The sequence below is a fragment of the Saccharibacillus sacchari DSM 19268 genome, assembly GCF_000585395.1.
Lineage (GTDB): Bacteria > Bacillota > Bacilli > Paenibacillales > Paenibacillaceae > Saccharibacillus > Saccharibacillus sacchari.
The window spans coordinates 721,311-836,653 of the sequence record NZ_KK073875.1; the positions used below are offsets into that span (position 1 = coordinate 721,311).

General features: G+C 53.1%; 92 protein-coding genes, 6 tRNA genes and 1 pseudogene (1 of these 99 only partly in view). 21 read left to right on the forward strand and 78 right to left on the reverse strand.

The window, feature by feature from the left end:
• From SACSAC_RS03215 to SACSAC_RS03260, 10 genes are all read right to left on the reverse strand, one after another.
• Window positions 1-2,918, reverse strand: a 2,918-nt coding sequence (locus SACSAC_RS03215; RefSeq protein ID WP_051507451.1) for a VWA domain-containing protein, incomplete at its 3' end; no start/stop codon positions are given.
• On the reverse strand, window positions 2,902-4,908 hold the full coding sequence (locus tag SACSAC_RS03220) for a vWA domain-containing protein (RefSeq protein ID WP_037283439.1): 2,007 nt from the start codon (window positions 4,906-4,908) through the stop codon (window positions 2,902-2,904). The genes SACSAC_RS03220 and SACSAC_RS03215, both read right to left, overlap by 17 nt.
• Before the next feature lie 18 nt (window positions 4,909-4,926).
• A complete protein-coding gene (locus SACSAC_RS03225; RefSeq protein ID WP_037283442.1) occupies window positions 4,927-5,829 on the reverse strand; it encodes a DUF58 domain-containing protein in 903 nt (300 codons plus the stop codon).
• On the reverse strand, window positions 5,826-6,815 hold the full coding sequence (locus tag SACSAC_RS03230) for an AAA family ATPase (RefSeq protein ID WP_037283445.1): 990 nt from the start codon (window positions 6,813-6,815) through the stop codon (window positions 5,826-5,828). Before SACSAC_RS03230 ends, SACSAC_RS03225 begins: the two co-directional genes overlap by 4 nt.
• A 51-nt stretch (window positions 6,816-6,866) precedes the next feature.
• A complete protein-coding gene (locus SACSAC_RS03235; RefSeq protein WP_037283449.1) occupies window positions 6,867-8,579 on the reverse strand; it encodes a hypothetical protein in 1,713 nt (570 codons plus the stop codon).
• A 45-nt stretch (window positions 8,580-8,624) separates the two neighbouring features.
• Window positions 8,625-9,623 carry an ABC transporter permease gene (locus tag SACSAC_RS03240; protein ID WP_051506821.1) on the reverse strand — a complete coding sequence of 333 codons (999 nt, stop codon included), beginning with the start codon at window positions 9,621-9,623 and terminating at the stop codon, window positions 8,625-8,627.
• A complete protein-coding gene (locus SACSAC_RS03245) occupies window positions 9,620-10,549 on the reverse strand; it encodes an ABC transporter ATP-binding protein (RefSeq protein ID WP_037283452.1) in 930 nt (309 codons plus the stop codon). The genes SACSAC_RS03240 and SACSAC_RS03245 overlap by 4 nt, the downstream gene beginning before the upstream one ends.
• Window positions 10,546-12,948, reverse strand: a complete 2,403-nt coding sequence (locus tag SACSAC_RS03250) for a type 1 glutamine amidotransferase family protein (RefSeq protein WP_037283456.1) — start codon at window positions 12,946-12,948, stop codon at window positions 10,546-10,548. Before SACSAC_RS03250 ends, SACSAC_RS03245 begins: the two co-directional genes overlap by 4 nt.
• Window positions 12,949-13,170: 222 nt before the next feature.
• A complete protein-coding gene (purU, locus tag SACSAC_RS03255) occupies window positions 13,171-14,070 on the reverse strand; it encodes a formyltetrahydrofolate deformylase (RefSeq protein ID WP_037283459.1) in 900 nt (299 codons plus the stop codon).
• Window positions 14,071-14,120: 50 nt separating this feature from the next.
• Window positions 14,121-15,248 (reverse strand): deoxyribonuclease IV, encoded by a 1,128-nt coding sequence (locus SACSAC_RS03260; protein WP_037283461.1) that lies wholly within the window; start codon window positions 15,246-15,248, stop codon window positions 14,121-14,123.
• Window positions 15,249-15,443: 195 nt separating this feature from the next.
• Between SACSAC_RS03260 and SACSAC_RS03265 the strand changes: the two genes are divergently transcribed.
• On the forward strand, window positions 15,444-16,349 hold the full coding sequence (locus SACSAC_RS03265; protein ID WP_037283463.1) for a TIGR01777 family oxidoreductase: 906 nt from the start codon (window positions 15,444-15,446) through the stop codon (window positions 16,347-16,349).
• Between the two features lie 212 nt (window positions 16,350-16,561).
• Here the strand turns inward: SACSAC_RS03265 and SACSAC_RS03270 are convergent, their stop codons facing one another.
• The 15 genes from SACSAC_RS03270 to SACSAC_RS03340 form a co-directional block, all read right to left on the reverse strand.
• The gene (locus SACSAC_RS03270; protein WP_037283465.1) at window positions 16,562-21,433 is read right to left on the reverse strand and encodes a fibronectin type III domain-containing protein; all 4,872 of its coding nucleotides are present in this window, start codon (window positions 21,431-21,433) and stop codon (window positions 16,562-16,564) included.
• Window positions 21,434-21,570: 137 nt separating this feature from the next.
• Window positions 21,571-23,493 carry a DUF6382 and FHA domain-containing protein gene (locus tag SACSAC_RS03275; RefSeq protein WP_037283468.1) on the reverse strand — a complete coding sequence of 641 codons (1,923 nt, stop codon included), beginning with the start codon at window positions 23,491-23,493 and terminating at the stop codon, window positions 21,571-21,573.
• Window positions 23,494-23,505: 12 nt separating this feature from the next.
• Window positions 23,506-24,021 carry an A24 family peptidase gene (locus tag SACSAC_RS03280; RefSeq protein ID WP_037283470.1) on the reverse strand — a complete coding sequence of 172 codons (516 nt, stop codon included), beginning with the start codon at window positions 24,019-24,021 and terminating at the stop codon, window positions 23,506-23,508.
• Window positions 24,022-24,142: 121 nt separating this feature from the next.
• Window positions 24,143-25,096, reverse strand: coding sequence for a TadE/TadG family type IV pilus assembly protein (locus SACSAC_RS03285; RefSeq protein WP_037283471.1), 954 nt, complete (start codon window positions 25,094-25,096; stop codon window positions 24,143-24,145).
• A gap of 16 nt (window positions 25,097-25,112) precedes the next feature.
• The gene (locus tag SACSAC_RS03290; RefSeq protein WP_051506822.1) at window positions 25,113-27,437 is read right to left on the reverse strand and encodes a pilus assembly protein TadG-related protein; all 2,325 of its coding nucleotides are present in this window, start codon (window positions 27,435-27,437) and stop codon (window positions 25,113-25,115) included.
• A gap of 63 nt (window positions 27,438-27,500) precedes the next feature.
• Window positions 27,501-28,130, reverse strand: a complete 630-nt coding sequence (locus SACSAC_RS03295; protein WP_156950933.1) for a pilus assembly protein — start codon at window positions 28,128-28,130, stop codon at window positions 27,501-27,503.
• A gap of 124 nt (window positions 28,131-28,254) precedes the next feature.
• Window positions 28,255-28,452 carry a Flp1 family type IVb pilin gene (locus tag SACSAC_RS03300; protein ID WP_037283472.1) on the reverse strand — a complete coding sequence of 66 codons (198 nt, stop codon included), beginning with the start codon at window positions 28,450-28,452 and terminating at the stop codon, window positions 28,255-28,257.
• 50 nt (window positions 28,453-28,502) lie between these two features.
• Window positions 28,503-29,381, reverse strand: coding sequence for a type II secretion system F family protein (locus tag SACSAC_RS03305; RefSeq protein ID WP_084777892.1), 879 nt, complete (start codon window positions 29,379-29,381; stop codon window positions 28,503-28,505).
• A 13-nt stretch (window positions 29,382-29,394) separates the two neighbouring features.
• A complete protein-coding gene (locus SACSAC_RS03310) occupies window positions 29,395-30,267 on the reverse strand; it encodes a type II secretion system F family protein (RefSeq protein ID WP_037291907.1) in 873 nt (290 codons plus the stop codon).
• Window positions 30,268-30,281: 14 nt separating this feature from the next.
• Complete coding sequence (locus SACSAC_RS03315) at window positions 30,282-31,559, reverse strand: TadA family conjugal transfer-associated ATPase (RefSeq protein WP_037283474.1); 1,278 nt, start codon at window positions 31,557-31,559, stop codon at window positions 30,282-30,284.
• On the reverse strand, window positions 31,556-32,746 hold the full coding sequence (locus SACSAC_RS03320; RefSeq protein ID WP_051506825.1) for a nucleotide-binding protein: 1,191 nt from the start codon (window positions 32,744-32,746) through the stop codon (window positions 31,556-31,558). The genes SACSAC_RS03315 and SACSAC_RS03320 overlap by 4 nt, the downstream gene beginning before the upstream one ends.
• Before the next feature lie 157 nt (window positions 32,747-32,903).
• On the reverse strand, window positions 32,904-33,512 hold the full coding sequence (locus tag SACSAC_RS03325) for a suppressor of fused domain protein (protein ID WP_037283477.1): 609 nt from the start codon (window positions 33,510-33,512) through the stop codon (window positions 32,904-32,906).
• A 37-nt stretch (window positions 33,513-33,549) separates the two neighbouring features.
• On the reverse strand, window positions 33,550-33,990 hold the full coding sequence (locus SACSAC_RS03330; RefSeq protein ID WP_037283480.1) for a thiol-disulfide oxidoreductase DCC family protein: 441 nt from the start codon (window positions 33,988-33,990) through the stop codon (window positions 33,550-33,552).
• 179 nt (window positions 33,991-34,169) lie between these two features.
• On the reverse strand, window positions 34,170-34,439 hold the full coding sequence (locus SACSAC_RS03335; RefSeq protein ID WP_037283482.1) for a hypothetical protein: 270 nt from the start codon (window positions 34,437-34,439) through the stop codon (window positions 34,170-34,172).
• Window positions 34,440-34,621: 182 nt separating this feature from the next.
• Window positions 34,622-35,044, reverse strand: a complete 423-nt coding sequence (locus SACSAC_RS03340; protein WP_037283484.1) for an organic hydroperoxide resistance protein — start codon at window positions 35,042-35,044, stop codon at window positions 34,622-34,624.
• Window positions 35,045-35,213: 169 nt separating this feature from the next.
• Here SACSAC_RS03340 and SACSAC_RS03345 point away from each other — a divergent pair, with 169 nt between their 5' ends.
• Window positions 35,214-35,693: a glutathione peroxidase gene (locus SACSAC_RS03345; protein WP_037283487.1), complete on the forward strand. Its 480-nt coding sequence runs from the start codon at window positions 35,214-35,216 to the stop codon at window positions 35,691-35,693.
• A 104-nt stretch (window positions 35,694-35,797) separates the two neighbouring features.
• On the opposite strand, the gene SACSAC_RS03350 is transcribed toward SACSAC_RS03345, so the two are convergent.
• Window positions 35,798-35,880, reverse strand: a tRNA-Leu gene (locus SACSAC_RS03350).
• A 292-nt stretch (window positions 35,881-36,172) separates the two neighbouring features.
• Here SACSAC_RS03350 and SACSAC_RS03355 point away from each other — a divergent pair.
• On the forward strand, window positions 36,173-36,823 hold the full coding sequence (locus SACSAC_RS03355; protein ID WP_037283490.1) for an urease accessory protein UreF: 651 nt from the start codon (window positions 36,173-36,175) through the stop codon (window positions 36,821-36,823).
• A 52-nt stretch (window positions 36,824-36,875) separates the two neighbouring features.
• Here the strand turns inward: SACSAC_RS03355 and SACSAC_RS03360 are convergent, their stop codons facing one another.
• A complete protein-coding gene (locus SACSAC_RS03360) occupies window positions 36,876-37,262 on the reverse strand; it encodes a helix-turn-helix domain-containing protein (protein ID WP_037283492.1) in 387 nt (128 codons plus the stop codon).
• 170 nt (window positions 37,263-37,432) lie between these two features.
• On the opposite strand from SACSAC_RS03360, the gene SACSAC_RS03365 reads away from it, so the two are divergent.
• Window positions 37,433-37,693: a hypothetical protein gene (locus tag SACSAC_RS03365; RefSeq protein ID WP_051506826.1), complete on the forward strand. Its 261-nt coding sequence runs from the start codon at window positions 37,433-37,435 to the stop codon at window positions 37,691-37,693.
• Between the two features lie 311 nt (window positions 37,694-38,004).
• On the opposite strand, the gene SACSAC_RS03370 is transcribed toward SACSAC_RS03365, so the two are convergent.
• The 7 genes from SACSAC_RS03370 to SACSAC_RS03400 form a co-directional block, all read right to left on the reverse strand.
• Window positions 38,005-38,087 (reverse strand) — tRNA-Leu (locus SACSAC_RS03370).
• Window positions 38,088-38,147: 60 nt separating this feature from the next.
• Window positions 38,148-38,223: transfer RNA gene (locus tag SACSAC_RS03375), tRNA-Lys, on the reverse strand.
• Window positions 38,224-38,227: 4 nt separating this feature from the next.
• Window positions 38,228-38,299 (reverse strand) — tRNA-Glu (locus SACSAC_RS03380).
• Window positions 38,300-38,513: 214 nt separating this feature from the next.
• A tRNA-Ser gene (locus SACSAC_RS03385) sits at window positions 38,514-38,605 on the reverse strand.
• Window positions 38,606-38,612: 7 nt separating this feature from the next.
• Window positions 38,613-38,688, reverse strand: a tRNA-Asn gene (locus SACSAC_RS03390).
• 55 nt (window positions 38,689-38,743) lie between these two features.
• A complete protein-coding gene (locus SACSAC_RS03395; RefSeq protein WP_037283495.1) occupies window positions 38,744-38,989 on the reverse strand; it encodes a hypothetical protein in 246 nt (81 codons plus the stop codon).
• A gap of 104 nt (window positions 38,990-39,093) precedes the next feature.
• On the reverse strand, window positions 39,094-39,579 hold the full coding sequence (locus tag SACSAC_RS03400) for a SprT family protein (protein ID WP_084777894.1): 486 nt from the start codon (window positions 39,577-39,579) through the stop codon (window positions 39,094-39,096).
• A gap of 142 nt (window positions 39,580-39,721) precedes the next feature.
• Between SACSAC_RS03400 and SACSAC_RS26735 the strand changes: the two genes are divergently transcribed.
• Together SACSAC_RS26735 and SACSAC_RS27865 are read left to right on the forward strand one after the other, a co-directional pair.
• The gene (locus SACSAC_RS26735) at window positions 39,722-41,215 is read left to right on the forward strand and encodes a serine hydrolase domain-containing protein (RefSeq protein WP_051506827.1); all 1,494 of its coding nucleotides are present in this window, start codon (window positions 39,722-39,724) and stop codon (window positions 41,213-41,215) included.
• A 317-nt stretch (window positions 41,216-41,532) separates the two neighbouring features.
• Complete coding sequence (locus tag SACSAC_RS27865) at window positions 41,533-41,787, forward strand: hypothetical protein (protein ID WP_156950935.1); 255 nt, start codon at window positions 41,533-41,535, stop codon at window positions 41,785-41,787.
• 101 nt (window positions 41,788-41,888) lie between these two features.
• Here the strand turns inward: SACSAC_RS27865 and SACSAC_RS03415 are convergent, their stop codons facing one another.
• The 8 genes from SACSAC_RS03415 to SACSAC_RS03450 form a co-directional block, all read right to left on the reverse strand.
• Window positions 41,889-44,099, reverse strand: a complete 2,211-nt coding sequence (locus SACSAC_RS03415; protein WP_425414791.1) for a Tex family protein — start codon at window positions 44,097-44,099, stop codon at window positions 41,889-41,891.
• Between the two features lie 108 nt (window positions 44,100-44,207).
• On the reverse strand, window positions 44,208-45,134 hold the full coding sequence (locus tag SACSAC_RS03420; RefSeq protein WP_037283505.1) for a TRM11 family SAM-dependent methyltransferase: 927 nt from the start codon (window positions 45,132-45,134) through the stop codon (window positions 44,208-44,210).
• A gap of 135 nt (window positions 45,135-45,269) precedes the next feature.
• Complete coding sequence (gene sdaAA / locus SACSAC_RS03425) at window positions 45,270-46,196, reverse strand: L-serine ammonia-lyase, iron-sulfur-dependent, subunit alpha (protein ID WP_037283508.1); 927 nt, start codon at window positions 46,194-46,196, stop codon at window positions 45,270-45,272.
• Window positions 46,193-46,882, reverse strand: coding sequence for an L-serine ammonia-lyase, iron-sulfur-dependent subunit beta (gene sdaAB / locus SACSAC_RS03430; protein WP_037283510.1), 690 nt, complete (start codon window positions 46,880-46,882; stop codon window positions 46,193-46,195). Before sdaAB ends, sdaAA begins: the two co-directional genes overlap by 4 nt.
• A 391-nt stretch (window positions 46,883-47,273) precedes the next feature.
• Window positions 47,274-47,624 (reverse strand): type II toxin-antitoxin system PemK/MazF family toxin, encoded by a 351-nt coding sequence (locus SACSAC_RS03435; RefSeq protein ID WP_018975909.1) that lies wholly within the window; start codon window positions 47,622-47,624, stop codon window positions 47,274-47,276.
• A gap of 3 nt (window positions 47,625-47,627) precedes the next feature.
• Window positions 47,628-47,909, reverse strand: coding sequence for a CopG family ribbon-helix-helix protein (locus SACSAC_RS03440; protein WP_018975910.1), 282 nt, complete (start codon window positions 47,907-47,909; stop codon window positions 47,628-47,630).
• A gap of 147 nt (window positions 47,910-48,056) precedes the next feature.
• The gene (alr, locus tag SACSAC_RS03445; RefSeq protein ID WP_037283513.1) at window positions 48,057-49,280 is read right to left on the reverse strand and encodes an alanine racemase; all 1,224 of its coding nucleotides are present in this window, start codon (window positions 49,278-49,280) and stop codon (window positions 48,057-48,059) included.
• Window positions 49,281-49,552: 272 nt separating this feature from the next.
• The gene (locus tag SACSAC_RS03450; RefSeq protein WP_037283517.1) at window positions 49,553-50,116 is read right to left on the reverse strand and encodes a GbsR/MarR family transcriptional regulator; all 564 of its coding nucleotides are present in this window, start codon (window positions 50,114-50,116) and stop codon (window positions 49,553-49,555) included.
• 702 nt (window positions 50,117-50,818) lie between these two features.
• On the opposite strand from SACSAC_RS03450, the gene SACSAC_RS03460 reads away from it, so the two are divergent.
• From SACSAC_RS03460 to SACSAC_RS03470, 3 genes are read left to right on the forward strand one after another with little or no spacing between them, the layout of a single operon-like run.
• A complete protein-coding gene (locus SACSAC_RS03460) occupies window positions 50,819-52,039 on the forward strand; it encodes a quaternary amine ABC transporter ATP-binding protein (RefSeq protein WP_037283524.1) in 1,221 nt (406 codons plus the stop codon).
• Window positions 52,014-52,880, forward strand: a complete 867-nt coding sequence (locus SACSAC_RS03465) for an ABC transporter permease (RefSeq protein ID WP_281175746.1) — start codon at window positions 52,014-52,016, stop codon at window positions 52,878-52,880. Before SACSAC_RS03460 ends, SACSAC_RS03465 begins: the two co-directional genes overlap by 26 nt.
• Window positions 52,880-53,806, forward strand: coding sequence for a glycine betaine ABC transporter substrate-binding protein (locus SACSAC_RS03470; protein ID WP_037283526.1), 927 nt, complete (start codon window positions 52,880-52,882; stop codon window positions 53,804-53,806). Before SACSAC_RS03465 ends, SACSAC_RS03470 begins: the two co-directional genes overlap by 1 nt.
• A 511-nt stretch (window positions 53,807-54,317) precedes the next feature.
• Here SACSAC_RS03470 and SACSAC_RS03475 read toward each other — a convergent pair.
• From SACSAC_RS03475 to SACSAC_RS03500, 6 genes are all read right to left on the reverse strand, one after another.
• A complete protein-coding gene (locus tag SACSAC_RS03475) occupies window positions 54,318-54,959 on the reverse strand; it encodes an NAD(P)-dependent oxidoreductase (RefSeq protein ID WP_037283527.1) in 642 nt (213 codons plus the stop codon).
• Between the two features lie 203 nt (window positions 54,960-55,162).
• Window positions 55,163-56,128 carry a 3'-5' exoribonuclease YhaM family protein gene (locus tag SACSAC_RS03480; RefSeq protein ID WP_037283529.1) on the reverse strand — a complete coding sequence of 322 codons (966 nt, stop codon included), beginning with the start codon at window positions 56,126-56,128 and terminating at the stop codon, window positions 55,163-55,165.
• 369 nt (window positions 56,129-56,497) lie between these two features.
• The gene (locus SACSAC_RS03485; protein ID WP_037283531.1) at window positions 56,498-56,734 is read right to left on the reverse strand and encodes a YkuS family protein; all 237 of its coding nucleotides are present in this window, start codon (window positions 56,732-56,734) and stop codon (window positions 56,498-56,500) included.
• 168 nt (window positions 56,735-56,902) lie between these two features.
• Window positions 56,903-59,296 carry a glycoside hydrolase family 31 protein gene (locus SACSAC_RS03490; protein WP_037283533.1) on the reverse strand — a complete coding sequence of 798 codons (2,394 nt, stop codon included), beginning with the start codon at window positions 59,294-59,296 and terminating at the stop codon, window positions 56,903-56,905.
• A gap of 169 nt (window positions 59,297-59,465) precedes the next feature.
• Window positions 59,466-59,780 carry a thioredoxin gene (gene trxA, locus SACSAC_RS03495; RefSeq protein ID WP_037283535.1) on the reverse strand — a complete coding sequence of 105 codons (315 nt, stop codon included), beginning with the start codon at window positions 59,778-59,780 and terminating at the stop codon, window positions 59,466-59,468.
• Window positions 59,781-59,817: 37 nt separating this feature from the next.
• Window positions 59,818-60,141 carry a thioredoxin family protein gene (locus tag SACSAC_RS03500; protein ID WP_037283538.1) on the reverse strand — a complete coding sequence of 108 codons (324 nt, stop codon included), beginning with the start codon at window positions 60,139-60,141 and terminating at the stop codon, window positions 59,818-59,820.
• A gap of 187 nt (window positions 60,142-60,328) precedes the next feature.
• On the opposite strand from SACSAC_RS03500, the gene SACSAC_RS26740 reads away from it, so the two are divergent.
• Entirely contained in the window at window positions 60,329-61,009 is a 681-nt protein-coding gene (locus SACSAC_RS26740; RefSeq protein ID WP_051506828.1) for a GntR family transcriptional regulator, read from the forward strand.
• 8 nt (window positions 61,010-61,017) lie between these two features.
• Here the strand turns inward: SACSAC_RS26740 and SACSAC_RS03510 are convergent, their stop codons facing one another.
• Window positions 61,018-61,902: an SDR family oxidoreductase gene (locus tag SACSAC_RS03510; RefSeq protein WP_245608570.1), complete on the reverse strand. Its 885-nt coding sequence runs from the start codon at window positions 61,900-61,902 to the stop codon at window positions 61,018-61,020.
• A gap of 155 nt (window positions 61,903-62,057) precedes the next feature.
• On the opposite strand from SACSAC_RS03510, the gene SACSAC_RS03515 reads away from it, so the two are divergent.
• Complete coding sequence (locus tag SACSAC_RS03515; protein WP_051506829.1) at window positions 62,058-62,414, forward strand: winged helix-turn-helix transcriptional regulator; 357 nt, start codon at window positions 62,058-62,060, stop codon at window positions 62,412-62,414.
• Between the two features lie 127 nt (window positions 62,415-62,541).
• Here SACSAC_RS03515 and SACSAC_RS03520 read toward each other — a convergent pair whose 3' ends face one another.
• Complete coding sequence (locus SACSAC_RS03520; protein ID WP_037283542.1) at window positions 62,542-63,888, reverse strand: 6-phospho-beta-glucosidase; 1,347 nt, start codon at window positions 63,886-63,888, stop codon at window positions 62,542-62,544.
• Between the two features lie 182 nt (window positions 63,889-64,070).
• Between SACSAC_RS03520 and SACSAC_RS03525 the strand changes: the two genes are divergently transcribed.
• Window positions 64,071-65,036: a LacI family DNA-binding transcriptional regulator gene (locus tag SACSAC_RS03525; RefSeq protein ID WP_037283544.1), complete on the forward strand. Its 966-nt coding sequence runs from the start codon at window positions 64,071-64,073 to the stop codon at window positions 65,034-65,036.
• Window positions 65,037-65,128: 92 nt separating this feature from the next.
• Here SACSAC_RS03525 and SACSAC_RS03530 read toward each other — a convergent pair whose 3' ends face one another.
• Entirely contained in the window at window positions 65,129-66,250 is a 1,122-nt protein-coding gene (locus SACSAC_RS03530; RefSeq protein WP_037283545.1) for an alpha/beta hydrolase, read from the reverse strand.
• A gap of 143 nt (window positions 66,251-66,393) precedes the next feature.
• Complete coding sequence (locus tag SACSAC_RS03535) at window positions 66,394-67,455, reverse strand: Gfo/Idh/MocA family protein (protein WP_037283547.1); 1,062 nt, start codon at window positions 67,453-67,455, stop codon at window positions 66,394-66,396.
• Window positions 67,456-68,025: 570 nt separating this feature from the next.
• On the opposite strand from SACSAC_RS03535, the gene SACSAC_RS03540 reads away from it, so the two are divergent.
• The 3 genes from SACSAC_RS03540 to SACSAC_RS03550 all read left to right on the forward strand — a co-directional run bounded on the left by SACSAC_RS03540 (window position 68,026) and on the right by SACSAC_RS03550 (window position 72,854).
• Complete coding sequence (locus SACSAC_RS03540) at window positions 68,026-69,465, forward strand: 6-phospho-beta-glucosidase (RefSeq protein WP_037283549.1); 1,440 nt, start codon at window positions 68,026-68,028, stop codon at window positions 69,463-69,465.
• A 341-nt stretch (window positions 69,466-69,806) separates the two neighbouring features.
• Entirely contained in the window at window positions 69,807-70,637 is an 831-nt protein-coding gene (gene licT / locus SACSAC_RS03545) for a BglG family transcription antiterminator LicT (RefSeq protein WP_037283552.1), read from the forward strand.
• A 261-nt stretch (window positions 70,638-70,898) separates the two neighbouring features.
• On the forward strand, window positions 70,899-72,854 hold the full coding sequence (locus tag SACSAC_RS03550; protein WP_037283553.1) for a beta-glucoside-specific PTS transporter subunit IIABC: 1,956 nt from the start codon (window positions 70,899-70,901) through the stop codon (window positions 72,852-72,854).
• A gap of 89 nt (window positions 72,855-72,943) precedes the next feature.
• Here the strand turns inward: SACSAC_RS03550 and SACSAC_RS03555 are convergent, their stop codons facing one another.
• On the reverse strand, window positions 72,944-73,393 hold the full coding sequence (locus tag SACSAC_RS03555; protein WP_037283556.1) for a MarR family winged helix-turn-helix transcriptional regulator: 450 nt from the start codon (window positions 73,391-73,393) through the stop codon (window positions 72,944-72,946).
• Window positions 73,394-73,530: 137 nt separating this feature from the next.
• Here SACSAC_RS03555 and SACSAC_RS03560 point away from each other — a divergent pair, with 137 nt between their 5' ends.
• On the forward strand, window positions 73,531-74,736 hold the full coding sequence (locus tag SACSAC_RS03560; RefSeq protein ID WP_037283558.1) for an alpha/beta hydrolase family protein: 1,206 nt from the start codon (window positions 73,531-73,533) through the stop codon (window positions 74,734-74,736).
• A gap of 145 nt (window positions 74,737-74,881) precedes the next feature.
• Here SACSAC_RS03560 and SACSAC_RS03565 read toward each other — a convergent pair whose 3' ends face one another.
• The 3 genes from SACSAC_RS03565 to SACSAC_RS03575 all read right to left on the reverse strand — a co-directional run bounded on the left by SACSAC_RS03565 (window position 74,882) and on the right by SACSAC_RS03575 (window position 78,235).
• Window positions 74,882-77,176: a sensor domain-containing protein gene (locus tag SACSAC_RS03565; RefSeq protein ID WP_051506830.1), complete on the reverse strand. Its 2,295-nt coding sequence runs from the start codon at window positions 77,174-77,176 to the stop codon at window positions 74,882-74,884.
• 215 nt (window positions 77,177-77,391) lie between these two features.
• On the reverse strand, window positions 77,392-77,817 hold the full coding sequence (locus SACSAC_RS03570; RefSeq protein WP_245608571.1) for a MarR family winged helix-turn-helix transcriptional regulator: 426 nt from the start codon (window positions 77,815-77,817) through the stop codon (window positions 77,392-77,394).
• 61 nt (window positions 77,818-77,878) lie between these two features.
• A complete protein-coding gene (locus tag SACSAC_RS03575; RefSeq protein ID WP_037283565.1) occupies window positions 77,879-78,235 on the reverse strand; it encodes a DoxX family protein in 357 nt (118 codons plus the stop codon).
• A 211-nt stretch (window positions 78,236-78,446) separates the two neighbouring features.
• Between SACSAC_RS03575 and SACSAC_RS03580 the strand changes: the two genes are divergently transcribed.
• Window positions 78,447-79,490, forward strand: coding sequence for an LLM class flavin-dependent oxidoreductase (locus tag SACSAC_RS03580; protein WP_037291922.1), 1,044 nt, complete (start codon window positions 78,447-78,449; stop codon window positions 79,488-79,490).
• Between the two features lie 129 nt (window positions 79,491-79,619).
• Here the strand turns inward: SACSAC_RS03580 and SACSAC_RS03585 are convergent, their stop codons facing one another.
• Window positions 79,620-81,698 (reverse strand): beta-galactosidase, encoded by a 2,079-nt coding sequence (locus tag SACSAC_RS03585; RefSeq protein WP_037291924.1) that lies wholly within the window; start codon window positions 81,696-81,698, stop codon window positions 79,620-79,622.
• 223 nt (window positions 81,699-81,921) lie between these two features.
• On the opposite strand from SACSAC_RS03585, the gene SACSAC_RS03590 reads away from it, so the two are divergent.
• From SACSAC_RS03590 to SACSAC_RS03600, 3 genes are all read left to right on the forward strand, one after another.
• The gene (locus tag SACSAC_RS03590) at window positions 81,922-82,770 is read left to right on the forward strand and encodes a helix-turn-helix transcriptional regulator (RefSeq protein WP_037283568.1); all 849 of its coding nucleotides are present in this window, start codon (window positions 81,922-81,924) and stop codon (window positions 82,768-82,770) included.
• A 128-nt stretch (window positions 82,771-82,898) separates the two neighbouring features.
• Complete coding sequence (locus SACSAC_RS03595) at window positions 82,899-84,272, forward strand: MFS transporter (RefSeq protein ID WP_037283571.1); 1,374 nt, start codon at window positions 82,899-82,901, stop codon at window positions 84,270-84,272.
• A 96-nt stretch (window positions 84,273-84,368) separates the two neighbouring features.
• A complete protein-coding gene (locus SACSAC_RS03600; protein ID WP_037283574.1) occupies window positions 84,369-84,959 on the forward strand; it encodes a TetR/AcrR family transcriptional regulator in 591 nt (196 codons plus the stop codon).
• A 24-nt stretch (window positions 84,960-84,983) separates the two neighbouring features.
• Here SACSAC_RS03600 and SACSAC_RS03605 read toward each other — a convergent pair whose 3' ends face one another.
• The 13 genes and pseudogenes from SACSAC_RS03605 to SACSAC_RS03665 form a co-directional block, all read right to left on the reverse strand.
• On the reverse strand, window positions 84,984-85,949 hold the full coding sequence (locus tag SACSAC_RS03605; RefSeq protein WP_037283575.1) for an SDR family oxidoreductase: 966 nt from the start codon (window positions 85,947-85,949) through the stop codon (window positions 84,984-84,986).
• Window positions 85,950-86,173: 224 nt separating this feature from the next.
• Window positions 86,174-87,157, reverse strand: a complete 984-nt coding sequence (locus SACSAC_RS03610; protein ID WP_037283578.1) for an AraC family transcriptional regulator — start codon at window positions 87,155-87,157, stop codon at window positions 86,174-86,176.
• 79 nt (window positions 87,158-87,236) lie between these two features.
• Entirely contained in the window at window positions 87,237-87,614 is a 378-nt protein-coding gene (locus SACSAC_RS03615) for a hypothetical protein (protein WP_037283581.1), read from the reverse strand.
• 135 nt (window positions 87,615-87,749) lie between these two features.
• Window positions 87,750-90,032 (reverse strand): annotated as a pseudogene (locus tag SACSAC_RS03620) (preprotein translocase subunit SecA).
• Between the two features lie 270 nt (window positions 90,033-90,302).
• The gene (locus tag SACSAC_RS03625) at window positions 90,303-91,409 is read right to left on the reverse strand and encodes a glycosyltransferase family 2 protein (RefSeq protein WP_037283584.1); all 1,107 of its coding nucleotides are present in this window, start codon (window positions 91,407-91,409) and stop codon (window positions 90,303-90,305) included.
• 57 nt (window positions 91,410-91,466) lie between these two features.
• Window positions 91,467-92,996 (reverse strand): phytoene desaturase family protein, encoded by a 1,530-nt coding sequence (locus SACSAC_RS03630; protein ID WP_037283588.1) that lies wholly within the window; start codon window positions 92,994-92,996, stop codon window positions 91,467-91,469.
• 51 nt (window positions 92,997-93,047) lie between these two features.
• A complete protein-coding gene (locus tag SACSAC_RS03635; RefSeq protein ID WP_156950937.1) occupies window positions 93,048-94,463 on the reverse strand; it encodes an aldehyde dehydrogenase family protein in 1,416 nt (471 codons plus the stop codon).
• Window positions 94,450-95,958 carry a phytoene desaturase family protein gene (locus SACSAC_RS03640; protein WP_037283589.1) on the reverse strand — a complete coding sequence of 503 codons (1,509 nt, stop codon included), beginning with the start codon at window positions 95,956-95,958 and terminating at the stop codon, window positions 94,450-94,452. Before SACSAC_RS03640 ends, SACSAC_RS03635 begins: the two co-directional genes overlap by 14 nt.
• Entirely contained in the window at window positions 95,959-96,759 is an 801-nt protein-coding gene (locus SACSAC_RS03645; RefSeq protein ID WP_342666441.1) for an alpha/beta hydrolase, read from the reverse strand.
• Between the two features lie 385 nt (window positions 96,760-97,144).
• Entirely contained in the window at window positions 97,145-98,773 is a 1,629-nt protein-coding gene (groL, locus tag SACSAC_RS03650) for a chaperonin GroEL (RefSeq protein WP_037283603.1), read from the reverse strand.
• Window positions 98,774-98,865: 92 nt separating this feature from the next.
• Complete coding sequence (groES, locus tag SACSAC_RS03655; protein WP_037283609.1) at window positions 98,866-99,147, reverse strand: co-chaperone GroES; 282 nt, start codon at window positions 99,145-99,147, stop codon at window positions 98,866-98,868.
• A 232-nt stretch (window positions 99,148-99,379) separates the two neighbouring features.
• A complete protein-coding gene (locus SACSAC_RS03660; RefSeq protein ID WP_037283611.1) occupies window positions 99,380-99,865 on the reverse strand; it encodes a MogA/MoaB family molybdenum cofactor biosynthesis protein in 486 nt (161 codons plus the stop codon).
• A gap of 105 nt (window positions 99,866-99,970) precedes the next feature.
• Entirely contained in the window at window positions 99,971-100,570 is a 600-nt protein-coding gene (locus tag SACSAC_RS03665; RefSeq protein ID WP_281175747.1) for a 5-formyltetrahydrofolate cyclo-ligase, read from the reverse strand.
• 237 nt (window positions 100,571-100,807) lie between these two features.
• On the opposite strand from SACSAC_RS03665, the gene SACSAC_RS03670 reads away from it, so the two are divergent.
• Window positions 100,808-102,784 (forward strand): ABC-F family ATP-binding cassette domain-containing protein, encoded by a 1,977-nt coding sequence (locus SACSAC_RS03670; RefSeq protein WP_037283616.1) that lies wholly within the window; start codon window positions 100,808-100,810, stop codon window positions 102,782-102,784.
• A 460-nt stretch (window positions 102,785-103,244) separates the two neighbouring features.
• Here the strand turns inward: SACSAC_RS03670 and tsaD are convergent, their stop codons facing one another.
• The 8 genes from tsaD to SACSAC_RS03710 form a co-directional block, all read right to left on the reverse strand.
• Window positions 103,245-104,315: a tRNA (adenosine(37)-N6)-threonylcarbamoyltransferase complex transferase subunit TsaD gene (gene tsaD / locus SACSAC_RS03675; RefSeq protein ID WP_051506833.1), complete on the reverse strand. Its 1,071-nt coding sequence runs from the start codon at window positions 104,313-104,315 to the stop codon at window positions 103,245-103,247.
• 5 nt (window positions 104,316-104,320) lie between these two features.
• Window positions 104,321-104,848, reverse strand: coding sequence for a ribosomal protein S18-alanine N-acetyltransferase (gene rimI / locus SACSAC_RS03680; protein WP_051506834.1), 528 nt, complete (start codon window positions 104,846-104,848; stop codon window positions 104,321-104,323).
• Between the two features lie 28 nt (window positions 104,849-104,876).
• Window positions 104,877-105,692 (reverse strand): tRNA (adenosine(37)-N6)-threonylcarbamoyltransferase complex dimerization subunit type 1 TsaB, encoded by an 816-nt coding sequence (gene tsaB, locus SACSAC_RS03685; protein ID WP_037283618.1) that lies wholly within the window; start codon window positions 105,690-105,692, stop codon window positions 104,877-104,879.
• Complete coding sequence (gene tsaE / locus SACSAC_RS03690) at window positions 105,679-106,230, reverse strand: tRNA (adenosine(37)-N6)-threonylcarbamoyltransferase complex ATPase subunit type 1 TsaE (RefSeq protein WP_051507455.1); 552 nt, start codon at window positions 106,228-106,230, stop codon at window positions 105,679-105,681. The genes tsaB and tsaE overlap by 14 nt, the downstream gene beginning before the upstream one ends.
• 106 nt (window positions 106,231-106,336) lie before the next feature.
• Window positions 106,337-107,116, reverse strand: a complete 780-nt coding sequence (locus SACSAC_RS03695; protein WP_037283620.1) for an ABC transporter permease — start codon at window positions 107,114-107,116, stop codon at window positions 106,337-106,339.
• A complete protein-coding gene (locus SACSAC_RS03700) occupies window positions 107,109-108,059 on the reverse strand; it encodes an ABC transporter ATP-binding protein (RefSeq protein ID WP_051506835.1) in 951 nt (316 codons plus the stop codon). Before SACSAC_RS03700 ends, SACSAC_RS03695 begins: the two co-directional genes overlap by 8 nt.
• Window positions 108,060-108,223: 164 nt before the next feature.
• Complete coding sequence (gene gltB, locus SACSAC_RS03705) at window positions 108,224-112,816, reverse strand: glutamate synthase large subunit (protein WP_037283623.1); 4,593 nt, start codon at window positions 112,814-112,816, stop codon at window positions 108,224-108,226.
• 1,432 nt (window positions 112,817-114,248) lie between these two features.
• Window positions 114,249-115,343 carry the 3' end of a YhgE/Pip domain-containing protein gene (locus tag SACSAC_RS03710; RefSeq protein ID WP_037283626.1) on the reverse strand. It continues 1,353 nt past the right edge of the window, so only the last 1,095 of its 2,448 coding nucleotides appear in the window; the start codon falls outside the window, past its right edge; it ends in the stop codon at window positions 114,249-114,251.

The following is a 115,343-nucleotide window of genomic DNA, read 5'->3' on the forward strand; positions in this document are numbered from 1 at the left end:
GCCGCGGGACCGGGCTCCCCGCCTGCTGCGCGGGGAGCTTTGCCCGGCCGCTCCGCGGGCCGGTCCGCCGCGCCCCGCGAAGGCGCGGCAGGGCCCTCGGCGGCGCGTTTCTCGCCGCCGCGGAAAGCCGCGCTTCGCCGCTTGGCGGCGGACAGGCGCTCAAGTGCGCCTGCTTCCGCGGGAGCGGCTTCGCGAGGCGCGGCGCCGGAGCTCTGCCGGCCGGCCGCCGCGAACGGTGCCGCCAAGAATGCGGCAACCCGTCCCCACGGGACGGCCAAGCGGCGGACCGCGATATCCGCGATCCACAAGGCCAGAACAACGGCCAACAAGAGCGAGGTCCAATCCCGCATTTGTTTATGCGGAGCGGCCGGCTGCGCATAAACGGCCGCCGGATCTTCCCAGGACAATACGCGTCCTCCTGTCAGTTCGGCCAATTCGGCCAGACGCGCCGAACCTTCGTCCGAAGCGGAAGAGATCCGATATTCCGGCGAATACGGAATGACCAGACCGGTTCCGGTCGAAGCCGCCGCGACAGGCTGAGCTTCTCCCTCTTCGACCGAGGATTCGGCTCCTCCTGCCGGATCCTCAGAATCGGGGCTCCCCCCCGTATCCGATCCGCTGCCCGAATCTTTACCTTTTTCGCTCCCGCTATCCGACGGCGACAGATTGAGCAGATAAGCCCCCGGCTCGCTGGCCGGAAGCATTCCCGTATACCGTCCCGGCGACGTCTGCACCAGCGTCACGGGTTCGGCTTGTTCGCCGCCGTCTCCGCCTACCGAAGCAATCAGCTCGTCGGGCAGCGGCGAAGCATCTTCCTGCGCAGCCGTCACCACTAATTCGGTCCCGCCTTCGGCAAGCGACGTTTCGATCCGGTACGGAGAAGCGCTGAACTGCGGGAATGTCCATTTGACGGTTTGCGTCAAAACATTGGCGAATTTGTCCCAAGAGACCCACGGCCCCGACCATTCGCCCGTCAAATCGCTGGTCCAAGCCACCGTGCGCCCCGAACCGTATTGCCATCTGACAAGCAGCGGGTCGGGCTCCGGGCTGACCAGCGCGGTCTGCGCGGAAGGTTTTGCGCTTGTGGCGATGTACCCGTTGATCTGCGGAACACCTTCCGCAAACAGCGACGCCCAATCTCCCGCATCGGCGACAGCAGGCGTGAACGGTTTGTCGACCACGTATGTCCGAGCGAGCAATACGGCTTCGCGGCTGAAGATCGCCGGAAGCGTCGTCTCGTCCTGCACGTCGTAGAAACGGCCTTTTCCCAAATCCGCTACGCGTTGCAGCAACCCCCGATCCGCATCGGAACCCACCGCCACGCTCGATACGGTTACGTTTTCCTCGCCTAAATCGGACAACAGCTGTTCATAGCTTCCGCCTCCGGCAGACTGGCCGTCCGTCAGCAAAATGATATGCTTGCGCTGGGCGTCGATTTCTTTCATATATTCCGCGGCGGACGCCATAGCCGGATAAATATTCGTCCCTCCGCCGCTCGGGATGGACTGAATCTGTTCCAGCACCGATTCTTTGTCCGTCAACTTTTGCGGCTCGACGACCCACCACGGCGCATCGTCGAACGCGACGACGCCGACCGTATCTTTCGCCCGCATCAGCTCGACGGTGCGCATCGCCGCTTCTTTGGCCAATTCGATCTTGCTGCCGCTCATGCTGCCCGAACGGTCAATGACCAGAATCAGACCCAGCTCGGGAATTTCGCGTTTGCCTTCCAGCTCCATCGATACCGGCAGCGCCTGCTCGATCGGCGTATCGAAGTATCCGCCGAGTCCGAAACTTTGATCGCCGCCGCTCATCATAAATCCGATCCCGTAACTGCGAACCGCCGTTTCGATCGCATCCATTTTGGATTGACCCAACGAATCGCCCGATACGTTGTTGAACAAAATGCTGTCGTACTGCGCGTAATCCGCCAGTTCGGCAGGAAGCTGTCCGGGCGCAATGACCGTCGTATCGATCAATCCCGCGTTTAACGCATTGGTAATATTGGCGGACGTATCCGGTTTGCCCTCGACGACCAGCACGGACGGGTTGCCGGATACGCGCGTAAAAGCAAATGCGGCGTTATTCGCCGACTGCTCATCCCCCGGTAAACTAAGCTCGGCCCGGTACCGGTGCAGACCGGAGCTTTTGGCAAGCCCTTGCAGCAATACGCTGCTTTCTCCCCGCTCGACGCGTACCGTTTGCGAACCAATTTCCACATTGTCTTCGTATAGACGAATTTCGCCCGTGCCCGAGAACGTGCTCCGCAACCTGGCCTCGACGGTAAAAGCTTCGCCCAGATATAATTTCCCCGGCAAAGACAATGAATCGATCGCGGCATCGCGCTCCGTATTGCTTGGCTTTTCCAACACGTCTACCGTGATTCCGCGATTTTTGAGCAGTCGCCCCGTCTCCAGCATATTGCCGATGTTTTCGTCCCCGTCGCTGATCAGCACGATACGCGGATCGCCGCTTCCCAACATTCCCGAAGCCAACTGAAGCGCGCGTTGGACATTGGTGTAATCCGGATCGACAGCCGCATCCAGTCCGCCCAGCGCAGCTTCGCTGCTGAACGTCTGCTCGGCAGAAGCGTCCCGTCCGAACGAGATCATGGCATAATCGTCGCGCTGGTTTTTATTTTCCAACGATGAAGAAATCCATTCCCGATCCTTCTCGCCGTCATCCGCGCTTGAAGAACGGTCCACGGCATAGACGACTTCGTGCTGCCGCTGCACGGTGTACAGTTGAACCCCGGCGAGCAGCAGTACAAGCAGCAGCAAAGCCAACGTACGCAGCGAAGCAGCCGTTCGATGCCGGAACAGCGAGACTCTTGACGGCCCTCGAAAAGCAAAAACCGCGAAGGCGATCAACGGAATCAGCAAGAGTAACAGCCAGGGATGATTAAATTGAACGCCCACGTCGGTACACCCCCCATTCCGTCAACATGATGACAACAATCAGTGCGGCTAGCGGAATCGTAAGCGGCAGTCGGCTCCGATGATCTCCGGCAGTTGCGCTCTGAAGCCCGTCATCCGGTTCACCCGATGCTCCCGCACCTGCAAATACCGGATTCTCCGCTGTCGGCGCAGCCGATTCGGAAGCGTCTGCCCGAACGTCAAGCAGATAGACCGGCGCGTCGTCCAACCCGTTCCCGCTTTGCTCAAAAGCATACAACCCCGGAATACTTGGCGCAATCTGCGACGAAGCAAGCCCCGTATCTCCGCTCGAATCCGAAGTCTGATTTTCGCTCACTGCCTGAGCCGCCCCGTTATTGATCTCAAAAGCAGCTCCTTGCAGCGGACGCCACAGCGCAGACTCCGCCCCGGTTGCGATCGGCACCTCCACTGCGGCTCCCGAAATCGCTCTGCCCAGCCCGCCTCCGCGGCCTCCGGACAACCAGCTTGTCGCGTTGCTGACCAGCACCGGAAACTCGCTGTTTAACGGCAAATCTCCGCTTTGCAGATTGAAGCCGAACCAAAGCGTACGCTGGCCGTTTTCCGTCCCCGCCGCAATGGCAGGACTTCCGCCGATACTTGCCAGTGTTTGAAGCCCGGCCGGCTTGCCTTCCGTTAAAGGTCCGAAGTACGGCTCGCTCAAAGACAAATAACGAGTCACCGGGTGAGCGTTCAGCTCTATGCGCCGATTGCCGGGCTGCCGAGAAGCTTCTTCCCCGCCGATCTTCCAAAGCGCGGCGTTGCCGATCCGTTCTCCCCAGGCTCCGCTTTGCAAAGCAGCAGGCAGTTCCCCCTCAACCACGACAATATCCGGCTGTTCTTCGGGAAGAGGAGGCGTTTTGCTTGCCGTTGTTCCCGTATCCTTTTCGGTCTCTGATGCTTCGGAATCCCCATCGGCAGTCGGAACATTTCCCGACAAATCGAGCCGGCTCACTTCTGCGCCGGACAGACGAAGCGCCTTTTCCAAAAATAGATTCCCGTCCGATAACAGCAGCACTTTCACCGTACCGCCCGTTTCCGGGAAAGCAAAAGCATCGTCGTCAGCCGCATAATCATCCGACTGCCCTGTTAAGCTCAGCCTGTAAACCTCTGCGGCCTCTGCTTGATCAAACGTCACCGTCCGGCGCTCGCCCGGTTGAAGGGTTAACGTCTCATTGCCTTGCGCTCGCCCGTCACCCGATAATTCGACTTCGACTTCAAGCGCCGAATTTCCTGTATTGGCCACCACGCCTACTGCCCGAGTACCCTCCGTGCCGAACTGCTCAATCGACGCATTGCGATAATTTTCTCCGCCGATCCGGCGTACCTCTACCGGAACGGATACAGGCAAGTCGTCCACCCGTTCGCTCCATTGCCCATCCGTATAGACGATAATTCGCGCATCCTGCTGACCTTCCGCTACCGCCGAAGCCAAAGAGATCGCTTCGCGGTAAGAAGTACGCGCATAGTCGGTTTCCAATTCCTCTACGGCACGATTCCAAGCAGCGCGATCATCCGCAGCCGAAGCGACGACTTGAGGAGTTTCCCCCATGCGAATCAACGTCAATGCGCCGTCCGCCTGCCGCGTATCGGCTAAAACTTCGCGTTTGAGTTCATCCAATCGCGTCTCCGCACTCGCTTCGCTGTTGTTCGGTTCCAAAGCAGATACGGCACTCATGCTGGCCGACACGTCGGCGACCACGACCAACGTTCCGCCCGTCCCCGCGTCCGCCCACAAAAAAGGACGCATCAGCGCAAAAGCCAGCAAAGCCGCAGCCAAAATCTGCAACCACATCAGCAGACGATTGCGCAGCTTTTGCCAGGGACGATTCGCCTCCGTATTTTCCAGTACCCTTCTCCATAACAAATGACTGGGTACCGGCGTATCGATAAATTTCCGTTTTAACAAATACATCATCAAGATCAACGGAATGCCGAGTGCAAACCACAGTCCTGCCCACGAACCGATTCCCATCGTTCGCACCTCCTCCCTCTAACGAACCAAGCCCAATTCCCGCATCGTTCCCAGTACCGTTTCGCGCAGCGGCACATCGACGGGAGCCAGCACGTAAGCCACGCCGCGCCGCGCGCAAAATTCCGCCAATCTCCCCCGATACGCAGTAAACTCCTGTTCGTAGGCTTCGATCAAACGTCCGGTCAAAGCCGCTTCTTTAAACGTTCCCAGTTCCGCGTCAATCAGCTTCAAGTCCCCGCTCAGGCGCGGCTGGATCTCTCCCCGCGTCAGCACTTGAACCAATACGACTTCCTGACGGGCCGCCTGAAGTCTCGCCACGGCTTCTTCCAACTCTTCTTCGCCGCGTTCGGTCCAGCAGTCGGAGAAAATCCAAGTCATGCCCGGCAGTTTGGGCAAACGGGACCGGTCTTTGAACGCTTCGGCCAAGTCGCCCCGTCCTCCGGCTTCCGAAGCCGCCAGAAATTCCAGCAAGCGATGGGTCGCGGGACGACCGCGCAGCAGCGGCATGCCGTCGCCGATCCGCTCGTCCACCCGATAGACGCCCAGCCGATCGTATGCGGCGAGCGTCATGTAACCGATGCTTGCCGCAAGCCTAGCCGCATGCAGCAGTTTGGACGGCTCTCCGTCGTCGGCGAACGCCATCGACTGCGAGACATCCAGATACAAGGTGACTTGAAGCTCCTGCTCGTCCAAGTACTGCCGAACCACTTTCCGCCCTGTCCGTCCGTAAACGCTCCAATCGAATCGGCGCACGTCGTCTCCGGGCGAGTATTCGCGATAATCCGCAAATTCGAGCGAAGCTCCCAATTCCCGGGAACGCCGTCTGCCCTGCCGGGTTCCGCGCACGCGCTGACCCGTCGATAAGGTCAACCGGTTCAAACGCGCGATCCAGTCTGCGCTCAGCAGCTCCTCCGGCTTCATCTTGAAGACTCCAGACGGTCGACGATATCCGTAACCAAGGTATCGGGCGAAATGCCTTCGGCTTGCCCTTCGAAATTGAGCAGCAAACGATGGCGCATCGCCGGTTTGGCCGCCGCCAAAATATCGCCGGTCGAGACATGCATGCGGCCTTTCGCGATCGCGCGGACTTTCGATACGGCGATCATGGCTTGCAGGCCTCGAGGTCCCGAACCGAAGCGGACAAACCTTTTCACGGAATCCGGCGACGCCGCCTGATCCGGGTGCGTCATCATCAGCAGCCGAACCGCGTAATCCAGTACGTCTTCGGCAACCAGCACTTCTTTGGCGCCGCGCTGGATATCCAGCAGCGCCGCCGCATCGGCTTGCTTAACGGCTTGGCGGTTAGCCGAAGACGTCGTGCGCCGAATGATTTCTTTCAACTCGTCCGGCGACGGGTAATCCACGTCCAATTTGAGCAAAAAGCGGTCCAACTGCGCTTCCGGCAGCGGATACGTCCCTTCGTTTTCGAGCGGGTTCTGCGTAGCCAGTACGAAAAACGGCTCCGGAAGCCGGTGCGTCGTTCCGCCGATGGTTACGGTCTTTTCCTGCATGGCTTCAAGCAGTGCGCTTTGCGTTTTGGGCGTAGCCCGGTTAATTTCGTCGGCCAGTACGATGCTGCCGAACAACGGGCCTTTGCGGAACTCGCCGGACACGCCTCCTTCTCCTCCGAAATGAATCACGTCGGTACCCGTAATATCGCTCGGCATGAGATCGGGCGTGAATTGAATCCGCGAAAAAGGCAGATCGAGCGCATCCGCGGCCGCGCGGACCAGCATCGTTTTACCCAATCCCGGTATCCCTTCCAGCAGTGCATGCCCTCCTGCGAATACGCACCATAACATCTGTTCGACCGTTTCCGTTTGTCCGACGATGACCTGACCGATCTCCTCGCGCACATCGTCCATCGTTTTTCTCCAGGTCTCGATCCGATCGGTTTCTTGCAGCATGGATTTTCCCCCTTTGACAGCCCTTTGCGGGCCGGATCGATTGTTGTTCAATTACGACTCAGGCCGGATTTCGGTAAAATAGCTCTCGACCAAGCCTTGCACGCTTTGCGGCAAATCGCTACGGCCGATCGAATCCTTCGCCCGTTCGGAATACTCGCTGTACACTTCTTCATAAGGGCGGCTCACGCCGTCAATCGTAGGCGATACGCCTCCGGTCTGTTTGTCGCCGCCGCTGGACGGGCCGTTGTCGGATTGGATATTGCCTTCGCCCTGCAAATCCCGAGGCGTCGTGACCAATTCGCGTCCGCCGCTTCCCCATCCGGCGCCGCTGCCGCCTTGCCCGTTTCCGCTGCCTCCGGAACCCGAGCCTGAACCATTGCCCGAACCCGAGCCTTGACCATTTCCTTGGCCCTGACCTTGTCCCGACCCTTGCCCGGAAGCCGTACCTTGCGAGCCGGAGCCTTCCCCGCTGCCGGAAGAACCCGACTCCCCTTCTTCTCCTTCTGTGCCCTCGCCCGAACCCCCTTCGCCGGAAGATCCTTCTCCGGTTGCGGAACCCGCATCCGCAAGCGCTTCGGCCGATCCTCCGCTGCCCCAGGTATCGGATACCGATATCCCTGCTGCCGCGAGTTCGCCCGCCATATTCATCCCGCTTTGGGCAAGCTGCGCAGCGGCGGCGGAAGCTAGTTCGCTTTGTTCGCCGAGCGATCCGGATTCGGCGGCAGCCGCGGCAAGCTTCTCGGCCAGTTCCTGGATTTGCTCATCCGTCAACTGCCCGGAAGCCGCCAATTCCTCTGCTGCTTTTTTGATCGCTTCCTGCAAAGCCGCCGTTTCTTTGCCGCTTTGCGGCGCTCGTTCGGCGAGATTTTTCAACGCGTTCGCCAGTTCTTTCTTTTGCTGCTCGGACATTTTGGACATCGCGTTTTTCAACGCTTCCGCACGTTCCGCTGCATCCATCGGCGTAGACTTGGCCGCTTCCTGCAAAGCCTGCTGAGCGGCAAGGCGGCGTCCCCAATCCTGCAACTCCTTTTGCTGCCGAGCCGCTTCGTCCGCTTGGCTCCCCAGCTTTTTCATCGCTTCTTCCATCTTGTCCAAAGCTTCTTCGGCACGCTTCGAATCCCCGAGCTCTTTAGCCAGGTCGGACGCCGTTTCAGCCAACGGCGCGCGCGCTTCCGGTTCGATCGGAGCCTCGCTTAATTCTTTTGCCAAGGCTTCCGCCTTTTTCTGCTCCGCATTAATCATGGCTTGCTGCTCCGCACGCTGGCGAAGTTCCCGGTCCATCGGATTCGGTAACACAAGCAGGATGGCGCAGACCACCGCTAACGCAGAAGAAGCCGCAGACATCCTGCCAAACTTCCAGACAAACGGCAGACGCTCTTTTCGGTTGGCCGCAAATTCGCGTCCGTAAGCTTCCGCCTGCGCCCGCTGCCATTTTGCCGCCGTCGATTCCTGCTGCTTAAATTCCAACGCCGTCATCATCAGATCGCGACGTTCTTCCGCCGGATCTGCCGCGTCCATCGCCCGAGCCGCTTCTTCCGGACGAACGGGTTTCAGGAAGGCCGCCGCTGCTCCCGACGCCGTTCCCAAAAGTGCACAAGCCAGTGCCCATATCGCGGCATACGGGATCGGGATCAGATACGCCACTCCAATCAGGATCAGAGCAGCAGTCAGACCTACGGCCAGACCGCGCAATGCAAAAGATCCTGCTTTGAATATTTGTAGCCTGCGCCGTACCGAACGGATCGAAGTCATGATGTTCTCCATATCGATTCCCCTCTCCTTCCCGTTATCCGTCTGATTCCTTCACGATCATTTTTGGGGTGTCTGCGCCGGCTTCATTTCCGCTACTTCGCCTTCCGAAACTCCGTTGTCTCCGGCATTTGCAGCGTGGTCCGAATCATCCGTATGCCGGTTGCGGCGCACCGGACGAATACGGCGAATCGCTACCCACAGGGCTGCAACGATTGCGACGGCGTAAACCAACAGGAATTGAAGCCAGAGCGTAATCGGCGCATCGTCTTGCAAATTCCCGCTGTTCACGAGAAAGGCTTGCTTGGAAATGTTAGGTTCGAAAATACTGATCAATGCCCCTACCGGATTGAGTCCCAAAATGAATCCGACCCATGAGTATTTGGGAGGCACCGAGCCGCTATAATAGGATTGCTGAACGACCGCGTACAGCAGCAGGTAAGCGACGCCCGTGACAACGAAGATCACCAGAGTGATGCCGTAAGTCATAATGACCGCCATAATCGTCCGTTTGAACAACGTCGAGCACATGATGCCGATCGCGCCCAGCAGCAGCATCGTAAACAGATAGAACAAGAATACCAACATCAATTGCGAAGGCGAAATCCCTCCGTATAAAAATACGATACTGTACACCGGCAAAGTCGCCAGCACGATCAGCACCATGAACGCCAGCGACGAAGCCAATTTGCTCAATACGATCGCGGACGAGCTTTGCTGGGTCGTCAGCAGAATGTTAAGCGTCTGCTTTTCCCGCTCGCCGCTGATGACGCCCGCAGTCAAGGCCGGCGTCATGAAGGCGATCAGCACAAGCTGCGCAATACTCAGGACGTAGAACAGAATCCGGCTGACCGAAGGATCGAATCGCATCCCCGTCTGTTGACCTTGGAACCCCATACTGACGTAAATGAACCCGATCGCAAGCAGTCCCAAAATCAACACATACGACAGCAAAGCGATAAACGAGCGCGGCGTGCGCATCCGCAGCCGAAACTCCTTATCCAGCACCGGATTGATCCATAGACTGCCTCCGCTGCCGATTTTGTTTTTCATCTTCATGTCGCCGCTCCTCCCTTCGTGATTTCGAGGAAGACGTCCTCAAGATTGGTCTGGGCTTCATTGAACGATACCACTTCGTATTCCCACTCCAGCACGCGCCGCAACAATTGCATCTGCTCCAGGTCTTGTCCGCTAAAATGCACCTGAATGCCGTTCGCGTCGCTCAGCACCCGGTTCACGTGCGCTTCGTCCCGCAGACGCTCCGCTAGTTCTTCTTGACGACCCAGCGTACGAATATGCAGCACCCGATTGACCCGCATCCGGCTTTGGATATCGGAAACTTTGCCTTGCGCAACCATTCGGCCGTGCTCGATCACGCCGATCTGATCCACCATCTCGGCAAGCTCCGGCAAAATATGCGAGGAGATGATGATCGTTTTGCCCATCCGCTTCAGTTCTTTGAGAATCTCGCGCATTTCGATCCGCGCCCGAGGGTCCAGACCCGAAGCCGGCTCGTCGAGAATCAGAACTTCGGGATCATGCACGAGGCTTCTCGCCAGGCACAGACGCTGCTTCATCCCGCGGGACAAACCGTCCACGTAAGCTTCTTTTTTGTCCGACAAATTGACGAGTTCGAGCAGTTGAGGAATCAGCTTCTCACGCTCGGCCCGCGCAATCCCGTAACTGGCTCCGTAAAAATGAAGATATTCGTCTGTTTTGAAACGGTCGTACACTCCGAAAAAGTCCGGCATATATCCGATTCTGCGGCGTACTTCTTTGGGATGCCGAGTCACGTCGAAGCCGCTGACTTTGGCAATGCCGGAATCCGGCAGCAGCAGCGTAGCCAGAATCGACATCGTCGTCGACTTGCCCGCCCCGTTGGGACCGACGAAACCGAACACCGTACCCGCGTCAATGTTCATGCTAATATTGTCCAGCGCCTGAAAATTGCCATAGCGCTTGCTTAGGTCCTTGATCTCAATCATGGCTGCACCGCTCCTTTCAATTTGATTTGCGGCATCGCCATCGTAGTCCATTCGTTCACTCGAACGCGGATTTGCACCGTATTGCCGTCGTTCACGTAATCCGCAGCATTATCGTAAGTGTTGGAGACGCCTCCCGCTTTCCAATCAACCGGTTCCCAATCGCCCGAAGTTTCGTTCCACAGCTCGAAAGTCGCAGTCTGGGTCCGTCCGTCCGGCAAATTCACGTCCAACTGCGTGTAATCGACCTCGCCGACGGACGGCAGCGTAAAGCCGATCGTCATCGTGCCCGGCGAAGCGCTAAGCCGTCCCATGCCGTCATCGCTGACCTGCGTCGTATTCGTATGGATGACCGAACCGCCCACGTAACCGTAAGGGATATTGATCTCGCCGTTTTGTACCAGATCTACCGACACAGGCTGCGTGTACATGCTGATCCGGTCGTTGCTGATCGACTTGCCGCCGACATCCAACGTATCGTCCGAATTTTCCGCGAAAGCGATCAGGAAGGCATTTTCGATCCCGGCATCGCCGTTGACCGCGCTGCCCGCTTGAATGTTTTGCGTCATCGAGCGTTGACGGATATACGGATCGTTCGCCGAACTTTGCGACGGGAACAGATAGCTTCCGATATCGTAGTAACCGGAAGACAATGTGACCGAATTTCCGAGCGACGCCGATCCGCCCGGCTCCAAAGTGCCCAGCTTATACAATTTGCCGCCGGCGATGATCGCGGCGTCGCTGAGCGGCATGTCCGTCTCGTTCACCACGCTGCCGCTGACTTGGCCTTTTTCGTCGGCCGTAAGTTTCGCGGCCAACCGGCCCGTTTCGATGCTGCCCGGTTCTTCCACGCCGAATTTGGCGACGGACCAGTATGACATATCGCCCAGGCGAAGCTGCGTGGCGTCAGGTTCTTCGCGAACGAAATTGCCCAATTCGCCGCTGACCAGACCGTTATTGCCCATCCAGGCATCGGTGCTCATCATCGATACCTGCGTTCCTTTCGGAAAATCGACCGTGTAACTGCCCGAATTCGGCACGAACAAAGCGGTGGAGCTGCTTCTTACTCCTTTGCCCTCGCCGTCCATTTTCACATAGCTGATCGTATGCGCAAGCTCGTTCGTTTTATCCGACGAACCGGCCATGTAGATTGCGGCGCTCGATATGATTGCCACCACCGGGATGAATACCCACGCCCATTCGCGCTTGTCGAACTTGCGCAGCACCAGATACAGGATCGGCGCTACGACGATCACGTAAACCAGCAGCATCCATACAAGTCCGCTGAGCTTCGGCATGTGCAGCGACGGAAAATAATCGAGCATGTACGACATGTTGTAATAAGAGTTGCCGTACATGCCGCCGTTCATGTTCACGGGCTGAAGATCGGCTTGCAGCAAGCCGCCCCACAGATCCGCGCTGCCCGCCCAGGAAGACAACGGTTCAAGCGCAAGATCGTAAGCCGAATACCAGACTCGGCCGGCTTGGGCCGATATTGAAGCGATTAACGGAATACCGTCGTTGTCGTAACGCACGTCGGCTTCCGGCTTGGCGGAAGCTTGCGTCGCCGTCAGCGACGTACCGGCAGGCAGCGCTTTGCCTCCGCCTCCGGAAGCCAGCGGTGCCGCGGATACCGATACCGTTCCTCCCGATGCTTCCGCCGGCGACAGATCAGCCAACGCGCCGACCGTTTTGGCATATCCCGCGCCGCCGCCGAATACAAGCGTGCCGCCGCGCTCTACCCAGGTCCGAATCGCGTTATTTTGCTCTTCGCTCAGCGTGTCCGAAGCGAAATCGTTCATGACCAATACGTCAAGACCGTCAAGAAGCATCGCATCGTCGCCGATATCGGCCGCGTCGAGCGGGACGATGCTCACCTGTTGTCCTCTGCCTTGAAGCAGGTTCAGGAAATTCATCGTGTCGGGATCGGAAGCCAGTACGCCTACCAAGCCTCCGTATTGACTGGAACTCGAAAGGTAAGAACGGCCTTCGCGGAAAGGCAGCGAATCCCCTTTTTCCACCGAGCCGGAATAAAACCGGACCATGCTCGTATTCCGGGAATACGAACCGCCCGGAATAGCCAGCGTCACTTCTTTGGCCGTGCCGGCCGGAAGCTCGACGCGGCGCACGTATGTACTTTCGCTCATTCCGTTTTGAGGCGCGACCTGCACCACAAGGTCACCCGATAAGTCCCGGTCGCTGGTCAACGTCACTTTAAGCGGATTCCATCGACCGTCGTTAATCTTCCCTCCGTAACCGAATTCGGTGGTTACTTTGAGACCGCCTTCGGCGGCTGCCGCACTCGTTTCCGCAGGCAGGATCGGCAATAAGGCCATGATCAGAGCAAGCGGAAGCAGCAGCGCCATGCAACTTTTGGCTGCTCGTTTCGTCCATGCAAACATAATATTCTCCTTTCGCCTTGTAAGCCTTCAGAGCGCATGCACGCCATAAATAGCTAAATTTTACAACCCCAGCAACGACAGCGGCCTGTTGATCGCTCAACAGGCCGTCCTTATGCGCCTTGCGGCTGCAAGATGATATGGAATCGGCTGCTGAGACTTCCCCTTATTAAAGACGACTTTCAGCAGCTTTTTGTTACGAAAACAATAGTTTACGGTTTTGTCTTAATTAAAAACGACCGTTTTGTTGTGATGCACCAAAATGCGGTCTTCCGCATGCCATTTGACGGCACGCGCCAATACGACCCGTTCGATCGTGCGGCCGATCCGCTTGAGTTCAGGCACGTCGTCGCGATGACTGACGCGCTGCACGTCTTGCTCGATGATCGGGCCTCCGTCCAGCTCTTCCGTCACGTAGTGAGCCGTCGCGCCGATAATTTTCACGCCGCGATCGTACGCTTGCGCATACGGCTTGCCGCCGACGAACGCCGGCAGGAACGAGTGATGGATGTTGATGATGCGGTTGCGATAGTTTTCGATGAAATAAGGCGAGACGATCTGCATATAGCGCGCCAATACGATGAGATCGATATCGTCGCCGACCGCTTCCAACTGCTGGCGCTCCGCTTCCGGTTTGTTGTCTTTCGTGACCGGAATATGACGATATTCGATACCGAAAGACTCCACGTATTCGCGCATATCAGGGTGATTGCTGACGACGACCGCGATTTCCGCGTCCAGATCGCCCGCTTGCCATTGCCACAGCAGCTCCACCAGGCAGTGGTCTTCTTTGGAGACGAAAATCGCCAATTTTTTCTTTTTGGCCGCGCGATAGATTTTCCAATCCATCGAAAAACGCTGCGCGATCTCTTCGAAGTCCGCTTCCAGCTTCGATTGCTTTTCCGTCAGTCCTTCCAGATCGAACTCGACCCGCATGAAGAACATGCCGCCGTCCGGGTCCATCGTATATTGGTCCGACTGTACGATATTCGCTCCGTGATCGAACAAGAAACGAGAGACGGCCGACACGATTCCCGGACCGTCCGGACATGAAATAAGCATGCGCGCCCGGTTTTCCGGCTGCTGCTGACCTGCGGAACCCGCAGTTTTGATATGAAGCTCCATGATTCTTGAATCCCCCTTAGATCTGGTAACGACGCTTATGCGCCTAAAAATTAAAAACGGGTCAACGCTTCCTTGCCTGCCAGCACGCCGATCAAACGTTTGTTCAGGTCTTCCTCGGACGCGTTAGGCAGAACTGCCGCTTCCGCGGCCAAATCGTATAAACGGTCAAGCGGCTCGCGAGGATCGGCTTTTTTAGCCTTAGCATCATTTTTCAGCACCGACCATACATCCAACGTGAAAGCGCGGGGATCGATTCCTTGCGATGCGAAGAACGCGTGCAGCTTCTCGACGTCTTCCGCGAAGCCTGCACCAAAACGCTCACCTACGTTGCCGCGCAGAAGCGCGATCTCGACTTCGTACATCGGACGCTGCGTTTTGACATCCTTACCGATCCACGGCGTTTCCAAAATGAACGGAAGATGGCTCAGCGACGAATGATTTACGACCTTATTGATCGCGTCAAAACCGATAAAGCCCGCGCCGATCGGCGTATGACGGTCTTTTTTCGCTCCGGACGGATTTTTACTATCATTAATATGCATCACGGCAAGACGGTCCAAGCCCACGATATCGTCGAACTGCTTCAGCACGCCGTCGAAGTCGCCCGCAACGTCGTAGCCCGCGTCGTGAATATGGCACGTATCCATGCAGATGCTCAAACGGCCGTTGTCCGGAACTTTGTCAATGATCCTTGCCAGTTCCTCGAACGAGCGGCCGACTTCCGTGCCTTTGCCCGCCATCGTTTCGAGCGCGATATTGACGTCCGTTTCCGCGACGCCTTTTAACACTTCAGTCAGGCCCGCCGCGATCCGTTCGATGCCGTACTCGACGTCTTTATCCGTAAACGCGCCGGGATGCAGCACGATTTGCTTCGTTCCGATCGCATGCGTGCGACGAATTTCTTCCTGCAAAAAGCTGACGCCCAGCTCATACGTCGCGTCTTTGTACGAGCCCAGATTGACGATATACGGCGCATGCACCACGATCTCGGGCACGCCGTTTTTCTCCATCAACTGGCGGCCTTCTTCGATATTCATCGTCTCGATAGGCTTGCGCCGCGTATTCTGCGGAGCCCCGGTATATATCATGAACGACGTCGATCCGTAGCTATTCGCTTCGTTCGCCGCGCTCACCAGTCCCTTATCCGAAAAGGACACGTGGGAGCCGATTTTAAGCATGGTTCATCCTCCTCTTTGTCTGCGGTCGCTGCCGAATAACAACAATAACCGTCCAAACCTTGTTTCATTCTAACGTGAAGCGGGCAAAAAATCCATGAATAAGCATTAAGTACAGCACGCATTTATCATTGATTTGTATTCCGAAGGCGAACGGCGTTTAATAATAGTAGAAACAGGCACATAGGGAGGTCAAACATGAAGATCGCGATCAGCGGAGGAACAGGATTCATCGGACGGAAATTAACGGAAAGACTGATTGGATCGGGACACGAAGTCATCGTCATTTCACGAAAAAAAGCAGAGCAAGCCGATAACTCGGGTTCGGCGACGCTAACCTGGGACGAAATCGCTCAAGACCCTATGCGCCTTAACGGATGCGACGGCATCGTCAACCTAGCGGGCTCGTCGCTCAGTCAACGCTGGACGGAAAAATCCAAAGCAGAAATGGAACGTTCCCGATTGGAAGCGACGCGAAAATTAACCGAAGCGCTTCGGGGATTGGAGCAGTCGCCGTCCGTGTTTATCCAAGCGTCCGCAATCGGGATCTATGGAACGGATGAGACGAAGGTGTTTGACGAAACCGCGCCGGCAGGCGGACAGGACTTCCCTTCTCGTTTATCCGTAAAATGGGAAGGTTCGGCGAACGACATCGAACGCATGCCGGAAATCAGAGTCGTCAAAATGCGAATCGGGTTAGTCATGGGGCAAGAAGCAGGCGTATATCCGGTTCTGAAACTTCCTTATAAACTGATGGGCGGAGGACGCCTAGGCAGCGGAAAACAGTGGATGTCCTGGATTCATATCGACGATCTGACCGCCCTGTTCGAGTTCTGCCTAAGCCGTCCGCAGATCGAAGGCCCGGTAAATGCCGTTGCTCCCAACGCGGTCAGACAAGATGAGTTGGGCCGGACGATCGGGCGCGTCATTCATCGCCCGCATTGGTTTCCGGTTCCGTCTCCGCTGATGAAAGCCGCGCTCGGCGAAATGTCGTTGATGGTGTTGGGCGGCCAGCATGTGGTGCCGACTGCGGCGGAGCGCGCGGGGTTCGAGTTTGCTTATACGGATGCGGAACAGGCGATTCGGGCTTTGGAAGGACAGTGATATTGAGGAAACCGATCAATTCGCGGTTTCTACCAGAGTTTTCCGGCTGCCTCATGTTCGCTTCCGCGCAATTGAACCCCATATTCTCCTATTGTCTACTTTGATCGCGATTCCAAGCGAAAGAGCCTGATTCGTCTTTTCCGAATCGGCTCTTTTATTGTTATGGCGTGTTCAAAACTTGGGTGTCAATTGCTCCTTCAACTTTTTTTTGTTTATTCGTTTATTAAGCGATAAATCATCATGGCCGCTTCTGCTCGTGTCATATCCGCAGCCGGCTTGAATGTACCGTCGGGATATCCTTGGACCAGACCTTCAAATACGGCTTTCTCTACAGCCGAACGTGCCCAGAGCGATACATCCGACAAATCCAAAAGGATTGCGGCATTTGAAATCGGCGGCTGATTCCCGTATTTTGCGTTTACCAACATGCGCGTTGCCTGCTCTCGATTAATCTTGCGATTCGGGCCAAACTCCTTTTCACTAAAACCTTGTGCGATTTCTTTCGAAACCGCGATTTGTAACTCACGCGTATACCAAGCTGATTTCTCGATGTCTTGATACGGAAGCGCTATGGCTTTTTCCGGCGTCAGTTGAAGCGCACGAACAACTAAAGCTGCAAATTCCATACGCGTAATAGCCTGTGTCGGCTCAAAACGATCAGCTGTAATGCCCTTGATTACTCCTTGATCCGCTAACATGTTGATTTCTGCGCTCGCAAAAGAAGATGCGGTATCCATAAACCGAACAGTTGTTGTTACGGACTGCGCAACTACAGGATTCGCTGATACTTGAGGCTTTTCCTTCGTCATTTCTGCAATAGGCCCTTCTGCGTTCCGATCCGATAAGTTCTCAGAAAGCTGCCCCCCTTTAGGCGGTAGCGGCTGCGTTTCAACGTTCAACACCAGACCGCCTAAACTTTCTCCGACTTCATTTTTTGCCACAATCGTGTACGTATATAAAGTGCTTGCCCGAAGCGGAACCAACTTATACGTACTTTCGCCTTCTTGGACTTCGCCCACTATTTTGCCGACTCGGTCTTTAATCAGGTAAGTCGTCCCCTTCGGTACTCCGCCGTTGAAGATTAAACTTACTGACCCAGCATCGGAAATCCAGGTTACTAACTTCTCCGTCAAGTTCGCTGGCAGCAGTATCACTTCAAATTCTGCAGGTTTCGACAAGTACCCGGAATCATTATCTGCAATAAGCGTATAGTAATGCTTCGTACCCGGATTTAAATCTTCGACTTTAATCGGAGAAGTTGTTCCGCGCACAACCTCTATTCCGTCTTCATAAACGATGTAGGCTTTTGCGCCTTCCGATTCTTTGAATTCAATTTCAAACGAAGTATCCGAAACTTTGATATTCAACGAATCTGTCGATACGGAAAGCGATGGCGTAATAACCTCAAACCTTATAGGGCTACCTTCTCCTGCTTCATTTACCGGAACGAAATCGTACGCATAAGACGTGTTCGGCTTAACTTCTTTGTCGGAAAACTCTTTATGCGCGAACGGTATTGAAGTGATTGTTTCTCCGTTTCGCCGCACGATATATTCCGAAACTTCTTTGTTCGTATCCGGTAATTTGACTGTAATTTCATCGGAAGCCACAGCCATAGGCGCCAAGCCGATCAAATCGGCAACACGAGTCACCACTGTAAATACGGTCGGCTCGGAACGAAGACCATGCGCATTGACTGCATAAGCGCGAAGATAGTATCTTTTCCCGTCCTCCAAGCCTTGAAGCTCGGTTGCCGAATCAATGCCTGAATAATACATCTCGGATTCGTCATCGGACACGACTTCGTAATGGTCAGCTCCCGTAATCGATTCCCATTCCAAAACAGCCGTCGCTGGCGTCATTGTCTTTACATTGACTGAAGGAGCTTCCGGCTTGGTCATGACGAGAAGAGATGCATATTCTCCCTCGCCCGAAGCATTGATCGTTTTGGCATACAGCGTATATACTTTCCCGGGCTCTAAATTTGTGAATGTATACGTCGTCCCTTGCGCCTCATACTCGCCATTTTCCCCTCGCACCTTATATCCTGTTGCGCTATCGTCTTGATTCCATCCCACGGTTACCGAATTTTCCGTGATATTTACGCTATTCAGGCCTGTCGGCGCTTTCGGTTTAGTTAAAAATTCGACTGTCGTTGCCTTTCCGTACCCTTGTGCATTACCTGCTTGTATTTGCACGAGGTACCGGCTGCTGCCTTGCAATGCAGATAGCGTATACGGGGACGCAGCCGTAACATACGTCTCTCCGTTCACCGTGAATTTATAATGGGTAGCCCCGTCCAAAAATGCATAATCGAATGTAGCGCTTGTTTCCGAAACGTTTACTGCTGTCGTTTCCGGCATTTGATCGGGAACAGTCGTTGTGGTCCGCAGCGTAGATTCGCCGCTTCCGCTTTCATTTATCGGCGTTAATTTTACTGTATATGTTCTGCCGGGAATCAATTGCGCAAAAGATGCGGACCTATCCGAAACTTCAACCGTATCCAGCCGATCGCTTCCGGATAAAAGCTGGACTTCGTACGTCTCGGCATTTTTGACTCCCGACCACTCTGCGGTCAAAGATGTGGAGGACACATCTACAAGCCTCAACGTTTCGTCTTTCGCAGGAAGCGTTCGAATTTGCAATTGATCTGCCTGCTCGCCTTCACCAGTCTCATTTACGGCTGCAAGCGAGTAACTGTAATCAGTGCCAGCTTCCAAACCGGAATCCGTATATGTCGTCTCCGTTACGCTCAACGCTTCTTTATTATGTCCGTACAGCATGTATGACAATGCGGATTCAACAGGTGACCAATCCAAGGTAATCGTATCATTCCCGGTAAAGATCGAATGAAAGCGTCCTGGCCGATCCGGCAACGTCAAAAAGCCGATCGAAGACGATGCACCTTCGCCTGTTGCGTTCAAGGCTGAAATTTCTGTTATGTACTTTGTGCCCGGCGACAATCCTGTTACGCGTACCTCAGGATCAATTGCCCGATCCGAGAATACGATTCCACCTCCCAATGATGAGCGTACGACCACGTTATAAGCATCCGCGCCTACAACCTCATCCCAAACCAAAGACATATTTTCACCTGTAGCATTTATCGCTTGAACTTGCAGGTTTGCCGGCGTTCCCGGATAGGTCAACGCGGAAGCCGTGGTCTTAACCGAACCGACATGGTTGCGCACGACTAACTCATAGTGGTTTGGTGTTCCATCAAGAGCTGCATGATCCGTAATTTTAAGCTCCGGGTATGCGACCGAATATTCCGCACGGGTATCCGTATTGCGAACCGTATACGCATATCCGTCGGTTACCGATGTACTCGGTCCTTGCCATTCCAGTTCGACTTCCGTATTATTTTTCGGCGTGACGGTCAAAAACTCGGACGTCGGCGACCGCGGCGGCATCTGGATTTTATAAGGTTCGGACGTAAACAACGCCTGGTTACCCGCCAGATCGAACACTCTTACATGCAAGTACCAAATGCCTTCATCTTCTATGCTGATACGACGATCATCGGGTATCGCGGACCATGAATCCGGTTCGTCTTCGGTTTGTGTTACTGCATATTCGATCGTCTTGATTCCCGAATGCTCGTCTCTCGCACTCACTTCGACGGAAATCGTATCCGAAGACCAGTCTTTTCCGTTTTCCGACAATTGAATTTCCGAAGGCTCCCGATCAATGCGCGCAACCCCGGTTACTTCTTCGCTTAGCAAGCCTGCCGCATCGCGAGCTCGCGCCGTAATCAGATAATTCCCCGTACCCGATATGTTACCCGCGGAGCCAGTTTCATAGTCCCCTTCCCCTATTTTGTACTCATATTCCAAAGGAGCCGCCGAAGAGGAATTTGAAATTAAAAAAGAAATATCTTCGTTTGTCCAATTCAAGTTTTCCAACGTTAATGTAGGCGTTGTCGGAGCCGTACGCACGATACGAGCTTCACTCGTCGCCTTCGGTCCCTTATTTCCGATAGCGTCCTCGGAGTAAGCCGCAATAGAGGTCGTGCCTTCTTTTGTTATTTCAAAAGGAGCCGCGTACTTCGAGAATGTAGAACCTCCATCTGTTGAATAATAGGTAGCTTTGAAATTGTCGTCCTTGCCGTTTTCGATCTCGACACGTACAGAACCGTTCGACCAAAAAGTCGGAGTAACCGAAATCGTTGGCGCAGTAGGCAATGTTCTATCCACGGTGATGACCCCTGTGTACGGGTAACTGTTTGAACCCCCGCGGGCATCCGTTACCGTAATCAAAATCGAATCATAAGATCCGTCTCTGATTTCAGCCGGGTTCCATGATAGAGTCCAGGCGCGAGGCGCACTTGTACCGACAAGCGTTGTTGATTTCTCCACACCGTCAATTGTCGCACTCACTGTTACATTTTCATGATCTTGATCCGTCAAGGTTCCTTCAAGCATCAAAACCTCAGACGTTGCGGATACTTCAATGTCTGAATTGGATAGCGTAGCCGCAGGCGCGTTATTCAGACCTTTATAGACGTACCAATAACCGTCTTTTTCCCCGTTGTTAGGATAAGCAGCAGGAGCGGAACCCGAGACGATGCCAAGCAAAACGCCTTTCACTTTTATAGGAGAAGCTTCTACAGACATATAGCCATTCTTTCTGTTTCCAAAATGCGTATAGTTTTCATTTCCGGATGCTTGTTCATAATAGTTAGAAAGTTTAATAAGAGTATTATAATTTCCTAATTGATACACTTCAGTAGATCCGCTTTGTCCTGTCGTTCCTTCTCCGTTACTCCAGTATTGCGAAGGCCCTGAATTTGAGTAGGAGACCGCGTTACCGCTTATGCCTATAACTCCCGTATCCTTGTTAAACGTATATGAGCTGTAACCGGAGATGTAAGCATATTGCGACGGTATACTGGAATACTGCGACCAGTCCTCTTTTAATTGAAACTGAGGTTTTTGTATTAAAGAATATTTCTCCCAAGCATAATTCGGGGCTGCTTGAGCCGTTTGTACGCCGATCCATGACCAGCCGATAAAAAGTTGCGATATCACCAACAAGATAGCGATTATTTTCCGCGTCTGTTGATTCTTATGCTTATTTTTCATTTGACTTCACGCTCCTTTGGAAACATAGAGGATTAACTCTGATCTTAAAAACCAATAAAAAGAAACATCGCGTAATTAGAGTCTCCTCTACGTCAGCGGTGCTTCCGGCTGTTGAGTATACGATTAATCAAAAATAGCTAACTACATTTTAAGGTGTAAGAAATCCCGGCAATTTTAAACGTATCCCCCTCGTTCAAATCGTAACTTTTATACGGCGTCAACGCTTCGCTGTTCAGAATCGTACCGTTGCGCGAACCGATATCTTTAATCGTGCAATGTGAGCCCGTAAGCTCCAGCTCGACATGAGCCCGCGATATTCCTGCTACTGTTTCGACATGCTGGGAGATCTCCTCCGAACGACCGATGGTAAAGCTTCCAACCGGCAAAACAATGCTTTTAGGCAATGAACCATTCTCCAGCCGTTCCAATCGGTACTGAGAGGCGCCGGAAGGACTGCCTGGATGACCTGCTCCGCGTCCTCCGTCCAACATGACGGTTGGCTGAGAAGCCGGAGGAACCAGCATTCCTGTTCTTGGAACCGCAGAATGCGAGGGAGTAAATTCATTCGGCGATACATGACCTTCGGAGTATCCGTCCTCGCCCCGAGGCCCTCCATAAGGCTGCGAAGGCTTGAGGAAATCCGGAAGCTGAAATCTTTCATTGCCTGAGTCTCCCGGGGCATTCCGTTCCCCGGCAACGTTTTTGTTGGCGGCCGGAACAGTCCCGCTTTCCTGCTGCCCATAGAATACCCGATGACCCGAAGTTCCTCGCGTTTCCTTCCATGAAGAGGAAAGTGCCGCTGCTTCCTCTTCCTCCTGCATGCGATCTGCATCACGTTTACCGAATTTCAATTTGCGCGCCCAACCGAGATACGCAAATACGAGAAGAATAGGCGTCGCTACTACGCAAATCAATAAAGTAAAAGTTGCGGGACTATCCAAATATAAAAATTTCCACAAAACAGCCAGCAGCATGACACAGATCAACGGAACGACCAGACGTCCATTTTTATTGTCTTCGACAGCATCTTCAGATTGTAAGTCACTTCCCGAATGTTTTTCCGTTGACCGCGCTTTATCTTTACTGCTTCGGCGGCTGCCGCCGAATAGACCACGACGCCCGGCAGCCTCATCTTCCTCTACGGCCGAAGCTTCAGCCATCGATTCCGATCCCCATTGTGCAGCAGGCGCTTGAGCACGGACTTTACCAGCCGGAATAGCTTGTTGGTGCTGCATGGCGTTAGGATGATTCATCGGAAAAGCCGAAGCCGGATCCCCGTAAGCAGCGCCTCCGCTTGATGCGGCAGAGAATGCTCCATATGTATTTTCTTCCGACCAGCTGGCTTGTGGCGTAGAACTGCCGTAACCATTGCCGTTGTTATGAGAGCCTCGCGCTCCTTGCATGTCTCTATAGTCTCCCATTGGCGCAAACGGCTTGGGAGCCGCCGCACCTGCCGCAGCCAAGCCCCCCGTGGGTTGCTTACCGCTCCCGGCCAACAGACCGATCAACAGATTCTTCAAAGATTGCAGCGAAAACGAAGATTGCTCGCACATTTGCAAAATACGTTGCACTCCGCTTCCTCGCAAATCGTCTACGGAAGCCATCCAACGTGCCGCAAGTCCGCCGATCCGTTCCCGGCTCGGCGCAAGCTCAACTGATTTGTTCAATGGCAGATAAGTCAGATAAACCGTTCCTTCCGACAAAGGCCCTTCCACGAACATATAGTCCTCTTTAAGCAAAAATCCGTTCGGATTCAGCATATAAGTCATCCCGTATTCAAGCGCCGTAACAATTTGCAGCAGCAGCGCATAATATTCGACCAATGTGATTTTTTCCGTTCTCATGCAAGTCGACAACATTCGTTTGCCGCCGATGTTATAATGCAGTTCCGCCTCGGCATCCACTTCGCGCACGTGCAGATCGAGCACGTGCGGAACGTTCGAAGAAGCCAACATTTTGACTTGAACGCGGTTCAAATCTTCCCCGCTCAGTTTCCGTTTGCTTTTCAGTACCATATAAGTCGTATCGCTCTGAACGAAATCGGTGACAAACTCTTCCACTTCCAACACTCCTTAGTACATATAAAAGTATCCGGCCAAAGCGCCGGGCAGAACCGCCCACATAAAAGGAAACGTCAGATGATTAGCCCGATCCGAGGTAATCGGCGCGAGGCTGCGAAACATAAACACGCCTACAAAGCTGCTAAAAATCCGTTTGATGCGGCGCATGCTTTCGCGGCGCCAAATCAAAATGCCGAGGCCGATGGCGCCTGCAAACAAAATGGAGTAAAGTAGCGTTTGAGCAGCAAACAAAGTCCCCGTCCAAGCACCGATCCCGGCAAACAATTTGACGTCTCCCGCTCCCACGGCACCCAGCAAATAGAGCACGAACAAAACAACAAATCCGATCGCGCACCCTTTCGCCGCAAACAACAATCCGTCCAACCCGTGAACAGCCCCCTGATAAATCAGCCCAGTAAGGACAAAGCCCAAATTAAGCCAGTTCGGGATTTTTCGGGTTCGAACATCCGTCATGAATGCGACAGCCAAAAAACAACCGCAGCCGATGTAGGCCAAGATATCGTTCATTTTGTTCCCCTCGTTTCTTTTTCCTGACTTGTCCTAACGCCCGCGATACCGCACCGATCCTTGTGTATGATGTCCGATTTGCGGTATCGCCGGCGTTATGCCCCGTCTTCTTGTTCGTTATTTACTCAGGCACTTTAACCTCAAAGGTAGCTTCTGCCGTCGCTCCGCCGCCGGCTTCTACCACAAGCGCCCACTCTCCCGGTGTCGTATTGCCTCCAACCAGCCAAGTCCATGAAATGTTTCCGGAAGCGTCTGCCGTTTGCTGTCCCAGATAACGCGCCCGGCTATTCCCGCTTTTGTAGACGACTTTAATGGTTGCGGTCTGTCCGGGTTCGACCTTTGCCGTGACTGTTGCCCGGCTGCCCCGATAAGCGGGACTGGGTACGGACGTAATCGAAGCCGAACCGCTCGTCGCGCCCGATGTGGTTTCGCTCGTCGCTGCCGTTTCTCCCGTGTCGCCGATCCACGCACGCTCTTCAGCTTTTGCACGAATGGACATGACTTTTCCCGTAAACGGAACCTTAAGCGGCATTTCGTAGGTCAGTTCGACGCCAAAGTAAGGCTGGTTGCTTGCTCCGGTCGTCGGAATCGTAATCCCGATCACATGAAGCTTGTCCATATCGAGCGGTCCGTCCTTAATCAAAGGCTGGAGCAACGGCTTAATAACGGGATCAAGCACAGCCGAAGAAATCTCATCCTTCAGCGTTTGCAAAGGAACGTCTCCGCTTGCCGCGGCTTCCGCTACCCAGCCTCCGATCGGCTCGGGAAGCGAAGATGCATAGGTAGCTGCCAATTCGCTGAAGGATATCTTTGAAAATCCTTGAAGGCCCTTCGCAATAGGCTCCGTTTTGCTTAGATGATCTGCAGCCATTTGGACCGGATACAAGTGTGTAGACACCTGTTTGGCAGCTTCGGAGGCAGTCGTTTGCAACACGGTTGAATAGGCCGTCATCTGCACGATATAAGCCAAGAAGATGAAGGTAAAAAGAAAAATAGGCAGGACAAGCGACGCTTCTACGGCGATACTGCCCCGTTCACCGGCTGTTCGCCGGAGCTTGTTGTACACTCGCTTCATGTTCCGCCTCCGTCAATCAATAAGAATAGTCCGCTTGCAGGTCAACCGTGTACTCCTTGCCTGTCCAAGTACCGCCGCCAACGCCAAAGGTCTTCATAACACCCGGCAGGAACCAGATCGGCATTGAGATCGCTGTATCCCCGGACAGGTAAGTATAGTGATCGTCCGGATTAACGCCTGTATCGAAACGGATCAGGGCCAACATTCGCGACAAGCGATTATCGTTGCCGGGGTGGGCGAATAAAAATAGTCTTAAGTGATCTTTATAAGTCAGCTTGATCGGAAGGGTCTTGGCTAAGTCGATATGTCCTTGGGTTGCAAGTTTGGTCATATCTCCTACTGCTGCGATCAAACCTTCCAAAATCGCTTTCGCCAGGATCACGAGCGGATTGCCGTACACCAGAATTTCCGGATCGATGAGTGCTTCCATAGTCCGAATCGCCAAACGCATCGCGAAAATCTCACCGTAAGCCGCCGCCAGATTCCCGCCCGGATTGCCGAATCCATAGATGATGTACTCCAGCTCTTGCTGATCGATCGAAAGCAGTTCGGCTGCCGCCGCTCCACTGATTGTGGCACCCGGTTTCATAAAAGCTTCAACCTTGGAAAAATCAAAGTTGGAAAAATGATCGGAGGCGTATTCGTTTTGCAGCAAGCGATCGCCTGTCGCGTCCAAAAGTTCCGAGATCCCGCCGAAAAATCCATCCATTTTTTCCATTGAATCTTTGCCTGCGGCGGCTGGATCTTCTTCTCGTGTCGTTGTCTCTAAAGCTTCGATCGACGCTCGATTCAGATCCACGTTTTCCTGAAAATATTTCTCGACTTCTTTGAAATTTTCCAGATTACCTTTTGATTCGGAAAGGAACTTAATCAGTTCATTTGCTTTTTCAAGCTCGTTTTTCGCATCTTTTTCAAAACCTTTGCGTTTCTCATCATCGGCCCGGTGTTTGGCAAACGTTGCTTCGATCTCCTTAATCACGCTTCCGCCGCTCCCGTATCGATCTCTGTACTCGGAAGACGCCTGACCCGCAGTAGCGACGCTCAACTTCAAGTTATACGCACTCATTCCAGAATTGCTAAAAGCTTGCGCCAACAATCCTTCCAGTGCTTCGACTTTCGATTTCATCCATACAAAGTCTTCTTCTTGCTTCTTAATATGGTTTCCCATCTCCGCGAAAAATTCAGCCTTCAAAGGCAGCTTTTCCATTTCTTCGCGAATCTTCGCCGTATTACCGGACGGACCGTTTTCTGCACCCGGAATATCCGAATTCGTAACGTTGTCATATGCGCTATCCGCACTTCGGGTACCGATCGTTGCGATGACCGCCGCCATTTCCGCATTCAATTCTTCGGCTTTTTTCAAATGCTCTCTAGCCTTGACCATGTCATTGCTATGCGGAGGAAAAGCTCTGCCGACGATACTATTAATGCGTGACGTAATGCTTCCTGATCCTCGTTCATACTGATCAATCTTCAGCAGCAAATTAAGCCATTCTAAAAAACCGGGATTATCCTCTTCTGTCGTTTCTCCCTCTATCGCTGAAGGTACGGGTATTTTTTCAGGCGGCGGAGTTTCATTAGAAACCCGTTCCTTCTGCACCTTGTAATCATGGTACTGCGCAGCCATATCGGTTGCCTTAGATACGCTCCCGCTAAGCGGAATATCTGAAATATCGCCAGTACCGCCGCTTCCGGCTGTCCCGATGTTCTCTACCAGCCCATCCGTGCGCCGCCCGGCTTTCTTCATTAAATCCAGCATTTTGTCCAACTCGGCTTCACGTTTGTCATAGAGCTTTTGCACTTTTTCCAGCACTTCGACCGCACCTGAAGCTTCTTTCATCGCCTGCGACATCGGTTTGAACCGCCCCACGACTTCGATCGCAAAATTGACGGGCGCTTTATATTTCATTTCTTCATTAATTTGCGTTTTAAAAACTTCATAATTGCCCAATTCGCGACTAAGCTCTACGGAAGAAGACACCAACTTCGCATCCATGAGCGGCAGCATATCCTCGCGCGCTTTATATTCCAGGCTTCGCTCAAGCACGCCGGAGAAAATCATGGAAGGATCTGTTTCACCGTAAGCAAACAATCCATAAGTACGCTGCAATTCCGGTACATAGGCCGACATGACGGAGCGCGTTGCGGCATGCGCAAGTCGTTCCGCTTTTGCTTTCAACGCTGCCATGCGTGAATAGTCGATAAAGATCGCAACGAACGCCAACACTACAGCCAGAACCAAACTCAGAAAAATAGTGATCGAACCGTGTTCCTTTTTCCAAAGACGAGGCTTCGGCGTAAAAAGACGCCAAAGTTTATTTTTACTTGATTTGAATTTCAACTTTTCACCCCCAAGCCGGAATGCATCCCCTATCGTACAGCCCGGCTTTTGTTCGTTTGTCTGTTACTTCTTGGCTACTTTGCTCAATTGCACGCCAGCGTTCTTCGGCGTCATCGCTACCGCTTCCCCGCCTTTTTCTTTGGCAGGGACAGCTTCATCCGCTTTGAACTTGCCGGCATAATAACGCACCAGCTCGATATTACGGATGAATTCCACAGGTTCGACAACCGTCGAGTATTGCGCGCCGCCCATTTTGTCTCCGGCAATGCGCTTGATCGGAGTCAGGTTAAGCGGCGTGTACAATACCGTCGTAATCGGATGCAGCAGCCCGCGCTTGCTGGTCATCGTACCATCCATGCCTGCGGGTAGTTGCTTTGCTGCATTTGCCATCTTGGTCGCACTCAGCGATCCGCCTGCCCCTCCCGGAACATTGATCGTCTCCGCTGCCGTATCTCCGCCAACACCGCTGAACAGCGCCACGAGCAGTTGGTCGTCGGTCAAGCGCCAGTAGAGTCCTTCTTTCTCCTTAGGATCTTCACCGAAACTGCCTGTACGCGCGTCCTTATATTGATTGTTCCAGCTGTATGCGGCACGTTCGGACGTGATCGCTGAGGCTTGGACGAGCATGGCGCTTTGGTAGAGGTAGAGGCAGAGCATGAGGATCATGATGATGCAGAGCATGACGATTGGCATGACTAGGGAGGATTCAACAGTAAATCTACCACTAGAGTCGTGTACGAACTTTGTCGGACATCCGGAAATTCTTTTATTAAAAATAAATATGTTATTTTTTCTGTTTACAATTTGATGTCTCCGATTACTTGACATCTTCAAAAAATTGGTTGGTTTGCGTATTCAACTTAGTGAACAAGTTTTCCATAAGAGTAGCAATTTGTTTTCTGAACAAAAGCGCGATAACCACCGTCACCGCAATAATCAAAATAATCTCCAATGTCCCCAACCCGTCTTCTTCCTTCCAAACCCCTTTGACCTTATTACCGATTGCTTGCAACATGAATATTCCTCCTTAGAATAGAAAACTTAAAATCAAAAACTGAATTCCCCTTACATTTGAATCAGCATCATAGCCGGTCCCCCGACCATCAGCATCACGACCAACAAAATCAGCACCATCGGAAATACCAACTTCGACGAAGCCTTCTCCCCTTGAATCCTTCCCAGGGCTTTACGCTTATCCCACAGCGTTCTCGACAAATCCCTCAGCGCCATCGCGAACTCTCCGCCTCCGCGCTTATGGTTCAGCAGAACCGTCGTCACGAAGACCGTCGCATCCTGCACGCCGCAGCGTTTGCCGAACTGTTCGAACGCTTGATGAAAAGGATCACCGCTGCGCCATTCCGTCACCATCCGATCCAGCTCCTTGTACAGCGGATGATCACTGCCTTCTTTTTGCTGCGAGCAGCGCACGATCGCTTGCTGCACCGTCTCCCCCGCGCCGACCAACAGCACGATCTTGTTCAGCATCTCCGGCAGCTCCATAAGGATCTTATCCTCGCGTTTTTTCACCTTGGCCGCCAAATCTTTGATCAGGGCAAAAGGAAGGACCACAGCCATCCCCACACCGATCGCCAACCAAGCTACCGAACCGCCGTTACCGATTGCCATCGCACAGCCGAAGATCAGCAGTAACACCGCATAGAGCAGCATTTGAGCCATGAACAGCATCGTCCGCTCCGCGCTGTCGCGCAAACCTTCGCCTCTTTGCACGGAAGACTGAAGCTTGTGGAAAAAGATCGGAAACCTCGCGGCGATCCGCATTTGTTCCACCAGCACTAACATCAACGGCAGCAAACCTCTTAAACGAATGCCGTCCATCGGCAGTGCAGCGATTTTCTTGTGTGCTTTCGTCCGCTTGGTCGCCCCGATTAATAACACAACAACCAACACCAACAGCAAAACTCCCGAAATCAGCGTTACAATCATGCCTTCACCCCGCTTAGATTTGAATATTCATGATGCGTCCCATCAGCCAAGCACTTAGAAACAGCAAGCCGAGGCCGACGCTAGCCAGAATAATCCCCATCGGAGTGCCATACAGCGGAGCCATAAATTCCGGTGCCGAAGCGTTGATAAACAGAATGAAAATAAACGGCGTCGCCAGCAAAATGTTCGATTCGAACTTTTTTTGCGCGATCATGACCGAAATATCCTGCTGGATATCCATCTTCTCCCCGATCACCGTCGACGTGCGCCGCACAACTTCAATCAAGTCGCCGCCCGTGCGTTTACAAGTCACGAAGACGTCGATAAAATTGTCGATGTCTTCGATCTTCGCCCGCCGACCGAAGTCGAGCAGCGCCGATTCGATCGGTTCGCCGTACTCCAATCGCGTTGTAATGACATCCAGCTCGCGAATCATGTCGCTGTTCCCTCCCGGGTACAACAACTCCAAATCCTTCGCGGCTTCCCGGAACGCATTTTCAACCGATCGTCCAGCCGCCATTGACGAGGACAGCGAGTATAACGCCTGCTTAAAATGAAGCTTCAACAACGTGCGCTTGCGTTCAATCTGCCGTTTCTGCCACATCTTCGGCGCTTTTAACGCAGGGATGGTCAACAGGAGAGCAAGCAACCACATGTTGTAAAAGATCATGCCGACCGCAAACAGCACGCCAGCAACTACGATCATGCTCAACACTTTCTCGTATCCCGCAAGTTTATACGTCGTATAGTCCCGTAATTTATCCGCTGGTGAAGCGGAGCTTGCGGCCGGCGCCCCACCCGAACCGGGCGGACCTCCGCGCTGCGGAGCGCCTTTCCCGGACGCGGCTTTGCCCGTGGCCGGCCTGCGGGCCCCGCTTGCATTCATACCCAGCAATAGATTCACCCCCCTTCAGGCAGCCCGGCAACCTCGCGCCAATCGGCCGCTCCCGCGTCTTGTAGTTTATCCGTATGCATCATCGGTTCCGGCCGTCGCCGCAGCTTCCCGATAATCTTGCCTTCTTTCTCGCCTTCTTCTTCAAATCGGAATAACTGTCTCAGCTCAACTTGACCGTTTTTCATCCCCAGCACTTCACTGATTTCCACGACGCGCCGAGAACGGTCACGCAGTCTCGACAGATGCACGAATAAGTCAATCGCCGAGGAGATCTGCTGGCGTACCACTTCAACCGGCAGATCGGCTCCGCTTAATACCATCGTTTCCAGACGACTGAGCATGTCCTTCGCGCTGTTCGCGTGACCCGTGGACAAGCTACCATCGTGCCCTGTATTCATAGCCTGAAGCATATCCAGCGCCTCCGCGCCCCGCACTTCCCCAACGACGATCCGATTGGGACGCATCCGCAGCGAAGAACGAATGAGATCGCGGATCGAAATCTCTCCTTTGCCCTCCACGTTCGCATTGCGCGTCTCCAGCGAGACCAAATTGGGCACGGTAACGATCTGAAGCTCTGCCGAGTCTTCGATCGTAATGACCCGTTCATCCGGCGGTATGTATTGCGACAGCGCGTTGAGAAACGTGGTTTTACCGGAACCCGTGCCCCCGCTGATAAAAATGTTGTACCGACTGCGCACCAACGTTTTCAAAAAGTCCGCAGCATCCGCATCCAATGCCCCACGGCCGACAAGATCATTCATCGTCATCGGTTTCTCGGGAAACTTCCGGATCGTCATCGTCGGCCCTTTGAGCGCGATCGGAGGCAGCACGACGTTCACCCGGGAACCGTCCTTCAGACGCGCATCGACGATCGGCGACGATTCGTTGACGACGCGGTTCACGCCTGATACGATCGTCTGCACGATGTCCTCCAGCTTCTCCTTCGATTCAAAGGTCTGCGGCACACGACGTACCTCACCATGACGCTCGATAAAAATTTCCGTATGCCCGTTGATCATAATCTCCGTTACTGTCTTGTCGTCCACCAGCGGCTGCAAAATATCGAGTCCGCGAAACGAATCGTATACCCGGCGCACCAACGCACGCTTCTCCCCCGACGTCATCGAAGCAGCACGTATGTCGGACAACACCTTGCGCTCGATCAGCTTCATTAGCTCTGCATCGTCCGCCGATTGCGTGACATCCAGCGAAGATCGAACCTCGGCCCGCATCGTGCGGAACATTTCTTCCTGAAGCTGTTCTTCCTCGGCTGCACTCTTCATTGCCAACCTCCCGCGGCTTGCGCCAGTTCTTTGCCCGCAGCGCTGCGGTTCCCCCGTTCGCCCAAGCCAAGCTGTTCGCAAAGCGCAAGAATATCACGTTGGAAAATAGGAGAGCCCAGCAGCACATCCTCGCGCGATACGTACTTCCAAGACGGGATGTAAGACAAGAAAGCAAAAGGACGAATTTCGGATCTCGGCAATGTATTTTCCAAATGATCTCCGTACCGATTCACGATAAAATGGCTTTTACCCAGCAAAGCATAAAAACGCTCGGGTTGGCGGGTTTCCCAATGATTCATCCAGCCTGCCACCTTCTGCAAATGCAGCAAATCATCCGTCAACATCCAGAGAACCCGATCCGCCCGATCCAGCAGCGCCTCGGAACGTTCATGACTTTCGGTATCCGTATCCGCCACGATGATGTCGCACATGTCGCTCGCCGCCAGATAATCGATCAGAGCGGTCGTGTCCGCTTGATCCATCTGAAGCAACTCGTCCGGACGATCCAGCGGCGGGAAAGAAGCACACTTCATCCGCTCTTGAAAAGACGCATAGCGAGATAACGGCGAGCGGCAAAGTTCCCCGTTCTCACGAGCCGCACGAAGATCGTAGAGCAGCTCAGGCAATCCGCCCTCTTGTCCCTGGTGTCCCCCGCTTCCGCTCCGGAACGTCACCGAACTGTCCACCGTTTCCAAATTCAGATAGAAGACTTTAAGCCCGCGACTCCCCAGTTGCTTAGCCAGATTCAGCGCGACGGTAGTCTTGCCCGCCCCCGCCGCAGCCGAGTACACAGCAAGCACTTCCGCTTTTCCCGATGAAGTTAAGGCTCCGTTTGCCGAAGACCCTTGTGCACTGCCTGCTAAGTCCATCACCGCCGTCAGCAGCAGGTTCAACGGTTGAAACGGCAGCAGCACCGGACCGCCGAGCGCAATGCTTTCCTCTCCTCCGCCCAGCACGGCCCAAGGAATGCCTTTGCCTCCCTCAGACGCCAGCCACGGTGACAGAAAATCCGGCTCGCCAAGCACAAAGTCCGGTCGTCCCTCTCCCATTGCCGCCAGAAAAGCCTCCACCTTCGAAAAAGCTCTCACACTTACCTGCTTAGCAAATTCCCCGGTGCGTGCGTATAGCAGGAACGGCTCGATATACTGTTCGTCCGCCACCGCCAGCGTAATCTGCAAATTCCGCATGTTATGTCCCCTCGCTCTCCACGCAACACAAAAAAGCACCGCTCGCAAACCTGCCATTTTGGGCAAGTCAGGAGCGGTGCTTCCGCCGTGTTTCATTAATTTAATCTCACAATAGCATAGAGCCTACGAGCAGGCAAGACCCATTTTTCCTTTTTTCCTATATCGGCCGACAAGGATCAATCAAGGAGTACTCCGACTCTTCCGCATAAACATCAAAGCTATCTATTCCTTTGTCCATGATTATTGTAGCTTCGGACGGCGTAATCGGCACTACCCAGACTAACGCAACCTGCTGCTCTCCGATATTAAAATGTTCCAGTTCCTCGGCCTCGCCGCGCGGTTCATCCAGCAAGAGCGCGGTCGTCGTCCACTTTTCAGGAGCGAGTGCGGACGGCGGCATCAGACGCGGAAGCACCGTATTTGGCGCATTGCGAATATGATGAACGAGCAGATCTGCCAGATAATCATATACCCGCTCGATCGACTCTCCGCCCAACTCCGACTCAAGCGCCAACACCCACTCCGCATCAATGCGGTTGCCGGATGGGTCATAAGAACAAACAGACAAGCCTACTGTCGCAAAACGAACCGGAACATCATCCGATGCAGCGGGGAAATAATAAAGCTCGATTTTATCGGATTGATCTGCGGACAGCAATGACTTTCTCCATTCCGGCATGCCCCAATGCTTCATATAAGCCGCCAAAATGACCGTACGACGAATATCGAATTCCAATACTCCGTGATCTCCTGCCAGGGTTTGCATATTTCGGACTCCTTTTCAGTTCCTTCCGATACTTGATTCAAACCTGTCCCGTATCCAAAAAGCGCTCGCGCACGCCCGGCGGAGGAAGCGGACAAACGTCGTCTTTTCCGAACCAACGGTACCGATTGCGCGCGATATAGCGATAAACGGCATCTCGCAGCGGACGCGGCACAATAATCAACGCATACAGCAGCGGCCACGGAAAACGCAGCTTGCGCGCAATACGCAAAGCGGCGGTTGAGCGAACGTATCGTCGTCCCTTTTCAACCAGTACCAGCGTATTCGGTTCCCCGGAGGCTTCAAACCCTTCGCCGCCGGACAGCCGTGTTCCGAGTTCGGATTGAAGAGACGCAAAGTTGAACACGCCTTTCGGATCACGCTTGACGATAAACCGAACGGCACCCTGGCAGAAATGGCACACGCCGTCGATCAGCACGACAAAAGAGTTTTCCGCTCGAATTTCGGTTTTCGGTTCCATCTGCATATTCCTCCTTCGGTTCAACGTTTCGCTTCTCTCTTCTTTACCCTGAACCACGCCGTATGCTCTGTCTATCGACAACAAAAAAACGAACGCCAGGAAGATTCCCGACGTCCGTTTTGGTCCGTTTGCGTATTCGGCTTTCCCTCAAGCACGTGCTTGACGGTCAGCTTGTCCGCCTACACGAGTTGTTCGAGTCTTCCGTCCTGCATCTGCGCGTCGAGTTCGACTTTGAACTTTTCGAAACAGTTGCAGATATAGTCTTTGCGGCAGATCGGGCAAGGCGTTTTGAGCAGGCGGCTGACGTTCGTCAACTTCCACTCCGGGAAACGGTTATAGAAGACGCGGCACATCGTGCCGTCTTCCAAATGCAGAACGAATTCGTACAGTCCGTCTTTATCGTTGCTTCCGGCCTTGTCTACATCTACGACTTTCGGTCTGTAAGCCATGTTTAGTATCACCCGTTTTCATAGTCTCGACATGGGGAGAATGCTCCACCCACGCCGTGTGCTTATATAGCTTAATGAATTTCACTCTTTGTGTCAACCGCGCAGAAACCCATTTATTGATGAAAAAAGGCCGGAAATTCCCCAGCTTAAGGAGAGCTTCCGGCCTTTGAAAAAAAACGAATTTAGATCACGCTCAACTCCACGTCGATATTGCCGCGCGTCGCTTTGGAATACGGACAAAAAGCATGCGCTTTTTCCACCAATTCTTTCGCTTTTTCAGGATCGAGTCCCGGAATGCGCACTTCGATTTTCCCCGCGAGTTTAAAACCGCCGTCGGAATCGTCTTTGCCGATATGGATATGGCAGGTCACTTCCGTGTCCGGAATATCGATTTTTTCTTTGCGGGCAATGTTCGACAGGGCGCTTTCGAAGCATGCGCTATAACCGGCCGCGAACAATTCTTCCGGATTCGTGCCTGTGCCTCCGCCTCCGCCAAGTCCCTTAGGTACGGAAAGCTGCAGGTTCAGCGCACCGTCCGCCGATTCGACTACTCCGCTTCTTCCGCCTCTGCGTGCTGTTGCTTTTGCTGTATACAATGCGTCCATGTATCATTCACTCCTTATATGGAATTTGAGCCATAGCCCGTTTGCCAAACTATCTAATTTATAAAGCAAACGAAGGCGAATGAAACGAAAAAAGCGATTTGCAAAGCTCGATTAAATTGTTTACAATCAAAAAGAGAGTAATCATTTTCTTCGAGGAGGAATTTTGATCATGTCCGTTTATGAATACGAAGCTCGCACATCTACAGGAAATGAAGTTAAGCTGTCCGACTACCAGGGTAAGGTTGTCCTGATCGTGAATACGGCAAGCAAATGCGGATTCACGCCACAATTCCAAGGCCTGCAAGAGCTGTACGACAAGTACCACGATCGCGGTCTGGAGATCCTGGGCTTCCCGAGCAACCAGTTTAAAGAACAAGATCCGGGCAGCAACGAAGAGATTTTAGAGTTTTGCCAATTGAACTACGGCGTAAAATTCCCGATGTTCGAAAAAGTCGACGTTAAAGGCGAGAACGCGCATCCGTTGTTCCGTTACCTCAGCGACGAAGCGCCGGGACTGATGGGCTCCAAATCCGTCAAATGGAATTTCACCAAATTCCTGATCGATAAGGACGGCAAACCCGTTAAACGATTCGCGCCTCAGACTTCTCCGGATCAGTTGGAAAAGGATATCGAAAAACTGCTGGGTTAATAAAGCAAAAGCCCGCCGCTTAGACGGTGGGCTTTATTTGTACAGACATAAAAAATAAAAAAACCGTAAAGTTCCCTTAGGGAACTTTACGGTTTCTTTTCGTATGCGGTAGAGAGGACTCGAACCTCCACGGGTATACACCCACTACCCCCTCAAGATAGCGTGTCTGCCATTCCACCACTACCGCACATCAAAGAATTGAGTCAACTTCTATATCATACTTTCTTTCAAGCATGCAGTCAACCTATTTTTTCGCATTCTGCATATATGTTATTTTATATAACACCAAAAGATATTTTAAATAACACATACTGAAGAAAAAATTATATTTCCGTAATATTCTCTTGACCTTTTTCGAATAAACATGTAAGAATGAAGCCAGAAGTCTTTTTTTAAAATGAAATAAATCAAAAATATAACATATATATAACATATATTTCATTCGTTTTAAATCTTTTAAATCCAAGGAGGTACGGCACATGCATAGCGGACAAAAGTTGCTCAACTACATGACCCTGCTCGAATCGTCGTCCCCGTCACCTATAGGCTGCATCAAGGAGGACCTGAACGGCAAGCAGCTCAATTGCGTCGAAGCCTTTGAAGAAGTCATGCGTTCGTACATCCATCCTAGACTGACGCATATTGAGGGTCGCGCAATCGAAGATACGTATACCGCTTTGCAAAGGGGCGATTACGAGACGGTGTTCCGGATTGATCGCAATCTCCGAACACGCACAAGTCCGAATGAGATCGACGCCGAAATGCGACGTACCGGCCGCAAGCTGCTCAAGCTGTCGAAGTCCCTTTACCCCTGGATGAACTTCAACCCCATCATCGAAGCTCTACAGGCCGAAAAAGCTTTCGGGTGCCCGGCAATCTTCTATGCCTGGATCAACTTCCAATTGGAGATTGAGTGCAATGAAGCCGTCCCCGCTTATCTCTATCATCATACAACGGCTTATGTGGAACATTGCTCGCGCCTGCTCGTTCTTGACGATGTCACTCGCCGAAAAGTATTGATCCGCATGATCGACGACGTATCCGAACGCTGGTTGCGCATACGCCAACCGAGCGCTCCCTCCTTCATATCCGAAACAGCGTACGAATCACCGATTCAAAAAACGCTTTGAAGCTAAATGCTTCAAAGCGTTTTTTTGCGCAATTCCGTCATAGGACGACGCCTTATGTAGATGCTCCGTTTGACCCTTCGCCCGAATCTTTCCGCTCGCGTCGATAAGCCACAAACTCCAAATACTCGCGCATGAATGCCTGTTCTTCCGCAGAAAGCTCATCGTTCTGGCAATCCAATTGCCCCGAACCTTCAAAAAAATAACGGTTGCCCGCTTCTTTAACTCCTTCAGGCTGCCATTCTTTGCCGGTCATTAACCAATCCAGACTCACGGAAAAGAAAGCCGCAATCTCAATCAATTTGTGGGTACTCGGCGTGGATTTCCCCCTGCGCCAATCTCCAAGATTCCCCGCGCTGATGCTCAGGCGTTCACCGAACGCTTTTTTCGTCATGCCGCTGCTTTTGATCAATTGTTCAATCCGAGCGTAAATCGACTGCAAAACACCATCCCCCTCAAAACCTTTTCCATTCCAATATTACGCAATAACGCAACATTTCATTGTAAGTTTACGTATTTGCGTATATAATTGGTTTTATGGTAAATGATCCCTCATTCGTCTCTAATCGATTATAATTCATCTTTTTGCGCATGAACAGGAGGAGCGCTACGTTGCAGAGAAAAAAACCGATCACCCCGTTCGGCTGGGAAATCAAACGGCGCTTGGCCGAACTCGAGATGGACCAGAAGACGTTTTGCGAACTTTACGATATCCCGCCTTCGCGCCTATCCAATCTTATTAACGGAAGTCGAAAAGCAGCGAAACATCGTAAACAAGTCTCGATCCTGCTCGGACTCTCCGACTCGTCAGAACCCTCGCTTTTTAAAGACGAGGAATCCCGGAATACTGAAGCAGCCGTAACAGGAAGGTGAGCCATGAAGAATCCAAAATCTTTACTTCATCGAGTTCCCGGTTTCGAAAAAACAAATGTACGACTATGGACCTCCGTTTGCGCCAGTTGCGAACGCGTACAGTCTCCCAAAGGCTGGCACAAGCCAGCCCCGGGCGAGCTTGACCATTCACGGATCACCCACGATATTTGCCCGGACTGCATTCGTCAACTATATCCCTCATATGCGCACGTTGCCGATCAGCTCGTTATCCAAGCTTCAGCACGCGATCGACGTCGATATTCGTAAAACAAAAAGCGCAGACTCCGTGAAGAGTCTGCGCTTTTATTCGATGCGGTAGAGAGGACTCGAACCTCCACGGGTATACACCCACTACCCCCTCAAGATAGCGTGTCTGCCATTCCACCACTACCGCATATTCAATGATTCGTTTCGCGAATCTCAATCACCATTTCGATCTGAGGAGAAAAAGAAATGGTGAGCCATGAAGGACTCGAACCTTCGACACCCTGATTAAAAGTCAGGTGCTCTACCAACTGAGCTAATGGCTCAAAGTGACCCGTAGGGGATTCGAACCCCTGTTACCTCCGTGAAAGGGAGGTGTCTTAACCCCTTGACCAACGGGCCTTAATGTCTTGCCGCTCGGCGTTTCTCAACTGAGCACAAGTAAGAGTATAGCAAATATTCAATCTATAATGCAAGTGTTTTTTTATTTTAATTTGATTTAATTTTTCTACGCTAACAGCAAAGATCCAGCCCTGGATGTCAATATACAAAAAGAGGAACCCTCTCAGGTTCCTCGCTCGTTTACGTATATAAACCACTTTGTTTAAAACAGAAATGGCGGAGAGAGAGGGATTCGAACCCTCGCACCGCTAACGCAGTCTAACCCCTTAGCAGAGGGTCCCCTTATAGCCACTTGGGTATCTCTCCATAAAAATGGCTCCCCGAACAGGACTCGAACCTGTGACAACTCGATTAACAGTCGAGTGCTCTACCAACTGAGCTATCAGGGAACATTGTGTGGCGTTGAATGTTGGCTAACGTTTCAACAAGAAATAATATACCATGCTAGGACTTTTTCGTCAACCTCATTTCGAAAAAATCTGCAAAATAAAAAGAACCCTCATCACCTCCGGTGAAATTCGGGTTCTTATGGCGTCCTTTGCGCGCGATTTGATTCAAGATATCCTGCTTGGTTTTCGTTCTGCGCGTGCGCATGTCGACTGCCGCAAAAGGACTTCTCCATTCCGTTACGTCCGCCTTGCCTTCTCTGACTCGTTTATCCCGCATTTTTCTGGATGCCGATTTGGCCATATGCGAAACCTCCCTCATTATTAAAAAAAGATATTCGCTCCGCAAGCTTGAGCTGCTTCTATTATATCGGATTTCAAAAGAAAAAGGCGAAATATCGCCAAACTTTAAGCTCCGCCGCTGTCAGCACTCTCGTTGAATTCTTCCAGACGAAGCTTGCCCGCGCAACGCCCGCAGCGATAACGCGAAGCATCCATTCGACGCTTGCGTTTGTACTCCATGCCGCAATCGCAGCAGATCAACTTGTATTTGAACGGCAGCGTCCGCTTCGCCTTGTCGGGAAGCGCTTGGCAGTAACGGCTTCCGCCTACTTTTGCCAATAAAAGCTTAAAGTCGGCGTCCCGGTGACGGTAACCTCGGCCCGCAATATGCAAGTGGTAATGACAAAGCTCATGCTTGATAATTCCCTCCACCGCCTCAAGACCATGAGCCTCAAGCTGGTGCGGATTAATCTCGATATGGTGGGACCGAAGCGCGTAACGTCCTCCTGTCGATCGTAATCTTCCGTTAAAAAAAGCCCGATGCCGGAACGGTATGCCGAAGTGTTCAAGCGACACGTTTTCGATCCATTGTTGAAGTTCTGCGTCTGTCATGTTTGGTTTAGCTTGCACACCCATCCCTCTTTCTATGCGTCCTTATATTGAATTGTAACTTGAGATTGGACTACACTGTCAAGGAAAGGCTATGCGTATATCCCCTAATCGATCAAATCTATTTCTTTGGAGGAACTTATTTATGCCATCAACGAAACTACCAAGACGTCGACCGGAAGAAGCCGGCGTCGATCCGCAAGGCGTTATCAACTTTCTGAACGCCGTAGCCGAGCAAAAATTCGATCTGAGAAGCTTCATGCTGCTGCGTCGAGGCGAGGTGCTTGCCGAAGGCTGGTGGGCCCCGCACTCTTCCGAAGATCGTCATGCCATGTATTCGGTCAGCAAAAGCTTTACATCGACCGCAATCGGCATGGCCGTCGACGAAGGACTGCTTACTGTCGAAGACAAAGTCGCCGATCTGCTTCCCCAGTTGATGCCGACCAATCCTCATCCGAATTTGTTAAAAATGACCGTACACGATCTGTTGGTCATGGGCACGGGCCATAATCAAGATCCGCTTGAAAAAGCACGCCCGAACCCTGACTCCGATTGGGCCCGAATCTTTTTGGCCGCCGAAGTCGAAAACGTTCCGGGCAGCACCTTCTCGTACAGCAGCGGCGCGACCTACATGCTGTCCGTGATCCTGCAGACGTTGACCGGAGAAAAAGTCGTCGACTACCTGGAATCCCGATTGTTCGCCCCGTTAGGCATCAAGCACAAAACCTGGCAGGAAAGTCCGCAAGGCTATACAACCGGCGGCTGGGGACTCAAGCTTTCCAGCGAAGACCTTGCCAAGTTCGGACAGTTTTATCTGCAAAAAGGAATGTGGGACGGGCAGCGGTTGGTGTCGGAAAAATGGGTGGAACTTGCGTCATCGAAACGTATCGATAACGGAGATGACCCGCATGGCGACTGGGGACAAGGATACGGATACCAGTTCTGGGTCTGCCGACACAACGCTTACCGCGCCGACGGAGCCTATGGACAGTTCTGCCTCGTGCTGCCCGATCAGGAAGCCGTCGTTGTGCTGACCTCCGCAATCTCGCGTACCAAAGAGCTGCTGGACGAAGTCTGGAATCATCTATTGCCTGCGATGCAGGATCATCCTCTAACGGTCGGAGAAGCGGGCGAAGAAGCGGCCAAACGATTGAGCGAGCTGCAAAACTTGCCTGAGCCGGCCGGAGAAACCGCGACGGATGAATCTTGGTCGGGTCGCACGTATCGTTTGAGCGAAGATTCCAATGAAGGAGCCAAGCTTAGGGCAGTACGTTTCACCGCAAATGAAGATCTTTCTATTCGGATCGAGGCTTGGATGAGTCCGAACAGCGCAAGTACATCTGCAGACGAGTTTAACATTTCGCTCCTCAGCGGCGCAGGCGAATGGCAGAAGAACGAAGCTCCGGTACCGCCGGGCGCACCGGGCTTCGCTCCGGATACAGGTGCGGCTTATGCCTGGAACAGCCGACGTCCGGACGGTTCGGTGCGTTTGGCGATCCGATTCGCCGAAGAACCGATTCTTTTGGATTGGACATTGGTCTTTGACGGCGACAAGCTGCAATTGAAGGAGCATGGCAATTCCGAGCTGAACGAGAAAGAGACGCAGCTGATCGGAACAGCCGAAAACACAGGCGAATAACGAGTACCTTTTCCAAAACTTTTCATTCGAGCGAACCGTCCTTTCTTATAGAAGCCTTCTTCTAGAAGCCTTCTTCATCTTCATTCCTTATTCACAGAAAGGGCGGTGCTCTATTAAAAATGAATAAAACTTCCAAAATTCTAATTACCGTCGGTTGTTCACTTTTCTTGGCCGCAGGCACGCTTTCATTTCTTACCTTCCACGCAGAAGGCGAGTCCAAAATTTCCAGTTCCGAAAAAAAAGAACTGGCCCAAAGTTGGGCGGAGGCTTGGAAGGTACGGGATGGTTCGATACGCACCTCAATTATGAGTGCCGACATGTTGACCGATTTCCGGGAGACTCAGCTTCAGGAGAACGGAGACGCCGACAGCACCGTGATTCGTTGGTCCAGCCCATGGGTGACCGACTATGACCTGACACTTAAAGGCGAGGGCATCCAGATCGATTATACGTATACCGATTCCACGGAAACCGAATACTCAAGCAGCGAATTTTTGGGATTTTCGTTGCGGCAAGGAACTCCGGTCGTATCCGTGTTCGAATCGTTAAACGAGCTAGAAATCAAGCCGTAACAAACCTCGTCGCACGCAAAAGAGCGTTCCGGGATTCAATCTCCGGAACGCTCTTTCTTTTTTTATGCTCATGATTCGCAATAGATCGCAATCCCTAAAGCTTAGACGTTCTCTACCGGTCCGCGCATGGTCAGACCTACGCGGCCTTTTTTCAGATCCGCATTCAGAACCCAGACCGTCACCGTATCCCCGACGGACACGACATCCATCGGATGCTTGACGAATTTCGAGCTGAGCTGCGAGATATGCACGAGGCCGTCGCTTTTGATCCCGATATCCACGAACGCGCCGAAGTCGATCACGTTGCGCACCGTACCTTGAAGCTCCATGCCCGGCTTCAAGTCTTCGATCTTCAGGACATCCGTACGGAAGATCGGAGCCGGAAGCTCTTCGCGCGGGTCACGACCCGGACGCTGCAAGCTTTCGATAATGTCGCGCAGCGTCGGCAGGCCCACTTCAAGCTTGTCCGCAAGCGCCTGAGCGTCAGCCGCTTCCAGCGCCGAGGTCATCGCCGCCGTGCCCAGGTCCGTCGCTTTGACGCCCAATTCCTTGAACAAACGATCCACGACCTTATACGATTCCGGGTGGATCGGGGTACGGTCGAGCGGATTCGTGCCTTCGATGCGCAGGAAGCCCGCACACTGCTCCAGCGTTTTCGCGCCGAGACGAGGTACTTTTTTCAATTCGGCGCGGCTTGCGAACGAACCGTTCTCTTCGCGGTATTTCACGATATTGCGGGCCGTCGTCTGATTGATGCCCGCCACGTAAGACAGCAGCGACGGAGAAGCCGTATTGACGTCGACGCCGACGTGGTTAACCGCCGACTCGACGACTGCCTTCAACTGCCCTTCAAGCTGCTTCTGCGATACGTCATGCTGATATTGACCGACGCCGATCGCTTTCGGGTCGATTTTGACCAGTTCCGCCAACGGATCTTGCACCCGGCGGGCAATCGAAGCGGCACTGCGTTCGGCAGCGTCCATATCCGGGAATTCTTCCTGCGCGACTTTCGAAGCCGAATAAACGCTGGCACCCGCTTCGTTGACGATCAGGTAAGCCAGTTTGCGCTCCGTATATTCATTGATCCAATCCGCGACGAACTGTTCGGTTTCGCGCGAAGCCGTACCGTTGCCGATCACGATCAGTTCCAGATTGTACTTGTCGACCAATTCGCGGAACTTCTCCGAAGCTTCGCGAATTTGGCTGCGCGGCGGAGTCGGGTAGGTCACCGCTACTTCCAGCAACTTGCCCGTCTCGTCGAGCGCGGCAAGTTTACAGCCCGTGCGGAATGCCGGGTCTACGCCCAGCACGCGTTTGCCGCGTACAGGCGGCTGAAGCAGCAGGCTGCGCAGATTGCCCGCGAAAATGGAGATCGCCTGCGCGTCGCCTTTTTCCGTCAGTTCGCCGCGCACTTCGCGCTCGATCGACGGCGCGATCAGACGTTTGTACGCATCTTCGGCAGCGCGCTCCAACAGCTCATGTACGGGAGAAGTCCCTTTGATCAAACGTCTGGCAATATAACGCAGGATCGGAGCGGAGTCCGTTTCCAGCGACACTTTCAGCACGTTTTCCCGCTCTCCGCGGTTAATGGCCAAAATACGATGGGGCGGCATTTTTTTAGCCAATTCGCTGTATTTATAATACATCTCGTATACGGATTCCGCCGAGGCGTCTTTCGCTTCCGTCACGAGAATCGCATGATCCAACGTGTACGTGCGTACCCAGGCGCGAATCTTCGCGTCGTCGGCCAATTGCTCGGCCACGATATCGAGCGCGCCTTGAAGAGCCTCATCGGCCGAAGCCACGCCTTTTTCCTCCGATACGTAGCGAGCCGATTCTTTGTCGATGTCAGCACGACCCGGTTGGCTCAGCAGCCATTCGGCCAGCGGTTCCAGACCTTTCTCTTTCGCTGCGCTGGCACGCGTTTTACGCTTTTGACGGAAAGGACGATACAGGTCTTCGACCTGTTGAAGCTTCGCCGACTCCAAAATGGAACGCTTCAGTTCTTCGGTCAACTTGCCTTGCTCGTCGATGATGCGCAGCACTTCGTTTTTGCGCACGTGAAGATTGCGCGCATACTGCACGCCTTCCTCGATATCGCGGAGCTGGTTTTCATCCAGCTCCCCGGTCATTTCCTTACGGTAACGCGCGATAAACGGTACGGTGTTCCCTTCATCAAGCAACGATACCGCCGCTCTGACCTGTTTTGCTGCAATATTCAATGTTTCCGCCGTCCGGCGGAACATCGCCTCAATCTCGGTTCCCGTCATTTCGGACGAGCCGATTGCTGTAGTTTGTTCCAAATCCGACACAAAATCTCCCTCTTTCTGCTGCCGCTTGTTCTCCAATGATCCATAAAAACGATGTTTTTATTATGACAGACGATCCTTCATTTCCGCAAACTAAAATCGCTTTTACGCTTACTCAGCCAACCAAATATACCGCGCAAAACGCCCTTTGCGCACGATACAGGACTCAATCATCGAAAATCCTGCCGCCTCGATCTCCGGGCAAATGTTTTCCGTCGCGACAATCACGCTGCGCGACGTCAACTTCCGTGCGCTCTCCAGCATCTCAATGCGTTCATCAGAAGCCAGAACAGAACATAAATTATACGGCAAATCGAGCACGAGCGCATCATAATGATCGTCTAACGTTCGCATGTCCGCTACGGTTACGGTACCCGGCAGACCGAAATGAGCCAGATTTTCGCGTGCTCCGATCGCCGCCAGAGGATTCAAGTCAAAACCATCCATCGCGATCCCCATCGACTGCGCGGCCAACAGGACCGTCCCGATGCCGCAACATGGATCAACCGCTCGGATTCCCGCAGGTTCCGGCACCGCAATGTTCGCAATCGCTCGGGCCGTACGCGTGCCTAGTGCCGTCGAATACTGTCTTGGCTTATCGTTATGTTGCAGCCAAATCGATTGGCTTTCTTCATAAATACCCAATAGCCATTCCCCGTCGATGCACGCTATCCCGTACAGCCGTTGCGGATGCTTCATGTCGGCTTTCCCACGAATCTGTGCGCCTACCAAACGTTCGATACGTCGACATTCTTCATAATCCGTACTCCGATCCGTTTTTACATATCGCAGTTTAAAAGTATTCCCGTTCACTTCCAGCTCGGCAGCCTGCTTCGCCAAGTCTTCCAGGCTTTCGCTTTTCCGTTCAATCGCAAGCCGCCCATGTACAAAGGGACTCCGAGACGGATCAATTTTCCGCTCCGACCTTATATAATGCTCTTTGGGTTGTGCGTTCAGCAGGACGCGCAATTCCATTAAACATAACGAACATTCGTCTTCATGACAGGCATAATCGTACAAATATCCATACGGCCCCATTCCAGCCTCCCCATTTCCTATCCATCAAAAAAGGCGCAGCGTTCGGCTCTTCAGTAGCCGCGATCCGCTCCGCCTTAGTAGCCTGTCAACTGTCAATCAGAGGTCTTCGCCCGGTTCGCGTTCACAAGGCCATGGTTATTCGACCGTCTGACCTGCCGGTTCTTCCGTTTCCGGCTCTAACGGCTTGCGACCGCGCATCAGATTCTCCGTCAGTTTGCGGCCTGTCGGCGTCTGAGCCAACCCGCCTTGACCGGTCTCCCGGTGTCCGCTCGGCATCGCCGCTCCCACTTCGAGCATCACGCTGACCACTTCATCGGACGGGATTGCGCTGCGAACGCCTGCCAAGCCCATATCCGCCGCGGCCAATGCGTTGACCGCGCCCAGACCGTTGCGCACGATGCACGGAATCTCGACCAGACCCGCTACCGGATCGCAGATCAGTCCGAGCGTATTTTTCAAAGCCAATCCGACCGCGTGCATGGCCTTCTCGGCATCGCCGCCGCGAAGCTCGACCAGCGCACCCGCCGCCATGCCGATCGCCGAACCCACTTCGGCCTGACATCCGCCTTCCGCTCCGGAGATGAACGAGTTGTTCGCGATGACGTAACCGATCGCGCCCGCGGCGAACAGTCCGTTGACCATATGCTCGTCGCTCCAACCGAAGCGCTCCTGCGAGCTGACGAATACGCCCGGAATTATGCCGCAGGACCCCGCTGTCGGCGTCGCGATAATCCGTCCCATCGAAGCATTCACTTCGGATACCGCGAGCGCATATGCCATCGCGCGCGAAGACGGATCGCCGGAAGACGGCGTGCCGTTTTCCACCAGATCCAGAACTTTAACGGCATCGCCGCCGCTGAGACCGCTGCGCGATACGTTTTGCTCGCTCAACCCTCGGCGCACGGCTTCCTTCATTTTCTCATAATAATCAGACATCTGCGCCACGATCTCTTCGCGCGACGCCCCGGTCTCGGCCGCCTGCTCTTCGATCATGACTTCGGCCAGCGTCTTGTTTTCGTCCAGACTAATGGCCGTCAATTCTTTTAGCGTTCGAAATCTCATTGATGCTCCGCCTCCTTGCTGTTCAGATTGATTACGGTCACTTCCTTAACGTCTTCGATCTGACGCAGCCTGCTTAGCAAATCCGCATCCGGCACGGAATCCAGTTCCATGACCGTAATCGCTTCGGCACTGCGTCCTTTGCGATCAACGCCCATGTATCCGATGTTGGTCTTGCTTTCGCCCAACACGGTCGTCAGCGAAGCGATAACGCCCGGACGGTCGTCATGCAGCACGACAATCGTCGGGTACTCGCCGCTGCAACGAACCGTAAATCCGTTCATCTCATGAATCATCACGTTGCCGCCGCCGATCGATGCCCCGATGACCTGAGCCGTTCGTCCGTCCTTCGCAACCAGTTCCAGCTTCGCCGTGTTCGGATGAGGAGCGAGACCTACACCCCGAACAAAAGTAATTTCAATACCGCGGCGCTCCGCTTCTTCCAATGCTTCGGCCACGCGGGAATCATCGGTCGCATATCCCAGCAGACCTCCCGCCAATGCCAGATCCGTTCCATGCCCCCAATAGGTATCGGCAAACGAACCATAGAGAGCGATTTTGACGCTGACCGGCTGCTCGGCAAGCAGTTGTCTGGCAATCAAGCCGATTCGCACCGCTCCCGCCGTATGTGAGCTAGAAGGACCAACCATGGAAGGTCCTATAATAGAAAACACATTTTTAAAACGCATCGCCTAGTTCTCCTCGCTTTATGGATCATCGTTATCTATTCTCGACAACTTGACTATAATCGTTTATTTTCAAGCTTTATATCGCTATTTTACACGCAGGATGCTTTTCCGTCGACTACGTTACGCTACTTCGATACCGCAGCGAAGTCCATTTCGCTCTTACAGAAAAATTCTGCTACGACCTACTAAGTGTGAGCTTCATGTTAAATTAGTTAGTTGATTGCATGAAATGCCAAAATTGATTCTTCGCATGCAAAAACGCGAAAAAGGAGCCGCCCATGCGAAATGTATCGCACAGTCGTGCTCCTTTTTCGTTCCTTGTGAAGTCCGAACCCGCCACCGGGCTCGGATCTCTCTGCCAAACATCGCCTTTGCAGTCCTGTATCCCGGATCAAAAATCGACCAGGCTCAAGCTGATCTGCAAAGACTCGTCGACTCTTTTCATCGTTTCTTCACCGAGACGCGTAATCCGGTCCGTCAAACGCTGCTTGTCGATCGTTCGGATCTGTTCCAGCAGAACGACGGAATCCCGATCGAACCCGTGCGTTTTCGCATCGATCTCGACGTGGGTCGGAAGTTTGGCTTTCTGAATCTGGGCGGTAATCGCCGCGACGATGACCGTAGGGCTAAAACGGTTGCCGATATCGTTCTGGATCACCAGAACCGGACGCACCCCGCCCTGCTCGGACCCCACCACTGGAGACAGGTCCGCAAAAAATACGTCACCGCGTTTTACAAGCAATAGTTACACCCCGCTTACTAAGCGAACCAGAGTGATGTCTGCATCTTCCTCCGCATGAAACGCTTCACAGGCCATCGACAAATTGATATGGGCCATTTCCATGTACCCTTGCTGCATCGACTCGCGGATATACCGCTTTTTACGGTCGACCAAATACTGTCTCATTGCCAGTCGAATCAGTTCACTGCGATTGGAATTTTCCAAAGCTGCGATACCATCCACTTCTTGCAGAAGATGATCGGGCAAGCTAATCATCACTCTCTTGGTGCTTTGCAAGTTCGCCACCGTTCTTCCACCCCCATGAGCTTATACCCCGTCAACGGTCCCTTAAAAAACAGCCGTTCATCGGGAACTGTTGAAAAAGCGTATATACGATGCGTATATCACCTGTGCTGCCACCCATTATAGCTTACAAAGTTTCATCCGTACAGCCTATTTCTTCACAATCGGCTCGGAAAAATCATAAAACCCTGTGGGACGGGCGTTTAAAAGGGGGTTCGAGTTTGCAATAATCATGCCTTTTCGAGCATAAATTCGCGGAATTCGATGTGCGAGCATGCACACCACTTCATAGTGGATGGTTCCGAGTTTGTGGGCAATTTCGTCGGCCGTAATGCTAGCGCCGGACTGGCTGCCGAGCAGAACAACCTCCTCGCCTGCTAGAATATCTTCCGCGTCCGCGAAAGACTTGAGCGATACCATACATTGATCCATACAGATTGTTCCGGTAACAGGCACGCGTTGTCCGCGAACCAACACTTCGGCCTTGCCGCCGAGCATACGCGAGTACCCGTCGGCATAACCGATCGGCAGGGTCGCGATGCGTTCGCCCGCTTCCGCCGTATACAGCGAACCGTAACTGATTCCCATCGGTTCTTGCAGGGTTTTCACGAATACGGCGCGGGTCTTGAGCGTAAGCACGGGCTTCAGGGCGACAACGGCGTGATTCACTTCGCAGGAAGGATAAAGACCGTACAGCGCAATCCCGATTCGAACCATCTTTGGGGATAACCCCGGCATGTCGATCGCGGCGGCACTATTGCCGGTATGTATCAACGGGATATCGATCCCTTCCCGAACAAGCGCGTCAACCACGTTCCGGAATGCTTCGTACTGGGTCAACGTATAGGCTTTGTCGACTTCATCCGCTCTGGCAAAGTGCGTAAAAAGCCCTTCGACTTCGATCGTGTCCGCCTCGATCGCCTTCTTCGCAAAAGACACCGCGTCCGTTCCCGCCATGCGGCCCAGACGTCCCATTCCGCTGTCCACTTTGACATGAACTTTCAGGCGGCAACCGGAAGAGGAATGTTCCAGATCCCTCGCTGCTTCCAACACCTCGTCGCTGAACAAAGCCACGGTAATGTCATGCTCCCGCGCAACGGCAAGCCCTTCGGGCGGCGTATAGCCTAATACCAGAATCGGAAGAGTGATGCCCCCGTGACGAAGCTCCAATGCTTCATCCAGAAAAGCCACACTCAAATAGTCGGCGCCCAGGCGCTCCAGTTCACGGCTGACTTCCACGGCGCCGTGTCCGTAGGCATTTGCTTTGACGCAAGCAAGCAGAAGAGTCGAACGATGTAAATGCAAACGAAAAGCCTCGTAGTTGGCGCGAAGTGCGTCCAAATCTACAACGGCTTCGGTAGGACGATACTGCATGGGCAAAACAGCCACCTCTAACGTAAATTTATTAATTCCAGCGTAAACTCGCTAAGCGGGGCTGTCAATGCGGCAGACCAGTCCACATGGGCGAAGAATAGGGCACGAAAAGAAGGCCAGAGAACGAAATCCGCCTACAATCAAAATATTACCCTTGCCGGGTTTTTTAGAAGCGCCGCTTCGCCCCCGGTTCCAAAATTTAAGACGGAAAAATCAAACTTTGATTCCGGGTTCGAAAACGGCGCAGGTTTCGTTCCTTCGCAAACCCGAGACTACTCGGCCTCGCGCGGTACCAGGTCGAAAATCGCACCGTCTTCCATCGTATCGATCAATCGATCCAGCCAACGGTAATAACTGTCGGCTTGGCGAATTTTTTCTCGGTCCTTTTTCAATACGTCCGCTACGAATTCGCTCGTATCCGGCGACTCCAGCAGACGATCAATCTCCTTCATCGCTCTGCGCAACGCCTGAAGATTGCTCTCTACCGCGCGTCTCCACTCATTGGCAAAATAGTCGGTGAACGTCTGATACCAATCATATTCGACTTCATAAAGATCTTTTCTAGATCCTTTTTCCCAGACCTTATTAACCATATTCAAATCAAGCAGCGTGCGTACGCCGGTACTCATGCTGGTTTTGCTCATCTGCATTTCGCTGCCCATTTCGTCGAGAGTCATCGGCTTATCCGCGAAAAAAAGCAATCCGTATAAGTGTCCTGTCGACAATGTTACTCCGTACAGTTCCATGTTGCGCCCGACAACCTCGATTACGCGTTTGCGGATGCGCTGTACGACTTCATGTTCCTTTTCACTCCACTGTGTTTGGTCCAAGCCCATGCCTGAAACCTCCTTAATCTCTTTCCATTCAAACTCGGATATATGAGTCTTCGTGTACATGTTTTGATAGATGTTCAATACGCGTTTCTTCTATATAAAGTAACCCTTATAAGGTTTCGATACGCGCTTCGCGTACGCCTGCTCGGCAGCAGTAAAGCTTGCTGCACGCTAAAAGGCGCGCGAATGGTCATTTTTATTCTAGGAGAACGTCTGTCAATTGTAAAGATTTCAAAACCCGAGCATTTAGGAGGATATGCGAGTATTTTCGACTATAACTTTGTACAGTTTTTTCTGTACGAACTTAACGAACGGATATGAAGGTTGAAAAGAAAAAATTGCTTTGTTACAATTTAGGACGTTGGTATCACGCAGCTCGGTTGGTTCCGGGAGCCTGGCTTTTTGCGTCTTATGCAATCGCCGCTCGCTTCCGAACCGCTTTCTACCATTGGCGTTTTACGCCGCAAGAGGTGTCCAACGGGCATATGCGCAAAGCTTCGAACGACCTGTAACGAATAAAGTTCTATCCACTTGATTGACAAGACAATCTTTTGCAGGTGTCTCTTTTCTTCCATTATAAGAGCGAGAGATACGTTATGATGCTTTGCCCATGTGCCGTACGTCGAAAACCCTGAATCGCGATCCGCATAACAGCTCGTCTTGGATTCAGCATGTTTCGTTAAACAAAAAGAAGGGGTGAACGAAATGCCGATACTCAGTATCCGTAATGTAAGCAAATTGTTCGGACCTAACGCCGCCCAGGGCGTCAAGTTGCTGGAGCAAGGTCAAAACAAACAGCAGTTAGCCAAGGAGAAACAAATCACCGTCGGTGTCAATCGAGTCAACATGGATATCGAACAGGGCGAGATTTTCGTCATCATGGGCTTGTCCGGCAGCGGTAAATCAACGCTTGTCCGCATGTTCAACCGATTGATCGATCCGACTGCGGGGCAAATTCTCGTACATGATAAAGACATCATGAAAATGAACGCCGAACAGCTGCGCCAAGTACGCCGTAAAACGATCAGCATGGTGTTCCAAAAGTTCGCGCTTTTCCCGCACCGCAGCGTGATCGACAACGTCGAATACGGACTGGAAGTGCAAAAAGTCGAAAAATCCAAACGCCGCGAAAAAGCGAAACAGTCGCTTGAACTGGTTGGCCTCAAAGGCTGGGAAGACAAAATGCCGGACGAACTCAGCGGCGGCATGCAGCAGCGCGTCGGCTTGGCCCGCGCACTCGCCAACGATCCGGAAGTGCTGCTGATGGACGAAGCGTTCAGCGCGCTCGATCCGTTGATTCGCCGAGATATGCAAGATGAACTTCTGGATCTGCAAGAGAAAATGAAGAAAACGATCATCTTTATCACGCACGATCTGGACGAAGCTCTTCGCATCGGCGACCGTATCGCGTTGATGAGAGACGGCGAAGTCGTGCAGATCGGTTCCCCGGAAGAAATTCTGATGCAGCCGGCCAACGGTTATGTCGAACGCTTCGTCGAAGACGTCGATCTGTCGAAGGTACTCACCGCTTCGCACGTCATGCGCCGTCCCGAAACGATTACGCCGGATCGCGGTCCTCGCGTTGCGCTGGAGCTGATGCGCGAACGCGGCGTGTCGAATCTGTTCGTTATTGATCGCGGCAAAAAACTGCTCGGCGCCATTACGGCCGAAGACGCTTCGCGCGCCGTTAAAGATAAATTGTCGATTCAAGACATATTGATTCCGGAATGCCCGGTTTGTCCGCCGGACAAACTGATCGGCGAAATGTTCGAACAAAGCAGTACGTCCCCGATCCCGATCTCGGTCGTGGACGAAGAAAATCGCCTGATGGGCGTCGTGGTCAGAGGCAGCCTGTTAGGCGCCATGGCCGGAGGAGCGAATAACGAAGGGGTGAACGCAAATGCTGAACAACTTGATATCGGCTGAGATGCCGAAGCTTCCGATCGCGAGCTGGGTAGATACCGCGGTCGACTGGATGAGCACTAATCTGGAGGGGCTGTTCGAGGGCATTTCCGTCGCGATCGAAAATGTTGTCCAGGCTTTCACTAACGTATTTATGTTCCCTCATCCGATCCTGTTTATTGTCATTTTGGCGGCTATCGCTTACTTGGCCGGCAAATGGAAACTGTCGCTGTTCACGGTTCTCGGCTTCCTGCTGATCTGGAACCTCGGTTACTGGGACGCGACAATGAGTACGCTCGCGCTCGTATTGACCTCCGGGGTGATCTCGATCATCTTCGGGATTCCGATCGGAATCTGGTGCGCGAAAAGCAAAGGCGCATCCAGCGTCATCACGCCTCTGCTGGACTTCATGCAGACGATGCCGGCGTTCGTCTATCTGCTTCCAGCCGTTACGTTCTTCAGTCTCGGCGTCGTTCCGGGCGTTATCGCGTCGATCATCTTCGCGATTCCGCCGACGATCCGCATGACCAATCTGGGCATCAAGCAAGTCTCCGGCGAATTGGTCGAAGCCGCTGACGCGTTCGGTTCGACCGGTGCGCAAAAGCTGTTCAAGGTTCAACTTCCGCTGGCGATGCCGAACATCATGGCAGGCATCAACCAAACGATCATGCTGTCGCTGTCGATGGTCGTAATCGCGTCCATGATCGGCGCGCAAGGTATCGGCGTCGAGGTGTATCGCGCCGTTACGCAATTGCAAATCGGTAAAGGCTTCGAAGCCGGACTTGCCGTAGTCGTACTTGCTATCGTACTTGACCGTCTGTCTCAAAATATTTTCAAACCCGCACAGAAAAGGAGAAATGCATAATGAAAAAGTTCAACTTTGGCACAAAGAAATGGCTCGGAATGACAGGTCTCGCTGCTGTACTGGTACTGGGTGCTTGTTCCTCGGGAGGCGGATCGTCCTCCAACGCGGCAGGTTCCGATGCTTCGCTGGGCGATCAAGTCGGCCATAAGATCATCGGTATCGACCCGGGTGCAGGGATTATGACGGCTACGCAAAAAGCGATCACCGATTACGGCCTGAGCGACTGGAACCTGGTCGAAGGTTCCGGCGCAGCCATGACGGCTACGCTTGATAAAGCCATCAAAAAAGAAGATCCGATCGTGATCACAGGCTGGACACCGCACTGGATGTTCTCCAAATACGATCTGAAATATCTGGAAGATCCGAAGAAATCGTACGGCGAAGCCGAAGAAATCCACACGATCGCGCGTCTCGGCCTTAAAGACGATCAACCGGAAGCTTATCAATTCCTGAGCAACTTCCAATGGACCGAAGAGGAAATGGGCGAGATCATGATCGCGATCCAAGACGGTACTGCTCCTGAAAAAGCGGCGACTGACTTCATCGCGGCTCACCCGGACCGCGTAACGGAATGGACGGACGGCATCACTCCGGTCAGCGGCAAAGAAATCACGCTGGCTTACGTAGCTTGGGACTCGGAAATCGCCAGCTTCAATCTGGTGCAACAAATCATGCAAGAAAAACTCGGCTTTAAAGTCAACGGCCTGCAAGTCGATGCCGGCCCAATGTGGCTGGGCGTAGCCCAAGGCGACGCCGATGCCAGCCTCGCTGCATGGCTGCCGCTGACTCACGCCGACTACTTGAGCCAGTACGAAGGCAAAATCGAAGACCTCGGCGCCAACATGACCGGCGTCAAAACCGGCCTCGTCGTTCCGGCTTACGTGGACGCGAATTCGATCGAAGACCTCGTCACTGCTGCCGAGTAACACCAACTTGTTTTTCTTGAGAAGCGACCCTCATCATGAGGGTCGTTTTTTTGTAGTTCCTGTTCGTGGGGAGGCAGCGCGGGGGCGGCTCCGGCATGGGGTTCGTTTCGGTCGCGTGTTGCATTTGGGAAGCTGGATTGGATTTTACAAAGGAAGCTTCCCAAATGCAAAGGCGAACGTTATCACTCCTACACTGAACCCCATGCCTCCGCCTTAGCGCTGCCTGCCTACTCAAGGCAACTTCAAAAAAAGATAGAGTAGTAAAAAAACAAAAAAACGCGATCTGGTTAGAGATCGCGTCGGGCCTTTATCTTTTATATTATTCCCAAAAAAGGCGTAGCCGCTTTGACAGCGCTAGCGAAGGAGGGAATTCAGTGTAGGAGTGATAACGTTCGCCTTTGAACTGGGGAAGCTTCCTTTATAAAATCCAATCCAGCTTCCCAAGTTCAACACGCGACCGAAACGAATTTCCTCCGAAGCGCCCCCAGCTGTCATCGCCCCACCCAACAGCTTAGGCTTTTTCCCCCACAACACTAAAGCGCGCGTTCACGTGTTTACCGTTTTCGATCTCGTCGACGATCGCGATCGCGTAGTCCGGGTAGCTGATGTAGCTGTCGCCTGCGGCGTTGACGGTCAGCACTTCGCCTGCGGCTTGGTAGCTGCCGGTTTTTGCGCCGTCGGCGTCAAAGAAAGCGGCCGGGCTGACAAAAGTCCATTGGATGCCTTCGGAAGCTTGAAGGTCTTTCAGGTTTTGGGTTTGATTCGAAGCGGTGGGTTTGTACAGATCCGGGAAGTCCGGCGTATCGATCAGACGAGTCGTTTGCGCTTCGTCCACGAACAGGCTGCCTGCGCCGCCGACTACGATCAGACGCGATTCAGGAGCACCCTTGAACGCTTCGATCAATTTGCGACCGGCTTCGACGTGACCCGCTTCTTGACCCGGAGGCATGCTGATCGCGTTAACCACGGCATCGAAGCCTTTCACGTCTTCAGTGGTCAGGCTTAATACGTCTTTTTGTACAGCGGTTACGCCTTCTTCGTTGAACTTGGACGCGTCGCGCACGAACGCCGTAACCTCATGACCGCGTTCTTTCGCTTCTTTGACGATCAGATTGCCTGCTTTGCCCGTAGCGCCGATAACTGCGATTTTCATAAGTAAAACCTCCATTGGGATTTAGATTGCGATGCGCGTCTCGCCTTTGATAAGAAGAAAAGCAGCGAGATCGTCACATCGGTTTATTTGTAACCATTATAGTTACATTAGATTGATTTTGTCAACCCTCTTTTCGAAAATCAAAAAAAGCAGCCTTTCCGCCAACGATTCATTCGTCGCGAAAGACTGCTTTTCCCTTCATCCTATACCTGATCCTTCGGCCCGCGGTATAGCGCTTTGCCTTCCAGCACGCGCAGCGGAACGGTCCATTCTTCATTGTCCGGCATCATATCGAGCGCATCTTCCGCAGCTTGGAGCTTAGCGTCCAACTGGTCGATGTAATGCAGCGCGATCGCTTCAGCCGTCTGAGGCTGCACCGGGCTGCCCCACTCGCCCTTATTATGATGCGCCAATACCAAATGCTGCATCAAAATGACTTTTTCCGATGCGGGATCAAGTTCCAGCTTGATCGCCGCTTCCGTAATCCACGTCGAAGCCAACGCCAAATGGCCGATCAGTTTACCGGTAAAGCTATATTCGGACACGACCCCGAGCTCGGCGGTCATTTCTTCCGTTTTGGCGATGTCGTGCAAAATAATTCCCGCCAACAACATGTCGCGATTCAGGAACGGACGCTGTTTGCAGATGAACTCAGCCAACTCCAGCATACGTACCGTGTGATAAGCCAAACCTGCGTAAAAGGCATGGTGCATCCCTTTTGCCGCCGGATAATGCATCAGCTTGTCGCCGACCTTTTCCACGCAGTAATCGACAATGCGGCGCAGATCCGTATCCGCAATCCCCGCTGCCGTCGTTTTGATCGTATACACCAGATCGTTCGGCGGCACCGGAGCAGAACGAATAAAGTCGGTTAACGTATATCCGTCTTCCGGATCGGCAGCGCGCAGCTTAGTGACTTTGAATTGCGGCTTTTCTCTATATTTCTGTACGAGCCCGCGCACTTTAACGAGCATCGGCGCGAAAAACGTCTCCTTATCCAATGTGCTGACATCCCACATTTTCGCCGGAATTTCGCCGCTCGCATCGGCTAGCACGAGGTCAAAATAATCCTTCGGCGGCGTAGAGTTTGTTTGCTTCAGGTCGGCTGATTTTAACAGGTAAAATCCTGTAATGTCGTCACCTTCGATAAATTCCTTAATTGTTTTCATCGTTCCTCCATACGGTTCGTTCAATCTTCGATCCCTCCGGGCAAGAAGATTAAAAGAACCCGCGCTAAGCGATTGTAGTTAGATGGTGCATTGTGGTTGGATGGTGCATTGTGGTTGGATGTTGCTTTTAGATCTTGCTTTATAGTTAGGCATTCTTTTGAACTTACGCAATCCTTCCTTCTATTATATAGCGTAAATCCCCAGGAACAAAATACGAACAATCATATTGTCCCCTCTGTATATCCTCTCTATGCAAAAAAACTCCGCCACAGGCGACCCGAGTAGACTCAGACCGTTCTGCCGCGGAGCTATGGATCCAGGAATACGCGCTTCAAGTTTCCCGGATCTTTTTAAACAATTCCAAAACCGTTACGCTCCGCTCAAGCTCTGCTCGACGCGTGCCAAAACGTCGTTGATCGAGAGCCCTTCAATGCTGATCACCGGAAAATCGAATTGGTCGGTATTGCCGTCGTTCAGCGCACGCACCACGCCGAGATCGAATCCGCTGATGTTTTCATCGCTCTCAAACAACTCCACTTCGTATCCTTTTTCCTCAAGAGCTTCTTTCACGTCTGCAAACGGTTGTTCCACTGCAATCTTGGCCATGGTCGGCACCTCCGGTGTATGAGTGAGCTAGACACGAAAAGCTTCCGCGTCTTCCGTCATCCATTTCCCCGTTTTGCCTTGCACTGAAACCGAGAGAGCGGCCATATTGCTGCACTTTTCCCTCAAGATTCATCATCCGAAAAGAAAATCGCCGGATTGAATCTCTGTTCAATATCGCGTGGCGCGATCTGGCTGGACGTTCAACCGAACCTCTCCGCCGCTTGCCGATATGCTAAACGTCGTATTGCCGTCCTCGGTCTCGAACTCGATCGGCTGTCCGTCCGACGTAACGGATGAAGCAACAACCCCATGCACGGCAACCCGAATCAGGCTGTACCCTTCCGCATAACCGGCATGGACTTTTTCCAAGTTAAGCACAAGACCGTCGTCCTTCACTTCCTGCGCAAACCGGAATTCGTTATATCCTCCGTCCCGATACGCGTAGCTTTCCCCGTCATCTTCGAAGTGCGTGTACTCGCCGCTGCCCGGATACACGTAAAGCAGCAGTTCATCGACCTTCCGCTCGCCGACATAACGTCGATCCGGATAAGCCGGCAGCAGCGTTCCCGCACGCACGTAGATCGGGCAGACGTCCAGCGGCGCTTCGGCCAGAATCGTCCGCCCGCCTTCCAGACGTTCTCCGGTGCGATCATCGAACCAGACGCCTTCCGGCAAATACACGCCGCGATGCCGCTTCCCTTGCTCCACGACGGGCGCGACCAACAATCGGCTGCCGAACAAGAACTGATCGTCGATCTCATGCACATTTGGATCTTGCGGATATTCCAAAACAAGCGGACGCAAAGGCGCCAGTCCTGTTTGTTCCGCTTCGCGCATCAGATCATACAGATACGGCAGCAGCCGATAACGCAGCTTCATGGCCTGACGATACGCATCCAGCGTCTCTTCGTCGTACGCCCACGGTTCCTGATCCCGCGTGCCGATAGCCGTATGGTTGCGGAACAGCGGGCTGAATGCGCCCACCTGTACCCAACGCACCAACAATTCCGGCGTGCAGTCGTGCGAGAAACCGCCGACGTCGCAGCCGCTGAACGCAAAACCGCTCAGACCCAGACTGGTAAGCTGCGGAATCGAAAGGCGAAGATGTTCCCAGAAGCTCTGATTGTCGCCGGTCCACACCGTCGAATACTTTTGCGTTCCCGCATAAGCCGCTCTGGTAATGACGAAAGGCCGTTTCCCCGTTGCGTTCAACAGGCCGTCGAACGTCGACTTGGACATCAGATGACCGTAAACGTTATGAATTTCGCGATGATCCGCCGGGCGGCCGTCGTTCTTGAACTGTACGTCGTCCGGCAGCGGCCCCGTGAAGCTCGCCGGTTCGTTCATATCGTTCCAGATTCCTGCCACGCCCGCGTCCAGCATGATCTTCTGGTTATCCGCCCACCATTTGCGTACCGGCTCGTCCGAAAAGTCCGGATACACCGAATCGCCCGGCCATACCGTATTCACGTAAGTCACGCCGTCTTTGTCGGTCGCGTAATAACCTTTTTCCAACCCTTCATCGTAAATGGAGTAGCCTTTGTCCTTTTTCACGCCGGGATCGATGATCGTCACCAGCTTGATGCCCATATCGCGCAGTCTTGCCGCAAGCGCCGCCGGATCAGGGAAGCGTTCCTTGTCCCAGGTGAACACGCGATACCCGTCCATATAGTCGATATCCAGATGGATCGCGTCCAGCGGCAGATCGTGTTCCCGGAACTTTTCCGCGACTTCGAGCACTCTCGACTCCGGCGCGTACGACCATCTGGACTGATGCGCGCCGAGCGTCCAGAGCTGCGGCAGCGGCGTGCGTCCGGTGAGTGCGGTATAGCGGGTCACGACGTCTTTTACGCCGGGGCCCTGAATGAAGTAATAATCCAGATTGCCGCCGTCGGCGCCGAAGTAGTAATACGCCGAATTTTCTTTGCCGAGATCGAAGAACGTTTTGAAAGGATTATCGAAAAACAGTCCGTACGCCGCCCGCTCTTTCAAAGTGATAAAGAACGGAATGCTTTTGTACAGCGCTTTATGGCTCTCGACATGCGGCGACGGATCATCGGTGTTCCACATTTCGTATTCGTAGCCTCGTTTGTTCAAAGGCCCTGTTTTATCGCCGAGTCCGTAGAACTTTTCTTCGCCTTCCATCGCTTTCAATACTTCGATCTTGTGATGGCCGCTCGTGCGCATCGCTTCGTGACCCTCGCCCTCCGCGATGCTCACGTTGCCCCGACGCAGGAACGGATCCCGGCCGCCTCGGTAATCCAGACATAGCGGCGTTCCGGCAGCATCGTAAATATCCACGTAAAAATGATCGTATACGCGCACCGTCAACTTTTCCGTCGAGATCTCCAACTGTCCTTCGCGTTCGCTGACCCGGTAATCGCATGCCTCGAAAGCCGGATTCGGCTGCTCGACCGCACGCGATTCCGGTTCCTGCGTATGCAGCGGCGCGAATACATGAATGATCCAAGGATTGATAATCTCGATCCAACCTTCGCCACCCTCGTATTGAACCGTGACTCGGCGACCTTCTTTTTCGTACCCCGTTCGTTTACCCCACATGCTTGACGTCCTCCTTCGGCGGAATGTCTTGCTGGTTATGTATTAACCTTGACGGATGGGGAAAGCGATGTCAAATTCGTTCTCTCGATCCTTTGTACTGTTAACCAATAAAAAAGACGTCACGGCCTGAGCTTCAGACCATGACGCTTTTCCTTTTAACAACGACCGCTTAGCGATGCTTCTCGATCAACTGCTTCAGCGCCGCTTTGCTTTGTACGCCGACTACGCCTTCGACAGGCTGGCCGTCTTTGAACAGCACCAGCGTCGGAATGCTTTTTACGCCGATGGCGTCCGAAATCTGCGGGTTCTCGTCGACGTTCAGTTTGGCGATTTTGGCGGAGCCTGCGAGCTCGCCGTCCAATTCATCCAGAATCGGAGCGATCGTGCGGCAAGGGCCGCACCAAGGTGCCCAAAAGTCTACCAGCGTTAATCCGTTTTGAATATCGTTCATGAACGTTTGATCCGATGTATGTGTAACCGCCATGTTCAATTCCTCCTAATAGGTATTCAAATCAATTTGCTTACGCATAGTGTTCAACAATACGATCCAACTTCTCTTGCAGCAAGCCGAAGCGCACAAACCGATCTTCCCGCAAAAACTCTTTGCCGTCGATCAACAGAAGCATGATCGGAGCGGCCAAAATCAGAAAGCGTTCCGCGACTTCTTCAACCTCGGTCGCATCGAGATGCGCGAAACGGATCGAAGAATAGTCGTTCAGCAGTTCCCGAAGCTTCGGCAGCAGCGCATGGCAGGTACTGCAATCCGGCGTCGATACGTATAAAAAGCTTAAACCCGAACTTTCTGCGAATCTATCGACTTCGTTGATTGTAGTCAATTCCTGCATGGGCCTTATTCCGATCCTCCTTATCACTGTTAACTATAGAATTCAATTAACTAGTTAAATAATCATTTGTACATAAAGAATAATCAGTTTTACCCGACTTGTCAAGAGAGGCTTGATTTTTGATGTGTTCTTTTTTAAGCTTAAGTTATCTAAATCAATAGGCAATCAAGAAAGTAGGTTGTACCGCATGGAAAATTCGGGTGCCTTGTTCAATGTCGATACGCGTTCCCCGCTCCCTATTCATGTCCAAATCAAAGAACAAATCAAATGGTTGATTGGAAAGGAATTGCTCAAACCGGGCGATCCTCTTCCTTCAACCAATCAATTGGCCGATCAGTTATCCATCAACCGAAACACGATCCAGAGCGTGTATGCTCAATTGAAGGAAGACGGGTTGCTGCTCATGCAAAAAGGACGCGGAACCCGGGTGGCCGACGAGCGGCAGATCGAACGGTTCAAAAGGGATCATCCCCATTTCGCTTTTACGGAAAAAATGATTGAAGAAGCCCGAAAAGAGAATCTCGCGCTGGACGATCTTCTGCTTTCGGGCTTCGCGTATGTGCAGCTGTTCGGCGAACGTCAACAACGCAAGCCCCGCTACTTGTTTATCGAGTGCAAAGACAGCTCTTGCATCTTCTATCTGGACGAAATCAAACGATTGACTTCCGCCGACGTTCAAAGCTTGGATATCTCCTCGTTATCGGAAGAAGACGCTATTCGGGCGATCGGCGCGGCGGACGTGATCGTCACTAGGTCGGATCTGGCCGAAAAGCTGCAAAAATTCGCCGACGAAGCCGGAAAAACGATTATAACCGTAGGTTCCACCCGCGATGTGCCTTTGCTGCTTAACCTTGTCCGGCATTCGTGAACGTCGACTTAGCCTTTGAATGCCGACAAAATGTCCGGTTTGCGAATCCAATCCGCAACGGGAGTCAGTTTCAACAGAGAGCGGGTATCGCGATCGGCTTCGTTTTTAAGCACCAAACTGTCGATTTCGGAGCCGATCCAGCGGTAAAATCCGGTTACGCCCGCTGCCGTTTCCGCGCTCATCACGGCAGATAACCCGGCTTCGAAATGTTCGTAAGGCAGCGAAAGGAAAGAAATCTCGCGTCCCGACGCTTCGCTGAAACGCGCTGCCAACTCGATGCCTGTCAATGCTTCGCCGCCGCTCGCGTGCAGCGTTCGACCCGCCAGCTCGGCATGGCTCAACGCGTACGCATGATACTGCGCCGCGTCTTCGGAGCTGATCCAAGCGATCGGCTTGTCGGCGGGAATCGGGTAAGCCAACGCTTCTTGACCCACCACTCCCGGAATCAGCAGGTTTTCCAGATACAACGTAGGTTTAACGACAATCCAAGGAATGCCGCTTGCTTTGACCTGCTCGATCATTTGCAACTTGATATCCAGACTCTCCGAACCCGACTTTTCTTCCGGCAAAAAGCCGTTGCTGTTGACGACGATCAGTTTGACGCCTGCACGTTTGGCCGCTTCGACCGTATTTGCCGCGTAAGCCGACAGATTGGAAACATCGAATTCGATCGGCAGGTTCAGAAAGACTTTGTCTACGCCGGCATGAGCTTCGATCAGCGTATCCGGATCATCCATGTTGCCGATCCAAGCCTCGATTCCTTGCCGACGCAAAGCCTCGGCTTTTTGCTCGCTGCGCGTTACCGTTCTTACTCCGAATCCTTGTTCGATCAACAAACGCGCGACGGCTCCGCCTTGAACGCCGGATGCTCCGTATACCAAAACTTGTTCCATATGATCCATGCTCCTTATCCTGATTCGAAATTCGCTCGCTGTCTTCTCGAACGTTGAACTTATCATATGAAACTCCCAAACTTTATGTAAGTACGCACTTTGAAGATATCAGGTATCCTTCGGGATACTAAAACGCGAGGAAAGGACTGAATGCGATGAACGAAATAAAGCTGCTTCCTCCCGAATCGTGCGGCGTCTGCCCTGTGGAAGTTGCCGTCAATCTGATCGGAGGCAAGTGGAAGATCCTGATTCTATACCGGCTGCTCCGTCAAGATACGGTTCGCTTCAACGAACTGCAACGCTCGCTCGGAAACGTTACGCAACGAACCTTGACCCGGCAGCTGCGCGAATTGGAAGCCGACGGGCTCGTAAATCGGACCGCTTACGCGGAAATGCCCCCAAGGGTCGAGTATTCGCTGACGGAAAAAGGAACCAGCCTGACCCCGATTCTTCTTCAACTTCAAGACTGGGGCCTTGAGCATATGAACGGGACGCCGGTTTCGCGCGCTTGATTCCGGAAAACCCGGCCGATTCGCGCGCTTTCCGCTCGCCGATCGGACAAATCGAAAACCTTTCCCGCGTTTTCAGGAAAGGTTTTTGGCGGATGCATTTACTTTTCGAGAACCGGCACGATCACGATCAGTCGCCTACCGGGGCAAGCTCTTTGCTGAAGAACTGCGGCAAATAGGCCTTATGCGCTTCCAACAGTTCGTCCAGCACGACCTTGGCGATGTCGCCGCTGGTGACGAGCGGGTTCAACGTGAATGCTTGAAGCGCCGTCGCGTAATCGCCGGTGACTGCGGCTTCGACGGTCAGTTCCTCCATCGCCTTCATGACTTGGAGCAGACCGCGTTGAGCGGGCGGGAATGCGCCGAAGTGGACAGGCTCTGCGCCGTGCGCGGTGATGAGGCTGGTGACTTCGACGGCGCTGTCGTACGGCAGGTCGCTGACGGAGCCGCGGTTGCGGGTGTTGACGACCATCTGCGTGCCTTTGTTGTTATAGATGGAATTGATGATCTCGCAGGCCGCGTCGCTGTAGTAAGCGCCGCCGCGTTGTTCCAATTCTTTCGGCTTATAATCAAGATTCGGGTCTTTGTACAATTCGAACAGGCTTTCTTCCAGCTTCTTGACGACTTGGCCGCGCGTGCCTTCATGCTGCGCTTCTTCCAGTTCCTCTTGCAGCATATTGCCGGTCATGTAGTAGTAGCGGTGGTACGGGCAAGGCAGCATGCCCAGTTGAGCGATCTGGTCGGACAGGAAACGCATATCGCGGATGTTTTCGACGATCTTGCCCGGATCGGCGTCCGGTCCGTATAGCTTGTCGATCAGCTCTGCCGTCACTTCGCCGCCGTCTTTGTCGTATACGCGGTGCCAGTGCAAATGGTTGATGCCCGCGAATTTGAAGAACAGGTCTTTCTCTTCTTTTTGCAGCAGCGCGGATTCTGTTTTGACCGCCATGACCGGAACATTGCACAGGCCGATGACTTTTTCCCATTGTCCGTAACGCAGTACAGCCTCCGTCACCATGCCGGCCGGATTCGTGAAGTTAATCAGCCAGGCGTTCGGACACAGTTCTTTCATATCCTCGACGATGCCCAGCACGACCGGGATGGTACGGAACGCTTTCAACATGCCGCCCGCGCCGTTCGTTTCTTGTCCGATCATGCCGTGTTTCAGCGGAATCGCTTCGTCCTTAATGCGTGCTTGCAGCAAGCCTACACGGAATTGGGTCGTCACGAAGTCCGCGTCTTGCAGGGCGTGGCGACGGTCTAACGTCAGATGCACGTCGCAGTCGATGCCGGCCGCTTTGACCATCCGTTTTGCCATTTCGCCTACGATCTCCAGCTTTTCCTTGCCTGCTTCGATATCCACCAGCCACAGCTCGCGTACGGGCAGCTCGGCATGTCGTTTGATAAACCCTTCGATCAATTCCGGCGTATAGCTTGATCCTCCGCCAATGGTAACGATCTTCAGTCCTTTTTTCATCGCAAATGCCTCCTGAATTTAAATTTTAGTCGGTGATGAACTTCATGTTTTCACCTTAATTTATGTAATGCATTACAGGTCAAGCCCTTTTTTAAAGCGGTTTCAGAAAAGCAGTTGGAAGAAAAAGCGCCTGACGCGAGCCTGAACCGGGTGTGGTATGCTTAACCGAGAGGTGAAATCCCATGACAAATATTCGTGAAATCGCGCGATTGGCCGGCGTATCCACGGCGACGGTATCGCGCGTGATCAACGATCACCCTTACGTCAATGAAGAAAAAAGACAAAAAGTATTGGAGATCATTCGCCGGTTGGACTATGTGCCGAACTCCAGTGCCACATCCCTCAAAAAAGGCATGACTCGAATCGTCGGAGTCGTGAGCGGAGCGTATACCACATCGTCGACGCCGTTCATTCAGGCCTTCAACATTATCGCGCAGCAGCACGGCTTTCATGTCATGCTGTTTCTTACCGATAACGACTGCGGCAAAGAGCTGGTCGCCTTGGAAATGCTGCGCAGCAAACAGTTGGACGCGCTCGTCTGCCTGCATCGCGCCAACGAATGGCCGATCATCGAATCGTATACCAAATACGGACCGATCGTGACTTGGCAGCGACTGGTCAGCGAGCATATTCCGTCGGTATTCATGGATCAATACCAAGGATATATGCTAGGCTTGGAGCACCTGTATGCCCGCGGGTATCGGCGCATCATGAACGTATATTCGTCAAAAGGGCTGAACACGCCGCAGCGCATGCGGGCCTACGATGACTTTTCGAAAAAATATCGGCTAGATGACAGCGGCTTCCCGGATCTGCACGGAAAAGTCTCGATTACGGACGGCGAACATATTGCGCGGTGGTGGCTGGAACAGACCGACAAGCCGGATGCGATCGCCTGCTCCAACGACGACGTCGCCGCCGGACTGCTAACCGAACTCAAACGCGCAGGCGTATCGATTCCGGGAGAAGTCGCAATCATGGGTTTCGACAATAACAACCTGGCTCGGCTGCTCGATCTGACGACCGTGCATTATCCGTCCGATCAGCAAGCCGAGAATGCTTTTGCCATCCTGCTTGATCGGCTAGGCCAACAAGCGCCGCCGCTGCATACGTTGGAATTCGAGCTGATCGAACGGGCTTCCACCTGACGTACGATCCAACCGAATCAGACAAAAAAACGGAGACCCCTATCGTCGGGATTCTCCGTTTTGCCGTTGGATGCCGCAATGGCCGTATTCGCTTATAACGCTTTGATCGCTTCCGCGATCTCGATGCACAAATCTTCGGCTTGCGCCACATGCCCCAGCTTGTCCATGAAAGCATGCGTCATGCCTTTGTAGCGCAGGCATTTCACTTCTACGCCCGCTTGCGCGAGCTGCTCGGCATAAAATTCCGTTTGCACTCTCAAGCCGTCGAACTCCGCTCCGACCACCAGCGCCCGGGGAAGTCCGGCATGCGAATCGGCCAGCATCGGGCTGACGTAAGGGTTGTCGATTTCTTTGCCGTCAGGCAGATAAAGCATGGCTACCGGATCGTCTTGCAGCTTTTTCGGTTTGCCCAACGCCAGCAATCCGCCTCGAAGAATGCCTTCGTGTTCCGGCGCGGTATCGAAAAATTCTTCTTTCCATTCGTAGCCTTCCGCAGCGGCATCCCCCATGACCACGCACGGATAGATCAGAACTTGCAGCGCGATTCTCGGCGATCCTTCGTCGCGCGCTTTCAGAGCCACGGCCGCCGCGTAATTGCCGCCCGCGCTGTCTCCGCCGACGGCGATCCGCTCCGGATCGATTCCGTAAGCCTCGGCGTGATCGCATATATGTTTGACCGCATTGAAATTATCGTTCAAGCCGTGCGGAAAAGGCTTCTCCGGCGCCAACGAATAATCGACGTTGAACACGACGGCGTCCGCCAGTTCGGCGATCAGCCTGCAAATATTCTCTACCGTATACACGCTGCCGCCGATCCAACCGCCGCCGTGGAAAAAGACCAGCGCGGGACGTTTAGCATTTCCGTTCGATTTTCTCGGATAATGACGCCACAGTCCTACTTGATTGCCGCTTCCCGTCAATTCTTCGTAACGGGTATGGATCTCGACGGTGTTCAAATTATAGTTGGGAAAACCCATGCTTTCGCGTATGGCGGGCAGCATGACTTCGATCGGCGGCATTTCGGCAGGCTGTTCTTCCGGATTGTTCGCCTTGCCCGCCCAGTGTTCGTTCAGCGAAGCGAATTCCGCCGGATCGAGATAACCAGGGCGGTCTTCGCCGGGGCTTGGTTTGACGATGATTTCGATACTTTTTCCCGGCAGCACGGAACTCCCGGTTCGCAGTCGGTCGAGATGTTCAAGCGGATATTTTCTCATCGGACGATGTTCCTCCCAAGCGGCCAAGCCGCGAATTTGAAGATCTCGGTGGATGTCCGCCCCGTTAAGCTGACCGGACCGATCCGCCGTCGATGCCGCGAATACGTCTTTTTTCGAAAAGCGTCGCTTTGTTGAGTCCGTTCTTAGAACTCCCGCACGATAACCGCGTTCTTCTCCGCCGATTCGAAAATCGTTTCGATCAGCGTCAATACGCGGTGTACTTCATGGTTCGGCACCGCCTGCTGGGAAGCGCCATGCAGCGTCGATACGAGATTCGTATAGAAGCCGTCCGACAAGTCCTCCACCTTCTCGATCGGACGGCGGATGGTCGATTCCTCGGAAGGCGGCGCCATCGTTTTGGTCAATCCTTTTCCCGCCTGGATCGGTGTCGGCTCGACATGTTCGACTTCGCGGTTGCGCGTTACGATCTCCCCGCTCAGATCCCAATCGCAGATCACCGCCGTGCCTTCCGTTCCTTTGACGTACCAGCGGGGCAGCTTGATATAGTTGGTCGTGCCCACTTCGATCACGGCGGTCAGCCCGTCCTTGAACTTGATCGTGGTCGTAAAGCCGTCATCGACTTCGGTTCCCAAAATATAGCTCAGATCGGCGTGAACGCTCTCGATCTTGCTGTCGGTGAGCAGCAGAAGTTGATCGAGCAGATGCACGCCCCAATCCAGCAGCATGCCGCCGCCGTAAGCCTTGAGCTGACGCCAGTCGCCCGGAATGCCGTTCGCGCCCTGCACGCGGGATTCCAGATGGAACACGTCGCCGACTTTTTTCTGCGACATCAGGTCTTTGATGATCAGGAAATCTTCGTCCCAACGACGGTTTTGGTGCACGGTGAACAGACGCTGCGCTTTTTCCGCTGCTTCCGTGATTTCGATCAGCTCCGCGCCCGTAACGGTAACCGGCTTTTCGCAGATCACATGTTTGCCGGCTTGCAGCGCTTGGATCGCCAGTTCTTTATGTACGTCGTTCGGCGTCGCGATCAATACCACGTCGACTTCTTCGTCGCCCAGCACATCTTCGAAACTGTCATACGTCCGAAAGCCCCGGCTGCTCGCCAGTTCCATCCGGTATTCGATCGGATCGTATGCGCCGCGCACGACGATACCTTCCGCTTGTTCGACCAATTGCCCGTGGTAACTACCCATTCCGCCAAATCCGACAATGACAAGCTGAAGCGTTTTTTCATTATTCATCTGCTAGTCTTCCCTTCTTTTATACCCCTACAGTTTAGAAGTTTACTCACAACCCTTAATATAAAGGACCGAATCAAGAAAGCGTTAGCATTTTTTGAGCGTTTTGTGAAAGTATAACCCTTGTAAATAAAAGCAGAATGCTTTTCAGCTTGTCGAAAAAGCCCAACGTAGCTGGAAGCGAGAAGACGGAGAGAAAAATTCAGTGAAAGACGCCTTTGAACTTGGAAAACCACATCTTAAATTTCAATCCAGTTTTCCAAGTGAGACAGCGGATTGAACGAATTTTTCTCGTAGTCTTTTCGCTTCCCCCGCCAACGTAAATTTTTCGAAAACCTGAAAAGCATGAAGCTTTTATTTCTTTTTGAATTTGACATTTGTCTCGACAATCTTTAGAGTTGAGGTTGAAAGCACGACTTTGATCAACTGCATATTCATTCACGGGATGTTACCATTTGGGCATAACCTGAGCTGACCTGAACTGCGTTTATATGCAGCCGGGTTGGTTCGGGTTTTTTATTTGCCTAAACAGGCGTTTATCCTATTCATCCATCATTCGGGAGGAGAAATAACATGACTAACTATGCATTCCCAAAAGATTTTCTGTGGGGCGGCGCGATTGCGGCGAATCAGGCTGAAGGAGCTTATCTGGACGGGGGCAAAGGATTGACGGTCGTCGATTTGCTGCCGACCGGCGACAAACGCCGCGCGATCATGAAAGGCGACGTGCCTTCCCTGACTCCGATCGAAGGCGAATTTTATCCGTCGCACGAAGCGATCGACTTTTATAACCGTTACAAGGAAGACATCGCGTTGTTTGCCGAAATGGGCTTCAAATCGCTGCGCGTCTCGATTGCTTGGGCGCGTATTTTCCCGACGGGAGAAGAAGCGGCGCCGAACGAGGAAGGTCTGCAATTTTACGACAATCTGTTCGATGAACTGATCAAGAACGGGATCGAGCCTGTTGTCACTCTCGCCCACTTCGACGTTCCGGTACACTTGGTCGAAAAATACGGCAGTTGGCGTCACCGCAAGCTGGTCGGCCTGTTCGAGACGTATGCGAAGACGGTTCTTGAGCGCTACAAAAACAAGGTTAAATACTGGATGACGTTCAACGAGATCAATATGCTGCTGCATCTGCCGTTCCTCGGCGCGGGTCTCGTTTTCGAAGAAGGCGACAACGCGGAGCAGATCAAATACCAAGCGGCTCACCACCAGCTCGTCGCGAGCGCTTTGGCGGTTAAAGCCTGCCATGAGATTGCGCCGGACGCGATCATCGGCTGCATGTTGGCGGCGGGCAGCTTCTATCCGTTCACTTGCAACCCGGAAGACGTGTATCAAGGGATGGAAAAAGACCGCGAATCGTACTTCTTCATCGACGTGCAATCGCGCGGCGAATATCCGGGTTACGCGAAGCGTTTCTTCCGCGATCATAACCTGGATATCGCGATGGAAGACGGCGACGCCGAGATTCTGAAAAACAACACCGTCGACTACATCGGCTTCAGCTACTACTCTAGCCGAACGACGAGCACCGATCCCGAAATCAACAAAAACATGACCAGCGGCAACGTGTTCGGTTCGGTTGCCAACCCTTATCTCGCAAAATCCGAATGGGGCTGGACGGTCGATCCGCTCGGCATGCGCATCACGGCCAACCAACTGCACGACCGTTACCAAAAACCTTTGTTCGTCGTGGAAAACGGCTTCGGCGCGCATGACGAGCCGCAAGAAGACGGCAGCATCAACGACGATTACCGCATCGACTACCTGAAACGCCATATCGCCGCCATGGGCGAAGCGATTCAGGACGGCGTCAACATCCTCGGCTACACCTGCTGGGGCCCGATCGATATCGTCAGCGCGTCTTCCGGCGAAATGCGCAAACGCTACGGCTATATTTACGTCGATCGCGACAACGCGGGCGAAGGTACGCTTGCACGCTCCAAGAAGAAAAGCTTCAACTGGTACAAGACCGTTATCGCAAGCGATGGTACGGATCTGGAAGGTTAATCCTTCTGTTTAAGCTTCCAGGCTATAGGGTGATTAGGTTCGATTCCGTCAAGGGATCGGGCCTTTTTCCATTCGGATGCGAAACCTTCATTTCCGATCCGGGTATCTTCTTTGCATTGCCAATCTCTTTTTCGAAAAATTCCTGACATCAACTTTACTGAAAGCGTTGACAGCCTAACAACCTCCCGCTACACTAGATGATAACTTGATAAGTCCAACCGGGATTGTTACTGCAAACGCAGGCAAAACCTAAGTCGCAGCAGATCGAGACGCCGAGCGTAATTGCGAGTCTTGCCGATTTGCCGTGCCTTGGGTTTATTTGTGTTGAAAGGGGAAGCACCGTGAAAATAGCCAAGGTCATCAATAATAACGTCGTTAGCGTCTATCAGGCGGACGGCACCGAACTGGTCGTCATGGGCCGGGGCATCGCGTTCAAGAAAAAGCCGGGCGACCCGGTAGATGAACGCAATGTCCAAAAAGTCTTCGCCCTCAAAAACAAACAGACCTCCGACAACTTCAAAATGCTTTTGCGTGAAGTGCCGATCGAGCTGATTGTCATTGTCGAAGAAATCATCGTTCATGCCAAACAGACGCTGAGTCGCAAACTGAATGAAAATCTGTACGTATCGCTGACCGACCACGTGAACTTCGCCATCGAGCGGCATAACGAAGGCATCGAGATCAAGAACGCCTTGCTGTGGGAAGTGAAGCAGCTCTATAAGGACGAGTTCGGAATCGGCCTGCGAATGCTGGAGCAAATCCGCGTCAAAATGGGGCTGGAGCTTCCCGAAGACGAGGCCGCGTTCATCGCGATCCATATCGTCAACGCGGAGATGAACGAGGACGTCTCCACGACGATGAACATCACCAAATTCATGCAGCAGATCATCAACATCGTCAAATACCATTTTAAAACGGAATTCGACGAGGATTCGCTGAGCTACTTCCGCTTTATCACCCATCTGAAGTTTTTCGCGCAGCGGGTATTCAAAGGCACGCATTACGAAAATAACTACGATCATCTTTATGACGCAATTAAGGAAAAGCATCCCGAAGCCGCCCGCTGTACGGAAAAAATCCGCAATTTCGTGTTAAAAGAATATAATCACGAGCTAACCAACGAGGAAATGCTGTATCTGACCGTTCATCTGGAACGCGTAGTGAATCGTTAACCTAAGCACCATCCGAACGATTTGCGCGAAAAAAATAAAAAGAATCGCAATGTATGCGTTGACAAGTGGTTGAAAGCGTTATATCCTAAACACATCCAAACCGAATATCATCGATCGGGATTGTTACTGGTGATGCAGGCAAAACCTAAGTCGCGAAAAATAGCGGATTTTTTCTTTCTGCTCTTTTTCGAGGCTTAGGTTTTTTGTTTGTCAAAATCACCCAAAATGTTCATGTTAAGAAAATATTTGGAGGTGCAATTCATGAGTCAAGAAAAATTGGCGCGCGAAATCGTGCAGGGCGTCGGCGGCGAAAGCAACGTCGTTTCCCTGGTCCACTGCGCAACCCGGCTCCGCTTCACCCTGAAGGACAATGCCAAAGCCGACAAAGCCGCATTGGAAAAGCTGGACGGTATCATCACAGTGAAAGAAAGCGGCGGTCAGTTCCAGGTCGTCGTCGGCAACAAAGTTCCGGAAGTCTATGCCGCGATCGGCGAAGTCTCCGGTATTCTGAACGAATCGAAAGACGGCGAGAAGTCGAAAGACAAAGCATCGGCCGGCAAAAAAGGTTTCGGTGCCGTGATCGACGTCATCTCCAGTATCTTCGCTCCGCTGCTCGGCGTGATGGCCGGCGCGGGTATCCTGAAAGGTCTGCTGCTGATCGCGGACAACTTCGGTTGGCTGCCTAAAACCAGCTCGACCTACATTATCCTGTTCGGCGCGGCCGACAGCTTGTTCTACTTCCTGCCTATACTGCTCGCTGTTACGACAGCCCGCAAGTTCGGCGGTAATATCTTTACGGCCATGACCGTAGCCGGAGCCTTGCTGCTTCCTTCGGTCACTGCGCTCAACGGCGCCGAAACCGATGTTACCTTCTTCGGTATTCCGGTCGTCATGATGAGCTATTCTTCGACGGTCATTCCGATCATCCTGGCCGTTATCGTCATGAGCAAGCTGGAGAAGTTCTTCAACCGCGTGATCCATGAGAGCGTGAAAAACTTCCTGACTCCGATGATCTCGCTCGCGGTCATGGTTCCGCTGACCCTGCTGGTCTTCGGACCGTTCGGCGTCTATGTCGGCAACGGCATCGCCGATGCCCTGCTCGCTGCCTTCTCGTTCAGTCCGCTGATTGCAGGCGCCATCTTAGGCGCAGGCTGGCAGTTGCTCGTCATCTTCGGCGTTCACTGGGGTCTGGTTCCGGTGTTCATCAACAACATCGCCGTTTACGGACGCGACGGCATCAAGCCGGCCGCTACCGCTTCTGTCTTCGCCCAAACCGGTGCCGCATTCGGCGTTATGTTGAAAACGAAAAACAAAAAACTCAAAACGCTGGCCGGCTCCGCTACCTTATCGGCGGTATTCGGCATCACCGAACCTGCCGTCTACGGCGTAACCTTGCCGCTTAAACGTCCGTTTATCGCAGGCATCATCGGCGGTGCGGTCGGCGGCGCGATTATCGGTCAAGGCGGTACGCAGGCTTTCGCTTCCGGCGCACCCGGCCTGCTGACCCTGCCGATCTTCTACGGCCCCGGCGGTCAAGGCTTCCCGGCTCTGATCATCGGTATCGTGGCTTCGTTCGTCATCTCGGCGACGCTGACTTACATCCTCGGCTTCAAAGACCCGGTTGAAGAAGGCGAAGGAGAAAAAGTTAAATCCGATGCTTCTTCTACGGGCAAAAGCATCACGACGCCAGCTTCGAGCAGCGCTCCGGCAACGGCAAGCGCAGCAGGCAGCGTCGGCGAGACAGCTCTTAGCCCGCTCAGCGGAACAGTTGTAGCTTTGGCAGATGTACCGGACCCGGCTTTCGCCGCTGAAGCAATGGGTAAAGGCGTTGCGATCGAGCCAAGCGTCGGTCGCGTCTTGGCTCCATTCGACGGTACCGTAACCGTTGCGTTTAAAAAGAAACATGCGCTGGCTGTCGTATCCGACACAGGCGCGGAAATTCTGGTGCATGTCGGCGTCGATACGGTCAAGCTGGACGGCGAGCATTTCACTTCGCATATCCAGGAAGGCGACCGGGTCAAAGCCGGACAGCTGCTGCTTGAATTCGATATCGAAAAGATCCGCGCTGCGGGGTATCCGACCGTTACGCCGGTAATCGTGACCAATACGTTCGACTATGCCGATGTGCTGCCGCTGCAGCAAGGCGAGGTACAGGCCGGGGACGAGTTGCTGGAGACGGTTCCGGGAAGCGACGCGGAATCGGACAAAGTTTCTTAAGCAAAAAACCTTCAATTTTGCAAAAGCCTCTTATGCTCCCTATAAGAGGCTTTTTGCGTTGTTATTCATTTGAATATAAATGATGAATTTCACTCCAAATCATGGTCTTCCAAGTACTCGAACACTTGCGCCAATAGTTTGATCAGATGCTCACTGTCTTCTTCGCCCAAATGATCGATCATGCCTTGAAACAGCGCCGTGTACTTCCTGTTCGCTTCGTCCGCGCACTCTTCGCCTCGCTGCGTAAGCGTCAACAGCGATATCCGTTGATCGCCGGAATGCTTGACGCGAGACACATAACCGTTTCGGATCAAATTATTGATCATTTGGGTCACGGTCGGCGAAGTAACTTTCAGCACCCGACTGATCTCGGACACGGTCGCTTGGCGATCCTGCGTTCCTTCTTTTCGGATTGCCAGCAAAACCCGTACTTCGCTCGCTTTCAATCCCCAGATCGTTTTTTTGTTCCAGCTCATTTTGGCCATGTTCGAAAACTGCTCGACTAATCGGTCTACGCTTGCTGCTTGATTTTCTTTCAATCGAAATCCCCCGCAACTTTTTTTGAATCCGACCCTGTAAATCGGAAATTTTGTGTTTATATAGAAATTGACGTATACTCATTTTAAATTAGGTTGGAAACCTACCTAATTATACTCATACACATGGAGGAATCGCAATGCTGCGTAAAAATAAACAATTCCCTGAACCGCCGGGCGAATATATCGTCGGCTTGAACGAAATGTCTTTTACCGATCCGACGCGTCAAGGTCTCTTCGACTTTGCGCCGGACGAATTCAGGGAAATTCCTATTCTGATCTTCTACCCGTCCGACAATGCGCAAAACCGCGAACCGTCGCTGTATTCTTTCAAAGAAGAAGCCGAATCGTTCAAAAAGGCAAGCAAAGGAATCGTATCCGCCAACAACCGATTCATGCCTATTCCCGCGTACCGCGATCTGCCCGTTTCCGAAAATCAAGAACGGTATCCGGTCGTCTTTTTCAACCACGGGTATTCCAGCCATATGATGCAAAACGTCGTTCTGTGCTGCGATTTAGCCAGTCAAGGATATATCGTCGTTTCTGTCGGCCACCCGTACGAAGCCAGCGCGATCCGGTATCCCGACGGTCGGATCGTGATGGCGGACGAATCGATCGGCAATGAATTCAAGCAAACGATGGCACGCAATCAGCCGACGTTCAAAACCATGAAAAAACAAAGTTACAGCGATGAAGAAATCGGGCCTGCCGCCGCACATTTTTTCGAAAATTTCAAATCCACGAAAGTATGGAAACATATCCGAATTTGGGCCGATGACAATATTTTTATCGCCGATATGCTGGAGCAGCTGAACGGACAAGCGTCGGGTTCCCTTTTCGCAGGCAAACTGGATCTGGAGCTCGGCTTCGGCATTACCGGCCATTCCTACGGAGGCTGCACGGCCAGCCAAGTCTGTCTCGACGATCCCCGGTTTGTTTGCGGAGTCAATATCGACGCGCCCACTTACGGCGAGTATTGGGATCGGGATTTGCAAAAGCCGTTCATGATTTTGGGCAGCGAACTGATGGACCTGCTGGCGCGGCCTAATTTTCTGGCGAATTCGAACGACGCGTATTTCATCATCGTCGAAAACACGCAGCATATGGACTTTACCGACATGATCTTCTACGCGCCGCAGCTCAAGCTGCTGAAATTGCTCGGCAAACGCGACAAGACGCTGCTGCGGAACGTTCTGTCGTCGTATCATCTTGCTTTTTTCAAGCGGTATTTGCGAAGAAAAGAAAATGCCGATATGGACAACCTGAAGTTTGAAGGCGTACGCGTGCGCAGCAAAAAAGCGGCGAATCCGTTCCGAAACCACCCGACATCGGTTTCCGAAATATAAGCATCGGAAAAGCCGCTTCTTATGACAGAAGCGGCTTTGACGTTCAGCGGGATGCATCCCGATCAATTCGTCGCGCGCGATAAGCCGGACTTTATTGGAGCTTGCCAGCTGCTTGGCCTTGCTCTGTCTTTTTGCCATGCTTGTTTTATTGCTTCGACGCATTCTGCGTATCCATGCCCCGCCTGAACTCGTCGGCGGGGACGGGGCGTCCGAACAGGTAACCTTGCACTTCGTCGCAGCCGTTTTCTTTGAGGAAAGCGAGCTGTTCCTCGTTCTCCACGCCTTCCGCGATCACGGTGATTCTGAGGTTGTGCGCCATCGAGATGATGGCTTTGACGATATCGCGGTCGCCCAGATCGGTCTCGACGTCCTGGACGAAAGAACGGTCTACTTTGAGGCGGCTGATCGGCAGCCTTTTCAAGTAATTCAACGAGCTATAGCCGGTCCCAAAATCGTCGATCGAAATATGGACGCCCAGATCGCGAAGCTGTCGCATTTTCTCCGAAGCGGATTCCACGTCCATCGTCATCCCTTCCGTGATTTCCAACTCCAGAAATTGCGGCGGATAGCCGGTCTCGTCCAAAACGCTGCGGATCAACTCGACCAGATTGCGCTGCCGGAATTGCCTCGGAGACAAATTGATCCCCATGATAAAAGGTTCGTATCCTTCATCGATCCAGTGCTTGCCCTGCCTGCACGCCGTTCGAAGCACCCACTCCCCGATGGGAATAATCAAACCCGTTTCTTCGGCCAACGGGATGAAGTCGGCCGGAGAGACCCATTCGCTGCTGCCCCGATGCCAGCGGAGCAGCGCCTCCGCTCCGATCCGCTGCTCCGGAAACAGCGAAATTTGCGGCTGATAATACAGATGCAATTCGTTTTTCTCCAAGGATTTGCGCAGGTCGTTCTCCAACAGGATTCTTGCCCCGGTCTTCGTCTCGTCTTCCGCATCGTACACGGCATAGGTATCTTTGCCGGCTTCTTTGGCTTTGTACATGGCGGCATCCGCATGCTGCAGCAGCGCGGCCGCGTTATTGCCATGCTCCGGATAGATGCTGATCCCGACGCTCGGCGTGACGAACAATTCATAGCCGCCGACTTCGAACGGTTCGGCGAACGCGTCGAGAATCCGTTGGGCCGTAGCTCCGGCTTCCGACGCTCGCCAATCCTCCGTCAAAATCGTGAACTCGTCGCCGCCGTGACGCGCGATGAACGCCTCGGCGTCCAGCGAACTTTTCAACCGTGCGGCGATTTGCGCGAGCAACGCGTCGCCCGCGCCGTGTCCCAGCGAATCATTGACTGTCTTGAACCGATCCAGATCCACGTACAGAATCGATAATTTGTCGCCGCTCCGCAAAGCTTCGGCGATCGAACGACTCAGCTTTTCCTGAAAAGAACGACGGTTCGGCAAACCTGTCAAGCTGTCATGATACGCCATTCGGTAGATCAATGAAGCGGAACGGTCCTGCTCGATCGCCAATCGGGCCAAATACCCGGTTTTGCGAATCAGCTCCATCTCTTTTTCCGTCGGCAGCCGCTTCACTTCGTAATACATCGCGAAAGTGCCCAAAATCTCGCCTTCCCCATCGATTAGCGGAAGCGACCAGCCTGCGCGAAGACCGTTCCGAAGAGCGATATCCCGGTAAAGCTCCCAAAGTTCGCTATGCTCGATATCCTCGACGATCACGATTTCTTTTCTTGACACCGACGCGCCGCACGAACCGCCCCGTTCGCCGACCTTGACGCCTTCTACCTCGTTCATATAATCGTCCGGCAAACTTGGGGCAGCAAGATTGGACAACGTGCGGCTTTTTTTGTTATAGCGATGAATCGAGCATTTGGCTCCCGTCTGGTATTCCGCCATATGCAGCAGCTTGTCCAGCGTTTCCTCGAGCGGGGTGGATTTGGCGATCATTTCAAGCACTTTGTTTTGGGCATCCAATATGCGGACCGATTGCTCCTGTTCCGTGATGTCCCGGGAAATGCCGAGCAACCCCGCGACTTCGCCGTTTTTCAAGATCGGTACGATGGTCGCGTTGACCGTGACCAGCCCGCCCGTTTTCGAGCGGAATGAAAATTCCAGCGTTCCCGTACGTTTTTCCGCAAAAGCGGCTTGAAAGCCGGCTTTCGATTTCGGCACGTCCGCGGGAAGCAGAAAACGATTGAAATCCGAATACCGAAGCTCTTCCCGACTGTAGCCGCTCATTTTTTCGCCGCTGGGATTGATATCCATGATACTGCCTTCGGCATCCAGCAGAAAAACGGCGTCGGTACTGAAGGTGTACAACGAGCGGTAAATGTTTTGCTCTTCCGCAAGCAGCGGAAAAGCGGCGGCTTGACCGTCGTTTGCAGAATATTCCGAGAGCGGCTTTTCCGAGCGGCCGGAATCGTCTTGGTTCTGCATATGCGGAAATTGTCCTTTTTTCTCCGATTCGTCCATGGCTGATCATCTACCCTTTCGCGTTCCTTCTTATCTCAAAGTACCTTAATTCGCGGTCGCTGTAACAAAAGATGGATCGAAATACTTAATTTTATCTCAGCAGGCGTACGAATACCAGAATTAATGAAGCAAAAATCCGCAAACGCGCCAAAAAACCGGAAATGTCCCCGACGGACGATTCCGGTTCTCGCTGATGCCCTGTTCGTGTTCCTGCTCTACGCATCCGACCTCGGAGCGTTCAAGCCTACTTTTTTCAACAGTTCGATCAACTGCTCTTTTTCTTGCCGGGACAACACGGAAAATTGGTCCGAGATCGCTTCGACATGCTTGGGAAAAATTTCGTCGAATCGGGCTTTTCCCTCTGCCGTCAATTCTACTTTGGATTCCCGTCCGTCTTCCGGATTCTGCCGGCGAACGACCAACTTCTGCTTCTCCAGCTTGTTGATCACGTACGTGATGCTGCCGCTCGGAATCGAAAATTTTTCGCTTATTTTTTGAACGGGGTGCGGCCCTTTGCTGTATAGCAGTTCCAAAATGCGAAAACTGTCCAGACTCAACTTATAGCTTTTGATTTCTTTTACGATATTGTTGCCGAGCACTTCGGACGATTTGCCCCAAATCCGAAAGAGTCGAAGATCCAACTGCGTGTTCTCCTGATTGGTATCGATGAAAAGTCCTCCCCGAGAACCGGCCGGCTGCCAGTTATCCGAATAGTTGCTGCATATGAATCAATAAGACGACGGCGCCGAGTACCAGCAAAATGAACGGCATCATCATATTCTTCATTGTGTCCTTAATTTTGATATGCGTCAATAAGGCTCCGATCATGGTAGCTACGACCAACAGCGCGCCCCAAGCGGCTAACGTTCCGTTCCAGATCCCCGCGATCAGAAGAACTGCGGCGCCGACTTCGACCAATCCCGAAAAAACGCGGAACCAAGCCGGATAGCCGTAGGTTTGAAAATTGTCGACCATTTGTTTGGAGCCGAACTTCATCATTCCGAACATAATAAAACCGATACCCAACAAAATTTGCAAAACGATAGAAAGAATAGCCATGAGTAGTAACCCCTCTTTTTTTGATTTACCCTACATTTAGGATGAATTAATCCTAACATTAGGATTTTAGGTTTGTCAATTCATTTTTCTTTACTTTTTTGAGCCCAATCAGATTGACGAATGATAATCCTAATGTTAGGCTATTTTCAGATTAAATATTTTTTATTCTTTTTTAAAAAGGAGTCCGCCCATGAATACTTATTCTTCTGATATGGAATTCGGCATCAGTACCTTTTTGGAGGCCAATCCAAGAACGTCTTCAACAACTCATGCCGAGCGAATCCGACAATCGATCGACGAAATTGTGCTTGCCGAGCAGGCAGGCTTGGATGTCTACGCGATCGGAGAGCATCATCGGATCGAATACGCCAGTTCCGCCCCGGCGGTCATTTTGGCCGCGGGTGCCGCAAAAACAAGCAAGATCCGTTTGTCGAGCGCCGTAACCGTATTGTCTTCGGCAGATCCGGTACGCGTGTATCAGGATTTCGCCACCGTCGACGCAATATCGAACGGCCGCGCCGAAATCATGGCCGGGCGCGGATCGTTTATCGAATCGTTCCCCCTATTCGGTTACGACTTGGATCATTACCATGAACTGTTCGAGCAAAAGCTGGATCTGATGCTGCGCATCCGCGATTCGGAGAAAGTGACTTGGGAAGGCAAACATCGGCCGGCTATCCATGATTTGGGTGTCTATCCGCGTTCCGAACAAAACCCTTTGCCCGTCTGGATCGGAACAGGCGGCAGTCCTGAATCCGCCGTCCGCGCGGGAGTCTTGGGACTGCCTGTATGCTTTGCGATTATCGGCGGCATGCCGGAACGCTTCGCGTCGCTGGTCAAAATGTACAAAGAAGCCGGTATTCGCGCGGGACATGACCCGTCGAAGCTTCAGGTGTCGGTGCATTCGCACGGCTTTATCGGGGAAAACGACGCGGAGGTCGCGGATCGGTATTTCCCGGCCACGGTCGATATCGTCAATACGATCAGTAAGGAAAGAGGCTTTTCGGCTTACAACCGGCAGTCGTTCGAAGCTTCCCGAAGCCTCCGCGGCGCTTTTTATGTCGGCGATCCCGAATATGTGGCAGAGAAAATCGTGCTTCTGCGCAAAAATCTGGGACTGACGCGTTTCTTGATGCATGTCGACGTATCCGCTCTGCCGCACAGCGACGTGATGCGCACAATCGAGCTGTTCGGAACGAAAGTCGTCCCGATCGTGCAAAAAGAGTTGGCTCGTATAGAAGGAAGCCGGAGCTAAATGATCATGCCGAGCGCTTAAGCCTCTTTTTCGATTTTGATTCGATAATCAATCATGCCAAAGACTCTTCTCCAGCCAGCAGCCGAAGAAGAGTCTTTGATGTGCCTTTATGTTTTGTCCGTAAACCGTTTAATCGGAAACCGAACTTTTCGCCAAAATAGCGACTCCGTATGCCGGCAGATCAAGCTCGCCTTCCGTAATCGAAGCGCCGAGCAGATCCGTATAATCTTCTTTTACTGTGATGCGCGCGGAATCGGCTCCGTAATTCAGCAGGAAGACGCGCTCCGATCCGTCATCCGCCTCGCGAATGCCGACTTCGACTTGCTCGGGCGCTTGCAGCCATGCGGAAGTCGGCGAGTTCAGTGCAAGCAAATTCAAAAGGTTTTCGACTGCTTCGTCGCTGAATGCCGCTCCGTAATACCAAGCTTCGCCCGATCCGTGCTTGCGTCTCGTCAATGCCGGACTGCCTGCGTAATAATCGCTTGCATATTCGGCCAATACTTCGACCGCGGGATCTTCCACTTGCAAAATATCGTTGAAGGCTTCGGCAAACGTCTCCGGGGATTCTCCGTGCGAAGTCGTCCAACGCAGTGCCGGCGCTTTTACCGTTCCCTTGATCAGCGTAAAGTCCTCTACCGTGATTCCGCACAGCTCCGCAACGGGTCCCGGGAACGGCTGCATCCGGCAATGTCCGTGAATATTCTTGTAGCCGGTCCGTGCGCCGAAGATCAGTTTGCCGCCGCGTTCGACATAAGTCTTCAGCAGTTCGGCCGTTTCTTCAGTCAAAATAGCCGCATGCGGATACACCAGCACCTGATACCGAAGCAGCTTGTCCAAGTCCGCGCCGACCGCCGACAACGAGACGCAATCGACCGGGATATGCCGATACTGAAGTCTTTTGAACCAGGCATTGGTGCTGCGTGCGGTCAACGGTCCGTGCCAGACATCGAACTCCCCGTCCCAGTCGTTGTCGTAATCGCGCAGAATCGCGATATTCGCTTTGTACGTCGTGCCCGCGATCATGTCCCCGATCTGCGCAAACTCGCGTCCCACCTGCTCCGCTTCGCGCACTCTGCGATTCGGCCGGTTGTGGTAATCGTTCAATCCGTGCCAATAGATTTCCGTGCCGACCGTAGCCGTGCGCCAGCGAAAATACAGCACCAAATCCGCTCCGTGCAGCACCGACTGGTACGTCCACAACCGCATCTGTCCCGGACGCGGCGACGGCATATCGATCCGATTCACCCAACCGCCCGGCCCCGCCTGCTGCTCCATGATGCAAAAGTTCGGCGAAATATCGCGCGCGGCGCTCAGATTCAGACTCCATTTCCGATCCAACAGCGGATTTTCGTCAGCACTCGGGAAAATGGTCGAAAACTGCGGATACGAGTCGTAGGAGAAAAAGTCCAGCAGCTCATCCGTCAGCGCATGGCTGTCCAAATGACCGAACAAACCGTTGGTCGTGATCCAATGGTTCGGCGCGACTTCGCGCAAAATATCGGCCTGAATGCGAGCGAATTCGATCACGCTATCCGAAATAAATCGCTTTTCGTCCAGAGCCAGATGCGGGTTCGGCGAATCGGCAACCGTGGGGCGCGGCAAATGAACCTGCTCCCACTCCGTATAAGTTTGGCTCCAAACGACGGTTCCCCAAGCTCTGTTAAGCGCATCCAACGTTCCGTATTTGCGTTTTGCCCATTCGCGGAACGCAGCATGATCGGCTTCGGCATAGAAGACATTGGTCTCGCAGTTGAATTCATTGTCGAGCTGCCAACCGATGATTGCCGGATGATCTTTGAAATGCTCAGCCATTTCCCGGGTAATGATTGCGCAGAATTCACGATATTTCGGGCTGTTGTAGTTGTAATGACGTCTCATTCCGTGCCGATACAACGTTCCGTCGGCTGCCGCGTTCAATACTTCCGGGTAGTTATGCGTCAACCAAGCCGGCGGCGTCGCGGTTGGCGTTCCCATAATCACTTGAAGGCCGTAACGATGCGCGGCACTCAACGCCCGATCAAACAGTTCGAATTCAAACACGCCCTCTTCCGGTTCGAATAATGCCCAAGCGAATTCTCCGATCCGAATCGTGGAAATGTTCATGTCCCGCATCCGTTTGAAATCGTCTTCCCATAGTTCTTCGGACCAATGTTCCGGGTAATAACAGACGCCTAATTGCAGCGTGTCGAGCTTGATCGATTTCGCTATCATGCGCAGTCCTCCGTTTTTTCCGCGTACGGGAATTCTTCTGTTTTTCCGGACCAAAAAGGCCCTCCGTACTTTTGATTGTAAACGGATTCCGGGAAACCCGATATAACGATTTCTTGCGCATATATCATTTTTTTGCGATTATCTAGTCTGCTTTATCTTGTTTTGATGATACAATTAATCAGCTGCATATCAATCATTTCTTATGACGGGAGGTCATTTCATGCAGGAGCATATTTTTTTCCCTGCGCCTTCTTTGACGCATTTGCTGTGTTATCCGGACTTTATCGGAGGTTATGGCGACCATCCGGCGCATGCCGTCGACCGTCCGGCCCGAAGCGGCGATCTTCAGCTTGATCGGCTGTACAATCTGCATATCGTGCGCAGCGGAAAAGGAACCGTGACTTCCGCCGGACGCGCGTTCCAACTCGGCGCGGGCAGCGGATTTTTATACGGACCGGGCACCGCGCAGCGTTACGCTTCCGATTTCGCGGAACCGTGGGATATTCGTTGGATTCACTTTTCGTGCGCGGTCGCGGATCGGCTGCTCGGCAATCGCGGACTGGGCGAGGTGTGGATGTTCGGACTGCCGGACGAGACGCGCGTGCATGACTGCATGGAAAGATTGCTTACGATCGGACGAGCCTCCGATTTCGGAAAAGAAGCCGAAATTTCCGCGCTCTTGTACGAGCTGCTGGCGAACCTGGTACACGAAGCTTCGCCGCTGGCTTTGCCCCGCGATCCGTCGATCCCCGGTATTTATGCCGCGGCCGATCGGATTCGCAGCCGGTGCACGGACCCCGAACTTTCGATCGCCGAGATCGCGGTTTCCAGCGGCTACAGTCCGCCGTACTTCAGCCGCAAGTTTCATCAGTTGATAGGCCGAACGGCAAGCGTCTATTTGTTGGAAGCCCGCGTGCTTCGCGCCAAACAGCTTTTGGTGTCCACCGACCTCACGGTGAAGGACATCGCGCTTGCCTCGGGCTTTTCTCAAAGCAGTTATTTCATTCAATGTTTTCGAAAAGTAGAAAGAATGACGCCGGAGCAGTTTCGGACGAGCAGACGGGCATAAAACTTTTTTTGCCTGCTGCTCGTTTTTTGATTTCAGATTGACAGTTCCCGTCCATATCGACTATGATCCTATAGAATGACAGTAAGTACTGACAGTCATTACATTCGATACAGAATCGAGGAACTTCCATGTCTACCGCTCCGTCTTCCCTTCCGAAAAACGGGAATGCGCTCATGCGCATCCTCGTGTTCACTTTGATTTTATCCGTGATGAACGGAACGATGTTTAACGTCGCGCTCCCCGTCATCAGCCTGGAGTTTGCGCTCTCTCCTTCGCAGGTCAGTTGGATCGTCACCGGATATCTGATCGTGTATGCGATCGGAACCGTGACGTTCGGCAAACTTTCCGAGAAATACAGCCTGAAAAGCTTGCTGACATCAGGGCTTTGTTTCCTTGTCTTCGGGTCGTTGATCGGGCTGATCGCGGGTTCGTACGGGATGATTATCGTCGCGCGAATTCTGCAGGCTGTCGGCGCTTCCGTCATTCCTGCGGTGGCCATGATCATTCCGGTTCGCTACTTTGCTCCTGAGAAGCGCGGTCGCGCTCTAGGCACGATGGCCGTCGGCATCTCGCTCGGTTCGGCGATCGGACCGATCACGGCCGGATTCGTCACCAGCGCATGGAGTTGGCAGGTGCTGTTCGCGATTCCGGTATTGTCGCTGCTGACGCTTCCCTTTTACCGCAAATATCTGGACGATGCGAAAGGTTCCGGCAAAAAGATCGACCTGCTCGGCGGCTTGCTGCTTGCGGGAACCGTAGCGTCCATGCTGCTGGCGTTAAGCAATCTGCAAATTCGGTATGTCGGAATCGGGACCGTGCTGTTGATTTTGTTCGTTTGGCGTATCCGCTCCGCAGCCGAACCTTTTATCGCGCCGGCGATCTTCCGGAACCGCGCGTATTCGTCCAGCCTGCTGCTTGCCTTTTTCATGATGGCGATCAGCTCCGGCATCCCCTTCATCGCGCCTCAGCTTCTGGCCGGCGTGTACGCATTCTCGCCCGTGATGATCGGAGCCGCGATGCTTCCGTCGGCGCTTATTACCGCATTTCTCGGACGCCGGGGCGGCAAGCTTGCGGATGAAAAAGGCAATGCGGCTTTGCTCTACGTCGCTTCGACCCTGCTGATCACGGGCTTCCTATGCTTGTCGTCCGCAGTAGGATTCTCGCCGATCTGGATTGCCGTCTTCCTGATCTTCGGCGTTCTCGGTCAATCCTATATGCAAATTACGTTATCGAACACTGTGTCCCGGGCCCTGGCTCCGGAACAGGTCGGCACGGGAATGGGCTTGTTGTCCATGTCCAACTTCATCGCGATGGCCGCCGTTACGGCCGTGACCGGGAAGGTGCTGGATCTGGGAACCACGACCGTTCGACTCAACCCGATTCCGCCCGGCGGCGCAGGATTGCTGCACAGCAATATCCTGATCATGCTTGCGTTTTTGACGGTCGGAATGACGGTTTTTTATCGGATTTTCTTCGATAATGCCGCGCGGCGCAAGGCTTGAGCGATCATTGACAACCTATGCGGGATCGTATATCATCATCCAGATGACGCTCCGGTCCGCATGGATATCGGAGCGTACCCGTGATGAGGTGAATGAATGAACGAGGATCGAAAAGACAGCAATCGTGACAAGATGATGCGGATCGCGATCGATCTGATCGCAAGCAGAGGGTATAAAAGCGTCACGACGCTCGAAATCGCGACGGCTGCGGGCTTGAGCGAGAAAACGTTGTTCCGCAATTTCGGCAGCAAGCAGAACCTGCTCGAAGCGGCATTCGGCCGTTTTCATTATAAGGAAGAAATGAGCCGGATCTTCAGCGAAAGATTGGTCGGAGAACTGCACGCGGATCTTCTGCTGATCAGCCGTAATTACCATGAGATCATGAACCGCAACCGCAAGATGATCCTGATCGGACTCAAGGAAGCGGAAAACCTTCCCGGTTTTCTGGAAAACACGTCCGAACACCCCCGTCAGCTCATGGCTTTTCTGACGGAATATTTCAAGCGCATGAGTGTCGAAGGCAAACTGATCGAAACGAATGCGGAACTTCAAGCCTTTTCTTTCATCTCTACGAATTACGGAATTTTTCTCAGCGACTTGGTCGAAGGAAGCCGCTTCCCGGGCTTGTCTCTGGATGCCGTGATCGAGGAGAGCGTTCGGACGTTCGTGCGCGCGCTGACCCCGTAGACGCGTCAAGGCAATGCCTGTACGTTAAGATTTAAAATAGTCTCCCTGTTCCATTTCTTCGCTTAAGCTCCGCTCCTCGGGCTTCCAGCCCATCTGTTCCCGCGTTTGTTCGGAAGAAACCGGATTATCCGCCGCCGCGAAAGACGACAGCCAGCCGAAGTACGCTCCGGCTTGCGCCGGCTGCAGCGATCGGACCGGTTTGCCGGTATTTCTGCCGATGCTGTCGGCGATCTGCTTGAACGGCAGGCCCGATTCTGCGACGGCATGAAACCGCGAACCGGATTCGCCTTGTTCGACAGCCAAAGCGAACAGCTTCGCGGCGTCCGATCGGTGCACGGCGGCCCAGCGATTCATGCCGTCGCCGATATAAGAAGCCTCGTTTTTCGATCGGGCGATCCGGATCAACGAAGGCAATAGACCGCCCCGGTCGCCCGTTCCGTACACGATCGGCGGCAAACGGACCAGCGACGCGGATAGTCCGCGTCCGGCAAGCTCGAACAAGGTCCGTTCGGACGCGACCCGACCTCCTCCGACCGACCCGGGATCTCCCGCGTCGCTTTCTTCTCCCACCGCTCCCGCTTTCAACGTCATCGTGGGTATCGCGATGACGATCTTTCCGCTTTTTCGCGTCAATCCTGCGCCCAAGGCGCGGATCGCTCGGCCCTCCGCCCCGACCGCTTCCCCCATGAATCGCGCGGAAATATTGCCCGGGCTTCCTCCGAGCAGTATGCGCGTTTTCGCCGAGAATCCGGCCTGCGAAAATTTATGAAAAAAAGCCGTATGAACGACCGCGTCCATTTCTTTCGCCGCGTCTCGCAGCAGGTCCTCGCGTTCGATCGATCCCCGGATCGCCCTAGCTCCGGCCTTCTCCAACTGCTCGGCCGCTTCTTTCGACCTCACCAGTCCCACCGTTTCATGCCCGCGTTCTTGAAGCTCCCGCACAATCGCGGAACCGACGAATCCGTTCGCTCCCGTTACCAACACCTTCATTTTTCCATCTCCTTCGATTTGTCGATCCCGACGCCTTTTTCGGATCGTATTTTCGGCTTGTGCTCAGTATATACGGTTCGCTCGAACGATCTTTGACTGTTTTGCGCCGTTTTTTGCCCGATCCGACGAAGATGCGGATAAGCCGAACAACCCGCAAAGCCTGAAGCTGCGGGTTGAAGGGGATACAGGTTTCCGGAAGCCGGGAACGACGGACATCGAGCCCGTTACAAGTTTGCCTTGTTCGCGTTCGCCTGCATACCGGAGGATAATTCGACTTGTTTCCATTTGGCGATATCGCGGCTCGGCGGACTGCCGAACAACCGACGATAATCGCGGCTGAACTGCGCGTCGCTGATATAACCGACCAGCCGGCAGGCCGTCGTCGCGTCGTATTCGCCTGCCAACATCAAACGGCGCGCTTCCTGAAGACGCAGCTCTTTTTGATACTGAAGCGGGCTTATCGACGTGACGGATTTGAACTGTGCCCGGAACGACGATTCGCTGAGATGCGCGCGCTGCGCCAAGTCTGCCATTTTCAACGGTTCGGCAAAATGCTGCTGAAGCCAGGCAATCGCTTCGGCGATGCGCCGAACGTTCGATTCCGCCAGTGCCGTTTCCGCCACATGGACGCCGATCGGGCTGCGCAGCAGGCGAACGAAAATTTCGTCCATCGCGAGCGAAGCCAACAAGCCGTCGTCCTGCCGGTCGTCCAGGCAGGCGACCAAGCGCGATATCGCGGCGATCAGTTCCGGCTGCGATTCCAGCACGTATTTGGCGCGATACGATTTCGCTTTGGGCAGTCCGTTAGGAAAAACCCGGGGAATCAGCGCGGCGATTTTTTGCGGATTCAGATACACGCCGACGCCCAAAAAAGGCTCTGTCGGGCTGGCCTGAATCGTATGCATCCGTACGGGGATCGCGACGGGCACCACGATGACCTTCGAACCGCCGTATTCCGTTTCCTCTTCGCCGACTTTGACGGTTTTTTTGCCCTGCGCGACCATCCCTACCGTCGGCCAATACATCGTATACGAATAATCGGAAGGCTCGATCCGCGAATAACGGTTCAGGTACAAGCCATGAATCGACGATTCGCCCGTTCCGTCCGTATGGATATGGGAAGCAATCAGAGAAGCCAGACGTTTCGTTTCCGCTTCGGCCCGCATGCGCTGTTCGTTCGAAAAAGTTTCGTCTTGTTCATCAATCATGTTGACCCGCACCTCCGCTTGACCGCTTCATCATGATAAGCATTGCAAAAAGCCTGTCGGTCGGCGACAGGCTATGCGTTCAAATGCTTTGACTCAGTTCCAACTGAGCATCCAGTTCTCTAACGATTTCTTCATACACTTCGGGACCGGTGCTTTGCCACACGATCGAATCCTGCCTCAAGAAACTGAGCACGCGTTCTCCGCTTTCTTTAAACTGCTTCAGCAGTTCCCCGTCCAGCTTCAAATGAGTCGTTTCTTGCAAAATGATCGTATACTGTTCGCAAATCTCGGCCTGGTCGAGCGTTTGTCCGGGCGTCAAAGGCAGCCATTCATAAGCGCCGCTTTCCACGATCTCGGACGACCCTTCAATATAAGTCATCGAAGATTCTTTCATGAAAGCTTTAATCAAAATCAAAATGGCTTGCAGCTTGTTTCTTAATATTTCTTTGTCGCTCATTACAGGGTCCCCTTGTACCATAAGATCGAAGCGCCCCATCGCCCTCATCCATGTACGACTTAATTTTATAAAAATTCGTCAGATCGTTCAATAGTAAGCAAATAAAATTTTCTTCATTGTAAAATAAAGTAACGCTCACGTTTTTAAAACTTTTTTCAGTAACGGATCGAGTATTTTACGAATCCAAAAAGCCGTAACGGTTGTCCCGGTCCAGGAACTTCGGCTATTTTAAATATATTGATCGGTGATCATATAAGTTCGAGTAGACATAGGGCTTCTTAGACCGAACTTTTCCCAAATTGCAGGGTCGTCTGACCCTTCGATCTTTGTAAACATCTCTGCCGATGCTTTAGAAATTTGATCCGGAATCTGTTGATAAGCCCCGGTAATCTGCTTAAAAAATTCGTCGATGGGATTTCGGCTGACCAATCCGTCCAGGTGAATGCTTTCGCGAAGATAAGCCGTATACGCCAAATGCTCTGCCCAGAACTGATCAATGAAAAAAAGGCGGATACGCTGCTCTGCCGGACTCATTGTCTGTGTGTCTTTTAATACCCGAAGACGCTCCTGGTACAAAATACGCCGCTGATCTTCTACCATATCCGAGTAGGCATTCAATTCGAGCTGAATATCGAAGTTTTGGCCCATGATCACACGCTGGACATGAGTGATTTTGTCACGAAGAATCGGCTCAGTCAATTCTTGATCCTGCTTGGATATGCGAGCAGCCTTCTGACCGAGACCGAAGCGCACTAACAACTCATCCTCCAGACTGATAAAAAATACGGAGGTTCCCGGATCTCCCTGACGTCCTGAACGTCCGCGAAGCTGGTCGTCGATCCGCACGCTTTCATGCACGCAGGTGCCGACCACGTACAGCCCTCCCAATTCGGCTACCTTTTTCGCTTGCACCGGATCGCCGCCGCCGAGCCGAATATCGACACCTCGTCCTGCCATATTCGTTGATACCGTAACAGCCCCGACCTCTCCGGCTTTTGCGACAATCGCGGCTTCCTCGGCATCGTTTTTCGCATTAAGCACATGACAAGAGACATTCGAGGTTTGCAGTGCTTTTGCCAATTGATCGGACTCTTCCACGCTTGACGTCCCGATCAGAATCGGTCGACCTGCGGTATGGATCGACGAGATCTCTTGGACCAAGGCTTGAAGCTTAGTTTCCTTGTGCGTGTATATGCGATGCGGATGATCAATTCGGATGTTCGGCCGATTCGGCGGAATGCGAACAACCTGTAAATGATAAATTTCTTCGAAGTCCGTAGCGGAAACATGTGCGGTAGCGGTCATTCCGCAGATTTTCGGATATAGGCTTATAAAATGCTGGAAGGTGATTGTACCTAATATTTTCCCTCTTGCTGCCGGCTTCAATCCTTCTTTCGCAAAGAGCGCCGCTTGAAGCCCGTCGGGCAAATATCGGTTCTCGGCGATACGCCCGGTATGCTCCTCGATCAGTTCGATCTTACCGTCGCGCACGATGTAATCGACGTCTTTTTTGAGCAGAACTTCGACATGCAGCGCGCAGTTGAGCGACGTCAACGTTTCTGTATGCTGAAGATCGTATAAGCTTCCGCAGTCCAGCAAAGACTCTGCCTTGGCAGCCCCTATTTCATTCAGATAGACATTGCGTCCGAATTCATCGAACTCGTAATCTTCCCCTGCCTTGAGCTGCCGAGCGACTTCCGCAAAACGAATTCCGATCTCGTCGCTTGCATCCCGTTCTCCGGTAATGACCAATGGAACCCGTGCTTCATCGAGCAGCAGCGAGTCAGCTTCGTCCACGACGACATAATGAAAAGGACGCTGCACCATATCCGATTCAGCAAGTGCGAGGGTATCGCGTAAGTAATCGAATCCCGCCTCTTTGGCGGTAACATAGGTGATATCCTGCGCGTAGGCTTCCTTTTTCGCGGCAAAACTCGCTCCCGCTTGCACCGAGCCTACGGTTAAGCCAAGAAATTGATAGATCGGTCCCATCCACTTCGCATCCCGATCGGCCAGATAGTCGTTGAACGTTAATATATGGACGCCTTCACCTGTCAGAGCATTGAGGAAGGCTGGCATAACAGCAGAAAGCGTTTTGCCTTCACCTGTATCTTGTTCGATAAGATAACGTTTATGCAGAGCAATCGCGGCAATGATCTGCACGTCATAAGGCTTCAAGCCAAGTATCCGTTTCGCCGCTTCACAGACCAAAGCATAAGCGTCTATAAGCAATTCGCTTAAAGGCATGCCGGACTTAGCTTGCCGTTGCAGCTGACGCGACTCTGCTTGGAGCTCAGCATCGCTCCATGTGCTTAAGTTACGTTCACGGATTTTCTTCACTCGGTCGCGATAAGCATTCAATTGGTTTTGCGCATCTCGGTCTTTGAACTTTCGCATCAAATCGACAGACGGACTCATCGGAATCAGGTCCTTTCAAGTTGGATACCATTCCCTCGCTACAGCTGAACTGAAATTGTTTATCAACATTCCGTTCAGCTCCTCTATAGGGTATAGTTTACACTTTAGAAATGAATATTGAAAATGAAGGAACGTCCAAAAGACCCCTAAAGAGATCCTTAAGGGGTCAAGAAAAACAGTTTACCGAAAATTTTCTGCAGCACTCAAGCTTTTCAAACGAATAGGAATTCCTTTGCTCGGCGACGTCTGCAATAGCAGGTCATCCCGCATTCAGACCTTGATTTTACGCCCTTTCCAACTGACGGAGTGAAAAACGTTCACCCGTATGAAGGAATAAAGATAGATCCCGATGAAAAACGCGAACCATACCGGATACACAACAAAAATCGCTTTTTTGAAGTTTCCGACCCGTCCGGCAAACCATGCGGTCTGAACGGCATACAACACGTACAAGATCCCGCTGAGCAGGATAGCGATAAGGTTCTGCTCGACGAGGGAAGACACCAACGCTCCTACTGTCGTAAAACTGCCGGTAATCCAGAAAATGACCATGAGCATCACAAGGGGATGCGTCGACTTGGAGCCGACGGCAAAGCTTTTGCACCATCCCTCGATCAAGCTGCCTACGCCTTCCGGATACATGCGCAGCGAGATGATGCCTTTGCCGCCCAGGCAGCGAACGGGAAGATCCTGTTCGAGAAACGCTTCGCCCAGCGCCAGATCGTCCATGATCGCGCCTTCGATTTTTTGATGCCCGCCGGACAAAAAATAATCGTCGCGATCGCATAAAATGCACGGGCCGAACGAACCGGCGGTTTTGAACTTCGAGCCCCGGATCGTGAACAGGTTCATCCCGACCACCACGATGATGTTGAAGATGACGGAAATATGCTCATACAACCGTTCTACCGTATGAAAAGGTTGCAGCGCCGTAATGCCTCGGGCTCCCTTTTCGCGATAAAACTCCAGCAGATTGCTCAACCCGTCTTCGCTGTCGAATTTCGTATCCGCGTCCAAAAATAACAGCCATTTTCCCCGGGCCTGTCCGGCGCCGTACCAGCAGGCCGACGATTTGCCCGATCCGTCGTTGCGCAATACTTGAGCGCCGTAGCTTTGAGCGACGGCGACCGTCCCGTCCGACGAATCGTCGTCGACCACCAGAATCTCGAACGACTTGAACCGCTGCTGCTTCAACGATTGCAGCAAAGGCACGATTCGGTTTTCTTCGTTTCTGGCCGGAATGATGATGGACAGAAACGGCAGGTCGGTCTTGCTCCGGGAAGAAGAACGAGGCACCGGCAGCGACCAGAACATAAGAACGCCGATGGCCATTCCCGCGAATCCGATGACCAGCCTGACGATTTCCAACGTCGTCATGCGATCAACCCCTTTCTCCGCGTACGCGCGCGGCGTTTTTTATCCTTGCCCACTTTTTTATTTTACCGAATAATCGAACGGTTCGCCCGTATCGTCCTGGATCAATTCCTGCGCGGCGATTTTGGCGGACAGAAGCACGATCGGAACGCCGGCTCCCGGATGCGTGCTGCTCCCGGTAAAGTACAAATTTTCGCAGTGGCTTGCTTTGCTCTGCGGACGGTAATGGTTGCTTTGCTTCAATATAGGCTGTAAGCCGAACGCCGCTCCGTTATGCGCATTGAATTTCTTCTCGAAATCCAGCGGCGTAATATGCGTTTCGGTCACGATCTCGTTTTCGACATTTTCGAAACCGCGGATTTTTTTCAATTCGCTCAAGATGTACCCGCGGTAATAAGCAACCGTTTCCTCGTTCCATTCATAATCGGATTCGGCCGCGTTCGATACGGGCATCAGGATATACAACCCGTCTTTTCCTTCAGGCGCCATGGACGCATCCGCTTTGGAAGCGATGTACACGTAAAACGAAGCGTTCGTCAGTTTTTTTCCGTCGAAAATATCTTTCAGGTTGCGGTCGAGGTCCTCGTTGAAAATGAAATTATGCACATGGTCGGTTTCTTCGTACTTTCGGTCCATGCCGAGGTACAACAGGAAGCAAGAACACGAATACTGCATGCTGTCCACTTTCTCGTCGGTAAATTTCCCTTTGGCCGGCTTGTCTTGGACCAGCTGCTTGATCGCATAAGGAAAATCCGCGTTGCACAGGACAAAATCGGAAAAGACGTTTTGTCCGTCCACGACGATCCCTTCCGCCTTTTGATTTCGGATTGCGATCTGCTGAACGTCCTTGCCGTAATGGATAGTGCCTCCGAGCTCTTTGAACAGTCTTTCCATCGACAACGCCATCGTATACATGCCGCCTTTGATAAACCATACGCCGTATAAAAATTGCAGCATGGGAATCATCGTATAAAAAGACGGACTGGTCAGAGGAGAAATGCCGATATACAACGTTTGAAAGCTGATCATTTGCCTTAGCCTTTTATTCTTGATATATCGGCCGACGAACTTATCCGCGGTATCGTACGGCTTCAGCTTCAACGCTTTTTTCAGCATCGGGAGATTATAAAAATCGCTTCTTTTGCGGAAAGGCCGGGACAGAATGTGATGCTTGGCGATCATGAATTTTTGATAAATGTCGTGCATGTATTGAAAAAAGCCCGCCGCGTCTTGCTCGCTGATCGATTCGATTGTTGAGGTCAGCTTGGTCATGTCGGAGGAAATATCGAAAGGCCGGTCGGGAATATCGCTGAAATAAGCGCGATAGATCGGGTCCAACTTTTGCATGGGAATATAATCGTCCGGATCGCGTCCGCATACTTCGAATATTTCCCGGTAGATCTCCGGCATCATCACGATGCTCGGTCCCAGATCGAACGTATATCCTCCCTCCAGTTCGATACGGTTCATTTTGCCTCCGGGCGTCGATCCTTTTTCGTAGATTTCCACCTGATAGCCCGCCGTTTGAAGCCTGATGGCAGAGGCAAGCCCCGCCACTCCGCTTCCGATAACGATTACTTTTTTGCTCATGCAAAATCCTCATTTCCAAATCACATTTGCTTGATTGCGATGTCGGTCGGCTTACAGAATCCGCTTTCTCAATTTTTTCAAAGCTTTCATGTTCCGTTCGGAATAAGGCGGGAATTTACCCGAAAAGCGCAGGTAATGATACGTGCGGACACTCGTTTTTTCGTAGCTGAACGCCATGAAACCGGCTTTGCCGTGATAAGCCCCGTAGCCGCTGTTCCCGACCCCTCCGAACGCGATATGTGGACTTGCGGCATGATGGATCACTTGGTTGACGCTGGTCGTCGAGGACCGCATATAGTCATTGAACCGTTGAATATGATGCTTGTCGGTACTGAACAGGTAGCCGGTCAACGCGTCGCGCTGAAGGGTGCCGCCGGACAATAACGCATCCAGATCGGCATAAGGAATGACCGGAAGAACCGGACCGAAAATTTCTTCCTCCAGAACCGGGCTTCCCGGCCGAATATCCGTCAATACGGTCGGCGCGATAAACCGGTCGGCGCGATCGTGATCCCCGCCGTGCCGTACGGTGCCTTGCCCGATGAACGCAGCCACTTTTTCAAAATGGGCATCGGTACAAATTCTGCCGTAATCCGCGCTTGCTTGAGGCCGCTCGCCATAAAAAGCGGACAGCGAAGCCGAAATTTCGTTCAGCGTTTGCTCGTATACGGATTCATGCACGAAAAGCGTATCCGGCGCGATGCAAGTCTGGCCCGCATTCAGAAATTTCCCCCAAACGATGTCTTTGACAGCTGCTTCGGAAAAGCCCGTTTCGTCGACGATGCACGGGTTTTTGCCGCCCAGTTCCAAAATAACCGGCGTCAGCCGCTTGGAGGCCTGTTCGGCCACTAGCCTACCCGTTTGCCCGCTGCCCGTAAAAAAAATCAGATCAAAAGAAGCCGAGGTCAATGTGCCGGCGACCTGTCCGTCTCCCGTCACGACATGCACTTGTTCGGGAGGAAATGCTTGATTGATGATGGTTTGTAGCAGCTCGGCCGTTGCCGGCGCGTATTCGGACGGTTTGACGACGCAGGAGTTCCCGCCGGCGATCGCTCCGATTACCGGCATCAACGTAAGCTGAACCGGATAATTCCACGAACCGATGATCAGGACGCTGCCGTGCGGCTGCCTTTTTTTTCGGAGAACTTCCAGATAACCCAATTTCAGATGCCGGGAGCTTGTTGATCGGTTCCATCTGTTCAAACGTTTGCACACATGATCGATTTCGTTCAAGAGAACGGCAAGCTCCGAGGAAAACGATTCGAAAGCCGGCTTGCCCAGATCCGCATACAGAGCATCGGTCAGTGCTTTTTCGTGCTCCGTCAGCAGGGCCTTCAGCTTCAAAAGCCGTTTTTTGCGCATTTCGTTGGAAGGGCTGCCTTCAGGCAACCCTTCTTTCCGCTGCTTTTCGGGCAGGCTTTGCAAAAAAAAGATTCGATCATCCGTCAAAGGTTCAGCGCCGGGCATGGGACGCATCCTTTTGCACGATTTTTTTGCTGACAAGCTGACCGCTCAGCGTCACCATAGGCATGCCGCCGCCCGGGTTCACGGTTCCGCCCACGAAATACAGGTTGTTGTAAAGTTCGCTTTCCTTGGCATGCTTGAAGCCTTTATTTTTTTTGCGGTCCGATACCGTTCCGTAAATGGCGCCGCGGTCCGAGCCGTACGTGTTGCGGATATCTTCCGGCGTCCACATGTCTTTGGTGACGATATTGGCCCGCAAATCGTCCAAACCCATTTTCTCCAACTTCATCAATACGCGCTCGGCGAACTGCTCGTATTCCTGCCGGCTGATCGGTTTGTTATCCTGAATGTAAGGAATATGCGGCAGCACTTTGATATTCTCATGGCCTTCGGGCGCCTGCGACGGATCGGTTTTGTTGACGTTGACCAAATAAATGACCGGATCGTTCGGCAGCTTATGATCATGGAAAATAGACTGCATTTGCTGCTTCATGTTTTTCGCGAAAAAGAAATTATGATGGCGAAGCTGTGGATAGCTTTTTTTCACGCCCAAATGCAGAACGAGACCGGAACTTGCCGGTTCGAATTTCTTTTTCAATTTGTCCACGAAGCCGCTGTCTTCTTCAAGCAGTCGTTCGTACACCGGAATGACTTCCATGTTCGATACGTAATAATCCGCGGTCAACCGGGTTCCGTCTTCCAACCAGGCGCCCGTGATGGCGTTTTTCTTTTTTTCGAGCTTGGTAATCGGCTTCCCGAAATGAAAACGGACTCCGATCTCTTCGGCAAGCTTCACCAGACCGTCCGCCAGCTTATTTAATCCGCCGGGCACGTACCACAAGCCTTGATCATGCTGCATGTAAATCATCATGTTCAACACGGCCGGCGCGTCGTAAGGCGACGAACCGACGTATTTGATAAAGTACGACAGCATGTCGCGCAGCTGCTTATTGCTGATGCGTTTATCGATCGCTTCGTGAACGGTGGAAAACAGATCGAAATTTTTCAATGCGCCAAGCAGGGTGGTATGCTTCATGATTTCTTTCGTCGAATCGACGCCTTGCTTGAAATAAGTTTGATCAGTCATATCGTAAATCTTTTTGGAATAATCCAGCAGTTTCTGATACTCGCGCATATCCTTTTTGCTCAAAGACGGATTGTTTTCGCCCATTTGCTTCAAGTCTTCGTACAAGTCGATCACGTTTCCGTCCGGAAAAAAGGAACGCCATTGATGGTCCAGCCTTTCGATCCGCACGTAGTCGTTCATGGATTTGCCGCTGGCGTTGAACAAATGCTCGAACACGCGGGGCATCGTCAGAATGGACGGACCCAAATCAAAACCGAACCCGTCCTGGTCCAACCGGTTCAACTTGCCCCCGATATGATTATTTTTTTCGTACAATGAGACCTCGTATCCCGCCTGCGCCAACGATATGGCCGCCGACAATCCTCCGAGCCCGCCTCCGATAACCAATACGCTTTTCTTTGTCGTGTTCACTTAACTGATTTCCCCTTCCCGTCCGTCCAAAATGTGGTGCGATGCCGTTATGTACGTTTTAAGCGTCCGTGCGACTTTTTGCCAAGCTTCTTCCGCTTTTTCTTTCGGTCCCAGATGGCTGAACGCGTGCTTGCAATCTTTGAACAAGACCTGCTCCACGCGCACGCCGGAAGCTTTCAAATTTTTCGCGTAGCGCTCGGCTTCCGGCCTGAACGCATCGTACTCCGCGATCAGAATCAGCGCAGGCGCCAATTGATTATTCACCGTCGCATAAACGGGAGAAGCGAGAGGATTCTCCGCCTGCCCTTTTTGCGGCACGTAACACAAGTTCAAAAAGTGGGCAACTTGAGGATACCGGGCACGCAGCGCATCCGGTTCCGGTTTATTCGAGAACGGAGTGGCAAAATCAAGCATCGGGCAGTTCAGCACTTGAAGCAGCGGCTGGGCCTCTCCTTTTTGTTCCAGATACAGACAAAGGGCAGCAGCCAGATTCGCGCCGGAGCTTTGTCCGCCGATCATGATCCGCCGCGCGTCGAGATTCAACTCGTCGGCGTTGCTTTCGATCCACCGAAAAACTTCGTACAGCTGTTCGATCGGCTTCGGAAAAGGATACTCCGGCGCTTTGGCGTACTCCACGTTCGCCACGACGCATTCGGCCCGGTTGGCCAGGTAGCGGCAGTACGGATCGTCCATTTCCTTGTCGTGCATGATGAAAGCTCCGCCGTGCAGATTGATGTAAACGGGGAGTTTGTTCCGTTCGGCATCCAACGGATAATACAAGGAGAGATCCGCGGTTTTCACGGATGTTTCGACCTTCAGTTCTTTTTTTTCTTTCACTGGCTCAAAAGGGAGCATAGGCGTTTTGAGTGCCCGATTGGGCAGGAGACGAAGCATCCTTGCAGCCATAAGAGTGAACAATAAGATAACCTCGCTTTTTTTACCGTTTGAATAGGAGCTTGTCAACTCTTAATCAGAGGTTTACGTTCGGCTGAAACGCACACGGTTTAGGTGCGTTTCAGGTGGGCGTAACCTTACATTTAATGTTGACAAGGTAATGGGTCATGTGTTGTTGCTAAAATGTGCTCTCTACTGCTATTACCCTTTATTTCATTAAAGAGACTCAGATAGCACAAAAAAGCGTCAAACCCTGAATGATCAGAGTTTGACGCTTGTTGTTGGAAATTTATTACATCATGCCGCCCATACCGCCCATGCCGCCCATATCCGGAGCAGCAGCGCCGGCAGGTTCCGGTTTGTCCGCGATTACGGATTCGGTCGTCAGGAACATAGCCGCTACGGAAGCCGCGTTTTGCAGAGCGGAACGCGTTACTTTCGCAGGGTCTACGATACCCGCGTCGAACATGTTGACCCATTCGCCGGTTGCGGCGTTGTAGCCGATGCCGACTTCTTCTTTTTTCAGACGGTCCACGATAACGGAACCTTCTTCGCCGGCGTTAGCCGCGATCGTGCGGATCGGCTCTTCCAGAGCGCGCAGAACGATGTTCACGCCTGTTTTCTCGTCGCCGGTTACCGTCAGAGCCGCTACGGCTTTGTATACGTTAACCAGAGCCGTACCGCCGCCGGATACGATACCTTCTTCAACGGCTGCGCGAGTCGCGTTCAGCGCGTCTTCGATACGCAGTTTGCGTTCTTTCAGTTCCGTTTCCGTTGCTGCGCCGACTTTGACAACCGCTACGCCGCCGGCCAGTTTAGCCAGACGCTCTTGCAGTTTTTCTTTGTCGAACTCGGAAGTGGTTTCTTCCAGCTGCGAACGGATTTGGTTCACGCGAGCATCGATGTCGGACTTGTCGCCGGCGCCGTCTACGAGCGTCGTGTTTTCTTTCGTTACGCGTACTTGACGAGCCGTACCCAGTTGATCCAGCGTCGCCGCTTTCAGTTCCAGGCCGAGCTTCTCGGTGATCACTTGACCGCCTGTCAGAGCCGCGATATCTTGCAGCATTGCTTCGCGACGGTCGCCGAAGCCAGGAGCTTTAACCGCAACCGCGTTGAACGTGCCGCGCAGTTTGTTCAGGACCAGCATCGGCAGAGCTTCGCCTTCCACGTCTTCGGCGATGATGACGAGGGCGCGGCCTTGCTGCACGATTTTCTCCAGCAGCGGCAGGATGTCCTGAGTCGTGCTGATTTTCTTATCGGTGATCAGGATGTACGGGTTCTCCAGAACCGCTTCCATCTTGTCCGTGTCCGTGATCATGTAAGGGGAAATGTAGCCGCGGTCGAATTGCATGCCTTCCACGACTTCCAGCTCCGTTGCGAATCCGCGGGATTCTTCGACGGTGATAACGCCGTCTTTGCCCACTTTTTCCATGGCTTCCGCGATCAGTTCGCCGACTTCTTCGTCAGCTGCGGAGATTGCCGCGACTTGAGCGATCGATTGTTTGCCTTCGATCGGTTTTGCGATGTTTTGCAGTTCGGCTACGGCCGCTTTTACCGCTTTGTCGATCCCTTTGCGGATAACCATAGGGTTGGCGCCTGCCGTTACGTTTTTGAGGCCTTCGCGAATCATCGCTTGAGCCAGAACGGTCGCCGTCGTCGTACCGTCGCCGGCTACGTCGTTTGTTTTGGTCGCAACTTCTTTAACCAGTTGAGCGCCCATGTTTTCGAAAGCGTCTTCCAGTTCGATTTCTTTCGCGATCGTAACGCCGTCGTTCGTGATCAACGGGCTGCCGAATTTTTTCTCCAGTACCACGTTGCGCCCTTTTGGACCGAGCGTTACTTTTACCGCGTTTGCCAGTGCGTCCACGCCGCGAAGCATCGAACGACGGGCTTCTTCTCCGAACAGAATATCTTTAGCCATTATCGAATAACCTCCCTGAAATTATGGATGATGGAGCCACTTGTCTTGCTTGATCCGAGTCTTGCCGAAACGCTTATGTGTAAGGATGACACTTAGGCCAGGATGGCGTGAATGTCGCTTTCTTTCATAATCAGGTATTCTTTACCTTCGTACTTCACTTCGGTACCGGCATATTTGGAGAACAGGACACGGTCGCCTTCTTGGACTTCGAGCGGAGTGCGCACGCCGTCTTTCAGAATGCCGCTGCCTACAGCGATAACCTTGCCTTCTTGCGGCTTCTCTTTCGAAGCATCCGGAAGCACGATGCCGAACGAAGTCGTTTCCTCCTGCTGGATCGGTTCTACGAGTACGCGTTCACCCAACGGTTTAATCATGAAAAATAGCCTCCTTGAAAGGTTAATTGAGAAAAGCGGTATTGCTTCATTGTTAGCACTCGACAACCTCTAGTGCTAACAGCCAAGTTTTATATTACTAGTCTCCGCGCAAAATTTCAAGTCCCCCCGCACAAAAAAAGACTCCCTTGAATGCCCAGGGTCGTCCTTCTTGTTCGGCGCTCCTTCAAAGACCCCAGCAACCTATTCCCCAAGGAATCGGTACTCGAATCTTCTATTGCCGATATTGGCCTGTTACCATAAGCAGCGCTTCCGGCAGTTGATCCATGATCGCCGCAAAGTTCTCGTGCACGCCTTTCGGCGTTCCCGGCAGGTTCACGATCAGCGAACGTCCGCGAATTCCGCAAATGCCGCGGAACAGCATCGCCGCCCGATTTTTTTGCATGACGCTCATGCGCATGGCTTCAGCCATCCCCGGTACTTCACGCTCAATGACGCGCTTGGTCGCTTCAGGCGTCACGTCGCGATTGGCCAGCTCCGTGCCTCCGGTCGTGAGGACCAGATCCGCTTGAAAATAATCGGTCATTTCGATCAATGCAGCCATAATCTCATCCAGTTCGTCGGGTACGATCCGGTATTCGATAATCTCCCCGCCCACTTCTTCTTCCACCAGCTCCCGGATCACCTGCGCGCTCGTATCCTCCCGCTCGCCTCGTGCTCCCTTATCGCTGGCCGTCAAGATTGCCACTTTCCACAGCATGAGGTCACCTCTTCTCATCCATCGCTCTTCTTGCTCCCCGCGCATCACGCAAGGACGCGTTCATCTCTAAATCTATATGGCTCCGCAAGGCCGATCATCGAATATTCAGGCATTGCCTGTCGTACTCGTCATACCGGCCGGCACGATCAGAAGTTCCAGTCGAAAGTCGTGCGGCTCCATCGGCACTTCCGCCACGAGCTGCTCGTCGAAGGCCAATGCCCAATATGCGGGTGCGGCTCCAGCAACGAGGAAACGCTCAGCCAGACAATCATAGAAGCCGCCCCCGTAACCGATCCGTCCTCCTTTAAGATCGAAGGCCAGTCCCGGCACGAGCACCGCGTCGAGTTCGCCAAGCCGCTCTTCCGGCCACTCCGGCAATTCCGCTTTCGGCTCGGGAATGCCCCAACTTCCCGGCACTTCGTCCGCAGCATCGCTCATTTCCAGCAGCCGCATGCGGCGGGTTCCTTTTTCGATCCGCGGCGCCAGAACGATATCGCCGCGCATTCGGCACTCGGCCAGCAGCGGACGCACGTCCAGTTCGCTGCGAAAAGACAGATAGCCGAGCACGACCAACGGTTTCCCTTTGCGTTCGCGCAGCGTATCCAGCCGACTTGCAGCCAATTCGCACACGGCAGCCGAGTATAACGGACGCAGCGATTGCGGCACTTCCTCCCTGATTCGCTCCATTCGGCGCCGAAGCTCCACCTTATCCGCTACAGGTTCGATGCCGCTCGCCTCCCGAATTCTCTTCTGTTCTCTTTTTTGTTCTCACATGCTCAAGTTTATCATTGTTTTGCGCAAATAACCACCGCTGACGAAGCGCTTAAGTTCCCTAGGTGGCTTTTTCTCGTCAAATGTCCTTCTTCCTTTTGGTTTTTCGGCGCTATTAATGTAAAATAAAAAAATAAAAGACCCGCGAAAAGCGATGGAGGATACGGAAACATGCTACTGCAAGCTACGGGAATCACAAAAAGATACGGCGTTCAGAGCATTCTGGAAGGCATTACGTTTCAAGTGCTTGAACGCGAACGCATCGGCCTGGTCGGCGTAAACGGCGCAGGCAAATCGACATTGCTCAAGATTCTGGCCGGGGAAATGTCGCACGACGAAGGCCAGATTTTCAAAAACAAAGAAACGACGCTCGGCTACTTGGCCCAAAACAGCGGCTTGCAGTCGGATCGGACCATTCAGGAAGAAATGCTGGACGTGTTCGCCGATCTGCTGGATGCCGAGAAAGAGATCCGCGAGATGGAACTTGAGATCACCGAAGGTTCCTCCCACTCCGAACAGGACAAAGCGTACCAGGATCTGCTCAACCGATACGCGATGCGTTCCGACTGGTTCAGAGACCGTGGCGGTTACGAGATCGGTACCAAAATCCGCAGCGTGCTGCACGGCATGGGCTTTGGCGAATTTGATCCGACCACGGTTGTCTCGACGCTAAGCGGCGGTCAGCGTACCCGATTGGCTTTGGCGAAAATGCTGCTGCAAGCGCCGGATCTGCTCATGCTCGACGAACCGACCAACCATTTGGACATCGAGACGCTGACCTGGCTGGAGGACTATCTGCGCAGCTATGAAGGCGGCCTATTGATCGTTTCCCACGACCGCTACTTCTTGGACAAAACGGTCACGGCGATCGTGGAGATCGAGCGTCACCGCGCGCGTCGTTACACAGGCAACTACAGCCGTTATACCGAGGTCAAAGCTGCCGAGTACGAAGCCGATCTCAAGCAGTACGAAAAGCAGCAAGGCGAGATCGCGAAAATGGAAACGTTTATTCAGCAAAATATCGTGCGGGCTTCGACCACTAAGCGTGCGCAAAGCCGGCGTAAAGCATTGGAGAAAATGGATCGGCTCGACCGCCCGGCCGGCGATCTGAAACGGGCCAACTTCTCGTTCCAATCCGCGTACAGCTCGGGCAAAGACGTGCTGCACGTCGACGGACTGTCCGCTTCCTACGACGGAAAAGACAAACTGTTCCGCAATGCTTCGTTCGCGCTGAGCCGCGGCGAGACGGTTGCCTTGATCGGCCCGAACGGCGTCGGCAAGTCCACCCTGCTCAAAACGCTGATCGGCAAACGCCAACCGGACGAAGGCCGCATTACCTGGGGAGCCAAAATCCAAATCGGCTACTACGACCAAGATCAAGACACGCTGAATCCGCAAAATACAGTACTGGAGGAACTATGGGGCACCTATCCGCATATGGAAGAAGCCCGTATCCGTACGGTGCTGGGCAGCTTCCTGTTCAGCGGCGAAGACGTATTGAAACGAATCTCGGCACTCAGCGGCGGGGAAAAAGCACGCGTGCTGCTCTCCAAGCTCATGCTGCTCGAAGCCAACACGCTGGTGCTCGATGAGCCGACCAACCACTTGGACTTGTACAGCAAAGAAGTGCTGGAATCGGCGCTGATGGACTTTGACGGCACCTTGCTGTTCATCTCCCACGACCGTTACTTCCTGAACAAAATGGCGGAGCGCGTGATCGAATTGAGTCCGAACGGCATCGACGCTTATTTGGGCAACTACGACGATTACGTGGAGAAAAAGCAGGAGCTGGAAGAGATTGCGCGCGAAGCGGCTGTGTTGAGCGGCAATCGTCCAAAGCCATCCACGTTCAATTCGGTTTCAACGGCGGCAAGCGAAGAAACCGACGAGCAGAAGAATACGCAAGCTTCGTTCGAGGAAAGCAAACAGGCCAAGCGCGAAGAACGCAATCGCCAGCGTCGACTCGAGCAGTTGGAAGTCTTGATCGCGGAATTGGAGAGCGCCATAGCGGCACTTGAACTGGAGTTGACACTTCCGGAAATTTACGAAGATTACATGGCGATTCAAGAACGTCAGTCGGCGATCGATACCAACAAAACGCAGCTTGCTGCCGCTTTTGATGAATGGGAAACCTTGGCGGCAGAATAATTTTTTTGTCAAGGCACTTTTTCGCCTATCCCTGTTATCCACCGTGTTATCCACAGAAAACAGAGTTAACTCGCTATCTTACCGGCCGTTTTGGTCGGTTTTTTTGTTTTCTCGCGGCCTTTTTTAACTCCAAACCAATTTTATCCACTTTTTTATCCACATTATCCACAGATTTTGAGTTTGTGATTTGAAAAACATATCCCCTTTTGCAGACCAAACAGAGACGTTATTTGGCGGGCATTTGAGCCGGTTATCCACGAATCGAAGGGGATATGTGGATAAGTTTATTCAGGGATTGACAAGCGGAGGTAAAATGTGCGTAAAAGTCCTTATTGGATTCAAGATTCTTTTTTACAATTCGCTGACTGATTTCTTCAACGTTAAGAAGCATCCTGACAAACGCGAATCGCGTTCGTCAGGATGCTTCTTAACGTTGATGCTTCGCATAATGCGTGACCGGTTAAGGCGTGGCTTCGACCGACCAGCCTTCCAGCGACATGCCCGGCTCTCCCTTGATATACAAATCGCTGACTTCGCCGCGTATCCATTTGATATAGGCCGCCGCTCCGATCATTGCCGCATTATCCGTGCAATATTTCATAGGAGGGATCAGCAGCGGAATGTTTTCTGCTTCACAACGCGCCGTCAACGTGCTTCGTAAGCCGCCATTCGCCGCAACCCCGCCGCACAGCAGCAGTTGCTTCGCGCCGAACTCATGCACGGCACGAATCGCTTTTGCGACCAACACTTCGACTACCGACTCCTGGAAGCCTCGCGCAATACCGCCTTTGTCGACTTCTTCGCCTTTCATTCGGCTCTGGTTGACCAGATTCAGCACGGCCGACTTCAATCCGCTCAGACTGAAATCATAGGACCCCTCTTCCAACCATACGCGCGGTAGCGGTACCGCGGACTCGGAAGCTTGTGCCGCTTTGTCGACATGAGGGCCGCCCGGATACGGGAACCCCAATGCACGAGCCACTTTATCGTAAGCTTCGCCGACCGCATCGTCGCGCGTCTGACCCATGACTTCAAAGCGTCCCTCGCTCTCCATCCGCACGATCTCCGTATGTCCGCCGGAAACGACCAGCGCGATTGCCGGATATTGCACGTCTTCGATCAGTCGGTTGGCGTAAATATGTCCGGCGATATGATGGGTGCCGATCAGAGGCTTGTCCAGTGCAAAAGCCAACGCTTTCGCTGCCATAATGCCGACCAGCAACGCGCCGACCAGCCCCGGACCTTCCGTAACCGCTATCGCATCCAGCTCGTCCGGCTGAAGCCCGGACTCGGCGATCGCTTGTTCCAACAGCAGCGTAATGCACTCGACATGCTGTCTGGATGCGACTTCCGGCACGACTCCGCCAAAAGCTTTATGCGTTTCGATCTGGCTTGCCACGAGATTGACCAACACCTCACGGCCGTTCTTGACGATTGCGACCGAAGTCTCATCGCAGCTGGTCTCTACCGCCAGAATATGCACATCTTTGCCTGGTACATGCTGCACTTGTTCATTTGACGCGTTATTCATGCCTGTTACACGCTTCCTTCCGTATTTCCGGCCGTTTGCGGATGATCTTGAAAATCGATCCACATGATCACGGCATCCTCATTGTTGTCGGAGTAGTACCCTTTACGGATTCCGATCTCCCGAAATCCCATCTTGGCATATAAATTGCGGGCTACCTCATTGCTCACTCGGACTTCAAGCGTCGCGCGTTCCAGCCCCTGAGCCGCCGCTACGTTAAGCAGCGCACTCAGCAGCTGTTCGCCCAGCTTGCGTCCGCGATACGCGGTACGCACCGCGATATTGGTAATATGCGCCTCGTCGACGACCGTCCACATTCCTGCATATCCGGCCGGCACGCCGTCGACTTCCATCATCAGGTAACGGGCAAAATGGTTCATAGTCAGCTCGCTGCGGAAGGCTTGCTCCGTCCATGGCAGCGAAAAAGCCTCATGTTCGATGACCATGACATCCGGGATATCTTCGAGCCGCATGGCGCGAAAAGTTATAAACGGCTCGCCCGAAGGCTCTACCGATTCAGTTTCTCGATGCTGCATAAAATGCGGCCCCCTTTTATAGATAAGATTATTGCGGGTTACGAAGCAGATTCGCTTCCGCTTCTGTGACCTGCGTATAGTTCGGCAACAGCGAATGCGCCTCGGTCGTATCGCCTGCTGCAAGCTTGCGTTGTCCGATTCGACCGATCCAGCGCGCTTCGGTTACGCAATCCTGCAAGCGTACTTGCTCCAACGATAATCCGGTCGACTCGGCAATCGCAAGTACGGTGTCCGCATGCTTGGGCGTCTCTCCAGTAAACAGGATATAATCAGGTCGCTCGGACGGAGCAAGCGCCTTAAATCGTTCAGCAAGTGTCGCCGTCCAGTCGCTGGTGAGCAAAATGGCATCCTCTGCAAGACGACGCATGGAAAAACCGCTTAATGACGCATCGGAAACCGATTCTTTTTCTCCCGGTACGTTCGCTTCGAATAACGCGGTATAAGCCTGTCCGCGTCTGGCGTCGACAAGCGGGATAATCCAGATTCGTCCCTGGAGAGCCATAGTCTCGAATCCGGAAGCAGCTTGCGCCTCCAGGCTGGATACGGCGACTACAGGAAGTTTTAACGCCCAAGCCAGGGTCTTCGCTGTGGTTACGGCAATACGTACGCCTGTGTATGAACCCGGTCCCACGCCGACTGCGATTCCTTTTAGTTCACGCTTCTTTGTGTCCGATTCACGCAATACGCGCTCGATTTCCGGCAACAGATTCACCGAATGATTGCGCTCCGCCAGGTTATTGCTTTCGATCAGTACGTCGGCCCCATCCAGTACAGCCACGGCTTGCGCGGCGCTGGATGTGTCCAACGCGAGAATCCGACCCTGCGGCCGGTTATGCTTTTCCATCTTCTAATTCCCCATCCTTCTTCGATTCTCCTTGCCCTGCGCCTGCTTGAGTCATCATTAGTGCGGACTCAGGCAACGCTGCTATCCACTGCGCATAAGGAGTACCGACGCCTTCGCAATGAATGATTCGGCCTTCGCCTCCCGTATGCTCGATGCGCAAGTTCAGGCGTTCTTCCGGCAGCAGATCGGGAATGATCGAGGCCCATTCGACCAGCGATACGCCGCGGCCTTCGAAATACTCATCCAACCCCAGATCCTCCGCTTCATCCTGCGAGATCCGATATACATCCATATGATAGAGGGGCAGACGCCCTTCATATTCCTTGATTAACGTAAAAGTAGGACTGTTCACGACACCCTTGACTCCCAGCGCGGCGGCAAAACCTTGCGAAAACTTCGTTTTCCCCGCGCCCAGATCGCCGTCGAGCGCGATGATCGTCCCCGGCTGAGCCAAATTCGCAAAGTATTCGGCCAACGCGGCGGTATCGGCTTCACCGTGCGATACCCACGATTTCGTTACTTTTTCATATGCGTGCACGCTTTCTTCCACCTTCGCTTCCTGTCCGGTCAACTCATGACGTTCAAGCCGGCCGGTTGTTGATCTCCTCATTATAGCGCAAATGACGGATGCTCAACACTCCCCTTTATGCAACGTCCCTTTTCCGGAATACCCAAAAAGTCAACGCTAGGAACACCACATAATAGACAGCCAAGACGGCGATTGAAAACCCGAGCGTCGTAACGCCGTAATTCCCCGTGTCCGATGCCAGATACTGACCGAGATTCAAGTTGGCGAAGATCAAATAACGACCGATCTCATATTGGGACGGATTCGCCAGCAGCGTGACCAAAGAGCCCATGAAGATCAATACGATCGTCAGCGCTACGGAGAGCGAATTGCTGCGGAACAGCGATGCGAACATAAAGGCCATCGTCACGTACATCAATGTATCGACCAGACGGTATAACAACGCCCACCAGAAATAATCGGCCAGACTTCCCGCCAATTCTCCCAAAATATCGCTAGGACCCGAAGACGTGTCGAATAACAACGCGGACATCCCCAGACTGACCAACATAAGCAGGGCGTACAAGGTCAAAATGAACAACAATATCGATACGTATTTGGAAAGCAAAATGTTGATCCGGCTCCACGGGCGAATCAACAGCAGCTTGATCGTCCCGCGGGAAAATTCGCCGGCTACCGAATCCGCCGCGACGGCGATCGAAAATACCGTCGGCAGGAACCAGAATTGCAGCATCGTGTTCATGGAGCTCCATACGCCGATTCCGTCGCTGATAAAGTGGAACAATACGGGCATCAGAATCGCGACCAGCAGCAGAATGCCCAGCATGATCCACGTACGCGTCCGGGCATGGATTTTAATATTTTCATTATGCACTAATCGGAAAAAGTTAGACAATCTGCCCGCCTCCCGTCATCTCCAGGAATTGATCTTCCAACGAACGCTTCTGCGGACGAATGCCGTATACCGCGATGCCCGCTTGCACCAGGCGCGCATTGATTTCGGCAATGCCTTCGCGGTTCGTGCGCACCACCAATCGACCGTCGCGAATTTCGCCTCCCTCAAGCAAGGCAATCGCTTCCTCTATTTGCTCTACATCGAAGATCGTTTCAAGCAGGGTCTCGGCATCTGATTCTGCGTTCAACTGCCGAACGTCGATCAGCTTGCCCGCCTGGATGATCGCGACCGAATCGCACATCAGTTCCATTTCGCTGAGCAGGTGACTGGACACGAACACCGTTGTCCCTTCGCGGCGCGTCAGCTCACGCAGATAGTCTCGCAATTCGCGAATGCCCTGCGGATCGAGACCGTTGGTCGGTTCGTCGAGAATCAGCAGCTTCGGCCGATGCAGAATCGCTTGCGCGACGCCCAATCGTTGGCGCATACCCAGCGAATAGGTGGACACTTTGTCATGAATCCTGTGCTGCAAGCCCATGAACCGAACGACCTCGTCGATACGCTCTTTGGATACGTCGGATCTCATTCGGGCATACTGCCGCAAATTCGCATAGCCGCTGAGATAACTGTACATTTCGGGATTTTCGACGATGGCTCCGACCTGCGTGATCGCCTGCTCGAAATTTCTCGCAATGCTGTGTCCGCCAACGGCGATATCACCCGCGGTGAGTTTCATCAAGCCGGTCATCATGCGGATCGTCGTCGTTTTCCCCGATCCGTTCGGTCCGAGGAATCCGAATACCTGTCCGGGCGGAACATCGAGCGTCAGCCCTTCGATGATCGTTTTGCGCCCGATTTTTTTGACGACGTTTTTGAAACGGACGATGGGTTGGCCGACGTTATCGTCGTTTGTTTGAGCAATTTTATCGCTGATGGATTCCATGTGCATTCCTCCTTTTGATGATTTCTGAAAAACCCCTACGTTAACAATGTAACATAGCTTGGCGTCCCGTCTGTTTATTTTCATTAAAAAAGCCTACCCGCTTCTCTAAGAGAAACGGGTAGGCTTGAGGCTGTCAAATCATTGCTTGAAAAGCAAACCGGTAATTAGCCGCCGGTACGAGCCAGCTCGCGCATATTGGCTTCGAACGCCGCAAGCAGCGCGGCTTCGCCGGTCAGACCTGTCGATTCCGCTTTCTCGATCTGCTCCAGCATACGCTTGTAGTCTTTCGGAATGACGCGGACGAAGCGTGTCGATGTCTGTTCCCATCCGTCGAGAATCAGCTTCGCTACACCGCTATCGGTCAGCTCGGCATGACGCTCGATCATGCTGCGGACTTCTTCTTTTTCCGCCGCGTCTTCGATCGTCTCAAGCAGCACCATCTCCAGATTGCAACGATCCACGAAGTCGCCGGATCCGTCATAGACGTAAGCGACACCGCCCGACATCCCTGCCGCGAAGTTGCGTCCCGTTGTGCCGAGGACGACAACGCGTCCACCCGTCATGTACTCGCAACCGTGATCGCCCGTGCCTTCGACGACAACCTTGGCACCCGAGTTACGAACCGCGAAACGCTCGCCGGCGATCCCGCTGATATAGGCTTCGCCGCCCGTTGCGCCGTAGAGAGCCGTGTTGCCGATGATGATGTTTTCTTCGGACTTGAACGTCGATTTCGGATCGGGCTTCACAATAATTTTGCCGCCTGAAAGACCTTTGCCGACATAGTCGTTGGAATCGCCGGACACTTGAAGCGTAATGCCTTTCGGCACGAATGCTCCGAAGCTTTGACCCGCCGAACCGGTAAATCGCAGCGTGATCGTATCGTCCGGAAGTCCGGCCGCTCCGTATTTGCGAGTGACTTCGCTGCCCAGAATCGTGCCCGCCGCGCGGTCTACGTTCGTAATCTTGAAGTCGGCTTCAACCTTCTCTCCGTTCTCCAATGCAGGAGCGGCGGCAGTCAGCAGTTCGCGCATATCGAGCGTGTGCTCCAGGCCGTGATTTTGCGTCTGCGTGCGGAACGGCGAGCTGCCTTCCGGAAGCTGCGGAATATGCAGCAGCGGAGTCAGATCCAGGCCTTTCTTTTTCCAATGGTGCGAAGCGTCGACCGCGTCCAGGCAATCCGTGCGTCCGACCATCTCTTGAATGGTACGGAAGCCGAGGGTTGCCATCAGTTCGCGCAGATCTTCGGCCACGAATTTCATGAAGTTCACGACATGCTCCGGATCGCCCATGAAGTTTTTGCGAAGTTCCGGGTTCTGCGTCGCAACGCCGACCGGACATGTATCCAGCTGGCAGACGCGCATCATGATACAGCCGACCGCCACGAGAGGCGCTGTCGAGAAGCCGTATTCTTCCGCGCCGAGCAATGCCGCCACTGCCAGATCGCGTCCCGAGAGCATTTTGCCGTCCGTCTCCAATACGACGCGGTCGCGCAGATTGTTCAGGATCAGCGTTTGGTGCGTTTCGGCAAGACCCAGCTCCCACGGCATGCCCGCGTGACGGATCGAACCTTGCGGCGATGCGCCCGTGCCGCCGTCGTAACCGCTGACGAGAATGATATCGGCGCGGCCTTTGGCAACGCCTGCCGCAATCGTGCCTACGCCCACTTCGGATACCAGCTTCACGTTGATGTCCGCGCGCGGATTGGCGTTTTTCAAATCATAGATCAGCTCGGCCAAATCTTCGATCGAGTAGATATCGTGGTGCGGCGGCGGCGAGATCAGACCTACGCCCGGCGTGGACCCGCGGACTTCCGCTACCCAAGGGTAAACTTTGCGGCCCGGCAGCTGTCCGCCTTCGCCCGGTTTCGCGCCCTGCGCCATCTTGATTTGAATTTCGTCGGCGTTGACCAGGTAGTTCGAGGTAACGCCGAAGCGTCCCGAAGCCACCTGCTTGATCGCGCTGCGGCGGGAATCGCCGTTTTCGTCCGTCACGAAGCGCGCCGGATCTTCACCGCCTTCGCCCGTGTTGCTTTTGCCTCCGATGCGGTTCATGCCGATCGCCAAGGCTTCGTGCGCTTCCTTGCTGATCGAACCGAACGACATGGCGCCGGTCTTGAAACGTTTCATGATCGATTCGATCGGTTCGACTTCTTCAAGCGGAACCGGTTCGCCGACAGGCTTGAGGTTCAGCAAAGCACGCAGCGTGAGATGCTTTTTCGACTCGCCTTCGACCAATCTTGCATATTTCTTGTACGTTTCGTAGTCGCCCGTGCGAACGGCGTGCTGGAGCAGGTGGATCGTTTGCGGATTGAACAAATGTTCCTCGCCGTCGCTGCGCCATTGGTAATCGCCGCCGGAATCCAGAACCTTGTCGATGCCGTCTTTGTCGGAGAACGCGCGGTTGTGCTGAAGCAGCGTGTCAAATGCCACTTCTTCCAGGCCGATGCCGCCGATGCGGGTCGGAGTCCAAGTGAAGTAACGGTCCACGAAGTCGGATTTGAGACCTACGGCTTCGAAGATCTGCGCGCCGCGGTAAGACTGGATCGTCGAAATGCCCATTTTGGACAAGATTTTCACGACGCCCTTGGTCATGCCCTTAATGAAGTTTTTGACGGCTTTCTCGTGCGAGATGCCTCTCAGCATGCCTTGCGAGATCATGTCGTTCAACGTCTCGAACGCCAGGTACGGGTTCACGGCGCTGATGCCGTAACCGAGCAGGAGCGCGAAATGATGCACGTCGCGCGGTTCGCCCGATTCGAGCAGCATGGTCACTTTAGTACGCGTGCCTTGACGAATCAAATGGTGATGCATCGTCGCAACGGCCAGCAATGCCGGAATCGCCGCATTTTCGCGATCTACGCCTTTGTCGGACAAGATCAGGATATTATGACCTTTATCGATAACGCGGTCGGCCGCTTTGCACATTTCGTCCAGCGCATCGCGCAACCCTTCCGCGCCGCGAGCGGCTTCAAAGAAGATCGGAATCGTCATTGCGCGGAAGCCCGGACGGTGACGGTGCACATGGCGAATCTTCGCGAAGTCTTCGTTGGAAAGGACCGGCGTGTCGAGCGAGATCATGCGACAGCTTTCCGGTTCTGCGACCAGCAAGTTGCGTTCCGCGCCGATTGCAGTCGAAGCCGAGGTTACGATTTCTTCGCGGATCGCGTCGATCGGCGGGTTCGTCACCTGGGCAAACATTTGCTTGAAGTAGTTGTACAGACGCTGCGGCTTATCCGACAGCACCGCGATCGGAGCGTCGTAGCCCATCGAGCCTGTGGCTTCAATGCCTGTGGACGCGATCGGTTCAAGCGTCTTGCGCAGCTCTTCGAACGTGTAGCCGAACGACAATTGCAGCTGCGTCACGTTCTCATGCTTCGGAGCCGGCGGCTCTTGCGCGTCAGGCAGCTCGTCCAGATTGATCATATGCTCGTTCAACCATTCGCGATACGGCTGCTCGGACGAGATTTGCTCCTTCACTTCTTCGTCCGAAACGATGCGGCCCTGCTTGGTGTCGATCAGCAGCATACGGCCTGGACGCAGACGGTCTTTATACAGAATGTCTTCAGGGGCCACATCGAGTACACCGGCTTCGGAAGACAGGATGATGCGGTCGTCTTTGGTTACATAGTAGCGCGCCGGGCGAAGTCCGTTACGGTCGAGAATCGCGCCGATTTGCACGCCGTCCGTAAACGCCATTGCAGCCGGTCCGTCCCAAGGTTCCATCAGACAGCTATGGTATTCGTAAAAGGCTTTTTTCGTATCATCCATCGTCTCGTGCTTGCTCCATGGTTCAGGCACCATCATCATGGCGACGTGCGGCAGCGAACGTCCGCTCAAGTACAAGAACTCAAACGTATTGTCGAACATCGCCGTATCGGAACCGTCCGGGTTGATGACTGGTTTGACTTTGTCCAGATCGGGACCGAACACTTCGCTCTCGAACAGCGTTTGGCGGGCGTGCATCCAGTTGACGTTGCCGCGCATCGTGTTGATCTCGCCATTGTGGATCATAAAACGATACGGGTGCGCGCGATCCCAGCTCGGGAATGTGTTCGTGCTGAAACGGGAGTGGATCAGCGCGATTGCCGAAGCCAACTTTTCGTCCGCCAGATCCGGGTAGAACAATCCCACCTGCGCGGTTGTCAGCATGCCTTTGTATACGATCTTAAGGCTCGACAAGCTTGGGATATAGAACGAATCGGCGCCTTCGCCTTCCGCATAACGAATCGACATCTCGGCCAGACGACGAATCACGTACAATTTCCGTTCAAAAGCCAAATCGTCCGTACCGTTCACTTCACCGCGTCCGATAAACACCTGGCGTACGCAAGGTTTAGCTGCTTTTGCGGAGAATCCGAGCGTGCTGTCGTCCGTCGGTACAGTGCGGAATCCAAGCAATTTCTGTCCTTCCGCCTCAATGATCTCGCCCAGCAAATACTCGTGACGCGCACGAATCTTGTCGTCCGTGGACAGGAACAACATGCCGACCCCGTAGTCCCCGGCTGCCGGAAGTGTGAAGCCCAGATCCTGAGACGCGAAAAAGTCGTGCGGAATTTGCAGCATGATGCCCGCTCCGTCGCCGGAGTTTGGTTCAGCGCCCTGACCGCCGCGGTGCTCCATGTTCTCCAGCATCGTCAAGCCGTCGCGAACGGTATTGTGCGAAGGCGTTCCTTTGATATTGGCAATAAAGCCCATGCCGCAGGCGTCTTTTTCAAACTGCGGATCGTATAGACCCTGTTTCGGAGGCAATCCAGTCATTTCATCAAACAACCTTTCTATAATGAAATTCATTCATCCCGACAAGGAGATAAGGGCGCTCGCGCGTAGCGCGCTGCTGAAAAGACATAGATATAAGAGAACAGACTCCTTTTCGCACCCAACGGAGGCTCCGCAGGGGTCAAAAAGCAGTCTTCCACATCCCGCAAAAAAAGCAGGTTCGCAGTTGGATTTTGAGTTCCCCCATTGTAACATTCGGCTCGCGCGACGCGCAATTTAAATCTTTTATGCGCCTGATCAAAATTACGGGTACGGAGAAGCATTAGTGCAGTGATGCGTTAGGCGGGACTATAGCCTGCCGCAAGGATTACAGGGAAAGACAGGTATGATTTTGAGTCATTATACGACAAAAAAAAGGCTTTGCCTACGCTTCTGGCGATTAGTCCAAGCAATGATGCAAAATGTGCAAAAGGATGAGAAAAAGGGAAGGCGCCTTGTTGTCGGCGCGGCAGGGCGGAAACCTGGGGGCAGCACGGGCGGCCCTGCGGGGGAGGGCGGTTTCGGTCGCGTGTTGCCTTCGGGAAGCCGGGCTTGTAGTTGGATGGAAGCTTCCCGAAGGCAAAGGCGATCGCTGGCGCTCCTACACCGCCCTCCCCCTCCGGACCTGTGGCTTCCGGGGTTTCGGCCGGCTGCGCGGCGAAACGGGGCTCCTTCCTTTTAGGGTGGAAGATAAAAGGGAAGAAGATCGAAGAGCAAAAGGATTAAGATAAAAGCGCAAAATTCGAAAAGCAAAGTTCAACAGCTGGGCTGGGCTGGGCTGGGCTGGGCTGGGCTGGGCTGGGCTGGGCTAACGGATTGTATGTCCTTTAAAATCCCAAATCAACCCCTGTTGCGATTTTAACGGATCGCATATCCCTTACATGTTCATTTTGCCGCTTTTCATGCCAAAAACAGAGCCTTTTTCATTCTAAGCGTCATCTGTTTCCGTTAGATTTTTCAGAAGCCCGAAAAAGGCCGCTAAGAGTCGTCTCGTTCCGTTAGAGATCGACTGAAGATATTAAGGCGACTCCGATTCAACAGAAGAAGAGCCAATTACTGAGTTTCGACTAGGGCGTGTACGCAAACTCCGATGGGAGCAGATTTTGCTGATTTTTCGTTCTCAGCAAGGAACTTTTCCGAAGGCGTGCCGGGGCACGTCGAGGGAAAGTGACGCAGCAGAGGGCGAAAAGGCAGCAAAAGATGTACGTCGTTGAGTTTGCATATACGCCCTAACTTGTACTAAAAAGCCGACCCTTTTGCAAAGGGTCGGCTTTTGATTCGGACGCTCGTGATGTTTAGACCAAGAACGCTTTTAACGCATAAACGAAGCTGTCCGTCCATCGTATACGTTTTAACAAAATCGCTTATCTACCATTATATAGAGCGTATCGAATAGAGCGATATTTCCGTTATGCTTGCTCGCTTTCCTGAACGCTTAAGCGTGTGCTTGTACCGGAGCCGTGGTTACGCTCGTCTCCGGGCTGCGAACATCGAGGTTGCGCAGGAAGTAGATCAGCGTCAAAATCATGCAGACGACGCCGATCGCGCCCATCAAAAGGGTCTGACTCCATACATGCTCGGTCAAACCGGTGGAGATTGCGGCTTTATAACCGATTACGGTATGGGTCATCGGCATCCACGGGTTGAAGCCTTTCATCCAATCCGGGATCAGCTCGAGCGGGAATGTGCCTGCGCTGGTGGTGAGTTGGAAGATCAGCAGCAGGAGCATCATGAATCGGCCCGGGTTATCCAACCAAGTGACGAATGCCTGAACCATCATGGTGAACGAGAAGCTGGTTACCCATGTGAACAGACAGAACAGCGCCACGCTTTGAACTTCGAGTTTTAATACGAACAAGGTCACGACGATTGCCAGTGCCGATTGCAGCAAGCTCATGCCGAAGAACGACAGGAAGCGGCTGACGAATCGGTTCCATCCTGTTGTCTCCGCGACGGAAGAACCACGCAGCGGAACGACCAGCGTCGAAATCAACGCCCCTACGAACAGACCCAATGACAGGAAATACGGCGCGAATCCGGTCCCGTAGTTCGGTACATCGTGATAGACGGTCTCGTTCAATTCCACCGGAGCGGCATACATTTGCGCGTTGGCATCGGCTTTATTGACATCAGCAGTCTCGACGGCCGCGTCGCCCAGCTTGGTTTGCAGTTCGCCGGAACCGTCGGCAAGCTTGGTTGCGCCGTCTTGCAGCTTGCCCGCTCCGTCTTCAAGCTTGCCTGCTCCGTCTTGCAACTTCGTCGCCCCGGAAGCCAAGGTGTCCGTGCCGGCACCAAGCTGCGCGGCACCGGAGGCCAATTCGCCTGCTCCGTTGCCAAGTTTGCCTGCTCCTGCACTCAATTGCTGGGCACCGGACGCTAGTTCACCTGCTCCGGCTTTGGCTTGTCCCAGCCCGGTATACAGCTGTTCGCTACCCGCAGATAGTTTGCCTGCTCCTGCGCTCAGGGTCTGTCCGCCAGCTGCCGCTTCATCCAGCTTAACGCCGAACTGTTTTAGACCTTCGCCAAGCTT

Bases quoted from the DNA above. Each gene is read 5' to 3' on its own strand.
- SACSAC_RS03220 (WP_037283439.1), bottom strand. From the start codon at position 4,908: ATGGGAATCGGTTCGTGGGCAGGACTGTGGTTTGCACTCGGCATTCCG.
- SACSAC_RS03225 (WP_037283442.1), bottom strand. From the start codon at position 5,829: ATGAAGCCGGAGGAGCTGCTGAGCGCAGACTGGATCGCGCGTTTGAAC.
- SACSAC_RS03230 (WP_037283445.1), bottom strand. From the start codon at position 6,815: ATGCTGCAAGAAACCGATCGGATCGAGACCTGGAGAAAAACGATGGAC.
- SACSAC_RS03235 (WP_037283449.1), bottom strand. From the start codon at position 8,579: ATGGAGAACATCATGACTTCGATCCGTTCGGTACGGCGCAGGCTACAA.
- SACSAC_RS03240 (WP_051506821.1), bottom strand. From the start codon at position 9,623: ATGAAGATGAAAAACAAAATCGGCAGCGGAGGCAGTCTATGGATCAAT.
- SACSAC_RS03245 (WP_037283452.1), bottom strand. From the start codon at position 10,549: ATGATTGAGATCAAGGACCTAAGCAAGCGCTATGGCAATTTTCAGGCG.
- SACSAC_RS03250 (WP_037283456.1), bottom strand. From the start codon at position 12,948: ATGTTTGCATGGACGAAACGAGCAGCCAAAAGTTGCATGGCGCTGCTG.
- purU (WP_037283459.1), bottom strand. From the start codon at position 14,070: ATGGAGCTTCATATCAAAACTGCGGGTTCCGCAGGTCAGCAGCAGCCG.
- SACSAC_RS03260 (WP_037283461.1), bottom strand. From the start codon at position 15,248: ATGCTTAAAATCGGCTCCCACGTGTCCTTTTCGGATAAGGGACTGGTG.
- SACSAC_RS03265 (WP_037283463.1), top strand. From the start codon at position 15,444: ATGAAGATCGCGATCAGCGGAGGAACAGGATTCATCGGACGGAAATTA.
- SACSAC_RS03270 (WP_037283465.1), bottom strand. From the start codon at position 21,433: ATGAAAAATAAGCATAAGAATCAACAGACGCGGAAAATAATCGCTATC.
- SACSAC_RS03280 (WP_037283470.1), bottom strand. From the start codon at position 24,021: ATGAACGATATCTTGGCCTACATCGGCTGCGGTTGTTTTTTGGCTGTC.
- SACSAC_RS03285 (WP_037283471.1), bottom strand. From the start codon at position 25,096: ATGAAGCGAGTGTACAACAAGCTCCGGCGAACAGCCGGTGAACGGGGC.
- SACSAC_RS03295 (WP_156950933.1), bottom strand. From the start codon at position 28,130: ATGCCAATCGTCATGCTCTGCATCATCATGATCCTCATGCTCTGCCTC.
- SACSAC_RS03300 (WP_037283472.1), bottom strand. From the start codon at position 28,452: ATGTTGCAAGCAATCGGTAATAAGGTCAAAGGGGTTTGGAAGGAAGAA.
- SACSAC_RS03305 (WP_084777892.1), bottom strand. From the start codon at position 29,381: ATGATTGTAACGCTGATTTCGGGAGTTTTGCTGTTGGTGTTGGTTGTT.
- SACSAC_RS03310 (WP_037291907.1), bottom strand. From the start codon at position 30,267: ATGAATGCAAGCGGGGCCCGCAGGCCGGCCACGGGCAAAGCCGCGTCC.
- SACSAC_RS03315 (WP_037283474.1), bottom strand. From the start codon at position 31,559: ATGAAGAGTGCAGCCGAGGAAGAACAGCTTCAGGAAGAAATGTTCCGC.
- SACSAC_RS03320 (WP_051506825.1), bottom strand. From the start codon at position 32,746: ATGCGGAATTTGCAGATTACGCTGGCGGTGGCGGACGAACAGTATATC.
- SACSAC_RS03325 (WP_037283477.1), bottom strand. From the start codon at position 33,512: ATGCAAACCCTGGCAGGAGATCACGGAGTATTGGAATTCGATATTCGT.
- SACSAC_RS03330 (WP_037283480.1), bottom strand. From the start codon at position 33,990: ATGGAACCGAAAACCGAAATTCGAGCGGAAAACTCTTTTGTCGTGCTG.
- SACSAC_RS03335 (WP_037283482.1), bottom strand. From the start codon at position 34,439: ATGGCTTACAGACCGAAAGTCGTAGATGTAGACAAGGCCGGAAGCAAC.
- SACSAC_RS03340 (WP_037283484.1), bottom strand. From the start codon at position 35,044: ATGGACGCATTGTATACAGCAAAAGCAACAGCACGCAGAGGCGGAAGA.
- SACSAC_RS03345 (WP_037283487.1), top strand. From the start codon at position 35,214: ATGTCCGTTTATGAATACGAAGCTCGCACATCTACAGGAAATGAAGTT.
- SACSAC_RS03355 (WP_037283490.1), top strand. From the start codon at position 36,173: ATGCATAGCGGACAAAAGTTGCTCAACTACATGACCCTGCTCGAATCG.
- SACSAC_RS03395 (WP_037283495.1), bottom strand. From the start codon at position 38,989: ATGGCCAAATCGGCATCCAGAAAAATGCGGGATAAACGAGTCAGAGAA.
- SACSAC_RS03400 (WP_084777894.1), bottom strand. From the start codon at position 39,579: ATGACAGACGCAGAACTTCAACAATGGATCGAAAACGTGTCGCTTGAA.
- SACSAC_RS26735 (WP_051506827.1), top strand. From the start codon at position 39,722: ATGCCATCAACGAAACTACCAAGACGTCGACCGGAAGAAGCCGGCGTC.
- SACSAC_RS27865 (WP_156950935.1), top strand. From the start codon at position 41,533: ATGTTGACCGATTTCCGGGAGACTCAGCTTCAGGAGAACGGAGACGCC.
- SACSAC_RS03420 (WP_037283505.1), bottom strand. From the start codon at position 45,134: ATGGGGCCGTATGGATATTTGTACGATTATGCCTGTCATGAAGACGAA.
- sdaAA (WP_037283508.1), bottom strand. From the start codon at position 46,196: ATGAGATTTCGAACGCTAAAAGAATTGACGGCCATTAGTCTGGACGAA.
- sdaAB (WP_037283510.1), bottom strand. From the start codon at position 46,882: ATGCGTTTTAAAAATGTGTTTTCTATTATAGGACCTTCCATGGTTGGT.
- alr (WP_037283513.1), bottom strand. From the start codon at position 49,280: ATGCAGTATCGTCCTACCGAAGCCGTTGTAGATTTGGACGCACTTCGC.
- SACSAC_RS03450 (WP_037283517.1), bottom strand. From the start codon at position 50,116: ATGGGCTTGGACCAAACACAGTGGAGTGAAAAGGAACATGAAGTCGTA.
- SACSAC_RS03460 (WP_037283524.1), top strand. From the start codon at position 50,819: ATGCCGATACTCAGTATCCGTAATGTAAGCAAATTGTTCGGACCTAAC.
- SACSAC_RS03465 (WP_281175746.1), top strand. From the start codon at position 52,014: ATGCTGAACAACTTGATATCGGCTGAGATGCCGAAGCTTCCGATCGCG.
- SACSAC_RS03470 (WP_037283526.1), top strand. From the start codon at position 52,880: ATGAAAAAGTTCAACTTTGGCACAAAGAAATGGCTCGGAATGACAGGT.
- SACSAC_RS03475 (WP_037283527.1), bottom strand. From the start codon at position 54,959: ATGAAAATCGCAGTTATCGGCGCTACGGGCAAAGCAGGCAATCTGATC.
- SACSAC_RS03480 (WP_037283529.1), bottom strand. From the start codon at position 56,128: ATGAAAACAATTAAGGAATTTATCGAAGGTGACGACATTACAGGATTT.
- SACSAC_RS03485 (WP_037283531.1), bottom strand. From the start codon at position 56,734: ATGGCCAAGATTGCAGTGGAACAACCGTTTGCAGACGTGAAAGAAGCT.
- SACSAC_RS03490 (WP_037283533.1), bottom strand. From the start codon at position 59,296: ATGTGGGGTAAACGAACGGGGTACGAAAAAGAAGGTCGCCGAGTCACG.
- trxA (WP_037283535.1), bottom strand. From the start codon at position 59,780: ATGGCGGTTACACATACATCGGATCAAACGTTCATGAACGATATTCAA.
- SACSAC_RS03500 (WP_037283538.1), bottom strand. From the start codon at position 60,141: ATGCAGGAATTGACTACAATCAACGAAGTCGATAGATTCGCAGAAAGT.
- SACSAC_RS26740 (WP_051506828.1), top strand. From the start codon at position 60,329: ATGGAAAATTCGGGTGCCTTGTTCAATGTCGATACGCGTTCCCCGCTC.
- SACSAC_RS03510 (WP_245608570.1), bottom strand. From the start codon at position 61,902: ATGGAACAAGTTTTGGTATACGGAGCATCCGGCGTTCAAGGCGGAGCC.
- SACSAC_RS03515 (WP_051506829.1), top strand. From the start codon at position 62,058: ATGAACGAAATAAAGCTGCTTCCTCCCGAATCGTGCGGCGTCTGCCCT.
- SACSAC_RS03520 (WP_037283542.1), bottom strand. From the start codon at position 63,888: ATGAAAAAAGGACTGAAGATCGTTACCATTGGCGGAGGATCAAGCTAT.
- SACSAC_RS03525 (WP_037283544.1), top strand. From the start codon at position 64,071: ATGACAAATATTCGTGAAATCGCGCGATTGGCCGGCGTATCCACGGCG.
- SACSAC_RS03530 (WP_037283545.1), bottom strand. From the start codon at position 66,250: ATGAGAAAATATCCGCTTGAACATCTCGACCGACTGCGAACCGGGAGT.
- SACSAC_RS03535 (WP_037283547.1), bottom strand. From the start codon at position 67,455: ATGAATAATGAAAAAACGCTTCAGCTTGTCATTGTCGGATTTGGCGGA.
- SACSAC_RS03540 (WP_037283549.1), top strand. From the start codon at position 68,026: ATGACTAACTATGCATTCCCAAAAGATTTTCTGTGGGGCGGCGCGATT.
- SACSAC_RS03550 (WP_037283553.1), top strand. From the start codon at position 70,899: ATGAGTCAAGAAAAATTGGCGCGCGAAATCGTGCAGGGCGTCGGCGGC.
- SACSAC_RS03560 (WP_037283558.1), top strand. From the start codon at position 73,531: ATGCTGCGTAAAAATAAACAATTCCCTGAACCGCCGGGCGAATATATC.
- SACSAC_RS03565 (WP_051506830.1), bottom strand. From the start codon at position 77,176: ATGGACGAATCGGAGAAAAAAGGACAATTTCCGCATATGCAGAACCAA.
- SACSAC_RS03575 (WP_037283565.1), bottom strand. From the start codon at position 78,235: ATGGCTATTCTTTCTATCGTTTTGCAAATTTTGTTGGGTATCGGTTTT.
- SACSAC_RS03580 (WP_037291922.1), top strand. From the start codon at position 78,447: ATGGAATTCGGCATCAGTACCTTTTTGGAGGCCAATCCAAGAACGTCT.
- SACSAC_RS03590 (WP_037283568.1), top strand. From the start codon at position 81,922: ATGCAGGAGCATATTTTTTTCCCTGCGCCTTCTTTGACGCATTTGCTG.
- SACSAC_RS03595 (WP_037283571.1), top strand. From the start codon at position 82,899: ATGTCTACCGCTCCGTCTTCCCTTCCGAAAAACGGGAATGCGCTCATG.
- SACSAC_RS03600 (WP_037283574.1), top strand. From the start codon at position 84,369: ATGAACGAGGATCGAAAAGACAGCAATCGTGACAAGATGATGCGGATC.
- SACSAC_RS03605 (WP_037283575.1), bottom strand. From the start codon at position 85,949: ATGAAGGTGTTGGTAACGGGAGCGAACGGATTCGTCGGTTCCGCGATT.
- SACSAC_RS03610 (WP_037283578.1), bottom strand. From the start codon at position 87,157: ATGATTGATGAACAAGACGAAACTTTTTCGAACGAACAGCGCATGCGG.
- SACSAC_RS03615 (WP_037283581.1), bottom strand. From the start codon at position 87,614: ATGAGCGACAAAGAAATATTAAGAAACAAGCTGCAAGCCATTTTGATT.
- SACSAC_RS03625 (WP_037283584.1), bottom strand. From the start codon at position 91,409: ATGACGACGTTGGAAATCGTCAGGCTGGTCATCGGATTCGCGGGAATG.
- SACSAC_RS03630 (WP_037283588.1), bottom strand. From the start codon at position 92,996: ATGAGCAAAAAAGTAATCGTTATCGGAAGCGGAGTGGCGGGGCTTGCC.
- SACSAC_RS03635 (WP_156950937.1), bottom strand. From the start codon at position 94,463: ATGCCCGGCGCTGAACCTTTGACGGATGATCGAATCTTTTTTTTGCAA.
- groL (WP_037283603.1), bottom strand. From the start codon at position 98,773: ATGGCTAAAGATATTCTGTTCGGAGAAGAAGCCCGTCGTTCGATGCTT.
- groES (WP_037283609.1), bottom strand. From the start codon at position 99,147: ATGATTAAACCGTTGGGTGAACGCGTACTCGTAGAACCGATCCAGCAG.
- SACSAC_RS03660 (WP_037283611.1), bottom strand. From the start codon at position 99,865: ATGCTGTGGAAAGTGGCAATCTTGACGGCCAGCGATAAGGGAGCACGA.
- SACSAC_RS03670 (WP_037283616.1), top strand. From the start codon at position 100,808: ATGCTACTGCAAGCTACGGGAATCACAAAAAGATACGGCGTTCAGAGC.
- tsaD (WP_051506833.1), bottom strand. From the start codon at position 104,315: ATGAATAACGCGTCAAATGAACAAGTGCAGCATGTACCAGGCAAAGAT.
- rimI (WP_051506834.1), bottom strand. From the start codon at position 104,848: ATGCAGCATCGAGAAACTGAATCGGTAGAGCCTTCGGGCGAGCCGTTT.
- tsaB (WP_037283618.1), bottom strand. From the start codon at position 105,692: ATGGAAAAGCATAACCGGCCGCAGGGTCGGATTCTCGCGTTGGACACA.
- SACSAC_RS03700 (WP_051506835.1), bottom strand. From the start codon at position 108,059: ATGGAATCCATCAGCGATAAAATTGCTCAAACAAACGACGATAACGTC.
- gltB (WP_037283623.1), bottom strand. From the start codon at position 112,816: ATGACTGGATTGCCTCCGAAACAGGGTCTATACGATCCGCAGTTTGAA.